This is a genomic window from Mesorhizobium sp. M0563, from assembly GCF_040321065.1.
Classification (GTDB): Bacteria; Pseudomonadota; Alphaproteobacteria; order Rhizobiales; family Rhizobiaceae; genus Mesorhizobium.
The window spans coordinates 226,852-335,224 of the sequence record NZ_JAMYQV010000003.1; the positions used below are offsets into that span (position 1 = coordinate 226,852).

Annotated in this window: 120 protein-coding genes and 2 pseudogenes (2 of these 122 running past the window's edge); 73 read left to right on the plus strand and 49 right to left on the minus strand. The window is 63.0% G+C overall.

Annotation, left to right across the window (positions count from 1 at the left end):
• From murQ to NKI50_RS06405, 7 genes are all read left to right on the plus strand, one after another.
• A protein-coding gene (gene murQ / locus NKI50_RS06375; RefSeq protein WP_502896899.1) for an N-acetylmuramic acid 6-phosphate etherase crosses the window boundary here: on the plus strand, window positions 1-635 show its 3' portion. 271 nt of this gene lie to the left of the window's left edge; the window shows 635 of its 906 coding nt (coding positions 272-906); its start codon lies beyond the left edge, outside the window; the stop codon is at window positions 633-635.
• A gap of 99 nt (window positions 636-734) precedes the next feature.
• Window positions 735-2,255, plus strand: coding sequence for an ABC transporter substrate-binding protein (locus NKI50_RS06380; protein WP_023716696.1), 1,521 nt, complete (start codon window positions 735-737; stop codon window positions 2,253-2,255).
• Window positions 2,256-2,289: 34 nt separating this feature from the next.
• Window positions 2,290-3,249 carry an ABC transporter permease gene (locus tag NKI50_RS06385; protein ID WP_023716695.1) on the plus strand — a complete coding sequence of 320 codons (960 nt, stop codon included), beginning with the start codon at window positions 2,290-2,292 and terminating at the stop codon, window positions 3,247-3,249.
• Window positions 3,249-4,088, plus strand: coding sequence for an ABC transporter permease (locus NKI50_RS06390; protein ID WP_023716694.1), 840 nt, complete (start codon window positions 3,249-3,251; stop codon window positions 4,086-4,088). Before NKI50_RS06385 ends, NKI50_RS06390 begins: the two co-directional genes overlap by 1 nt.
• Window positions 4,085-5,833 (plus strand): ABC transporter ATP-binding protein, encoded by a 1,749-nt coding sequence (locus tag NKI50_RS06395; protein WP_023716693.1) that lies wholly within the window; start codon window positions 4,085-4,087, stop codon window positions 5,831-5,833. Before NKI50_RS06390 ends, NKI50_RS06395 begins: the two co-directional genes overlap by 4 nt.
• A 72-nt stretch (window positions 5,834-5,905) precedes the next feature.
• The gene (locus tag NKI50_RS06400; protein ID WP_031193321.1) at window positions 5,906-6,907 is read left to right on the plus strand and encodes a serine hydrolase domain-containing protein; all 1,002 of its coding nucleotides are present in this window, start codon (window positions 5,906-5,908) and stop codon (window positions 6,905-6,907) included.
• Window positions 6,908-6,912: 5 nt separating this feature from the next.
• A complete protein-coding gene (locus NKI50_RS06405) occupies window positions 6,913-8,037 on the plus strand; it encodes an anhydro-N-acetylmuramic acid kinase (RefSeq protein WP_352547484.1) in 1,125 nt (374 codons plus the stop codon).
• Here the strand turns inward: NKI50_RS06405 and NKI50_RS06410 are convergent, their stop codons facing one another.
• Both NKI50_RS06410 and NKI50_RS06415 read right to left on the minus strand, forming a co-directional pair.
• Window positions 8,038-8,466: a GNAT family N-acetyltransferase gene (locus tag NKI50_RS06410; RefSeq protein ID WP_023716691.1), complete on the minus strand. Its 429-nt coding sequence runs from the start codon at window positions 8,464-8,466 to the stop codon at window positions 8,038-8,040.
• A gap of 49 nt (window positions 8,467-8,515) precedes the next feature.
• Window positions 8,516-9,697, minus strand: coding sequence for an MFS transporter (locus NKI50_RS06415; RefSeq protein WP_023716690.1), 1,182 nt, complete (start codon window positions 9,695-9,697; stop codon window positions 8,516-8,518).
• Window positions 9,698-9,745: 48 nt separating this feature from the next.
• Between NKI50_RS06415 and NKI50_RS06420 the strand changes: the two genes are divergently transcribed.
• The 4 genes from NKI50_RS06420 (at window position 9,746) to NKI50_RS06435 (ending at window position 11,900) form a co-directional block, all read left to right on the plus strand.
• A complete protein-coding gene (locus tag NKI50_RS06420; RefSeq protein WP_023716689.1) occupies window positions 9,746-10,285 on the plus strand; it encodes an Lrp/AsnC family transcriptional regulator in 540 nt (179 codons plus the stop codon).
• 138 nt (window positions 10,286-10,423) lie between these two features.
• On the plus strand, window positions 10,424-10,963 hold the full coding sequence (locus NKI50_RS06425; RefSeq protein WP_023716688.1) for a dihydrofolate reductase family protein: 540 nt from the start codon (window positions 10,424-10,426) through the stop codon (window positions 10,961-10,963).
• 22 nt (window positions 10,964-10,985) lie between these two features.
• A complete protein-coding gene (locus tag NKI50_RS06430) occupies window positions 10,986-11,219 on the plus strand; it encodes an RNA polymerase sigma factor (RefSeq protein ID WP_245278490.1) in 234 nt (77 codons plus the stop codon).
• Between the two features lie 3 nt (window positions 11,220-11,222).
• Complete coding sequence (locus NKI50_RS06435) at window positions 11,223-11,900, plus strand: sigma factor-like helix-turn-helix DNA-binding protein (protein ID WP_352716029.1); 678 nt, start codon at window positions 11,223-11,225, stop codon at window positions 11,898-11,900.
• Window positions 11,901-11,974: 74 nt separating this feature from the next.
• Here NKI50_RS06435 and NKI50_RS06440 read toward each other — a convergent pair whose 3' ends face one another.
• The 6 genes from NKI50_RS06440 to NKI50_RS06465 are packed head-to-tail and all read right to left on the minus strand — an operon-like array spanning window position 11,975 to window position 16,348.
• Window positions 11,975-13,234, minus strand: a complete 1,260-nt coding sequence (locus tag NKI50_RS06440) for an ABC transporter substrate-binding protein (protein WP_023716687.1) — start codon at window positions 13,232-13,234, stop codon at window positions 11,975-11,977.
• Between the two features lie 48 nt (window positions 13,235-13,282).
• Complete coding sequence (locus tag NKI50_RS06445; RefSeq protein WP_023716686.1) at window positions 13,283-13,711, minus strand: DUF4440 domain-containing protein; 429 nt, start codon at window positions 13,709-13,711, stop codon at window positions 13,283-13,285.
• 8 nt (window positions 13,712-13,719) lie between these two features.
• Window positions 13,720-14,775 carry an aldo/keto reductase gene (locus tag NKI50_RS06450; protein WP_023716685.1) on the minus strand — a complete coding sequence of 352 codons (1,056 nt, stop codon included), beginning with the start codon at window positions 14,773-14,775 and terminating at the stop codon, window positions 13,720-13,722.
• Window positions 14,772-15,125, minus strand: a complete 354-nt coding sequence (locus NKI50_RS06455) for a TIGR04076 family protein (RefSeq protein ID WP_023716684.1) — start codon at window positions 15,123-15,125, stop codon at window positions 14,772-14,774. The genes NKI50_RS06450 and NKI50_RS06455 overlap by 4 nt, the downstream gene beginning before the upstream one ends.
• Window positions 15,126-15,614: a DUF3830 family protein gene (locus NKI50_RS06460; RefSeq protein ID WP_023716683.1), complete on the minus strand. Its 489-nt coding sequence runs from the start codon at window positions 15,612-15,614 to the stop codon at window positions 15,126-15,128.
• A complete protein-coding gene (locus tag NKI50_RS06465; protein ID WP_084642406.1) occupies window positions 15,611-16,348 on the minus strand; it encodes a GntR family transcriptional regulator in 738 nt (245 codons plus the stop codon). The genes NKI50_RS06460 and NKI50_RS06465 overlap by 4 nt, the downstream gene beginning before the upstream one ends.
• A gap of 125 nt (window positions 16,349-16,473) precedes the next feature.
• Here NKI50_RS06465 and NKI50_RS06470 point away from each other — a divergent pair, with 125 nt between their 5' ends.
• The 6 genes from NKI50_RS06470 (at window position 16,474) to NKI50_RS06495 (ending at window position 21,408) form a co-directional block, all read left to right on the plus strand.
• Complete coding sequence (locus NKI50_RS06470; protein ID WP_023716681.1) at window positions 16,474-17,271, plus strand: ABC transporter ATP-binding protein; 798 nt, start codon at window positions 16,474-16,476, stop codon at window positions 17,269-17,271.
• Window positions 17,268-18,017 (plus strand): ABC transporter ATP-binding protein, encoded by a 750-nt coding sequence (locus NKI50_RS06475; protein ID WP_023716680.1) that lies wholly within the window; start codon window positions 17,268-17,270, stop codon window positions 18,015-18,017. The genes NKI50_RS06470 and NKI50_RS06475 overlap by 4 nt, the downstream gene beginning before the upstream one ends.
• On the plus strand, window positions 18,014-18,922 hold the full coding sequence (locus NKI50_RS06480) for a branched-chain amino acid ABC transporter permease (protein WP_023716679.1): 909 nt from the start codon (window positions 18,014-18,016) through the stop codon (window positions 18,920-18,922). Before NKI50_RS06475 ends, NKI50_RS06480 begins: the two co-directional genes overlap by 4 nt.
• Entirely contained in the window at window positions 18,919-19,896 is a 978-nt protein-coding gene (locus NKI50_RS06485) for a branched-chain amino acid ABC transporter permease (RefSeq protein WP_023716678.1), read from the plus strand. The genes NKI50_RS06480 and NKI50_RS06485 overlap by 4 nt, the downstream gene beginning before the upstream one ends.
• On the plus strand, window positions 19,893-21,185 hold the full coding sequence (locus NKI50_RS06490; protein WP_023716677.1) for an NAD(P)/FAD-dependent oxidoreductase: 1,293 nt from the start codon (window positions 19,893-19,895) through the stop codon (window positions 21,183-21,185). The genes NKI50_RS06485 and NKI50_RS06490 overlap by 4 nt, the downstream gene beginning before the upstream one ends.
• Window positions 21,186-21,261: 76 nt before the next feature.
• The gene (locus NKI50_RS06495; protein WP_023716676.1) at window positions 21,262-21,408 is read left to right on the plus strand and encodes a hypothetical protein; all 147 of its coding nucleotides are present in this window, start codon (window positions 21,262-21,264) and stop codon (window positions 21,406-21,408) included.
• A gap of 51 nt (window positions 21,409-21,459) precedes the next feature.
• Here NKI50_RS06495 and NKI50_RS06500 read toward each other — a convergent pair whose 3' ends face one another.
• From NKI50_RS06500 to NKI50_RS06525, 6 genes are all read right to left on the minus strand, one after another.
• On the minus strand, window positions 21,460-22,296 hold the full coding sequence (locus NKI50_RS06500) for a GNAT family N-acetyltransferase (RefSeq protein WP_023716675.1): 837 nt from the start codon (window positions 22,294-22,296) through the stop codon (window positions 21,460-21,462).
• Between the two features lie 5 nt (window positions 22,297-22,301).
• Complete coding sequence (locus NKI50_RS06505) at window positions 22,302-23,042, minus strand: aspartate/glutamate racemase family protein (RefSeq protein ID WP_023716674.1); 741 nt, start codon at window positions 23,040-23,042, stop codon at window positions 22,302-22,304.
• Window positions 23,043-23,044: 2 nt separating this feature from the next.
• The gene (locus NKI50_RS06510) at window positions 23,045-23,863 is read right to left on the minus strand and encodes an ABC transporter permease (protein ID WP_023716673.1); all 819 of its coding nucleotides are present in this window, start codon (window positions 23,861-23,863) and stop codon (window positions 23,045-23,047) included.
• A 4-nt stretch (window positions 23,864-23,867) separates the two neighbouring features.
• On the minus strand, window positions 23,868-24,779 hold the full coding sequence (locus NKI50_RS06515; protein ID WP_023716672.1) for an ABC transporter permease: 912 nt from the start codon (window positions 24,777-24,779) through the stop codon (window positions 23,868-23,870).
• 197 nt (window positions 24,780-24,976) lie between these two features.
• Window positions 24,977-26,266: an ABC transporter substrate-binding protein gene (locus NKI50_RS06520; protein WP_023716671.1), complete on the minus strand. Its 1,290-nt coding sequence runs from the start codon at window positions 26,264-26,266 to the stop codon at window positions 24,977-24,979.
• Between the two features lie 36 nt (window positions 26,267-26,302).
• Window positions 26,303-27,391: an ABC transporter ATP-binding protein gene (locus NKI50_RS06525; protein WP_352715833.1), complete on the minus strand. Its 1,089-nt coding sequence runs from the start codon at window positions 27,389-27,391 to the stop codon at window positions 26,303-26,305.
• 258 nt (window positions 27,392-27,649) lie between these two features.
• Between NKI50_RS06525 and NKI50_RS06530 the strand changes: the two genes are divergently transcribed.
• The gene (locus NKI50_RS06530) at window positions 27,650-28,363 is read left to right on the plus strand and encodes a GntR family transcriptional regulator (RefSeq protein ID WP_023676076.1); all 714 of its coding nucleotides are present in this window, start codon (window positions 27,650-27,652) and stop codon (window positions 28,361-28,363) included.
• A gap of 7 nt (window positions 28,364-28,370) precedes the next feature.
• On the opposite strand, the gene NKI50_RS06535 is transcribed toward NKI50_RS06530, so the two are convergent.
• A complete protein-coding gene (locus NKI50_RS06535) occupies window positions 28,371-29,468 on the minus strand; it encodes a lactonase family protein (RefSeq protein ID WP_023716669.1) in 1,098 nt (365 codons plus the stop codon).
• Window positions 29,469-29,657: 189 nt separating this feature from the next.
• Here NKI50_RS06535 and NKI50_RS06540 point away from each other — a divergent pair, with 189 nt between their 5' ends.
• Genes NKI50_RS06540 through NKI50_RS06575 form a run of 8 tightly spaced genes read left to right on the plus strand, consistent with a single transcriptional unit; the run spans window position 29,658 to window position 37,195 of the window.
• Window positions 29,658-30,209 carry a MaoC family dehydratase gene (locus NKI50_RS06540; protein WP_023716668.1) on the plus strand — a complete coding sequence of 184 codons (552 nt, stop codon included), beginning with the start codon at window positions 29,658-29,660 and terminating at the stop codon, window positions 30,207-30,209.
• Between the two features lie 3 nt (window positions 30,210-30,212).
• Complete coding sequence (locus NKI50_RS06545; protein ID WP_023716667.1) at window positions 30,213-31,373, plus strand: CaiB/BaiF CoA transferase family protein; 1,161 nt, start codon at window positions 30,213-30,215, stop codon at window positions 31,371-31,373.
• 20 nt (window positions 31,374-31,393) lie between these two features.
• Entirely contained in the window at window positions 31,394-32,536 is a 1,143-nt protein-coding gene (locus NKI50_RS06550) for an ABC transporter substrate-binding protein (RefSeq protein ID WP_198030453.1), read from the plus strand.
• Between the two features lie 22 nt (window positions 32,537-32,558).
• Window positions 32,559-33,746: an ABC transporter substrate-binding protein gene (locus tag NKI50_RS06555; RefSeq protein ID WP_023716665.1), complete on the plus strand. Its 1,188-nt coding sequence runs from the start codon at window positions 32,559-32,561 to the stop codon at window positions 33,744-33,746.
• Between the two features lie 57 nt (window positions 33,747-33,803).
• Window positions 33,804-34,541, plus strand: coding sequence for an ATP-binding cassette domain-containing protein (locus NKI50_RS06560; protein WP_023716664.1), 738 nt, complete (start codon window positions 33,804-33,806; stop codon window positions 34,539-34,541).
• Window positions 34,534-35,277 (plus strand): ATP-binding cassette domain-containing protein, encoded by a 744-nt coding sequence (locus tag NKI50_RS06565; RefSeq protein WP_352715838.1) that lies wholly within the window; start codon window positions 34,534-34,536, stop codon window positions 35,275-35,277. The genes NKI50_RS06560 and NKI50_RS06565 overlap by 8 nt, the downstream gene beginning before the upstream one ends.
• A complete protein-coding gene (locus NKI50_RS06570) occupies window positions 35,274-36,224 on the plus strand; it encodes an ABC transporter permease (RefSeq protein ID WP_352715841.1) in 951 nt (316 codons plus the stop codon). Before NKI50_RS06565 ends, NKI50_RS06570 begins: the two co-directional genes overlap by 4 nt.
• 5 nt (window positions 36,225-36,229) lie before the next feature.
• Window positions 36,230-37,195: an ABC transporter permease gene (locus NKI50_RS06575; protein WP_352715844.1), complete on the plus strand. Its 966-nt coding sequence runs from the start codon at window positions 36,230-36,232 to the stop codon at window positions 37,193-37,195.
• Window positions 37,196-37,200: 5 nt separating this feature from the next.
• Here NKI50_RS06575 and NKI50_RS06580 read toward each other — a convergent pair whose 3' ends face one another.
• On the minus strand, window positions 37,201-38,037 hold the full coding sequence (locus NKI50_RS06580; protein ID WP_352715846.1) for an amidohydrolase family protein: 837 nt from the start codon (window positions 38,035-38,037) through the stop codon (window positions 37,201-37,203).
• Between the two features lie 67 nt (window positions 38,038-38,104).
• Window positions 38,105-38,893 (minus strand): IclR family transcriptional regulator, encoded by a 789-nt coding sequence (locus NKI50_RS06585; protein WP_352502210.1) that lies wholly within the window; start codon window positions 38,891-38,893, stop codon window positions 38,105-38,107.
• Window positions 38,894-39,051: 158 nt separating this feature from the next.
• Here NKI50_RS06585 and NKI50_RS06590 point away from each other — a divergent pair, with 158 nt between their 5' ends.
• The 8 genes from NKI50_RS06590 to NKI50_RS06625 all read left to right on the plus strand — a co-directional run bounded on the left by NKI50_RS06590 (window position 39,052) and on the right by NKI50_RS06625 (window position 46,384).
• Window positions 39,052-40,371, plus strand: a complete 1,320-nt coding sequence (locus NKI50_RS06590; RefSeq protein ID WP_352715849.1) for a type 2 periplasmic-binding domain-containing protein — start codon at window positions 39,052-39,054, stop codon at window positions 40,369-40,371.
• Window positions 40,372-40,513: 142 nt separating this feature from the next.
• Window positions 40,514-41,410: a carbohydrate ABC transporter permease gene (locus NKI50_RS06595; RefSeq protein WP_352715852.1), complete on the plus strand. Its 897-nt coding sequence runs from the start codon at window positions 40,514-40,516 to the stop codon at window positions 41,408-41,410.
• A 2-nt stretch (window positions 41,411-41,412) separates the two neighbouring features.
• A complete protein-coding gene (locus NKI50_RS06600) occupies window positions 41,413-42,279 on the plus strand; it encodes a carbohydrate ABC transporter permease (protein WP_352715854.1) in 867 nt (288 codons plus the stop codon).
• A gap of 1 nt (window position 42,280) precedes the next feature.
• Window positions 42,281-43,378 (plus strand): ABC transporter ATP-binding protein, encoded by a 1,098-nt coding sequence (locus NKI50_RS06605; protein WP_023716655.1) that lies wholly within the window; start codon window positions 42,281-42,283, stop codon window positions 43,376-43,378.
• A 4-nt stretch (window positions 43,379-43,382) separates the two neighbouring features.
• A complete protein-coding gene (locus NKI50_RS06610) occupies window positions 43,383-44,495 on the plus strand; it encodes a mandelate racemase/muconate lactonizing enzyme family protein (RefSeq protein WP_023716654.1) in 1,113 nt (370 codons plus the stop codon).
• A 9-nt stretch (window positions 44,496-44,504) separates the two neighbouring features.
• A complete protein-coding gene (locus tag NKI50_RS06615; protein WP_023676093.1) occupies window positions 44,505-44,834 on the plus strand; it encodes an L-rhamnose mutarotase in 330 nt (109 codons plus the stop codon).
• Complete coding sequence (locus NKI50_RS06620) at window positions 44,827-45,903, plus strand: Gfo/Idh/MocA family protein (RefSeq protein WP_352715857.1); 1,077 nt, start codon at window positions 44,827-44,829, stop codon at window positions 45,901-45,903. Before NKI50_RS06615 ends, NKI50_RS06620 begins: the two co-directional genes overlap by 8 nt.
• Window positions 45,904-45,952: 49 nt before the next feature.
• On the plus strand, window positions 45,953-46,384 hold the full coding sequence (locus tag NKI50_RS06625) for a MaoC/PaaZ C-terminal domain-containing protein (RefSeq protein WP_051409582.1): 432 nt from the start codon (window positions 45,953-45,955) through the stop codon (window positions 46,382-46,384).
• A gap of 239 nt (window positions 46,385-46,623) precedes the next feature.
• On the opposite strand, the gene NKI50_RS06630 is transcribed toward NKI50_RS06625, so the two are convergent.
• The 9 genes from NKI50_RS06630 to NKI50_RS06670 all read right to left on the minus strand — a co-directional run bounded on the left by NKI50_RS06630 (window position 46,624) and on the right by NKI50_RS06670 (window position 54,454).
• Window positions 46,624-47,580, minus strand: a complete 957-nt coding sequence (locus tag NKI50_RS06630) for a C-terminal binding protein (RefSeq protein WP_023716651.1) — start codon at window positions 47,578-47,580, stop codon at window positions 46,624-46,626.
• Between the two features lie 12 nt (window positions 47,581-47,592).
• Window positions 47,593-48,351 (minus strand): HpcH/HpaI aldolase family protein, encoded by a 759-nt coding sequence (locus tag NKI50_RS06635; protein ID WP_023716650.1) that lies wholly within the window; start codon window positions 48,349-48,351, stop codon window positions 47,593-47,595.
• A 43-nt stretch (window positions 48,352-48,394) separates the two neighbouring features.
• On the minus strand, window positions 48,395-49,108 hold the full coding sequence (locus NKI50_RS06640; RefSeq protein WP_023716649.1) for a hypothetical protein: 714 nt from the start codon (window positions 49,106-49,108) through the stop codon (window positions 48,395-48,397).
• A 26-nt stretch (window positions 49,109-49,134) separates the two neighbouring features.
• Entirely contained in the window at window positions 49,135-50,445 is a 1,311-nt protein-coding gene (locus tag NKI50_RS06645) for a TRAP transporter large permease (RefSeq protein WP_352715861.1), read from the minus strand.
• A gap of 3 nt (window positions 50,446-50,448) precedes the next feature.
• Entirely contained in the window at window positions 50,449-50,961 is a 513-nt protein-coding gene (locus tag NKI50_RS06650; protein WP_352715863.1) for a TRAP transporter small permease, read from the minus strand.
• 79 nt (window positions 50,962-51,040) lie between these two features.
• A complete protein-coding gene (dctP, locus tag NKI50_RS06655) occupies window positions 51,041-52,018 on the minus strand; it encodes a TRAP transporter substrate-binding protein DctP (RefSeq protein ID WP_023716646.1) in 978 nt (325 codons plus the stop codon).
• An 80-nt stretch (window positions 52,019-52,098) separates the two neighbouring features.
• Window positions 52,099-52,644, minus strand: coding sequence for a flavin reductase family protein (locus tag NKI50_RS06660; RefSeq protein ID WP_352493919.1), 546 nt, complete (start codon window positions 52,642-52,644; stop codon window positions 52,099-52,101).
• Window positions 52,644-53,738: an LLM class flavin-dependent oxidoreductase gene (locus NKI50_RS06665; protein ID WP_023716644.1), complete on the minus strand. Its 1,095-nt coding sequence runs from the start codon at window positions 53,736-53,738 to the stop codon at window positions 52,644-52,646. Before NKI50_RS06665 ends, NKI50_RS06660 begins: the two co-directional genes overlap by 1 nt.
• On the minus strand, window positions 53,738-54,454 hold the full coding sequence (locus NKI50_RS06670; protein ID WP_023716643.1) for a GntR family transcriptional regulator: 717 nt from the start codon (window positions 54,452-54,454) through the stop codon (window positions 53,738-53,740). Before NKI50_RS06670 ends, NKI50_RS06665 begins: the two co-directional genes overlap by 1 nt.
• A gap of 474 nt (window positions 54,455-54,928) precedes the next feature.
• Here NKI50_RS06670 and NKI50_RS06675 point away from each other — a divergent pair, with 474 nt between their 5' ends.
• Window positions 54,929-55,159, plus strand: coding sequence for a hypothetical protein (locus tag NKI50_RS06675; RefSeq protein ID WP_352547441.1), 231 nt, complete (start codon window positions 54,929-54,931; stop codon window positions 55,157-55,159).
• 43 nt (window positions 55,160-55,202) lie between these two features.
• Here the strand turns inward: NKI50_RS06675 and NKI50_RS06680 are convergent, their stop codons facing one another.
• The 5 genes from NKI50_RS06680 to NKI50_RS06700 all read right to left on the minus strand — a co-directional run bounded on the left by NKI50_RS06680 (window position 55,203) and on the right by NKI50_RS06700 (window position 56,733).
• Window positions 55,203-55,421 (minus strand): hypothetical protein, encoded by a 219-nt coding sequence (locus NKI50_RS06680; RefSeq protein WP_352715865.1) that lies wholly within the window; start codon window positions 55,419-55,421, stop codon window positions 55,203-55,205.
• Window positions 55,422-55,424: 3 nt separating this feature from the next.
• A complete protein-coding gene (locus tag NKI50_RS06685; RefSeq protein WP_031193315.1) occupies window positions 55,425-55,604 on the minus strand; it encodes a hypothetical protein in 180 nt (59 codons plus the stop codon).
• A 138-nt stretch (window positions 55,605-55,742) separates the two neighbouring features.
• Entirely contained in the window at window positions 55,743-55,901 is a 159-nt protein-coding gene (locus NKI50_RS06690) for a hypothetical protein (RefSeq protein ID WP_023716639.1), read from the minus strand.
• A 148-nt stretch (window positions 55,902-56,049) separates the two neighbouring features.
• On the minus strand, window positions 56,050-56,487 hold the full coding sequence (locus tag NKI50_RS06695) for a GFA family protein (protein ID WP_352482796.1): 438 nt from the start codon (window positions 56,485-56,487) through the stop codon (window positions 56,050-56,052).
• Window positions 56,488-56,514: 27 nt separating this feature from the next.
• Window positions 56,515-56,733 (minus strand): hypothetical protein, encoded by a 219-nt coding sequence (locus NKI50_RS06700; RefSeq protein WP_352482798.1) that lies wholly within the window; start codon window positions 56,731-56,733, stop codon window positions 56,515-56,517.
• A 145-nt stretch (window positions 56,734-56,878) separates the two neighbouring features.
• On the opposite strand from NKI50_RS06700, the pseudogene NKI50_RS06705 reads away from it, so the two are divergent.
• Window positions 56,879-59,154 (plus strand): annotated as a pseudogene (locus NKI50_RS06705) (FdhF/YdeP family oxidoreductase).
• Between the two features lie 60 nt (window positions 59,155-59,214).
• Here NKI50_RS06705 and NKI50_RS06710 read toward each other — a convergent pair.
• Together NKI50_RS06710 and NKI50_RS06715 are read right to left on the minus strand one after the other, a co-directional pair.
• Window positions 59,215-59,556, minus strand: coding sequence for a response regulator (locus tag NKI50_RS06710; RefSeq protein WP_352715867.1), 342 nt, complete (start codon window positions 59,554-59,556; stop codon window positions 59,215-59,217).
• A gap of 14 nt (window positions 59,557-59,570) precedes the next feature.
• Window positions 59,571-62,675, minus strand: coding sequence for a CheR family methyltransferase (locus NKI50_RS06715; RefSeq protein ID WP_023716634.1), 3,105 nt, complete (start codon window positions 62,673-62,675; stop codon window positions 59,571-59,573).
• A gap of 165 nt (window positions 62,676-62,840) precedes the next feature.
• Between NKI50_RS06715 and NKI50_RS06720 the strand changes: the two genes are divergently transcribed.
• Window positions 62,841-63,038: a hypothetical protein gene (locus tag NKI50_RS06720; RefSeq protein ID WP_023716633.1), complete on the plus strand. Its 198-nt coding sequence runs from the start codon at window positions 62,841-62,843 to the stop codon at window positions 63,036-63,038.
• 1 nt (window position 63,039) lies between these two features.
• Complete coding sequence (locus NKI50_RS06725; protein ID WP_023716632.1) at window positions 63,040-63,636, plus strand: response regulator; 597 nt, start codon at window positions 63,040-63,042, stop codon at window positions 63,634-63,636.
• A gap of 26 nt (window positions 63,637-63,662) precedes the next feature.
• On the opposite strand, the gene NKI50_RS06730 is transcribed toward NKI50_RS06725, so the two are convergent.
• A complete protein-coding gene (locus NKI50_RS06730) occupies window positions 63,663-63,935 on the minus strand; it encodes a hypothetical protein (protein WP_023716631.1) in 273 nt (90 codons plus the stop codon).
• A gap of 238 nt (window positions 63,936-64,173) precedes the next feature.
• Between NKI50_RS06730 and NKI50_RS06735 the strand changes: the two genes are divergently transcribed.
• From NKI50_RS06735 to NKI50_RS06770, 8 genes are read left to right on the plus strand one after another with little or no spacing between them, the layout of a single operon-like run.
• Window positions 64,174-65,280 (plus strand): NAD-dependent epimerase/dehydratase family protein, encoded by a 1,107-nt coding sequence (locus NKI50_RS06735; protein ID WP_023716630.1) that lies wholly within the window; start codon window positions 64,174-64,176, stop codon window positions 65,278-65,280.
• The gene (locus tag NKI50_RS06740) at window positions 65,277-66,356 is read left to right on the plus strand and encodes an NAD-dependent epimerase/dehydratase family protein (protein WP_352638951.1); all 1,080 of its coding nucleotides are present in this window, start codon (window positions 65,277-65,279) and stop codon (window positions 66,354-66,356) included. The genes NKI50_RS06735 and NKI50_RS06740 overlap by 4 nt, the downstream gene beginning before the upstream one ends.
• Complete coding sequence (locus NKI50_RS06745; protein WP_352715873.1) at window positions 66,353-67,645, plus strand: TIGR04295 family B12-binding domain-containing radical SAM protein; 1,293 nt, start codon at window positions 66,353-66,355, stop codon at window positions 67,643-67,645. The genes NKI50_RS06740 and NKI50_RS06745 overlap by 4 nt, the downstream gene beginning before the upstream one ends.
• The gene (locus NKI50_RS06750; RefSeq protein WP_352715876.1) at window positions 67,630-68,730 is read left to right on the plus strand and encodes a glycosyltransferase family 4 protein; all 1,101 of its coding nucleotides are present in this window, start codon (window positions 67,630-67,632) and stop codon (window positions 68,728-68,730) included. Before NKI50_RS06745 ends, NKI50_RS06750 begins: the two co-directional genes overlap by 16 nt.
• Window positions 68,731-68,732: 2 nt before the next feature.
• Complete coding sequence (locus NKI50_RS06755) at window positions 68,733-69,863, plus strand: CgeB family protein (protein WP_023716626.1); 1,131 nt, start codon at window positions 68,733-68,735, stop codon at window positions 69,861-69,863.
• Window positions 69,860-70,954 carry a CgeB family protein gene (locus tag NKI50_RS06760; RefSeq protein ID WP_352715879.1) on the plus strand — a complete coding sequence of 365 codons (1,095 nt, stop codon included), beginning with the start codon at window positions 69,860-69,862 and terminating at the stop codon, window positions 70,952-70,954. Before NKI50_RS06755 ends, NKI50_RS06760 begins: the two co-directional genes overlap by 4 nt.
• A complete protein-coding gene (locus tag NKI50_RS06765) occupies window positions 70,951-72,060 on the plus strand; it encodes a CgeB family protein (RefSeq protein ID WP_023716624.1) in 1,110 nt (369 codons plus the stop codon). The genes NKI50_RS06760 and NKI50_RS06765 overlap by 4 nt, the downstream gene beginning before the upstream one ends.
• 23 nt (window positions 72,061-72,083) lie before the next feature.
• Window positions 72,084-73,130 carry a UDP-glucuronic acid decarboxylase family protein gene (locus tag NKI50_RS06770; protein WP_352493912.1) on the plus strand — a complete coding sequence of 349 codons (1,047 nt, stop codon included), beginning with the start codon at window positions 72,084-72,086 and terminating at the stop codon, window positions 73,128-73,130.
• A gap of 208 nt (window positions 73,131-73,338) precedes the next feature.
• Here the strand turns inward: NKI50_RS06770 and NKI50_RS06775 are convergent, their stop codons facing one another.
• Entirely contained in the window at window positions 73,339-75,213 is a 1,875-nt protein-coding gene (locus NKI50_RS06775) for a hypothetical protein (RefSeq protein ID WP_352715881.1), read from the minus strand.
• Window positions 75,214-75,372: 159 nt separating this feature from the next.
• On the opposite strand from NKI50_RS06775, the gene NKI50_RS06780 reads away from it, so the two are divergent.
• The 11 genes and pseudogenes from NKI50_RS06780 (at window position 75,373) to NKI50_RS06830 (ending at window position 84,317) form a co-directional block, all read left to right on the plus strand.
• Window positions 75,373-76,476 (plus strand): inositol-3-phosphate synthase, encoded by a 1,104-nt coding sequence (locus tag NKI50_RS06780; protein WP_023716621.1) that lies wholly within the window; start codon window positions 75,373-75,375, stop codon window positions 76,474-76,476.
• Entirely contained in the window at window positions 76,473-77,069 is a 597-nt protein-coding gene (locus NKI50_RS06785; RefSeq protein WP_023716620.1) for a histidine phosphatase family protein, read from the plus strand. The genes NKI50_RS06780 and NKI50_RS06785 overlap by 4 nt, the downstream gene beginning before the upstream one ends.
• A gap of 14 nt (window positions 77,070-77,083) precedes the next feature.
• The gene (locus NKI50_RS06790) at window positions 77,084-78,187 is read left to right on the plus strand and encodes a CgeB family protein (RefSeq protein WP_023716619.1); all 1,104 of its coding nucleotides are present in this window, start codon (window positions 77,084-77,086) and stop codon (window positions 78,185-78,187) included.
• The gene (locus NKI50_RS06795) at window positions 78,187-78,987 is read left to right on the plus strand and encodes a nucleotidyltransferase family protein (RefSeq protein ID WP_023716618.1); all 801 of its coding nucleotides are present in this window, start codon (window positions 78,187-78,189) and stop codon (window positions 78,985-78,987) included. Before NKI50_RS06790 ends, NKI50_RS06795 begins: the two co-directional genes overlap by 1 nt.
• Window positions 78,988-78,989: 2 nt before the next feature.
• Window positions 78,990-79,751, plus strand: coding sequence for a TIGR04290 family methyltransferase (locus NKI50_RS06800; protein ID WP_023716617.1), 762 nt, complete (start codon window positions 78,990-78,992; stop codon window positions 79,749-79,751).
• The gene (locus NKI50_RS06805) at window positions 79,744-80,676 is read left to right on the plus strand and encodes a glycoside hydrolase 5 family protein (protein ID WP_023716616.1); all 933 of its coding nucleotides are present in this window, start codon (window positions 79,744-79,746) and stop codon (window positions 80,674-80,676) included. Before NKI50_RS06800 ends, NKI50_RS06805 begins: the two co-directional genes overlap by 8 nt.
• 20 nt (window positions 80,677-80,696) lie before the next feature.
• Window positions 80,697-81,761, plus strand: coding sequence for a glycosyltransferase family 4 protein (locus NKI50_RS06810; protein ID WP_352715885.1), 1,065 nt, complete (start codon window positions 80,697-80,699; stop codon window positions 81,759-81,761).
• A gap of 7 nt (window positions 81,762-81,768) precedes the next feature.
• Complete coding sequence (locus tag NKI50_RS06815) at window positions 81,769-82,758, plus strand: GNAT family N-acetyltransferase (protein ID WP_352715888.1); 990 nt, start codon at window positions 81,769-81,771, stop codon at window positions 82,756-82,758.
• Window positions 82,759-82,916: 158 nt separating this feature from the next.
• Window positions 82,917-83,474, plus strand: a pseudogene (locus tag NKI50_RS06820) (class I SAM-dependent methyltransferase); the annotation flags it as partial.
• A gap of 267 nt (window positions 83,475-83,741) precedes the next feature.
• Window positions 83,742-83,960, plus strand: coding sequence for a hypothetical protein (locus NKI50_RS06825; protein WP_023717099.1), 219 nt, complete (start codon window positions 83,742-83,744; stop codon window positions 83,958-83,960).
• A 180-nt stretch (window positions 83,961-84,140) separates the two neighbouring features.
• Window positions 84,141-84,317 (plus strand): hypothetical protein, encoded by a 177-nt coding sequence (locus tag NKI50_RS06830; RefSeq protein WP_023716613.1) that lies wholly within the window; start codon window positions 84,141-84,143, stop codon window positions 84,315-84,317.
• Between the two features lie 13 nt (window positions 84,318-84,330).
• Here NKI50_RS06830 and NKI50_RS06835 read toward each other — a convergent pair whose 3' ends face one another.
• A complete protein-coding gene (locus tag NKI50_RS06835) occupies window positions 84,331-84,915 on the minus strand; it encodes a sigma-70 family RNA polymerase sigma factor (RefSeq protein ID WP_036244131.1) in 585 nt (194 codons plus the stop codon).
• Window positions 84,916-85,185: 270 nt separating this feature from the next.
• Here NKI50_RS06835 and NKI50_RS06840 point away from each other — a divergent pair, with 270 nt between their 5' ends.
• The 3 genes from NKI50_RS06840 (at window position 85,186) to NKI50_RS06850 (ending at window position 86,196) form a co-directional block, all read left to right on the plus strand.
• Entirely contained in the window at window positions 85,186-85,389 is a 204-nt protein-coding gene (locus NKI50_RS06840; RefSeq protein WP_023716611.1) for a hypothetical protein, read from the plus strand.
• A 126-nt stretch (window positions 85,390-85,515) separates the two neighbouring features.
• Entirely contained in the window at window positions 85,516-85,863 is a 348-nt protein-coding gene (locus NKI50_RS06845) for a DUF982 domain-containing protein (protein WP_352715892.1), read from the plus strand.
• 33 nt (window positions 85,864-85,896) lie between these two features.
• Window positions 85,897-86,196 (plus strand): DUF982 domain-containing protein, encoded by a 300-nt coding sequence (locus NKI50_RS06850; protein ID WP_084642356.1) that lies wholly within the window; start codon window positions 85,897-85,899, stop codon window positions 86,194-86,196.
• A 43-nt stretch (window positions 86,197-86,239) separates the two neighbouring features.
• On the opposite strand, the gene NKI50_RS06855 is transcribed toward NKI50_RS06850, so the two are convergent.
• The 3 genes from NKI50_RS06855 to NKI50_RS06865 all read right to left on the minus strand — a co-directional run bounded on the left by NKI50_RS06855 (window position 86,240) and on the right by NKI50_RS06865 (window position 88,562).
• Window positions 86,240-86,734: a hypothetical protein gene (locus tag NKI50_RS06855; RefSeq protein WP_023716608.1), complete on the minus strand. Its 495-nt coding sequence runs from the start codon at window positions 86,732-86,734 to the stop codon at window positions 86,240-86,242.
• An 87-nt stretch (window positions 86,735-86,821) separates the two neighbouring features.
• Complete coding sequence (locus tag NKI50_RS06860; RefSeq protein WP_352715896.1) at window positions 86,822-87,457, minus strand: LysE family translocator; 636 nt, start codon at window positions 87,455-87,457, stop codon at window positions 86,822-86,824.
• Between the two features lie 274 nt (window positions 87,458-87,731).
• A complete protein-coding gene (locus NKI50_RS06865) occupies window positions 87,732-88,562 on the minus strand; it encodes an SIR2 family NAD-dependent protein deacylase (protein ID WP_023716605.1) in 831 nt (276 codons plus the stop codon).
• 212 nt (window positions 88,563-88,774) lie between these two features.
• On the opposite strand from NKI50_RS06865, the gene NKI50_RS06870 reads away from it, so the two are divergent.
• The 10 genes from NKI50_RS06870 to NKI50_RS06915 all read left to right on the plus strand — a co-directional run bounded on the left by NKI50_RS06870 (window position 88,775) and on the right by NKI50_RS06915 (window position 97,996).
• Window positions 88,775-89,551: a heme-binding protein gene (locus tag NKI50_RS06870; protein WP_023716604.1), complete on the plus strand. Its 777-nt coding sequence runs from the start codon at window positions 88,775-88,777 to the stop codon at window positions 89,549-89,551.
• A gap of 62 nt (window positions 89,552-89,613) precedes the next feature.
• On the plus strand, window positions 89,614-91,416 hold the full coding sequence (locus NKI50_RS06875; RefSeq protein ID WP_280940404.1) for a methanol/ethanol family PQQ-dependent dehydrogenase: 1,803 nt from the start codon (window positions 89,614-89,616) through the stop codon (window positions 91,414-91,416).
• On the plus strand, window positions 91,397-92,266 hold the full coding sequence (locus NKI50_RS06880; RefSeq protein WP_352482827.1) for a substrate-binding domain-containing protein: 870 nt from the start codon (window positions 91,397-91,399) through the stop codon (window positions 92,264-92,266). Before NKI50_RS06875 ends, NKI50_RS06880 begins: the two co-directional genes overlap by 20 nt.
• Window positions 92,263-92,796, plus strand: a complete 534-nt coding sequence (locus tag NKI50_RS06885; protein ID WP_352638931.1) for a c-type cytochrome — start codon at window positions 92,263-92,265, stop codon at window positions 92,794-92,796. The genes NKI50_RS06880 and NKI50_RS06885 overlap by 4 nt, the downstream gene beginning before the upstream one ends.
• 38 nt (window positions 92,797-92,834) lie before the next feature.
• Window positions 92,835-93,809 carry a cytochrome c oxidase subunit II gene (gene coxB, locus NKI50_RS06890; RefSeq protein ID WP_352482828.1) on the plus strand — a complete coding sequence of 325 codons (975 nt, stop codon included), beginning with the start codon at window positions 92,835-92,837 and terminating at the stop codon, window positions 93,807-93,809.
• Window positions 93,806-95,782 (plus strand): cytochrome c oxidase subunit I, encoded by a 1,977-nt coding sequence (ctaD, locus tag NKI50_RS06895; protein WP_352638929.1) that lies wholly within the window; start codon window positions 93,806-93,808, stop codon window positions 95,780-95,782. The genes coxB and ctaD overlap by 4 nt, the downstream gene beginning before the upstream one ends.
• Complete coding sequence (locus NKI50_RS06900) at window positions 95,779-96,384, plus strand: cytochrome c oxidase subunit 3 (protein ID WP_352482830.1); 606 nt, start codon at window positions 95,779-95,781, stop codon at window positions 96,382-96,384. The genes ctaD and NKI50_RS06900 overlap by 4 nt, the downstream gene beginning before the upstream one ends.
• A gap of 1 nt (window position 96,385) precedes the next feature.
• Window positions 96,386-96,727 (plus strand): hypothetical protein, encoded by a 342-nt coding sequence (locus NKI50_RS06905; protein ID WP_352715901.1) that lies wholly within the window; start codon window positions 96,386-96,388, stop codon window positions 96,725-96,727.
• Window positions 96,724-97,602: a cytochrome c oxidase assembly protein gene (locus NKI50_RS06910; protein WP_352482832.1), complete on the plus strand. Its 879-nt coding sequence runs from the start codon at window positions 96,724-96,726 to the stop codon at window positions 97,600-97,602. Before NKI50_RS06905 ends, NKI50_RS06910 begins: the two co-directional genes overlap by 4 nt.
• On the plus strand, window positions 97,583-97,996 hold the full coding sequence (locus tag NKI50_RS06915) for a c-type cytochrome (protein ID WP_352482833.1): 414 nt from the start codon (window positions 97,583-97,585) through the stop codon (window positions 97,994-97,996). The genes NKI50_RS06910 and NKI50_RS06915 overlap by 20 nt, the downstream gene beginning before the upstream one ends.
• Window positions 97,997-97,999: 3 nt before the next feature.
• On the opposite strand, the gene NKI50_RS06920 is transcribed toward NKI50_RS06915, so the two are convergent.
• From NKI50_RS06920 to NKI50_RS06960, 9 genes are all read right to left on the minus strand, one after another.
• Window positions 98,000-98,803, minus strand: coding sequence for a lanthanide ABC transporter permease protein PedC (locus NKI50_RS06920; RefSeq protein WP_023716594.1), 804 nt, complete (start codon window positions 98,801-98,803; stop codon window positions 98,000-98,002).
• A complete protein-coding gene (locus NKI50_RS06925; RefSeq protein ID WP_023716593.1) occupies window positions 98,800-99,525 on the minus strand; it encodes a lanthanide ABC transporter ATP-binding protein PedB/LutE in 726 nt (241 codons plus the stop codon). Before NKI50_RS06925 ends, NKI50_RS06920 begins: the two co-directional genes overlap by 4 nt.
• Window positions 99,522-100,490 (minus strand): PQQ-dependent catabolism-associated beta-propeller protein, encoded by a 969-nt coding sequence (locus NKI50_RS06930; protein WP_023716592.1) that lies wholly within the window; start codon window positions 100,488-100,490, stop codon window positions 99,522-99,524. The genes NKI50_RS06925 and NKI50_RS06930 overlap by 4 nt, the downstream gene beginning before the upstream one ends.
• Window positions 100,478-101,656, minus strand: a complete 1,179-nt coding sequence (locus tag NKI50_RS06935; RefSeq protein ID WP_023716591.1) for a lanthanide ABC transporter ABC transporter substrate-binding protein PedA1 — start codon at window positions 101,654-101,656, stop codon at window positions 100,478-100,480. The genes NKI50_RS06930 and NKI50_RS06935 overlap by 13 nt, the downstream gene beginning before the upstream one ends.
• A gap of 192 nt (window positions 101,657-101,848) precedes the next feature.
• A complete protein-coding gene (gene pqqE, locus NKI50_RS06940; RefSeq protein ID WP_051409553.1) occupies window positions 101,849-102,994 on the minus strand; it encodes a pyrroloquinoline quinone biosynthesis protein PqqE in 1,146 nt (381 codons plus the stop codon).
• The gene (gene pqqD, locus NKI50_RS06945; RefSeq protein ID WP_023716589.1) at window positions 102,964-103,260 is read right to left on the minus strand and encodes a pyrroloquinoline quinone biosynthesis peptide chaperone PqqD; all 297 of its coding nucleotides are present in this window, start codon (window positions 103,258-103,260) and stop codon (window positions 102,964-102,966) included. Before pqqD ends, pqqE begins: the two co-directional genes overlap by 31 nt.
• A complete protein-coding gene (gene pqqC, locus NKI50_RS06950) occupies window positions 103,257-104,015 on the minus strand; it encodes a pyrroloquinoline-quinone synthase PqqC (protein ID WP_352715904.1) in 759 nt (252 codons plus the stop codon). The genes pqqD and pqqC overlap by 4 nt, the downstream gene beginning before the upstream one ends.
• On the minus strand, window positions 104,012-104,944 hold the full coding sequence (gene pqqB, locus NKI50_RS06955; protein ID WP_352715907.1) for a pyrroloquinoline quinone biosynthesis protein PqqB: 933 nt from the start codon (window positions 104,942-104,944) through the stop codon (window positions 104,012-104,014). Before pqqB ends, pqqC begins: the two co-directional genes overlap by 4 nt.
• 87 nt (window positions 104,945-105,031) lie before the next feature.
• On the minus strand, window positions 105,032-105,130 hold the full coding sequence (locus NKI50_RS06960) for a pyrroloquinoline quinone precursor peptide PqqA (RefSeq protein WP_352482840.1): 99 nt from the start codon (window positions 105,128-105,130) through the stop codon (window positions 105,032-105,034).
• Window positions 105,131-105,582: 452 nt separating this feature from the next.
• Here NKI50_RS06960 and NKI50_RS06965 point away from each other — a divergent pair, with 452 nt between their 5' ends.
• The 3 genes from NKI50_RS06965 to NKI50_RS06975 all read left to right on the plus strand — a co-directional run bounded on the left by NKI50_RS06965 (window position 105,583) and on the right by NKI50_RS06975 (window position 107,712).
• The gene (locus NKI50_RS06965) at window positions 105,583-106,668 is read left to right on the plus strand and encodes a M20/M25/M40 family metallo-hydrolase (protein WP_352715909.1); all 1,086 of its coding nucleotides are present in this window, start codon (window positions 105,583-105,585) and stop codon (window positions 106,666-106,668) included.
• 9 nt (window positions 106,669-106,677) lie between these two features.
• Complete coding sequence (locus NKI50_RS06970) at window positions 106,678-107,109, plus strand: zinc-binding metallopeptidase family protein (protein ID WP_352590399.1); 432 nt, start codon at window positions 106,678-106,680, stop codon at window positions 107,107-107,109.
• An 81-nt stretch (window positions 107,110-107,190) separates the two neighbouring features.
• Window positions 107,191-107,712: a ferritin-like domain-containing protein gene (locus tag NKI50_RS06975; protein WP_352482843.1), complete on the plus strand. Its 522-nt coding sequence runs from the start codon at window positions 107,191-107,193 to the stop codon at window positions 107,710-107,712.
• Between the two features lie 311 nt (window positions 107,713-108,023).
• Here NKI50_RS06975 and NKI50_RS06980 read toward each other — a convergent pair whose 3' ends face one another.
• Window positions 108,024-108,373, minus strand: partial view of a hypothetical protein gene (locus NKI50_RS06980; protein ID WP_352590402.1) — the end only. The gene runs 565 nt beyond the window's last position; 350 of the gene's 915 nt are visible here — the last part of the coding sequence; its start codon lies beyond the right edge, outside the window; its stop codon occupies window positions 108,024-108,026.

Here is a 108,373-nt window from a genome sequence, read left to right on the forward strand (position 1 = left end):
TGCCCGAGGACATGGTGATGGGCCTGATCGCCGGCGGCGTCGACGCGCTGGTGCACTCCGCGGAAGGCGCGGAGGACGATCCGAAGCAGGGAATAAAGGCGCTGCAGGACATCAAGCTGACCGCCGGCGACGTGGTGGTCGGCATCGCTGTCAGCGGACGCACACCCTATGTCATCGGCGGCTTAACCTATGCCAAGCAGGTGGGAGCCACCACCGTGGCGCTGTCCTGCAATCCGCGATCGACCATTGCCGGAATTGCCGATATTGCCATCTCTCCGGTGGTTGGACCGGAGGTCCTCACCGGCTCGACCCGACTGAAATCGGGAACCGCGCAAAAGCTGGTGCTCAACATGCTGTCGACCGCCAGCATGATCCGCATCGGCAAGAGCTATCAGAACCTGATGGTTGACCTCAATCCAAGCAACAAGAAGCTGATCGCCAGGGCGGTCAGGATCGTGATGCAGACGACCGGCTGCGCGGCGCAGCAGGCACGACAGGCACTCGACCAGACCGGCAATGACGTAAAACTGGCAATCCTGGTGACGATCACCGGCATGGGCGTCGAAGAAGCACGTAAGGCGCTTGCCAATGCGGGAGGTTTCCTGCGCAAGGCGATAGGCGAAAAGACGGTGTAAGACCGCATGGATGCTGGGCCGATGTTCCGGGGCGTGTGTCCCTTTGAACCGGTCCGGGGAACTGCAAGGCATCAGGTTTAACAATAATGGGAGACGACAATGGTACGGCACATTGGCAAGAAACTGCTTTCCGGGATGACGCTTGCGGCAATGCTGGCCATTGCCGCGGCACCGGTGCAGGCGAGTGCGGCGACGCTGCACATGGCCTGGTCGCAGGACGCCACCGGTCTTGATCCGCACAAGCAGACGGCATTCTCCTCGCTGCGGTTGCTGGAGCTGATCTATGAACCGCTGGTACGGCTCGACGCCAATCTGCAGATCACGCCCGCGATTGCCGACTCCTGGCAGTTCTCGGCGGACGGCAAGGAGCTGAGCTTCAGGCTCAATCCGAAAGCAAAATTCCAGAACGGCGCCGCCGTGACCTCGGCCGACGTCAAGGCATCCTTCGAGCGCATACTCGACGAGAAGACCGGTGCGGCCGCCCGCGCCAACTTTCTCTCGATCGCCAGCATCGACACGCCCGATCCAGCCACCGTCGTGTTCCACCTCTCGCAGCCGGATGTGCCGATCCTGACCGCGATGAGCGACGTCAATGCCGCGATCGTCCCGGCAAGCGAAATCACGGCCGGCTCGATCGGCACGACGACGGTCGGCTCGGGTCCGTTCAAGCTCGAAAAGTGGGATCCTAATTCCAAGGAAGTGCTTGTCGCCAACAAGGATTGGGCGGGCGGCGCGACCGGTGTCGACGGCATCGAGATCAGCGTGCTGCCGGACGAAACGGCGATCCTGGCGGCGATGCGCACCAAGCAGATCGACTTCGCCCTGCTCAACGATCCACTTGTCGCCACGCTGGTGCCCAAGGAAGCCAGCCTGCAGTTGAACCGCGTGCCGGTGCTTGCCTACCACGTGCTGCAGCTCAATCCGTCCCGCAAGCCGATGACCGAACTCAAGGTGCGTCAGGCGATATCCTGCGCCATCGACCGGCAGGAAGTGCTGGACACCGCCTCGCTCGGCGAAGGCAAGGTCACCGGCCCGCTGACCATCCCGGCGCTGGCGACCGATCCGAACCAGTTGTTCTGCTATAAGCGCGACATTGACAAGGCCAAGCAGTTGATGGCCGAGGCCGGCTATGCCGACGGCTTTTCGGCGACCGTGATCGGCGCCACCGGCGAGCCGCCGACAGCAGCGGCGGAAGCCCAGGTGATCCAGTCGCAACTCGCCGAAATCGGCGTCAAGCTCGATATCAAGATGATGGAGCTCAACGTCTATGTCGATGCCTGGCTGAAGGGCGATTTCGACATGGCCGTCGCGCTGAACGGCGGCAGGGCCGATCCCTACACTATGTACAACCGCTACTGGACCAAGACCGGCAATCTGCAGAAGGTGGCGAACTATATCGACGATACGCTGGACAGCCTTATGCAGAAGGGCCGCACCGAGACCGACCCGGCGGCGCGCAAAGCGATCTTCGCCGACTTCGAGAAGCACATCACTGAGATGTCGCCCTGGATCTGGCTCTACACGTCCTACAGCTACACGGCCCAGCAGAAGAATATCGCAGGATTCGAACCGGTGCCGACAGGTTCGCTGTTCAGCCTCGCCAAGGTGACGATCCAGTAGCTGCTTCGATGCCGGACGAGAGGATATTATTCGCGTGAACTATCTGATGCGGCGACTGGCGACCTTCCCTCTCGTCCTGCTTGGCGTGTCCATCGTGGTGTTCCTGGCGATCCGGATGGTTCCGGGCGATTCGATCACGGCAATGCTGGGAACCGAAGCCGGCCTGCTGACGCCTCCTCAGCGCGACGCGCTTGCGGCCTATTTCGGCATCGACCAGCCCTGGTTCATCCAGTACTGGCGCTGGCTGCTTGGTCTTTTCCAAGGCAATCTCGGCATTTCGTCCACCTATGGCAGGCCGGTGCTCGGCGTCATCCTCGAACGCTTCCCGCTGACGCTGGAGCTTGCGCTGCTGTCGATGATCATCGCCCTTGTCGTCGGCATGCCGGCCGGGATCTTTGCCGCCACCCACAATGAGAAGCTTTCCGATCTCGGCGTGCGCGTTGTCGCAATGATCGGACAATCGACGCCGAACTTCGTCCTTGCACTGCTGATCATCTACACGCTGTCGGCGGGGTTTGGCGTTTTGCCGGCGATGGGCGAGTTTTCGCCGCTGTGGCGGGATCCGCTGCGCAATATCGGCCAGCTGTTGCTGCCGGCCGTCACGCTCGGTTTCGCCTTCGCGGCGTCGGTCACCCGTATATCGCGTTCGGCGATGCTCGACGTGCTGAGCGACGATTACGTCAGGACCGCGCGCAGCAAGGGCGTCTCGGCGCGCGGCGTCATCTGGCGGCATGCTTTGCCCAATGCGCTCATCCCGGTCGTGACGCTGAGCGGCATAGAGTTCGGCTATCTCCTGGGCGGGGCAGTCATCGTCGAGCAGATCTATGCGCTGCCCGGTCTCGGCCGCATGGTGCTGGACGCCATCCTGCAGCGCGACTATGCGCTGGTGCAGGGAAGCGTGCTGTTCATCGCCTTCAACTTCATGATCGTCAATCTCCTCGTCGACCTCGCCTATGTCGCGCTCGACCCGCGTATTCGGCTAAGCGAGCACTGATGGCGACATTGCGGGCCATACTTGCGCACACCAGCGGCCGCATCGGCGGTGCCATCGTTGCGCTTTATCTGCTGCTTGCCGTACTTGGCATGCTGGGGCTGACGCCGGACAATCCGCTGACGCAGCACCGGGTCGAGCGGCTGCATGCGCCTGACAGCACGTACTGGATGGGCACGGATCTGTTCGGCCGCGATGTCGCAAGCCGGCTGATGACCGGGATCGGCCAGTCCTTCCTCGTGGCCTTCTTTTCGGTCGCCTTCGCGACGCTGGCCGGCACCGTGCTCGGGCTGGCGGCAGCCTGGTTCGGGCGCCGCTGGGACGGCCTGGTGATGCGCATCATGGATGTGCTGCTGGCATTCCCGGCGATCCTGCTGGCGCTGCTGATCGTCGCGGTTGCGGGACCGGGAACCTGGACCAGTGTCGTCGCCATTGCCATCGTCTACACGCCGATCTTCACGCGCGTGGTGCGCGGCCCGGCTCTGTCGCTGAAAGCGCGTGAGTTCGTCGACGCGGCCCGCACGTTCGGCAGCAGCTCGAGCTACATCGTGACACGGCATCTGCTGCTCAATCTGGTCGCGCCGTTGACCGTTCAGGTGACGCTGGCGCTGGCCTGGGCACTGCTCACCGAAGCCGGCTTGAGCTTCCTCGGGCTCGGCACGCAGCCGCCCGCCGCGTCGCTCGGCCTGATGCTGAGCGACAGCCGCAACCTGATGGAGACGGCTCCCTGGTTGATGATCTTCCCGGGGGTGGCGATCATGATCAGCATCCTCGGTTTCAACCTGCTCGGCGATGCGTTGCGCGATGTGCTCGACCCGAAGACGCGGAGATCGATCGCATGATCCCGCTGCTGTCCGTCAGCGGTTTGCGCGTCGGCTTCGGCCGAAAGCCGTCAGCCAATGAGGTCGTGCGCGGCGTCAGCTTCGATCTCGCTGACGGCGAAACGCTGGCCATCGTCGGCGAAAGCGGCTCGGGCAAATCGGTGACGGCGCTCTCGATCAATCGCCTTGTCGATTATGGCGGCGGCCGCATCACCGCGGGCTCGATCAAGCTGAAGCGGGCCGACGGCAGCATGTTCGACCTGACCGCCGCGGCCGAGCCGCAGCTGACGAAGATCCGCGGCGGCGAAATCGGCATGATCTTCCAGGAGCCGATGACCTCGCTCAATCCGGTGCTGACCATCGGCAGGCAGATCGAGGAGTCGTTTCGCCTGCATCGCGGCCTGACCGGCCGGCAAGCGACGGCGGCGGCCAAGGACGCGCTCGACCGTGTGCGCATTCCCGACGCAGCACGGCGGCTGAAATACACGCCCAACCAGCTTTCGGGCGGCATGCTGCAGCGGGTGATGATCGCCATGGCGCTCGCCTGCAACCCGCGCCTGCTCATTGCCGACGAGCCAACGACGGCGCTGGATGTTACGGTGCAGGCGCAGATCATGGCGTTGCTCGCCGAGTTGAAGCAGGAAACCGGGATGTCGATGATCTTCATCACCCACGATATCGGCTTGGTTGCAGGTATCGCCGACAAGGTGATGGTGATGCAAAGCGGAGAAGCTGTCGAGCAAGGCGCGCTGAACCAGATATTGGACGATCCGCAGCATCCCTATACGCGGCATCTGCTTCATGCGGTGCCGCATTTCGCCGGCGGCAGTGCGACACGCAAAGACATGCAACGCGAAAAGCAAAAAGCTACCGAGCCGGCGCTGAAGGTCGATGGCCTCGTGGTGCGATTTCCCGTCAAGGGTGGCTTTTTGAGCCGCGCCAGCGGTGCCGTGCATGCGGTGGACGGTGTGGATTTCGACTTGATGCCGGGCGAAACATTGGCCGTCGTCGGCGAGAGCGGTTCCGGAAAATCCACCGCCGCCCGTGCGATTCTGGGGCTGGTGCGCTCGACGCGCGGCACAATCTTGGCCAGCACGCGCAAGGCCGCCGCCGGGCAGAGCGCCCTTCCCGTGCAGATGGTGTTCCAGAATCCCTATGGCTCGCTTAATCCCAGGCTCGCCATCGAAAGCATTCTTGCGGAACCGGTGATCGCCACGGGCGGGCGGATAACTGCTGAGACGCGAGCGAAAATGGCCGCGCTGCTGAACCGCGTCGGCCTGCCGGAAAACAGCCTGCAGCGTTATCCGCACGAATTCTCCGGCGGCCAACGCCAACGGCTGTGCATTGCCCGTGCGCTGATGCTCAATCCCTCCGTTGTCGTCCTCGACGAAGCGGTTTCGGCGCTCGACGTATCGGTGCAGGCCAGAGTGCTGGAGCTTTTGATCGAGCTGCAGAGTGAATTCGGGCTGGCCTATCTGTTCATCTCGCATGACATGGCTGTGGTCGAGCGGATCGCCCATCGCATCGCGGTCATCTATGCCGGCCAGATCGTCGAGATCGGCGATGCCAGATTGGTGCTCTCGGAGCCGAAGCACTCCTATACCAAACAGCTTATCGCGGCCGTTCCCACCATAGACCGGCGGCATGAACGTTTCGAGCTGGACACGCGCCAGGTTCCCTCGCTCGTGCGTCCGCTGGGATTTGAGCCGGGCCCGGCCAAATGGCAGCAGTTCGGGCCGGATCATAGAGTACGGGTGGAAGTGTGATGATTGTCGCCCAGACGGATGCAAGGCCAGAGGGAGTGGGACGGATCGCTGCTTTTCAGACGGAGGCCGCAATTGATCGACCATGATCTTTTCGACCGGGCGTTTGCCCCACTCGAAGCGGCGGTGGCTGCGTCGCGCATTCCCGGCGGGGTGCTCGGCATGGTCGACCGGGACGGCCAACGCGTCGTCCGGGCAATCGGCTCGGCCCAGCGGGTGCCGAAGGTGCGGCCGATGCATGCCGAAACCTGGTTCGATCTGGCATCCCTGACAAAAATCATCTTCAGCACGCCGCGTATATTGGCACTGGCGGAAGAAGGCGTCATCGACCTCGAGGCGCCGCTGATTTCGGTCCTGCCCGACCTTCGCCAATATGACGAAAAAGCCTGGGAGCGGACGGTGACGTTTCGCCAGTGTCTCGGCCATCAGACACCGTTTCCCGCCGTCGCGCCGATCTACACCTATGGGCGTGACCCCGAGCTGTTGCGCGCCTTTGTCTTGCAGCGCGAGTGGCAGGTCGGGGAGCCGGTCTATTCCGATATCAACTTCATTCTGCTCGGCTTCGTCCTGGAGCGCCTGTCCGGCAAGACCATTCGCGACATGGATCCCGGTCCGGGCTTCGCGTTCTCCGCCGAACCGGGTCAAGCGGCGGCCACAGAAGATTGCACATGGCGCTATCGCGTGCTGTCAGGCGAGGTCCACGACGACAATTGCTCGGCATTGCAAGGGGCCGGTCACGCCGGGCTGTTCGGAACGGCAGCTTCGGTCCTCGACTTTGCGCGAGGGCTGCTGGACGGGACCGGCGCGTCGCAGCGCTCGATAGCGCTGATGCGCACGCCCTTGTCGGCAACCCGCACCCATGGCTGGGAGCGACCCTACGAAGGCTGGTCCGGCGGCCGGCTGTGCAGCCCCGAAACCATCGGGCATACCGGCTTCACCGGCACCGGGCTTTGGGTCGACTTCGACAAAAGCAGAGCGTGGACCTTGCTCACCAACCGGATCCATCCGACACGTCATTTCAACAGCGGGATCGCAGCGCTTCGCCAAGCGGTCGGCGATCTCGTCAACGGAGCCTGACAATCATGAAAAATGGCGAACCAATGTGGGCCGTCGGCTTGATGACCGGCACCGTGCTGGACGGCAATATCGACGTCGCGCTGATCAAGACCGACGGCGAGCGGATCGCGGATTTCGGCACCTACACGCTGGCCCCCTACCCGCAGTCGATCCGGACCTTGCTGGAAGAGACGCTTAGGCAGGCAAGGAACTGGAATTTCACCGGGCCGGAACCGGCAATCTTCCACGAGGCAGAGGAAGCGCTGACGCGCGCCCAGTCTGCGGCGGTCAAGGATCTTGTCGAAAGCCACGGCCTGACCATGGCCGACATCGGCGTCGTCGGCTTTCATGGCCAGACCGTGCTGCACCGTGCCCCGCAAGTAGGCCGACTGGGCCAGAGTCGCCAGCTCGGTGATGGCGAGCTGATGCATGCCATCCTGGGCACCAAGGTCGCCTATGACTTCCGCTCGGCCGACATGCGCGCCGGCGGCCAGGGCGCGCCGCTGTCGGCGGCCTATCACGCCGCGCTGCTGCGCGAAGCCGACGCCAGCGGCGACACGGCGGTGCTCAATCTCGGCGGCGTCGCCAACATCACCTGGTGGGACGGCAAGGACAATGTCATCGCTTTCGATACCGGACCCGCCAACGCGCCGCTGAACGACTTCATCAAGTCGAAGGGGCTTGGCGAAATGGACCGCGACGGCGCGCTGGCTCGCGTCGGGACGGTCGATGAGGCACGGTTGGCCAAGCTCCTGCAGCACCCGTACTTGACCAAGCCATACCCGAAATCGCTGGACCGTTTCGATTTCGGCGCCTCGATGGCGGACGGGATGAATGCCGAGGATGGCGCTGCCCTGCTGACGGCCTTCACCGCGGCCGCGGTCGGCAAGGCGCTCGATCTTCTGCCGCGCCGGCCGAAGCGGCTGGTGGTCAGCGGTGGCGGTCGCCACAACCCAACGATCATGGCCATGCTTGCCAGCCGCGCCGGCGTCGAAGCCGTGCCGGCGGAGGCGCTTGGCTGGAAGGGCGACGCGGTGGAGGCGGAGTGTTTTGCCTTCCTGGCTGTGCGCGTGCTTAGGGGCTTGCCGATCAGCTTCCCCAGCACGACCGGCGTGCCACAGCCGATGTGCGGCGGACGCCTTGCCGGCTAGTTAAGCCACCAATTTCTTCTGCAGGAAGATACGGCTTCGGCCAATGGGAAAGTCGGCGAGCACACCGAACGGTCGATAACCTTGGCGCTCATAGGCCTTGGCGGCCTTGGGATTGAACGTGTCGATCCAGGCGCCGTGACAGCCGCGCGCCATCGCCTCCCTCTCGGCTGCCTCGAGCATCCGGCCGGCCATGCGCTGGCCGCGCAGCTTTTCATCGACCCAGAGCCATTGCACATAGAGCCAGCCCCAGGCGGTGTATCCCGAGATGCCGGCGACAATCGCGCCGTGCTCATCGCGCACGAACACGGCCAATGTCTTCCTGCCGGAGGCGCCGACATCGCTGTCGTTGAACGCCGCAAGCCGCTCTCCAAGAAAAGCCAGCTCGTGCGGCAAGGGATTGGCGGTTGTCTCAAGCGTTGTATTGTCCATCCAACGAGCATCTATCGAAGGACCGGGCCGAGACGCAAGCCTTGCTGCGCTATAGCTTCGGCGAACGCCACGCCGCTGCCGCAGCAGCGATCAGCATGAGCAAGGCTGCAACCACCGCCGATGCCGCAAACCCGAACGTGGAATAAAGCGGCCCGAACGCCGTGGTGCCGACGAACACCGCGAGATAGGTCACCGCGCTGTTCAAACCCATGATCGTGCCGCGGCGCGCAGGGTCGAGCGCCGATAGGCGCATCACCAGGACGTTCAGCCCGAAATGATTGGCAAGGCCCCAGACGGCTATCATCGCTATGGTCAGGCCGAAGCTGCCACTTGCCGCAGCAATCGCGACATAGACGAGCGCGACGAGCAGATAGGCAAACGGCATGACCCGCCGCGCGCCCAGACGATCGATGACGCCGTCAAGAAGTGCCGCCGTGCCAAAGCCGGCGCCATAGGCGAGCGCGGCCAGCCCGTTGGCACTGACCGGCCGTCCTAGGCCGTTGTGAAGGTGATCGCCGAGATAGCCATAGACGCCATAAAACGCCGTCATGAAGGCGGCGCAGGCGACCAGAAGCGGCACTATGCCGGGAACACCCAAGGCGCCCAGCGGCGTCGGTGCCGGACCGCTCTTCCTGACGTCGCTGAGCAACGTCAACGTGAGGCTGGCCAATGCGAGTGTTGCGAGCACCGCGACCGCCGCGAACACGGCGCGCCAATGCACCAGGTCGGCAAGTACGGCCGACAGCGAAACGCCGGCGACCATGCTCAGCGTCCAGCCGGTCAGCACGACGCCGATGGTCCCGCTTTCACGACCGGGCGGCGCAATCGCGGCGGAGCTGGCATAGATTGCCGGCATGGCGACACCCGCAGCAATGCCGGCGAGAAGCTGGGCCGCGACCAGCGCCGTCACCGTCGGCGCCGCAGCGCTGGCGACGAGCGCTATTGCCAGCAGCAGCAACGCTCCCTGCAGCATGCGGCGGGCGCCGAGCCGGTCGATGTAGCGCGCCAGGAACAAGGCGCTTGCCGACGTACCGAGCCCGAACGCGGCGGACGCGATCATGACCGCCGGCACGCTTGTGCCGAACGACGCGGCCACCGCCGGTGCAATCGGACCGAGCACAAGCGAGTTCGAGCCGATCACGGCAATGCACCCGGTCAGCAGGTAAGCGAGTGCCGGGATTGGCGGCTTGGGGGCCGCTGCGAATGTGGCGACTTGATCACTGTTCGACATATGGCAATAATGGCCGTATTAAATTCTGCATCAATCGGGAATTTTAATATGGATGAAGAAACAGATGGCGTTCCGCAGAACAGGCCTGCCGCCCGCGATATCGATGCAATCGACCGAAAAATATTAGGCGTCCTGGTCGACGACGCGACGATCAGCTATGCCGAGCTCGGCGACCGCGTCGGCCTTTCGCCGCCGGCAGTCCATGAACGCGTCAAGCGCCTGCGGCGGAGTGGCGCCATCCGCAACACCGCGGCCATCATCGATCCCAAGGCGGTACACAAGCCGCTGCTCGCCTTCGTCCATATCGATACCAAGGGGTGGGGAAAGACGCCGGAGCTGATGGCGATTTCCGAACATCCCGAAGTCGAGGAGATCCATTCGGTGGCCGGCGACACATGCATGCTGATCAAGGTCCGCACCGAGGACACGCGGGCGCTCGAAGGCCTGCTGTCGCGCCTCTACGAAACACCCGGCGTCACCTCGACGCGAAGTTACGTGGTGCTATCGACCTATCTGGAGCGGCCAGTGCAGCCGGGGATTACGACGGAGTGGCCGACGCCCCGGCACATGGCCAAGCCGCTCTATTAACTCAAACGATCCTCACGCGTATCCAAAGTCGAACCGGGAACGTCCTAGAGACTGCATCCTGTGGTTATCCATCGGGCCGTTTCGTTTTCGCCGGTTCTTGGGTCTCACGGGACGCCTGTGCGCAACCGGAGATATGCGATGAGAAAATTGATCGTGGGCAGCTTCATTTCGCTGGACGGCGTCATCGAAGCGCCAATGGAATGGGCCTCGCCCTTCTTCGACGAGGAGATGAAGGAGCACTCCTATGAAAAGGCCGGCGAGGCCGATTTTTTCCTGCTCGGCCGCATCACCTATGAAATGTTTTCGGCGCGCTGGCCGCAGGTCAAAGGCAGCAAGTACATGGACCGCATGAACGGACTGAAGAAGCTCGTTGCGTCGCGCAGCCTCAAGGAGGTGAGCTGGAACGCATCGCTGATCGAAGGCGACGTCGCTGCCGAAATTGCCAGGATCAAGCAACAGGCCGGCGGCAACATACTGAAGTATGGAGTGAGCAATCTCGACCAGACGCTGCTCGCCAACAGGCTTGTCGACGAGTATCAACTCTCGATCGTGCCGACCCGCGTCGGGCATGGCAAACGCGCTTTCCAGGATGTCGACCCATCCCTGGTCAAGCTGGAGCTTATAGATACGCACCGTTTCAAGAACGGCGTCATTACGCTGACCTATGTCCCGCTGTGATCCGCCGCCGAATTGAATGCCCATGAAGATGCAGCCAAGACTTGACCCGACCGGGCTTTTCGACGTCCGCTACGCCGGCTTCCTGGAGACAGTCGCGCATTTGCGTGGGCGGCTGCACCGCTACTGTGCACGCATGACCGGTTCGACGCTCGACGCCGAAGACGTGATGCAAGAGGCGCTGTTCGAGGCCTATCGGAAGATCGAGAAGCTGGACGATGCGAGTGCTCTTCGCCCCTGGCTGTTTCGCAACACATAATCGCTGCATCGATTTCCTGCGAAGCCGGCAGGTGCGTCAGCATGCGGAGGCCAATTTCGTCGAAGACGAGATCATCCTGCCGGTCGAGCCGGTGGGCAACGGCGCGGATCGCGCGATCGAACGGCTGGTTATCCACCTGCCGCCCAGGAACGCGCCTGCGTCCTGCTCAAGGATGTCTTCGACTATTCGCTGGAAGAGATCGCCGATCTCGTCGGCTCGACCGTGGGTGGCGTCAAGGCCGCGTTGAGCCGTGGCCGCTCCAAATTGGCCGCCTTGTCAGGCGAGCCAATCGTCCGTTCGGAGCCCCAGCGCGATCCGGAACTTCTGGAATTGCTCAGCCGCTATGTCGAACTGTTCAATCGCCGCGACTGGGACGGGGTACGGGCGCTGACCAGCGCGGATGCCCAATTGCAAGTCGCGGATTGCTTCAAGGGAAGGCTATCGGAATCACCTTACTTCGTTGAATACGAAAGAGCCTCGACGACCTGGAAAATGGCGATTGGCATAATCGATAGCGAGGCGGTGCTGCTCGTGCTTCACCATGGCGAAGACGGTTGGAAGCCGGCCCATCCGGTTCGGATCGAAGCCGCTGGCGGGATCATAAATCGCGTCACCGATTACTATGCCTGCCCCTGGATCATGCCGGCCGCTGGTGCGGTGGTCGTTTCCGGGCCGGCCTAACCGGCAGCAGGACCTGCAAGTGTCCGGCATCGACCTCAATGAAATGGGATCGATGCCGGACGGGGCATAGGCGCTTACTGAAGTTTCGCCTGCAAGGCGTTGACGTCATCCGTCGTCATTTCGCCGTCGGTCGTCACCTTGCCGTCGACGATCTTCCAGAGCCGGAACGGGCCGGTGATGTCGCCATACTTATCGAAGGCGACCGGACCGATGACGCCTTCGTAGCGGATCGGCTTGCCCTCCTTGATCAGGCCGAGCGCCTTGGCGAACTCGTCCTTGCCGGCATAGATCGGCGTGCCGGCCGGGTCGACCGCCTTGTACATCGCGTCCTTGATCTTGGCCGGATCCTCAGAGCCGGCAATGGCGATGGCCAAGCCGACGATGGCGCCGGCATCATAGGATCGATCGGCCGCCGGGTTCGAGGGTTCGATGCCCGAAAATTCCTTGTAGTTTTTGGTGAAATACTCGGTCGATGCGGTCGGGCTGGTGCCGGAGGAAGTGCCGTACGCATCCTTCAGGTAATCCGCGCCAACGGATTCGATGAAGTCCGGGCTGTTCATGCCGTCATTGAGCAGGAACTTCTGGACACCGCCCTGCGAAATCCAGGTGCGGGCGATGGTCGCGCCGTCGACAGGCGTGCTGACGAGATAAAGCCCGTCCGGTTCGCCGGCCATCGCCGCGGTCACTTCCGAGGCATAGCTCGACTGCTTTTCATTGTAGGGCGTGTCGGAGACGATGGTGCCGCCGAGCGCCTTATAGGCGCGTGAGAATTCCGCCACCATGTTAACGCCGAAGTCGTTGTTGACGTGGATGACCGACAGCTTCTTGAAACCCTTGTCGATGGCGTATTTGGCGGCAGCGACACCCTGCAGCGCATCAGATGTGATGGTGCGGAAGAAGATGCCGTTGGTCTTGCCGTCGCGCCCAAGCGCCGTCAGCGTCGGCGACGAGGAAGCAGGCGACACCTGGACGATCTTGGCCGGAGCGGTGACCGAGGTCAGGATCGGGATCGACACCGAGGAAATGATGCCGCCGATGATCACCGGCACCTTCTTGACCTGCACGAGTTGTGTCGCGGCATCGACCGCGATGTTGCCTTGGCTCTGGCTGTCGCGGGTGTCGGTTGCTAGGTCGCAGCCGCGCACGCCGCCCGCCTCGTTGATATCGCGGAAGGCCATTTCGACCGATTTTGCGCCGGCCTGGCCGTATTCGCCGGCGGGACCGGTCAGTTCCATGACGAGGCCGACCGTGATCTTGCAATCCGCGGCCTGCGCTGCACCGGCCGCTGTCACCAGAGCCAGCGCAGTGGTGATCTGAAGTATGGTCTTTTTCATTGTTGTTCCCCTTTCGTTACACGACTCTCATTGACGCCTTGAGCCTGTTCAGTCTTCCGGCATCTGCAGCCAGGTTTCATGCAGATGTCGCCATTCGACGCCGTTGGGCGCCGATGAGCTGGTGGTGAAGACCGCACTCGAGCGGCGGCGGCTGTGCTTGCCGCCGCGCTGCTGTGCTTCGATGTAACAGACGACGATCGTGTCGTCTGACTGCCAGCCGGCCCGGATATCCTCGATCGAGATACTGAAATCGCCATCAGAGGTGGCGCGGCTTGCCCTGACATGGTCGAGCACCGCGTCACGATCGAGGACCTGACCGTCCGGCGCAACCATGCAGAAGCCTTCGCCCATGACGCGTTCGAAGCGGCTGAAATCTGCATTGTCCGCACTCGCCGCATTGAACCAGTCGACGAAGAAGCGGTGGAGATCGACCACTTCGGCACTGGCGCGGGAAAGCAAGGAGGGCTTCTCGTCCATGGCCGCGCTCATTTCCTGCCTGCATTCAAATTGTAATGCATGATCGAGCCGTGGCGGCCGTGACGGTCGCGTTCCAATGTGTAGACGTCGCCCAGCGGCCCACGGCTTTGCGCGATCACGGCAGCGATCCTCGCCCGGTCGTCGGCATCGAGCGCGATGTCCATGATTCTGGCATTGGCAAGGGCGTGCGCCTGGTTGCGGGCGCCGACGATGACGGCCGCCACTTGCGGCTGCTCCAGCACCCAGGCGCTGGCGATGGTGGCGATGTCGACGCCGTGGTGGTCGGCGACGGCCTTCAGTGTGCGAAGCAACTCCTGGAAAAGCTCCCAACCGCCAAAGTCGTCGATGATCAGCTTGTATTTGACCAGCGACCGGTTTTCGAGTGGCGTTTGTGGCTCGGCAACGCCTAGCCATTTTTCGCTGAGGAAGCCGCCCGCCACCGAACCGTAGCAGAGGAAACTGACGCCGTGCTGGCTGGCGAGCGCCGCAGGGCTGTTGGCCGGCCGCTGGTCGAGTACCGAGTATTGCAGCTGTTGGCTGACCAGCGGCACGCCGGCGGCCAGGATCTCGGCCAGCCGCGGCGTGTCGAAATTGGTGGTGCCGATGTTGCGCACCTTGCCTCGGAGCCGCAGGTCGTTGAGCCAGCCCATCGCATCGACGTAGCCCGGCAGCGCATAGTCCCACCAATGGAACTGAACGAGATCGAGCCGCTCGGTCTTCAGCCGCCGCAGCGACTGGTCGACGATGCTGCTGATGTAGTCGCGGCTGATGCTGGAAAGCCTTTCGAGGTCAGGCACCAGCTTGGTGTGCACCTTCATCTTGGCGGCGGCGTCGAGGCCGCGCTCATTGGCAAGCCGCAGGCGCGCGGCACCGATCAGTTCCTCGACGCCGGTATAGATGTCGGCACAGTCATAGGTCCCGATGCCGGCGTCGAACGTGGCGATCAGGTCGGTTACCGCCTGTTGGCGGTCGATCGCGCCGTGCCCGCCGGCAAGCTGCCAGCCGCCACGAATGACGCGCGAGATCGTGTAGCCGGGGCTGAGCTCGAACGCCTTGGCGGTCATCTCTGGTCAGTCTCCTTGGGCAGTGGCACAGCCGTGGTTTCTGAATGACTGAACCGCCGCTTGCCGGTCCTGACGATCCTGAGCCGGCTGGCGCAATTGGGATCTGGACAGGCGATCTCGGCATCCGAAGTCATCCAGTCGTTCCTGTGGGTCGGGCGTTGCTTTGCGGCCAGAAGCGGCAACACTGCCGCAATGGAATAGATCGAGAAGCCCTGCCCCGTCGGCATCGACAGCATCTCGCCCTTCAACTCGAAATAGTCGCCGGCCTTGGCACCGCAATAGATCGGCTTGCCCTCGGGGACGACCGCCTCGACGCGAAGGTCGAAGAGTTCGAAACTGTCGTCGGCCATTCAGATCTCCACCCGGGTGAAGGTGATGTCACAGGCACCGTTGCGGCGGATCGCGCCACAGGCGGCAGCGAATTGATCGCGCTCTTCGGGACGCACCTGCGCGACGACGCTTTCGGCAAGCCAGCCGATCGGGAACAGCAAGCGCGCGCCCGGTCCATAAAACAAGCCGATGTCGAAGATGGCATTCGGGTTGCCGCCCCACATGCGCGGCGGCACGTAGGACAACACGATGTCACCCGGCTGCGGCGTTAGCGTTGCGTTCTCCGCCGGCAAGGGCCTGGCATAGGTTTGGCCCTCAAGTTCGGCTGATGGAACCGGGCAGGAGATTTCCGGCCCGGTCCACATCGCATGGATGCCGGCAACGACGCGCGGCTGCTCGAGATAGGCCAGCAGGAAGGCGGCGTTGTCGGGCGCCTTTTCAGGCAACAGCAGCGCGGTCACGGAAAGCTTCGAGCGTGGCTCGGTGATCCTGATGCCAGGCGTCGTCATGCTCTCAATCCTTCTTTGCTTGCGGATTGGAGCTTGTCGCGCAGGAAGGCGAAGGGCCGGCTGATGTCCGCCACCAGCGCCTCGCGCGCTGCCTGGGCATCCTGCCTGGAAAGCGCTGCGACGATACTACGATGGTAGTGGGCGGTATCGACTTCACCGGCATCGGAAAATGCGTAAATGGCCACGCGAATGCACGGCCCGGATTGCAGCCACAGGCTCTCGATCATCGGGATCAGCACGGCGGAGCCACAGCATCGGTAGATCTCGAAGTGGAAGCTCTGGTTGAGCGTCGCCTCGCGGTCGATATCCTTCTTGTGCTTCAGCGCCCGCATCTCGTCCCATTGGCCCAGCATGGCTTCGACCGTGGCTATCTGGCGCGAATTCATGCGCGTAGCGGCAAGTGCTATCGCTTCGCCCTCTATGAGGGAGCGGGCGCGCAAGAGGTCGTCGATACGCTCCAGCGTGATAGGCGGCACGCGCACCGAGCGGTTGGGAAGCGCCTCCAGCGCCTTCTCCGTGATCAACCGCCCGAGCGCCTCACGCACCGGCATGGTACTGGTGATCAGCGCGTCGGCGAGGCCACGGATGGTCAGCACCTGACTCGGCTCAAAAAGGCCGCCGATCAAGGCACGGCGCAGCTCCGAATAGACGCGATCCTGCACGGTTTCGCGGCCGACCGGCGTAAGCTGGGCTGCGATCGTTTCGTTATTCCGTTCGATGGCGGCCTTCTGCATGGCGTTCCCGGTGGCCATTCGGCCCGTTTTCGGCTTGCGGAAGAAATTAAAGCCGAATAGCGTGATCAAAGCAAGTGTGATCACAAATCATAGGCGGCGAAGATCGCTTTCGGCCAGAGGGATTGATGGGCGACACGACAGAACGGCAGGAGGAGATCCGCACGCCGGTTCTGACGGCCAGGAACGTCGTCAGACGCTTCGGCGGCCTTGTCGCGGTCAACAATGTCTCGTTTGACGTCCAGCCAGGCGAAATACTCGGCCTTATCGGCCCGAACGGCGCCGGCAAGACGACGATGTTCGACCTGCTGGCCGGCAGCATCCTGCCGACCAGCGGCGAAATCCTTCTCAACGGCGTATCGGTGTCGGGGGAAGCTGCCCATCGCCGCATTGGCCGCGGCCTTGGCCGCACGTTCCAGATCCCCCGGCCCTTGCCTAACCTGACGCTGATCGAAAACGTTATGCTGGCCGCGCAAGGGCAGGCCGGAGAAAAACTGCTCGCCAATTTCCTGACGCCCCGGCGGGTCGCTGCCGAAGAAAGGGCTGCCGAGACAAGAGCCGTCGAACTGCTTGAGCTCGTCACGATCGCTCACCTCGCGCACGAACCTGCGCGCGTGCTTTCAGGCGGCCAGCGCAAGCTGCTCGAACTGGCCCGCGTGATGATGGCCGACCCGGCGATCATCCTGCTCGACGAGCCGGCGGCCGGGGTCAACGCAACCCTGCTCGAGATCATTATCGACCGCATCCGCGACATCAATGCGCGCGGCATCACCTTCCTGCTGATCGAGCACAATATCGACATGGTGACGCGGCTCTGCCACCGGGTGCTGGTCATGGCAAGCGGCCAGCTGCTGTGCGAGGGCACTCCGGACGAGGTTGCGCGCGACCCGCGCGTCATCGAGGCCTATCTCGGAGGCGCTGCATGAGCCAAACGGTACTCGACGTCCGCGGTCTCGAAGCCGGCTATGAGCCCGGCGTGCCGATCGTGCGCGGCGCTTCGATCACCGTCGACCAGGGCGAGATCGTCGTCGTCCTCGGTCCCAACGGCGCCGGCAAGTCGAGCCTTATCAAGGCCATCGCCGGCCTTGTCCCGATCACCGGCGGCACCGTGCTGCTGGACGGCAAGGACATCACGGCGGCGCCCGCCCACACCATGGTCCGCCTTGGCCTTGCGTTCGTGCCGCAGACCGAAAACATCTTCCCGCTGATGTCGGTCGAGGACAATTTGAAGGTCGCCTGCGGCATCCTGAGGCCGCGCGAGATCCCTGCCCGCATCGAGGAAATGTATGCGGCCTTTCCCGACCTCGCCCGTCAGCGCAGAACGGCCGCGGGCAATCTCTCGGGCGGACAGCGGCAGATGCTGGCCGTCGCCCGGGCGTTGATCGTCCATCCCACGGTGCTGGTGCTCGACGAACCGTCGGCCGGCCTGTCACCGAAATTCGTGGCGATGGTGTTCGAGATGCTGGCCGGTATCCGCAAATCCGGCGTCACCATTCTGCTGGTCGAACAGAACGCCAAGGCAGCGCTTGCGATCGGCGATCGCGCCTACGTGCTGGTCGAGGGCAAGGACCGGCACCAGGGCATCGCCTCCGAGCTCTGGAACGATCCTGTCGTCGCCGAGCTCTATCTTGGCCAGCGCCGCCCCGACCTTGGAAAAGGAGGCGCGGCATGAACCTGCAATTCGTCGCCGACGGGCTGCTGGCAGGCTCGATGATCGGCCTCGGCGCCATCGGCGTGACGCTCACCTATTCAATCCTGCGCTTCTCGAACTTCGCCCATGGCGACTTCATGGCCTGGGGCGCCTATGCGACGCTCGCCGTGGTTGGCGCTATCGGCGCGATGTTCGGCAAGATCGCGCCGATCGCACCCCTCTCCTTCGGCTGGCCGCTGATCGTCGCGCTCATCATCGGCATGGCGGCCACCGGCCTGCTGGCGCTGGCGCTCGACATGGTGCTGTTCGCGCGGCTGCGCGCCAAGGGCCAGGCGATCATCGTGGTGATGGCGAGCTTCGGCGCCTCGATGGCGCTGAGAAGCCTGCTCGAATTCATCTTCACCTCGCGTCCGACCTATTTCAGCCGGGCGATCCAGATCGCCATGCCGATAGGCTTCGGCATTCGCATCACCCCGGACCAAATCGCGCTGCTGCTGCTGACCGCCGTTCTGGTGCTCGGCGTACATCTTTTGATGACGCGTACCCAGACCGGCCGCTCGATGCAGGCGTTGAGCCAGAACGCGGCACTTGCCCGCATTGTCGGTATCGACGTCGCCAAAGTCGTGCGCGTCACCTGGATCATCGGCGGGGGGCTGGCCTGTGTCGCCGGCGTCATGATCGGCATGCTCATTCAGATCCGCCCGTTCATGGGTTTCGAGATGCTGCTGCCGATGTTCGCGGCCGCCATCCTCGGCGGCATCGGCAGTGTACCCGGCGCCGTTCTCGGCGGCTTGATCATCGGTTTGGCCGAAGCCGGCGCGGTGCAATTGATCGGCGCCGAATGGCGGGCGGCCATCTCCTTCATCATCCTGATGGCGGTGCTGTTCGTGCGGCCTATCGGCCTTTTCGGAGTGGGGGAACGCTGATGGATCTGCTCGGCTACGGCGCTTTCTTCCTGACCACCGCGCTGATTTTTTCGCTCGTCACGCTCGGGCTCAATTTGCAATGGGGGCTGACCGGGCTTTTCAATGTCGGGGTCGCCGGCTTCGTTGCCATCGGCGCCTACACCTCGGCACTGCTGACCACGCCCGACGATGCCGCGCGACTCGGCGGCTTCGATCTGCCGATCCTTGTCGGCTGGCTCGGCGCCATGCTGGTGGGCGGTGTCGCCGCCGCCATCACCGGCATCGCCACGCTGCGCCTGAGATCGGACTATCTGGCGATCACCACCTTTGGCGTCGCCGTCGTCGTGCAATTGGTGGCTCTCAATGCCCAGACGCTGACCGGCGGCCCGTTCGGCATCGGCTTCATTCCGCGTCCGTTCGGCGGTCTTGCCGAAACCCCATTACTGTTCAACCTGTCGAATCTTGCCGTCGTCTCGGTGGTGACGCTGATCGTCTATCTCGCGCTGGAGCATCTGTCGCGCAGCCCGTGGGGGCGCGTGTTGAAGGCGCTTCGCGAGGATGAGCGGGCCGCGATATCCCTGGGAAAAAGCGCGCGGTTCTACCGGGTCCAGGCCTTTGCCGTCGGCGGCGCCATCATGGGGCTGGCCGGTGCGCTGCAGGCGCATTTCACCGGCTTCATCGCCCCGGACAATTATTTGCCGGCGCTGACTTTCCAGGTCTGGGTGATGCTGATCGTCGGCGGCTCGGGCAGCAATATCGGCGCCGTCATCGGCAGCATCCTGGTCTGGGCGATATGGGCCGGATCGGGAGCCTTGACCAGTATGTTGTTCTCGCCGGAACAGCAGGCCCGCGCCGCTTCGCTGCAGATCGTCGCCATCGGCGTGATGCTGTGCGTCATCCTTCTGGTCAGGCCGAACGGCCTGTTTGGCGACAGGCCGCGGCGTCCAAGGTTCGGCAAGCGTGCACGCGTGGCCCCGAGCGAGAGCGGCTCATGAACGCTGTGACCCGGCCGCACGGCGTTTCCCTTTGGCATGCCGTCAGCCGCAGTCGCCGCGACCGGCCCACCCTCGAAGGCGCACTCGATGTCGATCTGGCAATTGTCGGCGGCGGGTTTTCGGGCCTTTCAACCGCGCTGCACACCGCCGAAAGAGGCATCTCGGTGGCCGTCCTCGAGGCGGAAATCATCGCCTGGGGGGCAACCGGCAGGAACGCCGGCTTCGTCGTGCCGAATTTCGCGAAAAGAGACCCCGACGATATCATTGCCCAGCTTGGGCCCGAACGCGGCGAACGCCTTGTCGATTTCGCCGCCGGCAGCGCCGACCTCGTCTTTGCCCTGATCAAGCGGCATGCCATCGAATGCGATGCCGTCCAGAGCGGCTGGATACAACCAGCCCATTCACCGGCCGCTTTGCAAAAGACCAGATCGCGCGCCGAACAATGGGCACAACGCGGAAGACAGACTGTCGCGCTGGACAGACAGGCGGTCGAAGAGCTGACCGGCGTTCGCGGTTATCTCGGTGGCTGGATGGACAGGTCGGGTGGCGTCCTCAATCCGGTCGAATATGCGCGCGGATTGGCCGACGCGGCGGAAAAGGCCGGAGCGCGCATCTTCGAGCATACGCGTGTCGCGTCGATCGATCACATAGGCGATGGTTGGGCTTTGAAGACGGCCGCCGGTTCGGTGCGTGCCGAAAAAGTGCTGGTCGCCACCAACGCCTATGGCGGGGCGCTGGATCGCGCGCTGCAGCGAACCTATTTCCCGCTGAAAATCTTCCAGATCGCGACGGCGCCGCTGCCGCGCGAATACCGCACCCGCCTGCTTCCAGGAGGGCAAGGCGTCGGCGACACAAGGCGCAATCTCTTCACCTTCCGCTTCGATGGCGAAAACAGGCTGATAACCGGCGGCATGCATGTTCTTAGCCTCGGTGCCGACACTCGGGTGCCGCAGGCAATCTGGCGACGGCTTGCCAGGCATCTCGATCTCCCGGGAATGCCGCCGATCGACTACAGCTGGTCGGGTATGGCTGCAGTCGAGCCCGACTTCCTGCCGCGCCTCGTCGATCTCGGCCCCGGCCTGGTTGCGGGCTTTGCCTGCAATGGGCGCGGCATCGCCATGACGACTGCCATGGGCCAGGTGCTTGCCGACTGGGCTGATGGAACAAAGCCTCAGGATTTGCCGCTGCCGTTTGGACCGTCGTCGCCGATCCCGTTCCACAGCCTGATGCGGCATGCACCAAACATGGTGCTCCCCTGGAGCATGCTGCGCGACCGGCTGGATGGCTGATCGACGCGCGTGTCCGTCCGCCGTCCTGATACCCGAACTGCTAGACTCGCCCACATCATGTTGTTAACGACAGCGGATGAAGCAGAACTATCTTTATCTCATCATCGGCGCTTTGGTCGTCGCCGTCATTGCCTTGGGCATCTATGTTTATCGCGAGGAGACTAAGCCGAAAGGCGTGGAACTTCGTATCGACGATTCCGGCATTTCGGTTCAGGAAAAATAGACCAGGTATTCGTGTTGCCCGACTTTACGGTAGACGTCGGCTTGCACCGTTTCAGCCAAGCTCCAACGTCGTTATCGCAAAAACCCCGGACTGCATGAGCTGCGGCGCCCTTCCCTTGTACATCCGAGCTGTCTCGAAGCCGGGTTGAAGGCCGGCGGACGACAGCAAATCTGCAAATTGCCCGCTGGTCTCGGGCACGTCGAGATGGACGTTTCCGGGACCGGACATGTGCGCGAGTGCGGCGAAGAGACGGCTCGCTGCATCCAGGCTGTCGGCAAAGAGCGGGCCGATCTTGCAGCCGTCCCGGCATTGGCGCGCGACGCCATATCCTGCAATGGCGCCGTGCTTGACGATCGCATGGGCCATATGCGGCGGGCGCAGCCAGTGCTCCAGGAAGGATCGCCTCGGGCCGGGAAAGAAGCGGCGGTCATAGTCCAGTATGTCCGGCACGAGTTCCGGCCCTACGGCGCGAATGTCGCTGCCGGCGGCTGCCGGGGCATTCGACGACCCCATGAGCCGTATCGTCCGGTAGGCCGGCGCAAAACCCATGCTGCGGTAGTTGGCCTGTTGTTCGACGACGCCGTCGAGGCCGATCGTGCGGTTGTCGAGCCGCGCCATGCCGGCATCCCAAACGGCCTTACCATGGCCTTGGCCACGCCTGTCCGGCCGGCAGATATACAGGCCGATGAAGCCGAATTCCTCGCCATAGGCAACGGCTGAAATGCCGGCCGCCATCTCGCCGTCGACAAAGGCGCCGATGAAGCCCTGCGGGTCGGCTGCCTGGAACAGCGCGGCGTCGCTGAGGCCGGGGTTCCAGCCTTCCGCCGCCGCCCAATCGACAAGGGTTTGCACTTCTTCACGTGCGAGCGTTCGGATCGTTCGGGGCATTGCGATCACTCGGCGGCATCAGGCGCGAAGGACTTCAACGCACCATGATAGGGCTTTGCCAATGGGCTTGCATAGGCGCCGCGCTTGGATGTCGTCAGGCCAAGCGTTATCAAGGCCTCGGCCTGCTTGACTGCGGCGCCGACGCCGTCGATGACCGGAAGCCCGAATTCCCGCTGCAGCGCGGCCGCCAAGTCGGCCATGCCGGCACAGCCGAGCACGATCGCTTCGGCGCGATCCTCGTCGATGGCGCGCGCAATCTCGTTGCGCAGCTTCAGGAGCGCATCGGATGCCGGATCTTCGAGGGCAAGAACCGGGATATCGGCAGCGCGCACGCGCGCGCGCCCCGCCATGCCATAGCGCTGCACCAACCCTTCGACCGGCACGTGCGAGCGTCCGGTGGTGGTGACGACGGTGAAGCGCTGGGCGATGAACGAGGCCGTGCTGAGCGCTGCCTCGCAAATGCCGATGACCGGAATGTTGGCCATGGCGCGTGCGGCGTCGAGGCCGGTGTCGTCGAAACAGGCGATGATCGCAGCCTGCGCGCCTGAGCGCTCGCCGGCAGCGATCTCGACCAGCAGGCCGGGTACGGCAAGCGCTTCATCATAATAGCCTTCGATCGAAACCGGGCCCATCGTCGAGGTGACGGCAACGATCTTCGTCGATTGACCAGCGACCGATCGGGCCGCCGCCGCAATAGTCTCGGTCATGCTGGCGGTGGTGTTTGGATTGACCACGAGGATCTGCACTGTCAGGCACGCTCCCGGCGGCGGCCGACATAGACGATTGCGCCGAGCGTCAGCAGGATCACCAGAAAGGAAAACACGGTCGTCACTGTACCGAGCGCATAGAGCACCGGCGTCGTCACATTCGTCGTCATGCCGTAGATTTCGAGCGGCAGCGTGTTGAAGGTCCCCGAGGTCATCAGCGTGCGGGCGAACTCGTCATATGACAGAGTGAAGCCGAACAGGCCGACACCGATCAGGCTGGGCGCGATCATCGGCAGAACGACATGGGCGAAGGTCTGCCACGACGATGCTCCGAGATCCCGCGCGGCTTCCTCATAGGCCGGCGAGAACCGGTTGAAGACCGCGAACATGATCAGCACGCCGAAAGGCAAGGTCCAGGTCAGATGGGCGCCGAAAGCAGAGGTGTACCAGGCGGGGCGGAAGCCGACCTGCTGAAAGACGACGCCGATGCCGAGGCTGATAATGATCGACGGCACGACGAGGCTGGCGACGGCCAGATAGAACAAGGCAGTTGCGCCGCGAAATTTCTGCCGGAAGGCAAGGCCGGCAAGCAGCGACACGACGACCGTGACGATCATCACCATCAGGCCAAGGACGAGCGAGCGTTTGAAACTGCCGCCGAAATCGCCGACCGCCTGGCGCTCGAACAGATTGGCGAACCAGTGCAGCGAAACGCCGTTCAACGGAAACGTCAGACCGCCATTCTCGCCCTGGAAGGACAGGATAAGGATCGCCGAAAGCGGGCCGTATAGGAATAGCACGAAAAGCGCGAAGAAGGCCGCCAGCACGTAGAATTCGAAGGTGCGCTTGTCGTGGCTCATCGCCTCACAGCTCCTTGCGAATATCGACGATGCGCAGGATGCCCGCGACCATCAACAGCACCAGCACCAGCAGCACGACGGCGTTGGCGGCGGCTGCCGGATATTGCAGCAGCGACATCTGGTTTTTCATCATCAGCGCGACAGAGGCGCTCTGGCCGCCGGACATCACCTGCACCGTCGAAAAGTCGGCCATCACCAGGGTGACGACGAAGATGGTGCCGATCGCCATGCCGGGCTTGGCAAGCGGGATGACGACGTTCCACAGAACCTGCCAGCCGGAAGCGCCGGCGTCGCGCGCGGCCTCGACCAACGACTTGTCGATGCGCATCAGCGTGTTGAAGATCGGCGTCACCATGAACAGCGTATAGAGATGCACCATGGCCAGCACCACGGCGAATTCGGAATAGAGCAACCATTCGATCGGCTTCGGGATCAGCCCCATCTGCACCAGCGTCGAGTTGACCAGGCCATTGCGGCCAAGCACTGGAATCCACGAGATCATGCGGATGATGTTGGAGGTCAGGAACGGCACGGTGCAGACGAGGAACAGCACCATCTGCATGGCTGTGGTTCTGATGTGGAAGGCGAGGAAATAGGCGACCCAGAAACCGATGAACAGCGTCAGCGCCCAAACGATGGCGGCGTATTTCAGCGTGTTCAGATAGGTTTTCCAGGTGACCCAGGAGCCGAGCGTGTCGGCATAGTTGGTGGTCAGGAAATCCGGATACATCGCCGCGAAATCGTAGTCCCAGAATGAGACCACGGCGATCATCAGGATCGGCAACAGGAGGAACGCGCCGAGGATCAGCGCCAGCGGTGCCGCCTGGAGATAGGGTGCGACGCCGGCAAAGGAGCGCCTAGGTCTGGCCGGCTTCGCAGACGTAACGTGCGTGGATTGTTCGAGCGCTACTGCCATCTATCTCTCGGTCCAAGTCGGCGATGCGACTGAGGGGTGTTCCCTTCTCCCCCTGTGGGAGAAGGTGGCCGAGCGAAGCTCGGTCGGATGAGGGGTGTTCCAGCGTGGCACCAACAGTGCTCCGTCCAGCACCCCTCAACCGTCTTGGCGCTGCGCGCCAATCCACCTTCTCCCACAAGGGGAGAAGGCAGAGGGCATCAAGCAGCGATGAACTCGTTCCAGCGCTTTACCATATAGCGGTCCTCGTCCATGACCGAGTTCCAGCAGGCGACCTTGCCCATGCGCTCTTCGAACGAGCCGCCGTCACGCACGGCGCCTGCCTTTTCCATGACCTTGCCGTCCGGCGACAGGATATCGCCCTTTGCTGGCTTACCTTCGATCCAGTAGCCCCATTCGTCCTCGGACATGAACTTCTTGGCCGACACCATGTTGGCCGAGTAGTAGCCCTGGCGATTGAGGTAGCCGCCCACCCAACCGGACGTGTACCAGTTGATGTATTCATAGGCGGCATCGAGTTCGGCGCCGGAGAGATGGGCTGCCAGGCCAAGCCCGCCACCCCAGGACCGGTAGCCTTCCTTGAGCGGCTGGAACCGGCACGCGATGCCCTTGGAGCGGACCGCGGCCACGGCCGGCGACCACATCGACTGGATCACCACTTCGCCTGAAGCCATCAGGTTGACGCTTTCGTCGAAGGACTTCCAGAAGGCACGGAACTGGCCGTCCTGCTTGGCCTTAATGAGGAAATCGATGGTCTTGTCGATCTCCTCCTTGGTCATGTTGCCCTTGTCGGCATATTTGATATTGCCAGTGGCTTCCATGATCATCGCCGCATCCATGATGCCGATCGACGGGATGTTGAGGATGGCTGTCTTGCCCTTGAAGGCCGGATCCATGATGTCGGCCCAGGTGGTGATGTCACGGCCGACGAGGTCGGGGCGGATGCCGAGCGTATCGGCATTGTAGATCGTCGGCACCATGGTGAACCAATTGGTCGGCGCCTTGGCGAATACCTTGCTGTCCTGCGCCTCGACGTAACCGACCGTGTGCGGCGCGGTGCCCTGGGCGATGACGCTGTCCGGCGTCAGCTTGCCGGTTTTGAACAGCGGCACGAGCTCGTCGTAGTATTTCAGCTTGGTGACATCCATCGGCTGCAGGACGCCTGTCGGAAACACCTTCTTGCAGATCCAGTATTCGATATCGGCGATGTCGTAGCTGTCGGGCTGCGTTACCGCGCGCTGGGCGGCGGCATCGGAATCGGTTGCCGTCATCTCCAGCGTGATGCCGAGATCCGCCTTGCACTTGTCGGCGATGGCATTGAGGTTGGACACGCCGGTGCCGAACTGGCGCAACGTGATGTTCGATTGCGCCCAGATGGTCGGAAAGCCTGATATAGCGCCGGAACCGGCGGCAAAACCGACGGCGGCGGCGCCTGTCTTGAGCAGCGAGCGACGCGATATTCCAGTCTTCTTGTCTGTGGTGTTGGTCATGTTCAGTTCCCCTGTTTTGGTTGGTTATGCTGGATTTCAGGAATCGAGACGGCCAAGGACGATCGCGTCCTCGGCGTCCCAGGCGATCGGCACTGCGTCGCCGACGGCAACCGGGCTGGCGAAGAAGCTGGTGTCGTCGACGATCACCGTGAAATCCTCGATGCCCGCGCCATTGACCGAGAGCTTCACGGTCGAACCGCGGTACTCGACGTTTGAAACGATGCCAGTGAAGCCGAGCCCCGCCGCGGGCGGCTCGCCGATCCGCACGTGGTCGGTGCGAATGGCGATGTCGATGGGCTCCCCGGTCTCCCTGCCCTGCCCACTGGCGGCGAGCGTGACGCCGCCGGGCACATCGAAAACGACCATGCCGTCGCGACTACCGGTGACGCGGCCGGAGAGGACATCGTGGTCGCCCATGAAACGAGCGACGAAGGCCGTAGCCGGCCGCTCGAACACCGTGCGAGGGTGCGCCGCCTGCTCGATACGGCCATCGTTCATGACCACTATCAGGTCGGCCAGCGCCATCGCCTCTTCCTGGCTGTGGGTGACGTGGACGAAAGTGATGCCGAGCGACGTCTGCAGCTTCTTCAGTTCGGCCCGCATGCGGATCTTCAGGAACGGATCGAGCGCCGAAAGCGGTTCGTCGAGCAACAGCGCCTCGGGATCGGTGATCAGCGCGCGGGCGAGAGCAACACGCTGCTGTTGGCCGCCGGACAGCTGCGCCGGACGGCGGCTGGCATAAGCCTCCATCTTCATCAGCTTCAGCATGTCGAGTGCCTTGGCGCGGCGCTCCTCCTTGCCGACGCCTTTCATCTTCAGGCTGAACGCGACATTGTCGATCAGGTCGAGATGCGGAAACAGCGCGTAGGATTGGAACATCATGGCAGTGCCGCGCCTGGCCGGCGGCAGGTCGGTGACCACTGTGTTGCCGAGCCGCACATCGCCGCTCGATATGCTCTCGTGCCCGGCGATCATGCGCAGCGTCGAGGTCTTGCCACAGCCGGACGGACCGAGCAGGCAGCAATAGGTTCCCGCAGGGATTTTCAGGCTGATGCCTTCGACGGCAGTCGTCGCGCCATAGACTTTCGAAACGGACACAATGTCGATTTCGGCGGCTTTGGACATCCAGCTTCCCCTTTGGTCGGATTAGCCAAAGCATCATGTGTGCCAGTTGCGCGCCGGTGCACCAACCGACTGAATCCTCGAAGAAATCAGGGCTGCATCTACATGGCTGCCGATACGGCATCCTTGTGCAATGCACAAATTATAGGCGATCGCCGCCGATCCTCGCAAAAATCGTATGCAATCTTTTCCATCCCTGTATTCACTTTGTCTCTCGTCCAAGCGATGCGATTCAGGGTAGAAGAACGCAGGACCATCGCCATGAACATTGCCGACCAGACTTTCCCTGCCATCGAGGCCGCCAACGAGGATCGCGCGCAGGCGATTCGCGACCAGTTGCGCGACGCCATCGTCGATCGCCGGCTGGCGCCGGGAACCAAGCTTTCCGAAGGCGAAGTCGGCACGCTGTTCGATGTCAGCCGCACCGTGGCGCGCGCCGCACTGCAGATGCTCTCCTTCGAGGGATTGGTGCGCACCGAACGCAATCGCGGCGCCTTCGTCGCCAATCCGTCGCCGGAGGAAGCGCGGCAGGTCTTTGCTTCGCGCCGACTGATCGAGCCCGGAATCGCAATCGCCGCGGCTGGGCGGATGACGCCGGCGCATGTCGCCGCGTTCAAAGCCCAGCTCGATGAAGAGGGCCGCTTCATTGCCGAACGCGGACCGAACGCAAGGCGATCGGAGATCAAGGCGTCGGGAGATTTTCACCTGCTTCTGGCGTCGGTCGCCGGAAACGTCATCCTGCAGCGCTTCATGGAGGAGCTGGTCGCTCGTTCATCTCTGGTGATCGCACTCTATGGCCGCTCGGGTATCTCGAGCTGCGGCCACAACGAACACACGCAGATCCTCGAGGCGCTGGAAAATGGCAATGCCGAACGCGCCAGCGCGCTGATGCTGCACCACATCGACCATATCGAGGCCGACCTCGATTTGCGTGTCAGGAGCGGCCCGGCACTCAGGCAGGCGCTCGAGTTCTGAGATCGCGTCAACGCACGATCCTCACGCACATCGGCGTGCCAATGCCGATGGATCGGCCGGTGTCGGTCAGCCGGCCGGTTGCGGCATCACGGGCGAAAATCGAGATGCGGTCGGCATTCTGGTTGGCCGAGAACAGATGGCCGCCCGAGGGCGTCAGTGCCAGATTGCGCGGCGTGGCACCGCCGCAAGGCGTATAGTCGACAAGGGCAAGCCTGCCGGTTTGCTGGTCGATCGAAAACACGGCGATGCTGTCATGGCCGCGATTGGAGCCGTAGAGAAAGCGGCCGTCGGGCGAGATCTGGATGTCGGCACAGTGATTGCCGTCGCGTGCCTCGGCCGGCACGGCCGGCTTGCTGTCGACCACTGTAAGCTTGCCTGATGCTTCGTCCAGCGCCAGCGAGACGACCGTCGAATCCAGTTCGTTCATGACGAACACGAAGCGGCCGCCGGGATGCAGCGCGAGATGGCGCGGACCTGCGCCCGGCGCAAGCGCCGACTCGGCCAGTTTGGTCAGGCTGCAGTCTGAGCCGATGCGGTAGGACACCAGCCGGTCGATGCCGAGGTCGGCGACGATCGCAACACCGCCGGCAACCGTCTCGGTTACGCTATGGGCATGCGGCCGCTCCTGGCGTGCGAGGTCTGGTCCGGTCCCGCTATGGGCGACGCTCGACAATGGCGCGGTCAGGCCGCCATCATCGCGCAGCCCGAAGACCACGACCGAGCGATCGGGGCCACCCTCGCCCATGCCGTAATTGGCGACCAATAGCTTCGTCCGGTCGCGCGTGATGGTGTTGTGCGCCGTTATGCTGCCCAGCGTCGGCTGCTTATTGATGTAGGACAGCGTGGCGGCCTGCCTGTCGAAACGGTAGGCCGAGACCGCGCCTTCGCGCCAGGTGAACACTTCGGAATTGGCGTAGATGTAGGAGCCATCCGGCGTCACCGACAGGAAGGTCGGATTGTCGATGCCTCCCGTCTCGGCCAGTTTCTTCGTCTCCAGCGCCCCCTCGTCGAAACTATAGACGCCCAGCCCGACGCCGCGCGCGCCCTGAAAATATGGGGCGTCGCGGTTGAGGCTGCCGACGAAAACCAGACAGGCATTCTGCATCATTTCCTCCTGTTCCGCCGGCGTTGGCCGCCGCGGATCGCAGCAAAATTTCGCTGAGACTCGCTTGCAACACAACCCCATATGTGAAAATACTATTCACAAAAGAAGATTGACGGGAGGATCGATGATGCATTTCGCTGGTCTGCGGCGCGCCCTGATGGACGATTCCCGCTCCCAGAGGAAGTCGTCATGAGCGGCTTCGCGCCGACCGTTGGCGTGGCATCGACACACCCCGCCAACATGCCGAAGGAACACGCCGACCTTGCCGTCTGGAACGCGGAGAACTGGTTCTACGAAGACTGGCCGGTCGGCCAGAAAATCCGTTCGCTGCGCCGGACCATTGCCGAGGGCGACAGCCATCTCTTCAATACGCTGGTGCTCGACATCCATCCATACGTGCAGGACCAGATGTTCGCTGAAACGGAAGGCATCTTCGGTAAGCGGCTGGTCGCCGGCGCCTTCGTGTTCTCGGCCGGGCTCGGGCTCGTCGCCACCAATTGCATCAACGCCTTTTCGTATGGCTACGACAAATTGCGCTTCATCAAGCCGGTGTTCATCGGCGACACGATTTATTCGATCCGCTCCAACCTCGACAAGAAGCCGAAATACAAGGAAATGGGGCTGATCCGCGCCAGCTATGAAGTCTTCAAGGGCGAAGGCGAGCTCGTGCTTTATTGCGAGCACCTGCAGACGGTGAAGTACCGCAATCCGGCCGATTTCGCCGGCAAGACGGAGAGATAGGCAATGGCTGCCATTGCCGAACTGCCGCTGACCGGGCTCATCGTCGTCGATATGAGCCAGTTCCTGTCCGGGCCTTACTGTTCACTCAGACTGCTCGACCTCGGCGCCCGCGTCATCAAGATAGAACGGCCGGATGGCGGCGACCTGTCGCGCCGGCTTTATCTCAGCGACACCGAGATCGGTGGCGATTCCACCATTTTTCATGCCATCAACCGCGCCAAGGAAAGCCTTGCCATCGACTTGAAGGACGAGGCCGATCTTGCGGCGCTGCGCGGCCTGCTGGCCAAGGCCGACGTGCTGATCCAGAATTTCAGGCCCGGCGTCATCGAACGCCTGGGCTTCGATTACGAGGCGGTGCGCAAGATTAATCCGCGCCTGGTCTATGCCTCGATCAGCGGCTATGGCGAGGAAGGCCCCTGGGTCAAGCGGCCCGGTCAGGATCTGCTGGCGCAGGCCCGCTCCGGCGTGATGTGGCTGAACGGCGACGAGGACCAGGGGCCGGTGCCCTTCGGGCTGGCCATCGCCGACATGCTGGCCGGCTCCGCCGCCGCGCAAGGCATCCTTGCCGCACTGGTGCGGCGCGGCGTGACCGGCAAGGGCAGCCATGTCGAGACCAGCCTGCTCGAAGCACTGGTCGACTTCCAGTTCGAGGTGCTGACGACGCATCTCAATGACGGACGCCGGCTGCCGCGGCGGTCATCTTTCCGCAGCGCCCATGCCTATCTGTCGGCGCCCTACGGCGTCTATCCGGCCAAGGACGGTTATCTGGCGATCGCCATGACGCCGATATCGAAGCTGGCCGATCTTCTGGGCCTCGAAGAGCTTGCGCCCTACCGCGATCAGCCGTCGACCTGGTTCACCGCCCGCGACGAGATCAAGGCGATCATCGCGCAAAAAATCGCGACGAAGACGGTCGACGAATGGCTTGCCATTCTCGAACCTGCCGACATCTGGTGCGCCAAGGTTTTGACCTGGCCGGAAATGATGGCCAGCGAAGGCTTCAAGGTTCTCGACATGCTGCAGACGGTGACGCGCGAGGATGACGTTTCGATCCTCACCACGCGCTCGCCGCTCAGGGTCGACGGCATCCGCGCCAAGGTCGAGCGGGCCGCGCCACGCATCGGCGAGCACAGCGCAAAGATCCGCGAGGAGTTCGGGCTGTGAGCGACGTGACGCTCAAAGGCATGACCTGGAGCCATCCGCGCGGCTATGACCCGATGGTCGCCTGTTCAGCGCTGTGGACGGAACGCACCGGCGTCGCCATCGAATGGGACAAGCGCTCGCTGCAGGATTTCGAATCCTTCCCGGTCGAAGAACTGGCCCGTGCCTACGACCTGATCGTCATCGACCATCCGCATGTCGGCCAGATCACCGCCGAGAATTGTTTGACGCCGCTCGATGCGGCCGGCCGGGAAGCCGAACGTGCAGCACTTGCGGCGGGCAGTGTCGGCCGGTCCTTTCCGAGCTACAACTGGCAAGGCCGGCAGTGGGCGTTTCCGATCGACGCGGCAAGCCAGGTGGAGGCCTGGCGGCCGGACATGCTTTCGGCTGCACCGGCGAACTGGGCCTATGCCCTCGATCTGGCCCGGCAAGGCCACGTGCTGTTGCCGCTCAGGCCGCCGCATTCGCTGATGGTGTTCTACACGCTTGCCGGCACTCTCGGCCGGCCCGCCGGTGAAGGCCCTGGCGACCATGTGGACCCGGCAACCGGCAAGCAGGTTTTCGAGATGATGCGCGAGATCGCGGCCCTCGTCGATCCGGCCTGCCTTGGCATGGATCCGATAGCGGTTCTGGAGCAAATGGCCGGATCCGGCTCGCGGATCGCCTGTGCACCGCTGATCTATGGCTATGTCTCCTATGCCATCGCCGGGTTTCGACCCAACCGCCTGGCTTTCACGGATATCCCGGCGGCGGGCAATGCCGGCCCCAAAGGCTCGGCGCTCGGCGGGACTGGCATTGCCGTGTCAGCTTTTTCGAAGGCCAGGCAGGAGGCCATCGACTTCGCCTACTGGATCGCCAGCGGTGACGTGCAGCGCGGCCCTTACGCCTCGGGCGGCGGCCAGCCCGGCCATGCGGCAGCCTGGGAGGATGCCGCCGTTAACGCTGCCACCGGCAATTTCTACAAGGACACCCGAGCCACACTCGAAGGTGCCTGTGTCAGGCCGCGGCACGACGGCTACATGGCCTTCCAGCAGGCGGCGTCAGATCGCGTCAATCTTGGCCTGAGCGAAAGGCACAATGCCGCTCGCGTCGTTGCCGATCTCAATCGCCTGTTTCGGGAGAGCCTTTCGACGCAGGTGTCCGGCGTTGCCGGCGGAGGAGCCTGAAAACAACCGAACGGAGGAGAACATGAACAGCCTGATCCGCGGCCTTATGGCCGCAACCGCACTTGCATCGCTCACGACCATAGCCTGCGCTCAAGACGTTTCGGGCGTGATTGCTGGATTGCCGACCGAACTGAAGGCGCAATATGACGGCGCGCCGCAGAAGATGCTGCCGTCGGCCTGGGACAATTTCACGCCGCCGCCAAAGCCGTGGAAATGGTGCCACTCCGAGTCCTACCAGGGCAATCCGTGGCGCGTCACCGTCACTAAGGAGTTGAAGCGGCTGGTCGACGGGCTGATCGCCGACGGCACGGTGGCGAGTTTCGAAGTGTCGGATTCCAACAACGACGCCAGTCAGCAGATCAACCAGATCCGCGCCTTCATCGATAAGAAATGCTCGATCATCACCTCGATCCCCGGCTCGGCGACGGCGTTGGACGATGCCATCGATGCCGCAGCCAAAGCCGGCATCCCGTTCATCACGGCGGCTGGGTCGGTGACCAGCCCGAATGCCATCAATGTCGATTCCAACTATGCCCGCTGGGGCTACGACATGATGACCGCGATCGGCAAGGCGATGCCGGACGGCGGCAGCGTGCTTCTGGTCGAAGGCATCGCCGGCCATCCGATCGTCGTGCAGGAGCGCCAGGGCGGCGACAAGGCGCTGGCCGAAAATTCAAAGCTCAAGGTCTCGCGCAGCGTCAACGGCAACTGGACGGCCAATGTCACCAAGACGGCGGTGCTGCAGGCGATCGCCACCAATCCGGCGCCGATCGATGCGGTGTGGACGACCGGCAGCGAAAGCCGAGTCGTCGCCGAGGCCTTTGCCGAAGCCGGCCGCCCTGCCCCGCTGATCACCGGCTCGATCACCGGCGATGCGCTCGGCTACTGGAAGGCCAATCCCGACAAATACCGCTTCGAAGGCCATGCGGTTCTGCCGCACTGGACGGCCGAGACGCTGTTTCGTGTCGGCGTGCGCATGCTCGATGGGCAGAAGCCGAAGCTCAACACGCTGCTGATCCCGATTCCGCCGGTGCACAATGCCGACCTCGGGGCCTGGTACAAGGACTGCATGACGCCGGACGCCGTCTCGATCTTCCCGGTCCCGCCGAAGGATCCGATGCCGGAGGAATGGCTCGATGCCTACTTCGCCAATCCGGCACCGACCAAGGGCTGGGATTATTCGAAGGTGCCGGACGCCTGCGCCAAGTAGCATTTATGAAGGCCGGCTCCGCACGGGCGGTGCCGGTCTTCTCCATCAGGATTGCTCATGCTGGAAGTCCAGGCCATCTCGAAGCGCTACGGCGAAACGATTGCGCTGGCCAATGCCTCCATCGCGTTCCGCGCCGGCACGATCCACACCATCCTGGGCGAGAACGGCTCGGGCAAGAGTACCCTGGTCAAGCTGCTGTCCGGGATCGTCCAGCCGGACAGCGGCGCGATCCTGCTCGACGGAGCGCCCTTTGCCGGCCTCTCGCCGGCGGCGTTCCAGGGCGCCGGGTTGGCCACCGTATTTCAGGAAGTGCTGATCGCGCCTGACCGTTCGGTGACGGACAACATCCTGCTCGGCCTCGACGGCTTGCTGACGCGCACGGTGCCGCGCGCCGAGCGGCGGCAGCGCGCCCAAGCGGTGCTGAAACAATTCGCAGTGACCGAGATCCCGCTCGACCAGTTGGCCGGCCAATTGCCGCTTGCCGTTCAGCAATTGGTAGTGCTCGCCCGCGCCGTGGTCCGCAACCCGCGCATTCTCATCCTCGACGAGGTGACGGCGGCGCTAGACTTTGCCGATCGCGAGGCGGTTTTCGCCATGATGCGCAAGCTTGCTTCGGAAGGCTGCCTGATCCTGTTCATCACGCATCGCATGGACGAGGTGAGGGCGCTGTCCGATCGGATTTCCGTGCTGCGCGGCGGCAGCGTGGTGACGACCGAGGAACGCGGCACGTCCACCGCATCCGAACTTCTCAGGGCGATGGCGCCTCGTACGGCGGCGGAGCTGGCGCATGGCTGATCGCGCCGGCCTTTCGGTGCGCGGCCTGGTGATCGCGCCCGGCGTAAGCCCCACGACGCAAACCATTGCGCCAGGCGAGATCGTCGGCCTTGCCGGTCTCGACGGCCATGGACAGGAGCGGTTCCTGAAAGTGCTGGCCGGTCTGGAACGCCCGGCTGGCGGCGAGGTGACCGTCGAGGCGCCAACCGGGGCGCGCGCGATCACCAATTTCCGCAAAGCGGTCGCCTGCGGCATCGCCTATTTGCCGCGCGACCGGCGCACCACCGGCATCTTTCCGACCCAATCGGTACTCGACAATTTTGCCGTTTCGACGTTGTCGCGCGACATGCGGTACGGCCTGCTCAGCTTCGCCGGGCGACGGCAGCGCTATGAGAGCTACCGGGACAAGTTGTCCATCGTCGCGCCGCGACCGGACGCGCCGATCACCACGCTGTCGGGCGGCAATCAGCAGAAAGTGCTGCTGGCCCGTGCACTGGCGCTGGAACCGGCGATCCTGCTCCTCAACGATCCGACGCGCGGCGTCGACGTGGCGACACGGCATGTCCTTTATGACGTGTTCCGTGGGCTCGCGGCGGACGGCATGGCTCTGGTCATCCTGTCGAGCGAGATCGAAGAGATTCTGCTGCTTTGCCATCGCGTGCTGGTGTTCCGCGAACAGCAGGTCGCGGCTGAAATCACCGGCGACGAGATGAAAAGCACTACGGTGATCGCGGCCATGTTCGGGCGCGCGGCATGAGCGGGTTTCAGCGCATGGCGGCGCGATGGCGCGGCGCTGGCTTCGCGACGGTGCTGCTGGTCATCCTGATCGCGGTCAATCTGCTGCTCAATCCGGCGCGCTTCCATCCCGCCGCCTGGGGCGCGCTGATCGGGCTCGCCGCACCGCTGATCGGCGCAGCGCTCGCCTCGGCTCCAGTGATCCTCGCCGGGCGCGGCGGCATCGACATTTCCGTCGGGCCGCTGATGGGCTTGGTCAATGCGATGGTGATCCAGGTGCTGTTTCTCAGGCTTGGGATGTCTTCGCCGCTGGTCATCGTGCCGGCGGCGCTTCTGATCGGCGCGGTCGTCGGCGCCGCCAACGGCTTCCTGGCGACCATCGTCCGCATCCAGCCGATCGTCGCAACGCTAGGCACCTATCTGATCCTCACCGGCATGACGCTGACCATCCTGCCGGCGCCGATCGGGCCGGCGCCGGGCTGGCTGAAGGCGATGGCCGGACCCTGGTCGGCACTGCCGCTGTCGCTGATCTTCCTGTTCTGGTGGCTGGTGCGGCAGACGCCTTATTACGACCAGCTGATGGCGGTGGGCAGCGACGACCGCGCCGCCTACACGGCCGGCGTTCCAGTCTCCAAAGTGCGTTTCATCGCCTATGTCATGACCGGCATACTTGCCGCCTGTGCCGGCCTGATGCTGACCGCCTTGATCGGTTCGGCCGACCCCAATATCGGGCCAACCTACACGCTGATCGCGATTGCCGCGGTGGCGCTCGGCGGCGTCAGCCTTGCCGGCGGGCGCGGCGGGCTCGCCGGGGCCGCGATCGGCGCTATCGACATCTTCCTGCTGCAGAGCGTGCTGACCGCCTTCAACGTCTCCACCTATGTGCTGCAGATCGCCTATGGCGCGATCCTTGTCGTGGCCGTCATCATGACGGCAGTGCAGGAGCGGCTCTCGGGGCGGAAAGGCTGAGAAGCATGAGCCGGAACTGGTTCCAATCCACCAATGCCCGCGTCGCCGGTGCTTTTGCTGTCGCTGTCGCCTTGCATCTTCTTGGCACCTTGCTCATTCCGGGCTACTCCCAGCCGTTCGCCATCCGGGCGCTGCTGGTGATTGCCTCGCTGCTGGCGGTGGCATCGATCGGCCAGACCCTCGTCGTCATTCTCGGCGGCATCGATCTGTCGATCCCCTTCATCATCGGCTTTGCCAATGTCGTTGCCGCACAGCTCTACGGCGGCGGCTGGAATTTTGCTCTTGTCTGCGCGGTCGTCGGCGCGCTCGCCTTGCTGATCGGGGCGCTGAACGGCCTGATCTCGCGTGGGCTCGATATCCACCCGCTGATCGTCACGCTCGGCGTCGGCATGATCGTGCAAGGTGCCGTCCTGTTGTGGACCGGCGGCTTTCCATCCGGATCGGCGCCTGCAGCGGTTTCCGCCTTCGTTTCGATCGGCGGTTCGGTCGGACCGCTGCCGGTACCGGGGCTGGTGCCATGCGTCGCGGTGCTGACCTTGCTGGTGGCGCTGGTGCTGGCGCGCACGCCATACGGCCGCCGTCTCTACGCCCTCGGCAGCAATCCAGGTGCTGCGCCGCTGGCGCTGATCGATCCAGTCCGGATGTGGACGGTCACCTATGCCGCGAGCGCCTTCTTCGCCGCCGCGGCCGGCGTGCTGCTGCTCGGCTTCACCGGCTCAGCCTATGGTGATGTCGGCCAGCCCTATCTGTTCCAGACGATTGCGGCAGTGGTGGTCGGCGGCGCCGCCCTTGTCGGCGGCCGCGGCAGCTATTTCGGCACCATTGCCGGCGTGCTGGTGCTGACGGAGATCAACACGCTGCTGATCGGCCTCGGCTTCCGACCCTCGACCGTGCAGGCGGCACTTGGCCTGGTCATCGTGCTCCTGGTTTCGCTCTACGGCCGCGAGCGGTACGTGTCGGCGACCATCTGAGGCGCTTACAAACGCCACAGCCGCTTGGCGTTGCCGGAGAGCAGCTTTTGCCGTTCATCGGTGCTGGTGCCGGCAAGCAGCGCGTGCGTTGCCGCCACCCAGGTCGCAAGCCCGCCGCCAAGCGTGCAGACCGGCCAGTCGCTGCCCCAGACGACGCGGTCCCAGCCGAAGCATTCGATGGTGTGCTCGACGTAGGAACGCAGCGTTTCGACAGTCCAGGATCCGGCATCCGCATACGCGACCACACCAGAAATTTTGCCGACGACGTTCGGGCGCCGCGCGATCTCCGCCATATGCTCGCGCCAGGGGTGCTCGGCACCGCCCTTGATGTCGGGCACGCCGCAATGGTCGAGCACGAACTGCACATCCGGCGCGAGATCGGCGAGTGCGATCGCCTTGGGGATCTGGTGCGGCAGAACGACAAGATCGAAGGTCAGGCCGCTGCCGGCTAGCCGCTTGATGTTTTCACGAAACAGCGCGCCCTCCGACAGCTCATCGGGCATGACGTGCAGCACACGGCGAAAGCCCTTGACGAAAGGATCTGCGCGCTGCGTTTCCAAATAAGCAGCAAAGCCGGGCTCCTCCGGACGGCAGGAGGCAATCGCTCCCCTCAGCAAACTGCCCTTTTGCCGCGAGAGCGCTTTGACATGGCCGGTTTCGGCCTCGATATCGGCTGGATCGACATCGACCTCCATATGGAACGCGCCGTCGATGCCAGCGCGACGGGCCTGGACTGCATATTCGTCGTAGGGGAAATCGCGGTTGAGCGCCGGCACGCCGGCCAGCCATGGATAGCGCAGGGCGGACTGGTCGATCAGGTGCAGATGGGTGTCGAAGATCATGGCGGCGCGCTCCTCCTTGGCGACTTCGAGATCATCTCACGGAGAAATTCTTCATTCAAATAAGAATTCATCGCGATTGCTTGACAGTCGATCCCGCCAGTTGCGACAGCTTTTCGGTCGCTGCCAGCAGCAGCTCTATCGTCCTGGTGATGTCGGGCGCCTTGGGTGCGTTGACCAGGGTTATGTAGGGGATCGACAGTGCGGCGATTGCCTTGCCGTCCGAGCCGAGAACGGGCGTCGACAGGTTGAACACGCCGGCCGTCTGCATCGACGCCATCATCTCGTAGCCGCGTTCCCGGATCTGATCGAGGCGAGCGAAAAACTCTGGCGATTGCGGTGGCTTGTCGGTGCTGCGCAGATGTTCGGAAATCATCATCTGCCGCTCTTCCGGCGGGCGGAACGCCAGCAGCACATGGCCGGACCCGGTGTCGAACAGGCTGATATGCGAGCCGACGCGGATGGAGATGCCCCAGTAATCCGGCGCTTCCTGCTGGGCAATAACCACCGCGGAGCCGCGATCGAAGACGACGAGCTGGTTTGCCTGCTGTGTGGTTTCGGCCAGTTCGCGCATCAGCGGCGTCGCATAGGAAACCAGCCGGCGCACCGGCGCGTGCAGCTGCGCCAGGCCAAACAGCTTGAGCGTCAGCGAATAACGGTCGCCATCCGGCCGCGTGACGTAGCCGCGACGCACCAGCCGATCCAGCATGCGGTAGAACTCATTCGGGCTGCGGTCGAGTTTCTTGGCGATTTCCGCCTGCGTCAGGCCGCCGTCGACGCCGGCCAGCAGCTCGAGGATGTCGAGCCCCTTGTCCAGCGCCGGGGCTCGATACCGGTCGTCTTCCTCGTCCTCTGCCATTGCGCCTCTCCAGTGAATTTCACTTTTCATATACGCAACAGCCTTGCTTCCGAAAGAACTTTCGGCTTGACGATCCTATAAATGTTTTGTTTGTATATGAATGAAGCTGCCGATCGACCTCGCTACGCGATCGATGCAGGCTCTTTGGGAGGATACCAATGACGAAACTGTTTTGCGGCCTGTCGGCCGGCGTAACGCTACTCGCGTTTGGTGCTAGTGCTGCCCTTGCTGCCGAACTGCCCGGCAAATTCGACGGCGTCACCATCGACGCCAAGCTGATCGGCGGCCAGCAATATGAAGGGCTCTACGCGCGGATCGGCGAATGGGAAAAACTGACCGGCGCCAAGGTCAACGTGATCTCGAAGAAGAACCACTTCGAGCTCGACAAGGAGATCAAGTCGGACATCGCCTCCGGCAGCATCAACTGGTGCGTCGGCTCGAACCACTCGTCCTTCGCGCCGCAATATCCTGATATCTACACCGACCTGAACAAGCTGCTGCCGAAGGAGGAGATCGACGCCTTCGTGCCGTCGACGATCAAGGCCTCGACGCTCGACGGCAAGCTGGTAATGCTGCCGCGCGCGCAATTCGATGTCTCGGCGCTCTATTACCAGAAGAGCCTCTATCAGGATGAAGCCAAGAAGGCCGCCTACAAGGCCAAGTACGGCAAGGAACTGACACCGCCCGACACCTGGGACGAGGTCGCCCAGCAGGCGGAATTCTTCGCCAGCCCGCCCGATTTCTATGGCACCCAGTTCGCCGGCAAGGAAGAGGCGATCAACGGCCGTTTTTACGAGATGCTCATCGCCGACGGCGGCGAGTACCTCGACAAGGACGGCAGGCCCGCTTTCAACTCGGAGGCCGGCGTGCACGCGCTCGACTGGTTCGTCAATCTCTACAAGGCCAAGGCGGTGCCGGCCGGCACCACCAACTATCTGTGGGACGATCTCGGCCAGGGTTTTGCCTCGGGCACGGTCGCCATCAACCTCGATTGGCCTGGCTGGGCAGGCTTCTTCAACGATCCGAAGTCGTCGAAGGTCGCCGGCAATGTCGGCGTGAAGGTGGCGCCGAAGGGATCGGCCGGCATTCGCACCGGCTGGTCGGGGCACCACGGGTTTTCGGTCACCGAAAACTGCGCCAGCAAGGAAGCGGCCGCTTCGCTGGTCTGGTTCCTGACCAATGAGGACAGCCAGAAGCTCGAGGCGGCAAGCGGACCTCTGCCGACCCGCACGGCGGTGTGGGACTGGGACATCCAGCAGGCGGCAAACGATCCTTACAAGAAGGAAGTGCTGGCGGCTTTCCAGGAAGAGGCAAAGCACGCTTTCGCCGTGCCGCAGACACCTGAATGGATCGAAATCTCCAACGCCGTCTATCCCGAATTGCAGGCCGCCATCCTTGGCGACAAGACCTCCAAGCAGGCGCTGGACGACGCTGCCGCCAAGGCCACCCAGATCCTCGAGGACGCCGGCAAGCTTTGACCATTCTCCCAAGGGGGCGCCGCGCTCATTGAAGAGCGGCGCCCCCGAACTTTTTTCGAACCATGCGCAACCCGCTTTGTCTTGATCCCAGCTCGCCGATGGCGGGCTTCGGTGTCCGGGCACCAACCAGAACCGGATCGCCATGAAAGGCTGGAGACCCTCGCCACCATTGCTGCTCCTGCTGCCGGCGGTGATCGTGCTGGCGGCCGTGGTGGTGGTGCCGTTGCTGCTGTCGCTCTACTCCAGCTTCACGCCGTTCCGGCTGACCAGGCCTGAGACGTTCTGGGTCTTCATCGGCGCCCGCAACTACGTCACCATCCTGACCAGCCGCGATTTCTGGATCGCCTTTGCCCGTACTGTGGTGCTGCTGACGGTGGCGCTCAACCTGGAAATGCTGATCGGTCTCGGGCTGGCCCTGCTGGTGGAAAAAGCCTCGCGCGGCCAGCGGGTCCTGCGCACCATCATGATGTTTCCGATGATGTTTTCGCCGATCCTCGTCGGCTTCCAGTTCAAATTCATGTTCAACGACAATATCGGCCTGGTGAACAACGCCCTGCAGGCGCTCGGCCTGACCGATCGCGCCATCCCGTGGCTGATCGACGGCAATCTCGCCTTCATCGCCATCCTGACCGCCGAGATCTGGTCGTCGACTTCGGTGTTCGCGATCCTCATCCTAGCCGGGCTGCTGGCGATGCCGCGCGAACCGGTCGAGGCGGCCCGCGTCGACGGCTGCACGCCATGGCAGACATTCCGCTATGTCACCTGGCCGTTCATCATGCCGTTTGCCTTCATCGCCATGACCATCCGCTCGCTCGACGTCGCGCGCGCCTACGACATCGTCAAGATCATGACCGACGGCGGCCCTGCCGGCCGCACCGAGCTGGTCTGGACGCTGGTCGCCCGCACCGCCTATGGCGATGCCAAAATGGGCATGGCCAATGCCATGGCCTATTTCTCGATCCTGCTGTCGATCCTGTTCACCGTCTATTTCTACCGCAAGCTCGCCGCGGCGCGCACGCAGATCGCGGCGGAGTGGTGAGGATGGACCAGAACAGCCTGCATCGCGCCGGCAACAAAGCGCTTCGGATCGTCCATGGCATCGGGCTGTTCCTGGCCATGCTGGTCATCTGCCTGCCCGGCATCTGGATCGTGCTGTCGTCGCTGCGGCCGACTGTCGAGATCATGGCCAAGCCGCCGGTGTGGATTCCGCAGCAACTCTCGCTCGATGCCTACGTCGCCATGTTCAGCGGCGTCGGCAAGGGCGGCATTCCGGTGCTCGACTATTTCCGCAATTCGCTGATCATCTCGGTGACCTCGACGCTGATCGCCATCGCCATCGGCATGGCGGGCGGCTATGCCTTTGCGCGCTATCGCTTCCAAGCCAAGTCGGCGATGTTTCTCGGCCTGATGCTGACGCGCACGGTGCCCGGCATCGCACTGTCCCTGCCGCTGTTCTTCGTCTTTGCGCGGCTCGGCATCGTCGACACGCATTTCGGGCTGATCCTGGTCTATGTCGCGCTCAATGTGCCCTTCACCATCTGGCTGATCGACGGCTTTTTCCGCCAGGTACCGAAAGACCTTGCCGAGGCGGCGCAGATCGACGGCTGCACGCGCTGGCAGGCCTTCTGGCAGGTCGAGTTTCCGCTCGCCGGGCCCGGCATCGCCTCGGCCGGAATCTTTGCCTTCCTCACCTCGTGGAACGAGTTCGCGCTGGCCTCGCAGCTGACACGCTCGATTAACTCCAAGACCCTGCCGGTTGGCCTGCTCGACTATACGGCCGAATTCACCATCGACTGGCGCGGCATGTGCGCGCTCGCCGTGGTCATGGTCATACCGGCGCTCACGCTTACCTTCATCGTCCAGAAACACCTCGTCGGCGGCCTCACTTCCGGCGCGGTGAAAGGCTGACATGGCAACCGTATCGCTCAAGAATCTCACCAAAAGCTACGGCCCGGTGGCGGTGGTGCACGGCATCGATCTCGAGGTCGCCGACCGCGAGTTCATCGCGCTGGTCGGGCCGTCCGGTTGCGGCAAGTCGACAACCCTGCGCATGATCGCCGGCCTCGAGGCGATCAGCGACGGCGTCATCGAGATCGGCGGCCGCATGGTCAACGACCTGCCGCCGCGCTCGCGCAACATCTCGATGGTGTTCCAGTCCTACGCGCTCTATCCGCATATGACGGTGCGCGAAAACCTCGGCTTCTCGCTCAAGATCGCCGGCGCCGCGAAAGAAGAAATGGACCGTCGCGTCGCCGAAGCGTCCGGCATTCTCGGCCTCGACCAGTTGCTCGACCGCCGGCCGTCGCAACTGTCCGGCGGACAGCGCCAGCGCGTGGCCATGGGCCGCGCCATCGTGCGCGATCCCGATGTCTTCCTGTTCGACGAGCCACTTTCCAATCTCGACGCCAAGCTTCGGACGCAGATGCGCACCGAGATCAAGAAGCTGCACGCCAAGGTCAAGTCGACGGTGATCTACGTCACCCATGACCAGGTCGAAGCGATGACATTGGCGGACCGCATCGTCATCATGCGTGACGGTTTTATCGAGCAGGTCGGCACACCCGACGAGGTCTTCCGCCGGCCGCAGACACGCTTCGTCGCGGGCTTCATCGGCTCGCCACCGATGAACCTGCATGAGGCGGTTGTCGACGACGGACAGCTGCTGTTCGCCAGCGGCGAGAAGCTGCCTCTGCCCAGCCAGTTCAAAGCCAATGTCGAAACCGGCGACAAGGTCGTGTTCGGCCTCAGGCCCGACGACATCTATCCGACCGGACACGGCATCAGCTCCGGCGAAGATGTCGACGTCCACCAGGTCGAGTTGCCGGTGACCGTCACCGAGCCGCTCGGCAATGAGACGCTGGTGTTCGCCGAATTCAACGGCAGCGACTGGGTATCACGGATGCTCAATCCAAAGCCGCTCAAAGCCGGCGACCGGGTCAAGATGAGCCTGGACCTGTCGCAGGCCCATCTGTTTTCTGCTGAAACGGGCAAGACATTGCGAGGTTAAAATCATGGCAAAGATCGAGAAAGTCGAACTGCGCATGGTCGACTTGGTGCCTAAGGTCAAGCGCACCGATGCCATCCAGAGTTTTGTCAGCCAGGAAACACCGATCGTCACCATCACCGATGCCGACGGCGCGGTCGGCTCCGGCTACAGCTACACGATCGGCACCGGCGGCTCGTCGGTGATGCGACTGCTGGCCGACCACCTTGCGCCGCGGCTGATCGGCCGCGACGCCGACATGATCGAGGCGGTCTGGCGCGAGTTGGAGTTCGCCACCCATGCCACGACGATCGGCGCGATCACGGCAATCGCGCTGGCGACCATCGACACTGCTCTTTGGGACCTGCGGGCGAAGAAACAGAGACTGCCGCTGTGGAAGCTGGCCGGCGGCGCCAAGGACCGCTGCCCGCTCTACACGACCGAAGGCGGCTGGCTGCATATCGAAACCGAGGCGCTGGTCGAGGATGCGCTGGCCGCCAAGGCCAAGGGTTTTCGCGGCTCGAAGGTCAAGATCGGTAAGCCGCACGGTTCCGAGGATCTTACTCGGCTGACGGCGGTGCGCCGGGCGGTTGGAGACTCCTACGAGATCATGACCGACTGCAACCAGGGCTTTTCGGTCGACGAGGCAATCCGCCGGGCCGAACGCTTTCGCGACCTCGACCTCGCCTGGATCGAGGAACCGCTGCCGGCCGACGACATTGACGGCCATGTGCGGCTGTCGAGTGCGACGTCGACGCCGATCGCGGTCGGCGAGTCGCTCTATTCGATCCGGCATTTCCGCGAATATATGCAGAAGGGCGCTTGCTCGATCGTGCAGGTCGATGTCGGCCGCATCGGCGGCATCACGCCGTGGCTGAAGGTGGCGCACGCGGCCGAGGCGTTCGACATCCCCGTCTGCCCGCATTTCCTGATGGAACTGCATGTCAGCCTGACATGCGCCGTTCAGAACGGCAGATATGTCGAGTATATTCCCCAGCTCGACGAGCTGACCGGCAAGAAAATGCGTATCGAGGACGGGCATGCATTGGCGCCGGACGAGCCCGGCATCGGCATCGACTGGGACTGGGATGCGATCAAGGCGAAGAGCATCGCGGAATTCACCACGACGATAGTGAAATAGGAGGCGGACATGCAGCGAATGGGAATGGTGCTCGGCCTCAAGCCGGAGAAGGTCGCCGAGTATGTGCGGCTTCACGCCGCCGTCTGGCCGGACGTCCTCAAGATGATTTCCGCCTGCAACATCAAGAATTATTCGATTTATCTGAGGGAGCCGGAGCACCTTTTGTTCAGCACCTTCGAGTACCACGGCACCGACTATGCCGCCGACATGGCCAAGATGGCCGCCGATCCCACGACGCAGGAATGGTGGGCGCTGTGCATGCCATGCCAGGAGCCGCTGCCGACCCGCAAGGAGGGCGAGTGGTGGGCGTCGATGGACGAAGTCTTCCATTATGACTGATGACATTTTCGATCCTGCCTCGCTCTCCCAGGCCTGGGCACAGCCGTCAAAGCCCAGGCCGATCGTGATTTTCGGCGCCGGCTCGATCGTCGGCGATGCGCATTTCCCGGCCTATGGGAAGGCCGGTTTCCCGGTTGCCGGGCTTTTCGACCCCGACCTGGCCAAGGCCGAAAAACTGGCGCAGAAATGGGGCGTCACCGCTTACCGGTCGGTCGAGGAAGCTGCTGCGATCAAGGACGCCGTCTTCGATCTGGCGACACCGCCGGCCTATCATGCCGGCGTGCTCAGGGCGCTGCCCGATGGTGCGGTGGCGCTGATCCAGAAGCCGATGGGCAGCAATCTCACCGAGGCGACCGAGATCCTCGAAATCTGCCGCTCCAAAGACCTCAAAGCGGCGGTGAACTTCCAGCTCCGCTTTGCACCGATGATGCTGTCGCTCAGGGATGCGATCGCCAAGGGCTGGTTGGGCGACGTGGTCGATTTCGACGCATGGCTGGCGCTTGCGACACCCTGGCAGCTCTGGGAATTCCTGTTGCAGGCGCCGCGCGTCGAGATCGCCATGCATTCGATCCATTATCTCGACCTGATCCGGCAATTGCTCGGCGACCCCAAGGGGGTTCACGCCAAGACGCTCGGCCATCCCGGCCATAAGGTTGCGCAAACGCGCACCAGCGCGATCCTCGACTATGGCGACACCGTGCGCTGTGCACTGTCGATCAACCACGATCACAAATTCGGTCGAAAACACCAGGCCTGCGAATTCCGCATCTGCGGCACCGAAGGCGCCGCCTACCTCAAATTGGGCGTCAACCTCGACTATCCGCGCGGCGAGCCGGACATCCTCGAAATCTACCCCAAAGGCGGCAAGGACTGGATTGCGGTTCCACTCGTCGGCGCATGGTTTCCGGACGCCTTTGCCGGCCGCATGGCCAATGTCCAGCGCTACGCGTCGGGCGAGGACGCCGAGCTTGTCAGTTCCGTCGAGGACGGCTGGAACACCATGGCGCTGGTCGAAGCCGCCTACCAATCGAGCGCGGCGCCGGCAACACCGATCGCGGCGAGGCCCTGACTTGGAGCAGACTGTCTATTTCGAGGACTACCAGATCGGCTCGTCGCGCATGACCAGCGGGCGCACCATCACCGAGACCGATTTCGTCGTCCATGCCGGCCATACCGGTGATTTCTTTCCCCATCACATGGACGCCGAGTTCATGAAGACGACGCCGTTCGGCCAGCGCATCGCGCACGGCACGCTGGTCTTTTCGGTCGGCGTCGGGCTGACAGCAAGCGTCGTCAACCCGGTCGCCTTCTCCTATGGCTACGACCGGCTGCGCTTCATCAAGCCGGTGTTCATCGGCGATACGATCAAGACCCGCGCCACCATCTCGGCCAAGGAAGACGACCCGAAGCGGCCCGATTCAGGCCGGGTCGTCGAGCGCTGCGAGGTGATCAACCAGCATGGCAACGTGGTGCTGGTCGCCGACCACATCTACATCGTCGAGCGTCGCGACAAGCCGAGCAGGGCCTCGACGGACGGCCCCGAAACCTGAAACAAAAAAACCGCCTTGCGGCGGGTCCTCGGTGCGAATCAGCACCATACGCAAATTAGTAGCATAGCTGCCGGCACAAAGCAAGAACAAAATGTGGCGCTGTCCGCAAAAAAATGCGAATTCACTTCACCCGTTCCCGTCTTTATCCGCTTGCCGAGATCGCGCTCAAGGCTGCCTGCCCCGGAACGTTAAGGTGGAACTGTCGGCAGGCAGCGGATGGTGCCGGCATCGGGAATTGGTCACACCCGGTTGACCGGATATACCGCCTTGCCGCCGCGCAGGACCGCTGCGACGTCGGCAAACACCTTGTTGCGAACCTCCGCGTAAGATTGCGTCGAGTAGTGCGCCGCGTGTGGACTGACCAGGACGGTGTCCAGCGCCAGCAGCGGATTGTCGGGCGAAGGCGGCTCCTGCTCGAACGTGTCGATGCCCGCGCCTGCCAGATGGCCGCGCCGGATCAGATCCGCCAACGCGACCTCGTCGACGAGGCCGCCGCGGGACACGTTAATGAATATCGCTCCTTCCTTCATCCGCGACAGGGCATCCGCCGACATGATGTTTCTGGTCTCCGGTGTCGCTGGAACGTGCAGCGAGACGATGTCGGCCCTGGCTAGCAGCTCGTCGAAGCCGACCGGTTCGGCACCGCCGGCCGTGATGCGCTCTGCCGGCATATGCGGGTCGTAGGCGATGATATGATAGCCGAAGACCCGCGCCCGCTCGGCAGTCAGGCGCCCGATCTGGCCGAAGCCGATCAGCCCGAGAATCTGCCTGTCCGGCCGCGTGATGCCGGCACCGTCGGTCATCGCCGCCCAGCGGCCGGCGCGCACCGCGCTGTCGAACTGCTTCAGCCTGCGCGCCAAGGCCAGGATCAGGGCCATGGCGTGGGTGCTGACTTCCACCAGATTGGCGTCCGGCACGTAGGTTACCTGAACACCGGCACGGCTAGCGGCCTCGACGTCGATCGAGTCGAGCCCTACGCCGAACCGCCCGATGACCTTGAGGTTCTTCAGTTCCGCCAAAACGCGAGCCGTGATCGGCTCCCGCAATACCATCAATGCGTCGGCGTCGCGGCAGTGTTCGATCAGGGCATCTTCTGTGAGCAGCGTCTTTTCGACAAACTCGGCGCTCAAGCCGTCGAGGTAGCGCAGCTGCTCCTCCTCGACTGACAGCACACCGTCGGTCTTGATGATCTTCATGGCAAACTCTTGCTATGAGGCGCTGCGCGCCGAGGCGACGCCGGCGGCAAGGCCGGCGCCGAGAAACATCGTGTCGCTGGCCAGCATGTAGAAGCTGATGCCGTGCCGCGACCATTTGCCGACATCATCCGCCGAAGGGCGAAAGATGCCGACGGCCTTGCCGGCCGCGCGCGCTACGGCCGCAATCCTGGTAATCGCGGCATTGAGCTTGTCCTGGCCGGCCGGCCCCATGGCGTCGATCGAGACCGACAGGTCGCCGGGGCCAATGAAGACCACGTCGACGCCGTCGACCTGGACGATGTCGTCGATGTTGGCCAGGCCCTCTGCCGTCTCGACCTGGATGGCGACCGTCAGGACCTCGTTGGCCGATTTGAGGTAGTCCGGAATCCTGTAGCCATAGCCGGCGGCGCGGCCCGGGCCGACACCGCGTGCGCCGACCGGCGGGTAACGGCAGGCCATGACCACCATGCGGGCTTGCTCGGCCGTCGAGACGCGGGGTACCAGGACGCCCGACGCGCCGGCGTCGAGCGCGGCCGCCATCCATTCCGGCGTGTGGCCGGGAACGCGCACCATCGCGGGAACCTTGTGGACATCGGCGGCGCGAACCAGATCCTCGAGCCGTTCGCGGCCGATCTGCGAATGCTCCCAGTCGATGCACAGGAAATCGACCCCGCTGGCGGCCGCCACTTCGACCGCCACCGGGTGCGGGATGGCGCAGAACGTGCCGATGAGGCGATCGAGAGAGACACATTTCTTGCGAAAGTCGTACATGAAATCTCCAGAGATTTTTCGGCGTCGGCAAAACCTGTTTGCGCTATGTGGCCCGCGGCAAAGGATGCACGGCTTCCGTCGACATCGGGAAATGCCGGCTGCCGCCTGAAAACGGCGGGAAAGTCTTGTAGTCGGCGCGCATCTCCAGCCGCGCCGGCGACTGCAGGGCGTGCGTCAATGCCGCGGGGCTGTCGAACATGACCCGGTTGCGCTGCATATGGTCGATGCGCGGCCAGGGCAGCGAACCGCACCAATCCAGTCGCGACAGAACCTCGATGTGGCGAATGCCGGGGAAGCCCCGCATCAATTGCGGATGATGCGTCACATAGTGGTAGAGCCAGACATTCATGTCTTCGGCCGGCCCGGGATAGTGGACAAGATAGCTGCAGGGGAGTCCCGACGTCTGGACGCCAGCGTCGTCGACGGGAAACGGACGCACGCACATAGCCTGTTGCGTCGGCCTCGAACCGGCGACGCTCGACAGCATACCCGGTGCGGCAAGCGCCTGCAGATGGCCGGACGGCGCCAGCGCCGCCTCCATGTCCGCCAATTCGTCGAAATAGAGCTGGAAGCCAAAGACCGGCGGTGGGCCATCCTTGTTGAACATGTCCGTCGCCACTTCGGGCAGATAGATGTTTGCAAGCGCAAGGCCCGGCGTCGATGCAATCACCCGCCGCACGGCATCAACGTCTTCACCGGCGATGGCCAAATTTGCCTCGCGGTCATCATGGAAGAAAGCAAGATAGGCAAAGCGCATTTGGACACCTGCTGGATCGAGTTCGACTAGATCAAATTCGGAAGAAAGAGAGCGATCTGCGGAAAGAGGACAATCAGCAGGATCAGCAAAAGCGTCAGCGCGATGTAGGGTGCCGCTGACATGGCAACCGTCTTGAGCGATGTGCCTTTCGGCGCAACACCGATCATGATGAACAGCAGCAGACCAAACGGCGGCGTGGTGAAGCCGACCTCGTAGGCGAGCAGCAGGATCAGCCCGAACCATACCGGCTCGTAGCCGAATTGGTGGGCGATCGGCAGGAAGATCGGCAGCGTGATCAGCATCATCGAGACCTGATCCATGAACATGCCGAGCAGCAGGATGACGAGCACCATCATGAGCAGCATGGGATACGGTCCAAGATCATAGCCGACGATGAACTGGATAAAGCCGTTGGAGGCGCCGGAGAAGGCGAATATCTGCGAAAACGTCGTCGAAGCCGAGATGATCAGGAAGGTCATGCCGGTGACCTTCATCGCATCGTCCAGCGACCTCCAGACAACCGACCAGCTGAACCGCCGGTAGACAAACAACAAGGCGAACACGGCGGCACAGCCGAGCCCCGCCGATTCCGTCGGCGTCGCTATTCCAAGGATGATCGTGCCAACCACCATGAACACGATGACGCTCATCGGAATGATGTTGACGGCAACCGCCCTCACCTTCTCGGCCGCAGGAACGGCGGGCACCGGATAGTGCGGAGAGGCGTCCGGATCGATCTTCGTCTGTGCGAAGATCAGCGCCGCGTACATGACAACGAGGAGCAGCCCGGGCAAAGCCCCCGCTATGAGCAACGCGCCTACGTCGATCTGGGCCAGCGAGCCGAGCAAGACGGCCAGCGAGGATGGCGGGATGATGACGGCAAGGCTTCCGGCGCCAAGCACCGGGCCGTAGGCCATATGCGGCTTGTAGCCCCGCTTCAGCATCTCCGGCACCATCAGCGAACCCATCATGCCGGTATTGGCGAGGCTCGAGCCCGACAGCGCGGAAAAGATTGTGCCGGCGGCGAGAACGACATAAGCGAGGCGTCCGCGCAGATTGCCGATGCACAGGTCGAGCGCGTAGATGACCTTCTCGCCGAGGCCGGAGCGGAAGAACAGGCTGCCCATGACAAGAAACATCGGCAGCGGAGCGAGCGCATAGGTCGAGACGGCGTCGGAGAAGTTGGCGACCATCTGCGTCACGCCGATCGAACCGCCGAAGAACAGGTACAGCCCGATCACATTGGTGACGAAGAAAGCGAAGGCGACCGGCAGCCCAAGCCCCATCAACACGAGGATGGTGCCAACAAGCACGGCGAATGGAAACAGCCAGGCCACCGGTCAGAGCCCTTCCATTTCCAGCGGATCGAGCGTGTACAGCGTGTCACGGCCGAGGAGATATCTGAGCCATTCCAGCGCAGAGAGGTAGAAGGCGAGCATGATGGGCAGAAAGACCAGCCATTTCGGCATGTCGAAACTGCGCGTTTCATATTCGCCGCCCGCCACGGCGCTTGTCAGGGAAAACAAGGCGACGCTGCCAAGGTAGAGGCTGACGCCGATGCAGGCGAGATAGACCAGTTTTTCAAGCACCGCCCGAGCCCGCATCGGCAGCGCCTTGCGCAGGAACTCGACGAAGACATGGCCCTTGCTGTGGACCAGCCAGGGCATCGGCAGGAATGCCGCGCAAAGCAGGCCGTATTCCGTCGCCGATACTGCCCAGGCAAGCGGCCTCAGGCCCAGATTGCGGACGCATACATCAGCAACCACCGCGACGATGATGAGGCCAAGCACCACTTTTGCCGTCGCCGCCAACGCAAGGCTCAGCTTCGCAATCGCTGCAAACAATCTGTCCATGTCCGACGACCCTCATGTCCACCGTTGCCCCGCTTTTGCCCAGCTTTGATGGAGGGCTTACAAGGCAGCCTCCGCTCGGCTACTGGAAGAATTTCTTCAACTGATCGATGTTGGTGGGATCGCGTTTGGCCATTCTCGCCCAGCTCGCCTGCGTGGCAGCCGCCAGGAATTTGTCGCGGCCGGCACCGGTCAAGCTGATCACCTTCTGCCCGCCGTCGATCATCGCCTGTGCCTGCTTTTCCGACTCGGCAAGATTGGCGTCATAGCTCGCGCGCTCGTATTCGACGGCCGTGTCGGCAAGCAGCTTCTGCGCCTCGGGCGACAGCGTGTCCCATTTGGCCTTGTTGATCGAGATCAGCACGTCGGTTTTGAAGAATTGCGGGTCGACACGGTATTTGGTGAACTTGTCCCAGCCGAACGACGCATAGCCAAACACGGTATAGGCGTTGGCATTGACGACGCCGCGCTCGAGCGAGGTGTAGACGTCCCCTGGCGCTTGCACGATCACCGTTGCGCCCAGGGATTCAAGGAAATCGCGATAGAGCGGCGACGAGCGGATCTTCAGGCTGCTCCAGTCGATGCTGCCTTCGCTGTTGAGCTTGGGTTCGTCGATGGTGAAGACGTTGAAGCCCGAGCCCGCGTCGACATGCGCCAGCAGATGGGCATTGGCCTTCTTCTCGAAAATTCCGCTGATGAAGTCCCAGCCGCCATTCTCGCGAACCTCCCACGGCGTCTTTGTCGATGCGGAGAACACCTCGCCTTCGGGCACGAGCTCGAGGAACTGCCCTGCCGGCGTGTCGATCACGTCGATCAGGCCGCTCCTGAGCGCCGCGCCCTGCTGGATCGGCGGAATGACCTCCGGCCCGCCACGCACGTTGATCTGGACCACACCCTTGCCCTTTTCGTTCACCTTCTGAACGAACTTCAGGAAGCTCTGGGCGTAGCCGTTCTGCGTCGGCGTAAAATGCACGGCGTTGAGGACGACCTCCTCGGCCGGGGCGATACCCGCCACACCCGACAGGAGTGCAGCCAGAACAAGGGATTTCCAAATGCGCATTGCCGTACTCCCTTTGATAGTTCGCCCATGATCGGGCCGATCTGAAAATTACAATCGCTGCGCCGCCACGCGAACGGCGGTTAACTGGCATCATCTCCTACTGTCAGGAACCGTCCATGTGCGTAGAAGACCGGCGATCGGTCAGCGCGGTCCAGCGCGACGCCTGAGACGATGCCGATGACGATCATGTGCGACGCCCGCACAATGATTTCGGCCACCCGGCATTCGAACATTGCCCGCGCGCCGACAAGCAAGGGCGCGCCGGTTTCGCCACGCACCCATGATCCGGACGAGAACCGCGCGGCCCCCTTGGCTTTGGTCATGCCGCCAAAGGCACGCACAACGTTCTCCTGGTCGCCGGCTGGCAGATTGACCGAAAAGGGCAAGCCTTCGCGAATGGCCGAGGCAAAGGTGCTGCTGCGGTTGACGCAGGCCAGCAGCGAAGGCGGCTCGGCACTGAACGAGCAGAGTGCCGTCGCCGTGATGCCGCAAAAGCCGATCTCGTCATGTTCCGACGCGAGGATGGCGACCGAGCCCGCCACGGCCCGCATTGCCTGCTTGAAGGCGCGCGGATTGATGGCGTCGTGTCCATCCACCCACGGCGTCGGAATGGCGGCCGCCGGCATCAATTTACTCGAAGCCCGGCCTGGCGCATCAGCGGCAGCACGCGGTCGCAGAAGAAGGGCAATTCGTAGGTATAGTTGACGAATGTGAGGGCGGCGCCGGAATAACCCTGGTCCATGATCGCAGTGAGGTCGTCGACGATCTTTTCCGGCGTGCCGATGAGCGGGAAAGTTCCAGCACCGCCGGCGAACCTTTGCCGATATTCGGTGAAGGCCTTCGCATCATGCGAGTTCGCGAATTCCTTCTTCTTGCGCATATGCTCGTCGACGGCGCCCTCGTCCGCGCATTCCAGCGCGTAATGCCGGTAATAATCCTCGGCTTCCTGCTGGGTTTCCCGGCAGACGACGTGACAAACCGTATAGACGCCGACTTCGCGTCCGACTTCGGCCGCTCGGTTGGTGATGTCGACCACATGCGCACGGCCGTCGGCAATTTCGGAAAAAGTCGAAAACAGGTAGTCGCAGTGGCGCGCCGCATAGTTGCGCCCCGGCGCGCCGAAGGCGGCGTTCATGGTCACCGGTCGCGGCGCCTGCAGGCTTGGCGGGCGGCTGACGACCCCCTTCAGATCGTAGAACTCGCCGCTGAAGTCGAACGGCTCCCTCGATTGATAGGCACGCACGATGATGTTGATCCATTCCTCGGCCTGATCGTAGGTCCGCTCGCCGACCGTCTGCCCGAACATGGCGAACTCGTCCGGGTTCCAGCCGCAGACGATGTTCAAGCCGGCACGCCCGTTGGAGATGTGGTCGACCGTCGCCAGCGCTTTTGCAGCCTGCAGCGGATGAACCAGCGGCACATGCACCGTCATGAACAGGCCGATGTTTTCGGTGGCGACAGCAAGACCCGCCGCCCAGGTGAACGTCTCGAACGACCATTCCCGCACATGCGTCAAACCGCCGAAGCCGCGCCAGCGGGCGATCGGCAGCAGAAACTCGAGGCCGGCGCGATCGGCGATGCAGGCGGAGTTGAGGTTGTCTTCCCAGCGGGCACGCCAGCGCTCGGGGACGGTGGTCATTGCCAGGCCGCCATCGGCGTTCATGGAAAAGACGCCGAGCTTGAACCTGTTCGGCCCTTTCAGCGGGTGCTGCTTCCTGATCATGATTTCCCCCGCCGTGACATGCTCTTGCCCTCGCCGTCGGAGTTTTGAAACGGTGGGCTCAGCTTCATGAAACGCTCCTCGGCGTTCTGAATGAAGTGGGTCATGCGGTCGTAAGCGGCGACGGCGTCGCGCTTGACGAATGCCTCGTAGATGGCGCGCATGCCGGCCACGATAACGGCCTGCGTCGGCTGGTGCGACAGCGTCCTTAAACGGACGACGAGTACATGGTCGACGAAGCGGGCAATCGTTTGTGAAAGACGCTCGTTCGCGACCGCGCCAAGCCAACAATTCCTGAATGCCGAATTGGCCTGGAAAAAGCGGTCGGCATCGCCATCTGCGGCCGCAGCCTCTGCCTCCCGGAGCGCGGCTGCCAGGGTCTTGAGGCCAGCGGCGTCAAGTGTCCGTGCGGCGTGCGCGGCGGCCCGCGGCTCGAGCAACCGGCGGACCTCGAAGATGTCGGCGACATCCGTTGCGGTAAGCGTGGGCAGCGTGAAGCCGCGTGTGGTGCCGACGAGATAGCCCTCATGCACCAACTGCATCAAGGCGTCGCGGACAGGCATTCTGGAAATGCCGAGCCGGGCGGCAATATCGACATCGACCAGCTTCTGGCCAGGCGCCAATTCGCCATGCTGTATCGTCAGCCGGACTTGTTGATAGACCTGGGCACGCAGATTGCCATCGCCAACCCGTTTGAGCTCTATCGTTTCCGTCATCCACGCCTTCCCATGCGAAGATTTCGTATATCGTTTGAGGCTGTGATCTCGCAGTCGTGCCGTTGAAATGCAGCCATATATCGGCAGAAATCGACCTGTCAGCCATGTTCCCGGCTCAAGTGAAGCACAGGCTGGATCACCTGGCAAGATATTTCAAGTCTATAATGTATACTGTTTGAGCTCGCTGTCCGGAGGGCAGAGGATCGCGCCGTCTGTGCTGCCGCGCCGCGCGACGGCGGGTACAGGGCGCGGTTCGGTAAAAAACGTACAGACGTTTTTCCGTGACACATCGAAGTTGGCGGATTTAACTAAAATTACTTGCGATCTGCGCGCGCCGGCACGCCCACCCCCGATCCCCTCGCCGGTGCGCATTACTGGATCGCCCGCCGTATCGAAAGGTGCGGCGGGCTTTTCGTTTCGTTTGGCGGGGAGGCGCTTATGCGAGACTTGCCCAGGAATATCGACGCCGACGTCGTGATCGAAATCAGCAAGTTGCTCGACGACCGGGCGAAGTCCGTGCCGGTGCCGGTGCACAAGCTGGCGGCGATGATCCGGCTGGGCGTCGAAACCCTTCTGACCGATCACTCCATCGAGGAGCTGATCGTGGAAATGGCCGCGACGCGGGGGCTTCCGATGCTGTTCGATTTGCCGGTGATCAATGTCGACAACGTCGTGCCGATTGCCTTGGCGCGCCGTCCCCGCTGACATTTCGCTCGAGCCCCATCGGTAGTCGCGTCGCCGCCCGACTTCACTTGTCCTGATGCGCCGGCCGAGTGTCGCCTTTCTTTTCGGGGTCATGGGTATGGTGGCTGTCGCGTTCGCCGCCGCCGCCGGAGACCTTGCTGTGGCTGCGCTGGTCTGAATCGGCCGGCGGCTTTTCGACGCTCAGCGGCTTCTTGGCGTTTTCGTGCGCGGCGCCGGGACCGCCCTGGCGGATGCTGGCAGGAGTTTTCTTCGACGTGGACATGGCCTAGCGATCCTGGACGTTGCCTTGATGAGTGGTGTTGACCTTCGTATTGCCTTGCTGACCCTGCTTGTCGGGATCGGGGACGGTGGATTGCGGTGCCTGGTCGGCTGCTACCGATTTTTTGTCACCGGCGCCCTTTGGGCTCAGATTCTTCGGCGGCACAGGGGGAGGTTTCGTGCTCATGGCGTTTCTCCTTCCGCCACCCAAACAAGCGGCTCGGGAGAAAGGTTCCCGAGGGTCCGATACGAACGGCGATTGCCGCAACGAGCCGGGTCCACAGGCCGTGGCTTGGGGCCGGCGGGGTGCCCGCACAATCCAGGATTATTTCTTGATGATGTTTCCGTTGTTCAGATCGAAGGCCTGGGCACCGAACGCCTGCCTGAAGAAGTCCTCCTGCAGATCGCCCCATTCGCCGAGATAGGCGCCGCAATTGCTGCAATAGATCGGTGTGGAATCCTTCGGGTTGTCGGGAATCTCCATCAGGATCGTCCCGCACGCCTTGCAATCGAGCTTGTCATCCAAACGGCGGCCCATTGACACATGATCGCGCGTTTTCAGCCGCGCGCCAATTGTCGTTTTCGTACGAAGCCCGAATGGCGCGTTTTCCAACCAGCAAGGGGATCGAAAGCTAGCGTTCCGCCGGATTTCCGAAGGCCGGATCTCGCCGCCTCGAATACATCCCCACCCGCGGCAGCTCGTCTGGAAAGTCGACCCAGGGTAACCTCATGTCCCAGTATGCGTGGGCCTGTGGCGGAAACCGTTCGGGGTGATCGAGAAAGCCGATCGCCAGATAGAGTTCGTCGGGCAGGCCCTGGTCGACATAGCCGATCGATGTTCCGCAATCCGCGCAGAAGGACCGGAGCACACCGGGGGTTTTCGAAAAGGTCTTCGGTATGCCGGTGAGCAAGGTGAATTCAGAAGGCCGATAACCGACCCACACCGTTAGCGGGCTTCCTATCGCCTTGCGACAGTCGTCGTCGTGATCGGAGCAAACCCAGAACGGCTCGCCGCGCATTTGCGCCGTTATGGCGCCGCAAAAACAGGAACCCGTTTCAGTTCGTGGCATTGGCTAACTTCATGGCTGGACTCGCCTTCACTGCTGGCCCGGCATTTCGGTATTTTCCTTGGGGTTCTTCTTGATGCCGGCGGCAGGCGAGGTATCGGCCGGAGCATTGCCACCCTGGTTCTGTTCAGCGGCTCTTTTGAGCGGCGAAGTCTGCCAGCCCATATCGCCGTACAAAAAGCCTATGAGGAAGCCGACGATGATGATGGCCGAAATCACCATTGCAATTAACGCGTTACGTCGCTCCATTTCGCACGGCTCCTTTCTTTGAGCCGAACAAACGATGGCGGAAATGGTTCCGGTTAGACGGACGGCGTGACGGGACGGAGCCGGCCGGGAACATTCAGCCTCACGGCGGGTTCGTATGACTGCTCTTCTACAGGGAGTGGCTTGCATGAAACCCGCGGTAACCGATCGCATTGAAACCAAGAAATACGACCACCCGACAGGCGGCTGGGGATCGCTCAAATCGCTGGTCCGCAAGGCGCGTGGCGAAGGCCTGCTATTGTCCGGGATATGGAGCACGCTGCTCAAGCAGAACAAGGCCGACGGCTATATGTGCGTGTCTTGCTCATGGGCAAAGCCAGCTCAGCCGAGGCCTTTCGAATTCTGTGAAAACGGCGCCAAGGCGACGATGTGGGACCAGACCAAGCTGCGCTGCGAACCCGCTTTCTTCGCCGAGCATTCGGTGGCGGAATTGCTCGATTGGCCGGACCACGATCTGGAGAAACAGGGCAGGCTTACGGAGCCCATGCGCTACAATGCCGCCGGGACGATGCATTCCGCGACATAGCTGCCGAATTGCGACGGCTCGATCCCAAATCGGTGGTATTGTACACGTCCGGCCGCGCCTCGCTCGAGGCCTCGTTCATGTATCAGCTTTTTGCGCGGATCTACGGGTCTTCGAACCTGCCCGATTCGTCCAACGTGTGTCATGAATCGACCTCGGTCGGCTTGCCGGAATCGATCGGTTCGCCGGTCGGGACCGTGCAGCTCGAAGACTTTGCGAAATGCGACATGATGCTCTTCTTCGGGCACAATACCGGGGTGACGGCGCCGCGCCTGTTGCATCCGCTGCAAGAGGCACGTCAACGCAACGTGCCCGTCTTCACTTTCAATCCTTTGCCCGAGCGGGGACTGAAGCGCTTCAAGAATCCGCAAAACTCCATCGACATGCTGTCGCCCGGACCGGGCACCAAAATGTCCAGCGACTTCTTCCAGGTCCGTTCGGGCGGCGACATCGCCGCGATAACGGGCATCGCCAAAGCGTTGCTGGCGCTCGACGATGCCGCCCGCGAAAGCGGCAGGACGCGTGCCCTCGATACGGCTTTCATCGCCGAGCACACGCATGGCTTCGCCGAGTTCGAAGCCTTCCTGCGCAACACCCAGTGGAGCGATATCGTCGCACGATCGGGCATTGCGCAGGCCGATCTGGAGCATGTCGCCGAGGTCTACAGCCATGCCAACGCGGTGATCGGCAATTACGGCATGGGCCTGACCCAGCATCGGCACGGCACCGAGAACGTCCAGATGCTGTGCAACCTTTTGATGATGCGCGGCAATATCGGAAAACCCGGCGCCGGTATTTCGCCGCTGCGCGGCCATTCCAATGTCCAGGGACAGCGCACCGTCGGCATATCGGAAAAACCCGAGCTCGTCCCGCTCGACAAGTTCGCCGAATTCTACGCCTTTGAACCGCCGCGTGAGAAAGGTCTCGATACGGTCGAGACCTGCGAGGGCGTCATCGACGGATCGGTCAAGGGCCTCGTCGGGCTCGGCGGCAATTTCGTGCGGGCCGTGCCGGAAACCGGCCTGGTCGAGAAAGCCTGGCGTGGGCTCGACCTGCATGTCGAGATCGCGACCAAGCTCAACCGCAGCCATCTGATCGCCGGCCGGACAACCTATCTGCTGCCTTGCCTGTCACGGCTGGAAAGAGATCATCAGGCGAGCGGCGACCAAAGGGTGTCGATAGAGGATTCCACCGCCTGTATCCATGGCTCGTTCGGATCGCGACCTCCGGCTTCGCCGCATCTGCTTTCCGAGCCCCGGATCGTCGCCGAACTTGCCAAGGCGACGGTGCCGGGCAGGAGTTCGATCCCACGGGATGAGTGGGTTGGCGACTATTCCCGCATCCGTGACGAGATCGAGCGCTGCTACCCCCAACATTTCCGCGACTTCAACAAGCGCTTTCTGACGCCCGGCGGGTTCCATCGCGACATCAAGGCGAGCAAGCGGGTGTGGGAGACGCCGAACAAGAAGGCCAATTTCAAGCTGCCAAGTGGCCTTGAAACCGATCCTGACATCGATGTCGCCGGCCGCGATGTGCTGACACTGATCACGGTGCGCTCCAACGATCAGTTCAACACGACCGTCTACGGCTACAACGACCGGCTGCGCGGCATCAGCGGCACACGCATGGTGCTGTTGATGAACGAAAAGGACATCCAGCGCCTCGGCTTGAGCGCGGGACAGGAGGTCGATCTCGAAGCCAATGCGCAGGATGGCGCGGAGCGCCGCGTGCGCGGGCTGCGCATCACGCCTTTCTCAGTGCCGGAGGGAAATTGCGCCGGTTATTATCCCGAGCTCAACCCACTGATTCCTCTCTGGCACAGAGCCGAGAAGGCTCATGTCCCGGCCGCCAAATCGGTACCGGTGCGGATCTTGCCATAGGCGTTCGTGTTCGCGGCAGGCACGCACCATGCGGATGTGACTTGGTTCAAAATCGAGACCTCAGCAGGCTTGCGCGAGTTCATCCACGGCATTCAGGATCGCACTCTGGCTCGCCGGCTTCTGCACGATCCTGCAAGCGCGGAAACCTGCCGGAATTTCGCGTTCGCCATACCCGGAGAGGAAAGCGAACGGCACGCCGCGCGTCCGCAACGCTTCCGCGATTGGATAGCTGGTCTCGTCGTTCAACTGGATATCCAACAGCGCCGCGTCGATGCCGCCTTCACCGACGAGGCGGAGGGCCGCCGTAACCGACGAAACCGGCCCGACCACCTGATGGCCGGCCTTGCGCAGGTAAGCCGCCGCGTCGTCGGCGATCAGCCATTCATCCTCGACGATCAGCACACGCACCTTTCCGGTCACGACGAGCCCTCGCGGGTCAGAGGGAATGCAATTTCCACCTCCAAACCATTTGAGCGGAAACTTGTTTCAACTTTTCCGCCCAGCCTGTAACCGATTTCTCCACGCAGAAGGGTAAGGCCGAAGCCGCTGTCGGTTGGCTCCTTGATGCGGGGGCCGCCCTTCTCGCGCCAGACGAGCTTGAAGGTGCCATCCACCACCGACCATTTGACAACTATGCGCCCGGCAGGTTTCGACAGTGCGCCATATTTGGCGGCATTCGTCGCCAGCTCATGAATTGCCATGCCGAAGGAGAGCCCTTGCACAGGCTTGAGGCTTACCCGCTTGCCATCGAGCTCGAACCGTTCGGCCCCAAAGGGATCAAGTTCCTGGCGCAGCAGTTCCTCGACGGAGGCTTCCGTCCAGCTTTCTCGCGAGAGCAGACTGTAGGCTCGTGACATCGCCTGCAGCCGGCCGATCAAGGCTTCGGCGAACTCGTCTTTCGACGCCGAGTTTTCACGCGTCCGGTTGGTGATGCTGGCGACGACCGCCAGCATGTTCTTGACGCGATGGTTCAGCTCCGAGATGAGCACCTGCTGACGCTCTTCAGCCTGCGCCAGCGTCGTCACGTCGATCAGGGTCACGACCACGCCCTGGATGCTGCCGCCTTTGTCCCGGTACGGGTTGATGCGAACCAGGTAGAACCGGCCCTTGTTGTCGCGCGCAAGGTGATGGTTCAGGGTCTCTCCCGTCTCGAACACCGCCTGGATGTGCCGCTTCAACTCGGGGTAGTCGAGCTGGCTCGAAAGATCGGTCAGCGGTCGGCCGACATCGGACGGACGCAAGTTGAAGAACGACGACGCGGCGGGAGTAAAGGTCCGCACCACAAGGTTGCGGTCGAGGAAGATGGTGGCGATTTCCGTGCTTTCGAACAGGTTTCTGAGATCGCTGTTGGCGCGGTCGAGTTCCTCTATCTTGCCAGTCAGCTCTGCGTTGATGGTATTGAGCTCTTCGTTGAGCGACTGCATCTCCTCCTTCGAGGCCTCAAGCTCCTCATTGGTCGACTGCGCCTCTTCATTGACGGAGACGAGTTCCTCGTTCGAAGACTTTACTTCCTCCAGCGCGGTTTCGTATTCCTCGATGGTCGACTGCAGCCGCTCGCGCGTGTCGCGCAACTCCCGTTCGAGATCGGTCGCATCGTCGGCGCCGCGGCTTTCGCGTGCCGGATCGGAGCGGATCTGGGCCTGTCCCACCGGATTGAACAGGACGAGGTAGAGGGGCTCGCCATTGCCGCGTTCCGTGTACGGCTCGACCATCAGTGCAATGAACTGAAGCTGTCCGTCGTCTTCTTCGACCGCTATGTTCTCCCGAACGACCGTGCGGCGCGTCGTGGCTGCCTCCCGCAACGCGGCTCGCAGCTCAAGTCTAAGCCCGCGGCGGGCCAGTGTCAGCAACTGCCGGCTCGGGGCGCCTTGCGGTGCTTCCAGATATTTGCCCGTCCTCGCCGAATAGTAGACGATGTCGCCATCGCCATTGACCAGAACGTGAGGCGGGGCGAACCGCTCCAGCACCTGAGCCTCGATCGCCTGGCGCAGTGAATGGCTGGCGGCATCCTTCGTCGAGCCGCCGCGTCCGACCGGAAGGGCACCCGTGGGGCCATTGCCGATCAGAACCAGCGGCCGCGGCATTGCATGTTCCCGCGCCTGGAAAATCCGATGCTTCTTGTCGACCGTGGCAAACAGGTCGCCGTGCTGACCGACGCTTTCCGAGGTGCCGAGGAACAGATAGCCGCCCGGCCTCAGCGCGTAATGGAAGATCGGAATCACCCGGTTCTGGATCTGCGGGCCGAAATAGATCAGCAGGTTGCGGCAGGAAATCATATCCATGCGCGAGAAGGGAGGATCGCGGATAATGCTGTGCGGCGAAAAGATGCACAGTTCGCGCACCTCGTTGCCAAGCACGTAGCTCGCGCCGTCGCTGTGGAAAAAGCGTTGCCTGCGCTGTGGCGAAAGCCCGTGCAGCAGCGCTTCGGGATAACGCGCCGCACGCGCCACCGCGAGCGCCGGCTCGTCGATGTCGGTCGCGAATATCTGGACGCGCGGCGGCGCGGAAAGCTTCTCGATGCGCTCGCGCATCAGCATGCCGATCGAGAACACCTCCTCGCCGGTGGCACAGCCGGGCACCCAGACACGCACCGCATCGGAGGCGTTCTTGCCTTCGAAAATCTGCGGTATGATCTTTTCCTCCAGCAATTTGAACGCTTCGGCGTCGCGAAAAAAGCTGGTGACGTTGATGAGCAGGTCGCGAAACAGCTTCGCCACCTCGTCCGGATCGCCTTTCAGCCGTTCTATGTAGGTGGTGACCGACTGCAGCTGCGTGATCTGCATGCGCCGCTTTACGCGACGCAGGAACGTCTTGGTCTTGTAGCCGGAAAAGTCGTGACCGGAATGGCTGCGCAAAATGGCGTAGATTTCATCGCGGGCCCGATCCATCTCGGCCTTGTGTTCGTCGTCCGCTTCGGTCAGGCCGTTCAGCACGTCGAAGCCGCGGACAAACGCCTGAAGCTTTGCACCGATCTGCTCGGCGGGCGCCGCTATGTCGATCAGGCCGCTCGAAATCGCACTCTGCGGCATGTCCGGATTGCGGGGGCCGTACCCGTTGGAGGCCTGGGCTATGGTCAGCCCGCCATGCTCCTTGATCGCCCTGGCGCCGAGCGTGCCGTCCGAATCGCCACCCGACAAGATGATGCCGACGGCATACTCGCCCTGGTCCTCGGCCAATGCGCTGAAGAAGATGTCGATCGGCTTGCGCTCGCGGTTGAGCGTGTTCGGCCGGCGCAGCGAAAGCGCGCCCTTACGGATGGTGAGGACGACGTTTTGTGGCATCACATAGACCTGGTCCGGTTGGACCGCTACGCCCTCCTCGGCCACGACGACCGGCATTTCGGTGTAACGTTGGATAACCTCGTGCAGCAGGCTTTCCCGTTCCGGGCTAAGGTGCGTGACGACGACAAACGCCATGCCGGTGCCGTCGGTCAGTCCTTTGAACAGGCCCTCCATCGCGGGAATGCCGCCGGCCGATGCGCCGACGCCGACAATGGGAAATCTTCCATTCTGGGATGCCACGCCACGCCCCTGGTAACCGCCGCAACACGAAGCCGTCCAATCGGGCCTTAGACCCAAATCACGCGTCAGATTAAGACCGGGCTGAGCCCGAGGCCAGTAAATAGTCCACCAACGGAACAAAGCACCGCCGGTGGGCATTAACATCTGACTTCGGAGGCGGTTCCAATGGCAAAACGACCACCTGAGATAAAGCCGGCCAAGCGAGTCCTGTTGCCGTCGCCGGATCTGACCAAGTTCCCGGTATCCGAAAATATTCCGCCTCGCCTGCTCGCGCTCGCGGAACGGTTGCAAGAGGTCCTGGCGCGCCACTTTGCAGACGTCCGCGCCGACAGCCGTAAATCCCGCAGGAAGAAGGAACAATGAGGTGCGCGACCTGCAAGGCTTGCATATCCTGATCGTCGAGGACGAATGGATGCTGGCGGGCGATCTTGCACGTTATTTCAGCAAGATGGGCGCCGTCGTACTTGGCCCCGTGGCGACGGTCGAACAGGCATCGAAACATACGGATGAGGCGGAAGCCGCGATCCTGGACGTCAATCTCAACGGAAGGCGGGTATTCCCGATCGCCGACGAACTGATGCGCCGTGGCGTGCCGTTCGTGTTTTTCAGCGGCGACGAAGACATCGTTATTCCTGAGCGCCTTCGATATGCCAGCAGCCTCAGAAAATCCTCGGACGGCCAAGCAGTCTTCGATGCTCTCTTCCCAGCCGAGACGTCGGCATCGAAAGGAGGCCGAGCGTCCGAGCCCTCAGACGACGTATTTTCGCTGCTGCCCAAGCTCAGGCTCGCGGCGCGTCTGCTGCTGGGAGATATGGATGCTTCCGACCGGCTGGTCGAGCGAACGCTCGAGCAGGCCATCGGCGAGATCGACAACAGACGATCCGGTTCCTCGACAGAGGATTGGCTCAACGGCATCATGCGAAACATCGTCAAGGCACGTGGAGCAAACCTGCTGCACTGACCATGGCCGCCGGCAACTAGACGATGTTAGCTTTTCCGGCTGCGCTCGACGAATTTGTTGAAGCGGCTGGTCTTTCCGCCGCTGGTCTCATCCTGGTAGAGGAAGGCCAGTTCGTTCTCATCGAATATCCTGAAGAACTCGTCCCACTCGACGGGCTCGAACGTCTCTTCAGGCTCGCCGAAATCGATGCGCAGTATGCCCCCCTCGCCCTTGGTGCGCACCACCGCCGGCCGCCCGTCGCGGTCTTCGGCCCAACGGCGGATTTCGTCATGATCGGTGGTCGTCTTCGATTCAGACATGGCAATCTCCCTTCGATTCCACCGCGAGATCCCCCGCGTTGCACAACCAGCAGATGCATCGCTGCCCGGCATGTGCGCGCGGTTGGTCGAACATGGCTCCTAACACCAAGCAGCCTTCGATGTTCCCACGCCTGGTTGAAACCTACCCCGGCGAGCCTCCTGAACTTTGTTGAAGCAAGGGAACAAACCTTTCGCCCGGAAGTTTGGGGCGGCAAAGCCATTCGTATGAGGAGTTGTCGTGAAACGTATACTGGTCACGGGAGGCTGCGGTTTCATCGGCCGCCACGTCGCCCAGGAACTCGTTGAACATGGCTATGGGGTTTCAATTCTCGATGCGCTGCTGGATCAGGTGCACGGCGGCGAGGCAATCAGCCTGCCGGCAGGCGCCAAGCTGATCAAAGGCGACGTTCGCGATCGCGACGCTATCATAGAGGCGGTCGAGGGTGTCGACGCGATCATTCACCTGGCGGCTGAAGTGGGCGTCGGCCAGTCCATGTACGAGATCGCCCGCTATGTCGGCGCCAACGACCTCGGCACCGCCACGTTGCTGGAAGCGCTGATCAAACGGCCGATCGAACGGATTGTGGTCGCTTCTTCGATGAGCGTCTATGGCGAGGGTCTCTATGCCACGCCAGACGGCCGGCGCATCGACAATGCAAGACGGCAGCCGGACGACATCCGCAGCGGCCAATGGAATCCCCTGTCGCCGGAAGGTGAAGTCCTGTCGCCGCTGCCGACCGACGAGGAGAAACCGGTCGATCTAGCCTCGATCTACGCACTGACAAAATACGCCCAGGAACGCGCCGTACTGATCTTCGGCGAAGCCTATAGCGTCGACGCGGTGGCGCTGCGCCTGTTCAATGTCTTCGGCGCCGGACAGGCGCTCTCGAACCCGTATACCGGCGTCCTGGCGAACTTCGCCTCCCGCATCGCCAATGGCCAGCGGCCGCTGATTTTCGAGGACGGCGAACAGCAGCGCGATTTCGTGCATGTGCGCGACGTTGCCCGCGCCTTCCGCCTGGCTCTGGAACAGCCCCAGGCGCGCGGCCACGTCATCAACATCGGCAGCGGTCGGGCCTACGCGGTCAGCGACGTCGCCCGGCTGCTCGCCGAAGCCATGGGCGTGCCTGGCCGCCAGCCGGAAATCCTCGGCAAGGCACGCTCCGGCGATATCCGCAACTGCTTTGCCGATATCTCGAAGGCGCGCGAACTGCTCGGCTTCCAGCCGCAGCACCGGCTGGAGCATTCGCTCGGCGATTTCGTCGCATGGGTGCGCAACACCGTCGCCATCGATCGCAGTGCCGAGATGAAGCGGGAACTCGAAGCGCGAGGGCTGGTATCATGAGACCGGAGTCACCCGATTTTCGCGAAGCGCCCATCGCCATTATCGGCGGCAGCGGTTTTATCGGCTCCAACCTCGCCGACAGCCTGTTGTCGGATGGCGAACCGGTGCTGGTCATCGACAACCTGAGCCGTCCCGGCGTCGAACAGAACCTGGAATGGCTGACGCAAAAGCACGGCAGCCGTCTGACCATCGAAATCGCCGATATCCGCGACGCAGAGGCGCTCGCGCCGCTGGTGGCGCGTTCGAAAGCGGTTTTCCACTTTGCCGCGCAGACCGCCGTCACCACGAGCCTGGTTCGGCCGGACGAGGATTTCGACGTCAACCTGCGCGGAACGTTCAACGTCCTGGAAGCCGCTCGCCGCAGCGGCAAACGCATCCCCGTCGTTTTCGCCAGCACCAACAAGGTCTATGGCCGCCTCGCCGACCTCGCCATGGGCGAAGAAGACGGCAGATACGCGCCTCGCGACGCGGCCATCCATGCGCACGGCATCGACGAGACGCGCGGCCTCGATTTCTGCACGCCCTATGGCTGCTCCAAGGGCGCGGCGGACCAGTATGTCCTCGACTACGCCAAGTCATACGACCTGCCGACGGCGGTGCTGCGTATGAGCTGCATCTATGGACCGCGCCAGTTCGGGACGGAGGATCAGGGCTGGGTCGCCCACTTCCTGCTTAGCGCCTTCTCCGACCGGCCGATCACCATCTATGGCGACGGCAAGCAGGTGCGCGACATCCTCCACGTTGCCGATGCGGTCGCGGCCTATCGCGCCGTGCTCGACCGGATCGAGGAAATCAGCGGCCAGGCATTCAATCTCGGCGGCGGACCACAAAACGCCGTCAGCCTGCGCATGCTGCTGAAGGAGATTCGCGACATAACGAAACGTGACGTTCCGATCCGTTACGACCGCGAACGCACCGGCGACCAACCGTTCTTCGTCGCCGACACACGCGCGATCGAGGCGGCGCTGGGATGGAAAGCGCACGTCCCGTGGCAAAACGGCATCCGCGACCTCGCCGACTGGCTGCAGCGTCATCGCCTCGACCCGCATCCCGAACCGGCGAGGTACGTGGCATGAGGATCGCTCTGGTCAATCCGTCCTGGACGTACCAGGACAGCATCTATTTCGGCTGCCGCCAGCCGCATCTGCCGCTCGAACTCGGCTATTCGAAAGCGCTGCTCGAAGCTGCCGGCCACGAGGTGCTGATGCTGGACGGGCAGATCCAGAAGCTCGACAACGCCGCGCTCGCCGATCGCGCCGCCGCATTCGAGCCTGACATAACCGTCGTCAGCACCGCGCCGACCTACCTGTTCTGGCGCTGCGCACCGCCCGAGTTGCGCGTGCCGGCCGATTTCCTCAATCATCTTGCCGGGCGCGGCGGTCGCACCGTCGCAGTCGGGCCGCATGGCTCGGCGACGCCGACGCCGACTTTGCGCAAGCTTGGCGTCAACATTGTCGTGCGCGGCGAATGCGAGGAAGTGGTCGCGGAACTTGCCCGGCGCGACGACTGGACTGCGGTGCCGTCCACCGCCCATTTCGAGGATGGAGAACTGGTCTCGAACGGCGGCGTGCATGCGAGCTCGTTCATCGATCACCCGCCGCTCGAATGGCCATCGGACTGGATTGCCGCGCATTCGCACCACCATCACCGCTTCGACGACAACCAGGTCGGTTTTGGCGCGGAGGTCGAGGCGTCGCGCGGCTGCCCGTATAATTGCAGTTTCTGCGCCAAGATCGATTTCCGCGATGCCTATCGCCGCCGGAACCACGAAGCAGTGATCGCCGAGATCGACCGGCTGATCGCACAGGGTGTCGGCTACATCTACTTCATCGACGAGATCTTCCTGCCGCAAAAGGCATTGCTGGAGGCGCTGGTCGATCGCGATGTGAAGTTCGGCGTGCAGACCCGTATCGACCTCTGGAAGCCGGAATTGCTGAAGCTGCTCGGTGCCGCCGGCTGCGTCTCGATCGAGGCGGGCCTCGAAAGCCTGACTGTGGAAGGCCGCGCCATGCTGGCAAAACGCTGCCGTTTGGGCACCGAGGAGCTGGCCGCGCTGCTGGTCGACGCAAGGCGCCACGTGCCGTTCGTGCAGGCCAATCTGATCGGCGTGGTCGAGGACGATCCCGCGCTCGTCGATTATTGGCGAAAGCACCTGATCGACAACGGCGTTTGGGCCAACGAACCGGTGCCGCTCTATCCTTATCCGAGTTCGCCGAGCTACCGCGAACTTTGGGGCGAGCCCGACGACCTCGCCTGGGAGCGCGCGCATGAACATTACCTCGCATCCTTCCGAACGTTCAGCGACATCCAGGAGAAGCGGCCGCGTCCGCTGGCCGAATTGGAGGCCACATGTTGCGGACACTGAGCCCGCCGCGTCGCATACTGATGACCGTCGATGCCGTCGGTGGCGTCTGGCGCTATGCGCTCGATCTGGCCGGGCAACTGGTCGCCGGCGGCGACAGCGTCGTGCTTGCCGGGCTTGGTCCGGAACCGTCCAGGCAGCAGGCCGAGGAGGCCCAGTCTTTCGCGGCGCTGACATGGCTCAACACGCCGCCGGACTGGATGACCCGCAGCGAGCACGTTCTCGACACATTGCAGCAGGAGCTGCGCCCACTCATACGTGACTACGCTGTCGACGTCGTCCATCTCAACGCGCCGACGCAGGCGGCGGCGCTCGACGTGCCCTGCCCCATCGTTGCGGTATCGCATTCCTGCGTCGTGACATGGTTCCACGCGGTCAAGGGACAGGCGGCGGACGGCGAGTGGGCCTGGCAAAAGGACCGTAACCGGCGCGGTTTCGACAAAGCAGGCATGGTCGTTGCACCGAGCCGCAGCCATGCCGACATGCTCGAAACCTGCTACGGGCCGATCGCGCGGCTGAGCGTCGTCGGCAACGGCGCACGGCCGGGCGCGAAGGGCGAAAGGCGGGAATCGGTGGTTTTCGCCGCCGCGCGCTGGTGGGATGAAGGAAAGAACGCGGCGGTGCTTGACCAGGCCGCCCCCCTGACGCAATGGCCGGTCTTCGTCGCCGGTTCGCTGCAAGGGCCGGACGGCCAGCATGTTGGCTTCAGCCACGCCGTTCCCGTCGGGCCGGTACCACACGAGGAAGTGCGCTCGCTGATGGCGCGGGCCGGCATTTTCGTATCGCCGTCGCTCTACGAACCGTTCGGCCTGGCCACGCTGGAAGCCGCAATGTCGGCGACGCCTTTGGTGCTTGCCGATATCTCGACCTACCGCGAATTGTGGGACGGGGCGGCCATGTTCTACGACGCGCGCGATCCGGGCGATCTCGCCAGATGCATCAATGGTCTTTGCAGCGACACGCAGCGCCGGCGAGAACTCGGTGAGGCAGCCGCCCGCCGAAGCCGCAGATTTTCATTGGCAAGACAGGCGACCGCCATGCGCGGCGTCTACGACAAGGCGGCCCTGGCCACCATGGCGGATAGTTGATTATGCGGTTTTTATTCTACACCCATTCGATCGTTTCCGACTGGAACCACGGCAACGCACATTTCCTGCGCGGCATCATGCGCGAGCTGGTCGCGCGTGGGCACCAGGCGATTGCGCTGGAGCCCGCCGACGGCTGGAGCCGGTCGAACCTGCTGGCCGAGAAAGGGTCCTTCGCGATCGAGCGATTCCGGAAAGATTTTCCGGAGTTGATGACGGTCACCTATGACGCCGCCTTCGACCACGAAGCCTGGATCTCCGATGCCGATGTGGTGATCGTGCACGAGTGGACCGCGCCGGACCTTGTCGCGCGGCTGGGCAGGGCGAAAGCAATTGGCGGCCGTTTCACGCTGCTGTTTCACGACACGCACCATCGTGCCATCTCGGCCACGCAAGCGATTTCCGCCTTGCAGCTTGAACATTATGATGGCGTGCTCGCCTTCGGCGAGGCGCTGCGGGAGAGCTATCTTCGCGCCGGATGGGGCAGGCGGGTCTTCACCTGGCACGAGGCAGCCGATGACCATCTGTTCCAGCCCCATCCTGAAATCGACCGTAGCGCCGACCTGATCTGGATCGGCAATTGGGGCGACGACGAGCGCAGCACCGAAATCAGGGAGTTCCTGGTCGATCCGGTGCATGAACTTGGGCTGAGCGGCACTGTCCACGGCGTCCGCTATCCACGCGAGGCGCTCGCCGACCTCGCCGCCGCCGGCCTGCGGTACGAAGGCTGGATCGCCAATGCCGACGTGCCGAAGGCATTCGCGGCGAACCGCATCACGGTTCACATCCCGCGGCGTCCATATCGCGAAAGCCTGCCCGGCATCCCGACCATCCGCATGTTCGAGGCACTCGCCTGCGGCATCCCACTTGTTTCGGCACCGTGGTCCGATGTCGAACGTCTGTTCAGGCCCGGCACCGATTTCCTGTTTGCAAACACCGGCTTCGAGATGCGGCATCATCTTCGCACCGTGCTGCGTGACGCGGATCTCGCCGCATCTCTGGCGACATCGGGCCTCGAGACGATCCGCTCACGGCACACATGCCGGCACCGGGCGGATGAATTGTTCGGCGTGCTCGCCGAATGCGGGCGCCGCCAAGCCGCCGACACGATCCTTGCAACGGAGGCCGCCGAATGAAGATCGCATTTTACGGGTCGAGCCTGCTGTCGTCCTATTGGAACGGCGCGGCCACCTATTACCGCGGACTGCTCAAGGCCCTGGCCAGGCTGGGCTATGACATCACCTTCTACGAGCCGGACGTCTACGATCGCCAGAAGAATCGCGATATCGAGGCGCCGGACTGGTGTGCCGTCGTCGTCTACGAGGCCGCCCCGCATGCGCTCATGCAGGTGGCGGCGCGAGCGGCCGAGGCGGACATCGTCGTCAAGGCGAGCGGCGTCGGTTTCGAAGACGACGCGCTGTTGCGGGCGGTGCTCGATCACGCCCGTGCCGATGCGCTGACCGTATTTTGGGATGTCGATGCGCCGGCGACGCTTGGCCAGTTGCGCGACGAGCCGGATCATCCGCTGCATCGGGCGCTGCAGGAAATCGACCTGGTGCTGACCTATGGCGGCGGCGATCCCGTGGTCTGGGCCTATCGGGCCATGGGGGCCGCCGAATGCGTGCCGATCTACAATGCGCTCGATCCGGAAACGCATCATCCGGTCGGCAAGGATAGGCGCTTTGCCTGCGATCTCGCCTTTCTCGGCAATCGGCTGCCGGACCGCGAGGCACGCGTCGAGGCTTTCTTCCTCGATCCGGCCAGCCGCCTGGCCGATCAGCGCTTCCTGCTCGGCGGATCGGGCTGGGGCGACAAGCAGATGCCCGCCAATGTCCGATGGCTCGGCCATGTCGGCACGCGCGACCACAATGCATTGAACGTCACGGCCAAGGCGGTGCTGAACATCAGCCGCGACAGCATGGCGGCCAATGGCTTTTCACCTGCGACGCGCGTCTTCGAGGCGGCGGGTGCCGGCGCATGCCTCATCACCGACGACTGGCTCGGTGTAGACCTGTTCCTGAAACCCGGCGAGGAAATCCTGGTCGCGCGCGATGGCGACGATGTCGCCGAGATCATGCAAAGCCTTAGCGCCGAACGGGCCAAGGCGATCGGGGCATCTGCGCTTCGGCGTGTGCTTGGCGAACATACCTATACGACACGGGCCGTTTTGGCCGACGCCATTTTCAGGCGCCATTTCGAGCGCCCGACCGTGGAGGCTGCGGAATGACAAAGCCACTCGACATCGTCTTTCTTGGCCTGTCGCTCTCCTCATCCTGGGGAAACGGCCACGCCACCACCTTTCGGGGGCTGCTTAAAGGTCTCCACGAGCTCGGCCACCGCATCACCTTCCTCGAACGCGACGTGCCGTGGTACGCAAGTCACCGGGATCTGCGCGATCCCGATTTCTGCGCCTTGCGCTACTATGAAACGACCGATGATCTTCGCCGCAATTTTGCGCGCTGCCTGCGCGAGGCCGATATCGTGGTCGTCGGCTCCTTCGTTCCGGAAGGCCCTGAAATCATTGAGGTCGTGGCGTCGCTGTGCACGGGTCAGTTCTGCTTTTACGACATCGACACGCCGGTTACGCTGGTGAAACTTTCAACCGATGATTGCGAGTACATTGCCAGGCGGCAGGTCCCGTATTTCGATGTCTATTTCTCGTTCACCGGCGGACCGACGCTTGCCCGTCTGACGGCTGAATTCGGCGCAAGGCGGGCCGAGCCGCTCTACTGCTGCGTCGACCCGGAACGGCATCACGGAACCGGTGATCCAATGCGCTGGGATCTCGGCTATCTCGGCACCTACAGCCCCGACCGCCAGGCGACGCTGGAGGCGCTGCTGTTCGAGCCGGCGCGTCGCATGCCGGAGCGCCGCTTCGTCGTGGCCGGCTCGCAATATCCGCGCGAAATTGCCTGGCCGGACAATGTCGATCGCATCGAACACCTGCCACCGGCAGATCACGCAGTCTTCTATAGCCGCCAACGCTACACGTTGAACGTCACGCGCAGTTCCATGATCGCGGCCGGATGGTCGCCCAGCGTGCGCCTCTTCGAGGCAGCCGCCTGCGGCACCGCGATCATCAGCGACTGCTGGACCGGATTGGACAGCCTGTTTCCGGAGCGGACAATCCACACGGCGCGCAGGACCGAGGACGTGATCGGCATCCTGTCTGGGGAATCCGACGGTGCCCGGCTTGCCATGGCCAGGCAAGCGCGCGCGCTCGTCCTGGCAGCCCACACAAGCACCGCGAGAGCCCGCGAATTCGTTTCGCTGCTGGCGCGGGCCAAATCGCCACGTTCTGCTCTCGATCTGGATGTCGAGAGTGCAGCATGACCCGCAGACGGGAGAAAATAGAGATGCAGCTATCAAGAAAGGCGGAACGGACCAGGACCGTGCTTGTCGCCGGCGGCGCAGGCTTCCTCGGTTCGCATCTTTGCGAGACATTGCTCCAGGCCGGCTGGCGCGTGATCTGCGTCGACAACTTCCTTACCGGCCGCATGGAGAACATTGCATCGATCGCCGATCGTCCGGATTTTCGGCTGATCAAGCAAGACATTTGCCGGCCCTTGGAGCTTGGCGAACCTGTGGACCGCATTTTCAACATGGCGTGCGCGGCCTCGCCACCACGCTATCAGGCCGACCCGGTCCACACGACGCGGACTTGCGTCATCGGGACGCTCAATCTGCTGGAGCTCGCCGCCCGCAACGGCGCCCGTTTCCTGCAGGCGTCCACCAGCGAAGTGTATGGCGATCCAGAACAGCATCCGCAAAAGGAGGACTATGTCGGCCACGTGAACTGCATCGGCCCCCGCGCCTGCTATGACGAAGGCAAGCGCACCGCCGAAACCCTGTGTTTCGACTATTTGAGAATGGGAAAAGCCGATATCCGTGTCGCGCGCATCTTCAACACTTATGGTCCCAGGATGGACCCTGCGGACGGACGGATTGTTTCCAATCTGATCGTGCAGGCACTCGAGAGACGGCCGCTGACGATATTCGGCGACGGGCTGCAGACCAGGTCGTTCTGCTATGTTTCCGATCTGGTCGACGGCTTGATCCGGTTGATGGAGGTCAATCCCAGCCCGCGCCAGCCGGTCAATCTGGGCAATCCGGGGGAGTTCACCATCCTGCAGTTGGCGGGCCTGGTGAGGCGCATGACCAGAACCGGATCGGCCTTGAAATTCCTGCCGCTGCCGCAAGACGATCCTCGTCGTCGGCAACCCGACATTTCCCGTGCAAAGAAGCTTCTCGGCTGGTCGCCAAAAGTGCCGCTCAGGCAAGGTTTGATGCATACAGTCAGCTATTTTACCGAGCTTGAGACGACGCAGACGGTCGACAGAACACGGCGAATTGCCACCAGCGTGCATTCTGCATCAGGCCGGCTGCAAAATCTGCCGGCCTGACGGCAGTATTTGCCACGTTCCCCTCGGAGATCACGGTCGTTTCGCGCCGATCGTCGGTCACTTTTTCTCGTCGCGGGAACAACCCGTCCAGCTTGCGGTTCGGCCAGGGTACCGGCATGGAGAGGATTTGTGCATCCAAAGCGATCCGCCAAAGACATCGAGCAAATGGCCGCAAGGGAGACGGCTGCCTTCCTGCGGCGCGCCTCCATCACCTATCTGGAATGTTGCGTGAGCCTGATGCTGACGCATCTTCAGCGGGAAGAGGTAGCCGCCATCCTCGAAAAGGAAGCGGATATGCTTCGCCGGCTGGACTGATCCTGCTCGAAGGGCCCAGGTGCCCTTGGGTATCCAGGAACCGAAGCAACATCGCCGTATAACGTCTTGCCGCGGCCGCCAGCCGGATCTGTTCCCGATCATCGCCAGATCGTAAAGCCATGCTCCACAAGCCAAGCTGGAAGGCGAGATAGCAGGGCTCGTAGTAGTGGACCAGATTGGCATCGACGGGACGGGAAGCTCTCGCTTCCACAACCTTGCAAAGCGCCGCAGTCGCCGCGTCCGAGAGGCTGTATTCGACGCGGGCGCCGGCAATGTCCCAGGCGATGTCCTGACAGCCGACCAGATCGTGCGACCGGCAATGGTCGAGGGCGTCCGTCTTGATCAGCGTTCCGCCGCGCGAAAGGATGAACTCCCACGGATGAAGCCGCCCGTCGATCTCGACCCGCTGCATATTCTTGGGTGAAGCCTGGTTCGAGAACCAGTTCTGCAGCTCCGCCGCGCGGCGCTCGCCCAGCGCCTCACTTGTATTCCGCACGGCCATGTCGGCAAGCGCCTCCAGCGAGGCGCCCGGCTCGGAGGCGGGCAGATTGGCTGCGCGCCAGGCCAGATAGCGCGCGAGATGAGCGACCACTTTTTCTTTCGAAAGCCTTGCCCGGTCCAGCGTTGTACCGTCGATCCAGCGTTCGACGAGAAAGCCATGGCACAGCCCGGCGACTTCCGGGCCAAAGCCTGCATCATGTAGCCTCCCGGCAGTCCCGGCCTTGTGCATTCCGATTTCGCCGAGCCCGACGAACTTGACCGACCATTTTTCCCGGCCCGCAGAAGCGAGGAACTTTCGCCGCTCGAAGCCGCGGTGAACGGGTGGCCAATGATCCTGCGAGTGATAGTGCAAGCGACGCCACTCTCCGCCGGATGTTTCCGCCAGGCTGGCCGCTGTGCTGCCGATGGTCCGGGCTACCCAATTCCGCAACGTCGGGACAGCGGATCCAGCGGGGAAAGTGCGTTCGAAATCCGCGGTGTGTTTTTGGCAAACCCTCCATGCCTCGCGACTGTCCGCCGAAGCCTCGGGACCCGGGCCACCCAAATGGCTTGGGAACAGATGGATGCACCCGGCATCGATGCCTAGCCCTTGCAGCCATGCGACCACGGCGTGGAACGAACTGCCGGACAGGCCCGGGCCTTCGTCGACGATTGCAAAGCGGGCCGACGGCTTCGTCATCCAGCCACCGATCAGCTCCGGATCGGCGGCAAGCCGCCTGCGAAACGGGTGGCCGGTCGGACGGACGCTGACGGGTGCTGGTGCGCCGATGGCTGCAGCCACCATCGCTGCAAGCCCCAGGCCGATGCTGCGGATGCCGATTACGCATGTGTTCGCATCGAGACCCGACTGCCGCGCGGCGACGAAATAGCTCTCCGGATAAAGCGCGTAATGGGCGTAGCCCTCAGCCGAGCCGGTCAGGATGTCGCCATCGCATTCGAGTTCGGCCAAAATTCGCGGCACGTCTGCCTCGACCGGGCCATCGATCGTGAACCCGGCCTCCCACGATCTACCCACGTGCCGGGCCAAGCCGACCAGGAGATTTGCGCCCGCGATCCGCTGTGGGGAATTCCGGTCCGTGCCGTTGGCCTCGAATTCAGCATCGGCAAGGCCCTGGACCAGTTCCGAGGCCCTGATGAACAGGCCGACCAGGGCTGCGTGGCGCTCGATCCCACTTGGCATGTCCGCAATGTGCTCGGCCGCTTTGCACGCTGAGCCGCGAACAAGTTGCGCGCTCTGCATTTGCTTGTGGTCGCCATAGACGATCATTGTCCCGTCCTGGTTGGCCTCACCCCTCGCTGCACAACTCGGCGGGCGCTACTTTGATCCACTATCGGTTGCACGATTTTTGCAGCCGGCAAGGAACAATCCGGGAGGAAGGCGGTTTGGCACGAAGAACTTACCTTCAACAGCATAGGCAGCGGTTTCGTGGGATCGAAGAAAGTTCGAATCGGTATAGTCGGCGTCGGCAACTGCGCTTCCTCCCTTGTTCAGGGCATCACCTATTACCGCGACGCAAGGAGCAATGAGCCCATACCCGGGCTGATGCACGCCGATCTTGGCGGCTACCATGTCAAGGACATTGAAGTGGTCTGCGCATTCGACGTCGCCAAGGGCAAGGTCGGACGCGATGTGGCAGACGCGATCTACAGCGCGCCGAACAATACTTTCCGCTTTGCCAATGTGGCGCCTACCGGCGCTCGCGTCGAACGCGGACCGACGCTGGACGGCATCGGCAAATATCTGCGCGACGAGATTGAGGAGGCCGACGAGCCGGTCGCCAATGTCGGCAAGATCCTCGCCGACAGCGGCGCCGAAATCCTGGTGTCCTATCTGCCAGTCGGCTCGGAGGAGGCAACGCACTTTTATGCCGAGTGCGCGCTCGATGCGGGCTGCGCCTTCGTCAACTGCATACCAGTCTTCATCGCCTCGCGGCCGGAGTGGCGCCGCCGCTTCGAGCAACACGGCCTGCCGCTGATCGGCGACGACATCAAGAGCCAGGTCGGTGCGACGATCGTACATCGTCTGCTTGCCAACCTGTTTCGTGAGCGCGGCGTGCGTATCGATCGCACCTACCAGCTCAATTTCGGCGGCAACACCGATTTCCTCAACATGCTGGAGCGCGAGCGGCTGGAATCGAAGAAGATCTCAAAGACGCAATCCGTCACCAGCCAGATCGATGTTCCCTTGGAGCCCGGCAACATTCACGTCGGGCCGAGCGACCACGTGCCGTGGCTGACCGACCGCAAGTGGGCCTATATCCGGGTCGAAGGCACGACCTTCGGCGGTGTGCCGCTGAATGCCGAGCTCAAGCTGGAAGTGTGGGATTCGCCCAACTCGGCCGGGGTCGTGATCGATGCGGTGCGTTGCGCCAAGCTGGCGCTCGACCGCGGCATCGCAGGCGCGCTGACCGGTCCCTGCAGCTATTTCATGAAATCGCCGCCCGAGCAGTTCACCGACGCGGAAGCCCGCCAGCGCACGCTCTCTTTCATCGCCGGTAAGGACGAGCCGATGCTCGATGCCGCGGAATGACGACGACGTTCTTTCTGGTCCGCCACGCCGCGCATGACAATGTCGGCTGTTATCTTGCCGGACGGATGGCGGGCGTTTGCCTCGGCGAAGCCGGCAGGGCACAGGCCTCGCATCTGGCTGACCGTATGGCACGCGAGGCGATAGCGGCAATCTTTTGTAGCCCGCGCGAACGCACGCAGGAGACGGCCAATCCGATTGCGCTCGCCTGCAATGCCGGTGAAATCGTGATCCGCGAGGAACTCGATGAGATCGACTTCGGCACCTGGTCGGGAAAGACCTTCGAGGAACTGAACCAGGATGCCGACTGGCGGGTGTGGAACGACCAGCGCCAGCAGGCGAGAACACCGAGCGGCGAGACCATGCTGGACGTGCAGCAACGCGTCGTGTCGCTGATCGAGCAGGTCCGCGGAACATACCAGAACCAGTGCGTTGCACTGGTCAGCCATGCCGACGTCATCAAGGCCGCCGTGTGCAAAGTGCTCGGCCTGTCGCTGGGGAACTGCTTTCGTTTCGATATCGACCCAGCATCGATCACCACGGTTGTTTGGGGAGACTGGGGGTCGAAGCTGATCAGACTCAACGAAGCTGCCTGACGAGGAATTGCCGGATGCGCATGGTCATTTTCGGTCTTACCGTGACATCGTCGTGGGGCAACGGGCACGCCACGCTGTGGCGCGGATTGATCCGGGCGATGGCCGGGCTGGGCTGGTCCATCACCTTCTTCGAACGCAACACTCCCTATTATGCCGGGACGCGCGACCTCGACCAGCTGGATGGCGGCAGCATTGTCCTTTATCCGGACTGGCAGGACATCCAGAGCGCTGCCGAGCAGGCGGTGAATGAGGCCGATGTCGTCATCGTCACCTCCTATTGCCCCGATGCGGTGAGCGCGTCGCGCTTTGCCCACCAGGCCTGTCGCGGGCTGAAGGTCTTCTATGACCTAGACACGCCGGTGACGCTGGCGCGAATCGAACAAGGTGAGCCTCCGGCCTATTTCGGGCCGGAAGGGCTTCGGGATTTCGACCTCGTGCTGAGCTACACGGGAGGAACCGCGATCGATGCGCTGAAGACGATGCTGGGCGCGCGCCGCGTCATGCCACTCTACGGCCATGTCGATCCAGAGCGACACCGGCCGGCCCCGCCCAAGCCGGAGTTTGCCGGCGACCTTTCCTATCTCGGGACGTATGCGGCAGACCGCCAGACCGGGGTCGAAAGGCTGCTGGTCAGTCCGGCTGCGCGCCTGCCGGATCGCCGTTTCATCATTGGCGGCGCACAATATCCGCAAGAATTCCCGTGGAGCGACAATATTTTCTTCGTCCGTCACCTGCCGCCCGCCGAACACCCCGCCTTCTTTTCATCATCACGGCTGACCCTGAACGTGACCCGCGAGGCGATGGCCGAAAGGGGCTGGTGTCCTTCCGGCCGGCTATTCGAAGCCGCCGCTTGCGGTGCTGCGATGGTGAGCGACACGTGGCCGGGACTGGAGGCCTTCTTCCGGCCCGGCGAAGAGATCGTCGTGGCCAACAGCACCGACGACGTGGTCGCCGCGCTCGACCTGCCCGACGCCGAGCTTGACGCGATCCGCCGCCGAGCGCGCGAGCGGGTGCTGGACGAACACACCTCGGCGCGGCGGGCGAAGGAATTCGACCGCATCCTGTCCGATGCACTGCACGGCTCCACGCATGGCGAGCCGTTGAAGGAGGCAGTTTGATGTTGGGCATCGTGCCCGCAGCCGGACGGGGAAGCCGCATCCAGCCGCTCGGCTTTTCGAAGGAGCTTCTGCCGGTCGGCAGCCGCATCGACGGCAATACCGAGCGGCCTTGCGCGGTCAGCGAATACCTGGTGCGCCGCATGGTGCGCGCGGGGGCTGACAAGATCTGCTTCGTCATCGGCTCGGGTAAGTCGGATATCCTCGAATATTATTCTGCCGGCTATGCCGATGCGGCCGCTCTGTTCGTGGTGCAGCCCTCTCCAGTCGGCCTTTGCGACGCCATCTTCCGCGCCGCACCACTCGTCGCAGCCGACGAGACCGTTCTGGTCGGGTTGCCCGATACGATCTGGTTTCCCGAAGACGGCTTCTTAGCGCTTCCGGACGACGGCCTGTCCTTCCTGCTGTTTCCGGTGGACCAGCCGGAATTCTTCGATGCCGTCGTTGTCGACCAGAACAGCCGGGTGAAGCAAATCCAGGTCAAGCAGCAGAATGCCGCGTCGAACTGGATCTGGGGTGCGTTCAAGATGCCCGGCCACACCCTTCACCGGCTTGCCGCGCTGTGGCGGGAGCGGGACCGGTGCGACGAATATATCGGCACGCTGGTCAATGCCTATCTGGCCGCCGGGGGTGAAGCGCATGGCATCAAGGCTGGCACCGCCTATGTCGACGTCGGCACCTTCAACGGCTATCGCACGGCACTTCGGCTGCTCGAAAGCGCCGCCGGTACCAAGGACGACCAAGCCGCCATGACGCTGCCCGGCCACCAGCACGTCCCTATCCTCGCAGGCGAAGGAGGCTAGCCATGCTGCATTCCGATGCCGAAATCCGCCGCCGCATCGATGCGCTCGGCCCATGGTTCCACAATATGGAGCTGGCCGGCGTGGAAACGGCTCCCGATCATTTCCTCGGCAATTACCCGCTGATCAAATGGCGCAAATTCGCCGACGCCATTCCCGCCGATCTTTCCGGCAAGGCGGTGCTCGACATAGGCTGCAATGCAGGTTTCTACTCTATCGAGATGAAACGCCGCGGCGCCGGTCGCGTGCTCGGCATCGACTTCGACGAGGCATACCTTGCGCAGGCGCGCTTTGCCGCTGAGGTTGCGGACTGCGACATCGAATTCCAGCAGCTCTCGGTCTACGACGTTGGCGCGCTGCGTGAGCGGTTCGACATCGTGCTGTTCATGGGAGTGCTCTACCATTTGCGCCATCCCTTGCTCGCTCTCGATCTGATCCGGGAGCACGTTGCCGACGACCTGATGATTTTCCAGTCGATGCAGCGCGGCAGCACCGACGTGCCGGCACTCGAGCAGAATTATCATTTCTGGACGCACGACCTGTTCGACCGGCCGGAGTTCCCAAAGCTGCATTTCATCGAGCATCGTTATGCCGACGACCCGACCAACTGGTGGATTCCCAATCGCGCCTGCACCGAAGCCATGCTGCGCAGCGCCGGCTTCGAGATCGTGCTGCAACCCGAGCAGGAGGTCTATTTCTGCCGCACCGCCGACGTACCGGCCGGCGGCGGCGCCATCTACCCGTCGAAAGGACAGATAAATGATTGAAGCCGCGATGATCTGGAACGAGCCAAACAACAAATCCCACTGGGATCCAGAGCTCGATCCCGACTGGAGCCGCTTCGCCAACATGGCAATCCTGGCCGCCGACGCGATAGCGTCGGAGAATCCGGCCTTGACCAAGGTCCTTGGCGGCATCTCGCCGATCGACGCCGCCTTCATAACACGGATGCAGGAATTCGGCGTGCTCGATCATGTCGACGCGGTCGCCGTGCACGGCTTTCCGCTCGACTGGAACCTCTGGCAGATCCACGAATGGCCGCAGAAGATTGGCGAAATTTCGGCTGTCACCGATCTTCCGGTATGGGTCAGCGAGGTCGGCGTGTCGACCTTCGGTGCCGAGGAGGTACAGGCCTGGGGCCTGCGCCGGACAGCGGAACTGCTGATCGGCAACGCACCGCGCATCCAATGGTATAGCCTCTACGACCTGCCGCGCGAATGGGAAGCGACGACGCGCCATCGCGAGGCGGAAGGCTCTTCCTACTACCGCCATTTCTACATGGGCCTGCTGCGCCAGGACGGCACGCCAAAGCCCGCGCTCGAGGAATTCCTGCACCACGCGCCGGCAATGGGACTGGTGCAGTGGTTCCATTTCGAAGATCACCGGCTGGATGACGCCGTCGCCTGGATGAAACGGCTCGGCGTCACCAATCTGCGCACCGGGCTTTCCTGGGCCGACAGTTTCAGGCCGAACGCACTTGACTGGTTCGACCGGCAAATGGAGGCGTTGGCCGACTTCGACGTGACGGTCACCTTCTGCTTCACGCCGGAACACCGCGGAATGATGCCGCACCACGCCAGCCCGCCGCTGGTGCCGGCGGAATTCGCCGAATTCTGCGCGGCAATGACGCGCCGCTATGCCGGCAGCATCGCTGCCCCTTCCGCCGGCAGGCAGCGCGCCTCCGCAGCGTGAGGAGCTTCGGCTCGCCAGCCATGACGCTCACCGTCCTCAACGTCGCCTATCCCCTCGCCCCGGTCGGGCCGGATGCGGTCGGCGGCGCCGAGCAGGTGCTGTCGATGCTCGATCAGGCGCTCGTACAGGCCGGACACCGTTCGATCGTGATTGGCTGCCAGGGCTCGAGCGCTGCCGGCACTCTCATCGAGACGCCGGCCGAACCGGCTGTGCTCGATGAAGCGGCGAAGCGCCGGGCCCAGCGTGCTCATCGCGCAGCAATAGCTACCGCGCGCGCCCGTTGGCCAATCGACGTGGTACATTTGCACGGCATCGATTTCGACGCCTATCTGCCGGGCGATGGGCCGACATTGGTGACCTTGCATTTGCCGCTCGACTGGTATCCGGCCGACGCTCTCAATCCGGCGCGGGAGGACCTGTGGCTGCATGCGGTATCGGCGGCTCAGCAAAGAACCGCGCCGCCGGGCGCCAGGCTGATCGGGCCGATTCCCAACGGAGTGGACGCCGACGCGCTGAGCGAGCCGCAGGCCAAACACGAGTTTGCGCTCGTGCTCAGCCGCGTCTGCCCGGAAAAGGGCATCCATCTGGCGCTGGACGCAGCCAAGAAGGCCGGTGTGCCGCTGGTCGTCGGCGGAAAAGTCTACCCCTACGAAACCCACACCGCGTATTTTCGCGACGAGGTCGAACCCCGGCTGGACGACCGGCGCCGCTTCCTTGGTCCCCTCGGCCTTGTCGCCAAGCGGCGCCTGCTCAACACAGCCCGCTGCCTGGTCATCCCGAGCCTTGCCGCGGAAACCAGTTCGCTCGTCGCCATGGAGGCGCTCGCCTGCGGCACCCCCGTGGTGGCCTTCCCGAATGGCGCACTGCCGGATGTGGTCGAGCACGGCAAGACCGGGTATCTGGTCGGGGATGTCGACGAGATGGCGGAAGCCATCGTTGCCGCGTCCGGCCTGGATCCCGAGACCTGCCGGGCCGAGGCGCGGCGCCGCTTTTCACTCGACCGCATGGTCTCCTCCTACATGGACGCCTATCGGGCGCTGGCACGGCTCGGCACAGACAGCGGACAGCTCGCGGCGGCGAAGTGAGCGGGACATGCTCCGCAGCGAGATCATCGACGATGCGGCGGGCCTCGAAGCCCTCGGGCCACACTGGTGGGAACTCTGGTCGCGCAGTCCCTCGGCGACGCCGTTCCAGTCTCCCGCATGGCTGGTGCCGTGGTGGCGGACATTCGCTCCTGGTGAGCTTGCGACGGTCGCCGTCTGGAGTGGCGATGACCTGGTCGGCCTGGCGCCACTCTATCTGGAACACCGGGAAGCTGGCGCGCGATTGCTTCCGCTTGGGATTTCGTTGAGCGACTATCTGGACCTCCTTTGTCTTCCCGAGATCGCCGAACCGGTCGGCGCCGTCATCGCCGGCTCGGTTCTTTCCATCGGCTGGTCACAGTGGATCTTGCCGGATCTGCCGACCGACGGTGCCGGCCTCGCCATCTGCCATGCCGCGCTCGAAACAAGCCAGGCTGTCAGCCACGCTGCTTGCCCGGTGCTTTCCCTCACGGGCGATGAGACGCTTCTCACCTGTGTTCCGGCGCGGCGACGGCGCCAATTGCGCCGCGCCCATAGAGCCGCTTCGAGACGTGGCCGGGTCTCCATCGAGCCCGTTTTGTCCGATCCGCAGACATTCCTCGATCATTTGATCCGCCTTCACCGCGCGCGCTGGGCCGGACACGGCGACGGCGTCCTGTCCGACAGCCGGGTGGAAGAATTCCATCGTCAGGCGCTGCCGCAGCTGGTTGCTCAGGCACTTGCCCGATGCTGGCTTGTCGCTATCGGTGGCGCGATCGTGGGCGCTTATTACGGGTTTCATCATCGAGGCCGCGCTTACGCTTACCTCGGTGGCTTCGATCCGGCCTATGCGGAGGAAAGTCCCGGCGCGCTGCTCATCGGCCAGGCGATAAGCCAGGCGATCTGCGAAGGCGCGGAAGACTTCGATTTTCTGCGCGGGCAAGAGGCCTACAAATACAGCTGGGGCGCCGTCGACCGGTGGACGCTGCGCAAGATCTGGACGCGGAGCAAAGGGCGGTGAACGCGACCCGATCGAGATCTCGGCGGGCGACATCAGCAACACAGGTGCTGGAGGAGTGCATGGCAGATGGTGCCGGCGTCGAAGCCGTCATCGCCAGGCTGGCTCTCCGTTTCGAGACAGGAATCGACGCCGTAGAACTGGCGACGATTGCGCAAAATATGCACTCGGCCGACCCGCGAAAGACGGCGAAACTACAGCGGATTGCCGGCCTGCTTCAGCGCAGGCCCGAGATCTTCGCCACGCTGCGCAAAACAGGTGCTGCGGTTCGGCACGAACGCGGGGAGGACGAGACCGACGATGCGGTGGTCAAGCGGCTGGCGGCAGGATTTGACGCGGCGGCGGCGATCTCCCCGGCGGCGAGCGTCCAGCTGTCGTCGCTGGGCAATGAGGAAAAGCTCTCGGCCGCGACGGCTGAGATCGTCGCATGGCTGGAGAGGCGAGGCTTTACCGGCACTGACCGCGACATACTGGACATCGGCTGTGGCATCGGTCGGTTCGAACAGGCGCTCTCCGCTCTATCGCACCGGATCGTCGGCATCGACATATCCGTGGCGATGATCTCGATCGCCCGGCGGCGATGCGCCGGGCTCGGCAATGTAGAATTCCGCCCTACCCGCGGTTTCGATCTTGCCGATTTTCGCGATGCCAGCCTCGATCGCGTGCTGGCCGTCGACAGCTTTCCCTATCTGGTGCTGGCCGGCCTCGCGGAACGGCACTTCATGGAAATCGCCCGCGTGCTGAAGAGGCCGGGCATCGCTGTGCTTTTGAATTATTCCTATCGCGGACAGCCGGCGCTGGATCGCGCCGACGTTCGTAACTTCGCCAATGCAAATGGCATGCAAGTCCTCGTCGACGGGGAAAAGCCGTTCCGGCACTGGGACGGCGATGCCTTCCTGCTTACGATTTCCGGCGGAACATTGCGGCCCAACGCTGGTTCGGATGCCGAACGGGAAAAGCCGCTCGACAGTATGAAGGAGGACAAGATGGCGTCCGGCAGCAAGAAGCACATCGGCCGCGGCAGTCACGGCAAAGGCGCTGGCGCTGGCGCGATGACCGATCTTCCCAAGGACAAGATCGGAGAGAACGCCGTTCTGTCCAACAGAGACAAGAAGCAGCACACCAAGGAGCGTGGGCTCGACGGCAATCGGGTCAAGTCCGAGCAGTACCAGGATCATTCAGCGGATCGGCGGCCTGAAAACTGATCGTTGCGGCGGCATGTGGCTTGCAGCCGGCGAGCAATTGAAACGCAGCGAGAGCCCAACTGCTGACCAAGCTGTGCAAGGACCGAAGCCGGTCGCATGGAATAGCCTGCAAATTCTTGCAAACTCGCACTGTTGCCACCAGAGTGAGGTGAAGGGACCAACATTTGCCAAGAGAACGCGATGTCTCGCTCAAGGGAAGATTCCGTCAGCACGCGTGCCGATCTGACGATAGACCGGGAAATCGCTTCTTTGCTTGCGGCCATCGAACAGGAAAGGGTTCCTGACCGGCTGACCAAACTTGCGATCGAATTGCAGCACGCGCTTGTGGAAAGACGATTGCGCCAAACCAGCAACTAACGTCACATGTATATTAGCGGCGCCTCTCGGCTTCGAAGTCCAGTTGTCCTTCGGACAGGTAGCTGCGCCTTTCCATCAGCGTTTGCGAGGAACTTTCGCCAAGGTATTCCAGCACGCCGGCGCGTGCCCTGTTGAGCCGGCTTTTCACCGTTCCGACTGCGCAACCGCATATTTCGGCCGTTTCCTCATAGCTGACGCCCAGCACGCCTATCAGCATCAGAACCTCGCGCTGGTGCTCGGGAAGGCTCTGGATGGCCTGGTGGACTTCCTTGCCCTGTACCGACCATTCCTGCGTCGCTTCCGAGATCGGCCGCAGCGAAGCGCAGTCGAGCAGGCCTGGCGCTTCCCTCACCGCGGCTCTGACACGCGTGTAGTAGGTGTTGCGCATGATGGTGAACAGCCATGACTTCATGCGCGTTCCAGCTTCGAACTTGTCGATGTTGGCCAGTCCCTTGGTCAGCGTCTCCTGGACCAGGTCGTCGGCATCATCGGGAGTGCGGCAGAAGGTGCGGGCGAAAGCCCTTAAAGCGGGTATGAGGTGGACGATGGAAACTTCTTCGGTTTCGCGGGTCGCGAAGGCGTAGGCTGTGGGTGGCAATGGTCCAGCTCCCGTCCAGAATGAGTTCGTGAGCGCAGACCAGTTAAATGCATTGGGCGAAAGATCGTTCCGGTTGGCGAAAATCACCTGGCTCCAGAAACCGGAGGGGCTTGGCTGGGCGATCCAGCCGACGGCGATATTTTTGACGGAACAACCACCGGTGTCGCGGAGTTCGAATCGAGGTCTGCGAAAATCCGGGGCGCCGCTACTGGCGCGAGCCTTGGCCGCCACCTCAAGGACAGCCCGCCACCTCAAAAACAGGAGGAATCCATGACAGGAAACAAGCACGTTAAAGGCAAAACGCCGGCCGATAGCGACCTCGCCAACGATCCCGGCATCGGCAGTTCCAAGGGTACGATCAAGGAGGGCGACCGGCTCGATCAGGGCGACAACACGTTCGAAGGTGATGTCGAGAACGACACCACGCCCCAAGGCGGCATCAATCCCCGGCAGAAGATGCGGACCAACAAATAATGGCACGACCGGCCGCCGCACGATCGAACAAACCCGCTGCAACCCGTGCAGCAATCCCGCGTTAAAGAGCATCGGCCTCTGTCCGTCCCGAGCGTTGATGCGACAGGCTCTTTCGCGGAGACACAGATGACAAAAAAATCGTTTGGCCGCCCCGTTCCAATTCTCGTCGGCCTTGGTTTCCCTCGCCATGTCGAAAATGTCTGGCAGGCCTATGACGTCTTGAACGAATGGCCGAGCCGCGGCCCGGCGCACAAGGCGGCGTTCGACGCCTGTCGCGCCGGGCTGGCTAACGAGGTCGATACCCAGACGGTGCGCGCGGCGTTCGAAGCATTCGCCCGCAAGGCGGGCATTCTGGCGCACGATATGACGACCGAAACACCAGCACGCATTACAACACCTGCGAAGGCTCACGACGTTTGGCTAAAACGCCCATCGGACGGCCCTCCAGACCCTGGAGAAACCCAGCTTACTTGAAGCGGCCAGCTTGCTTGAACCGGGAGGAATACGGTGCTGAGAATAGAGTTCGATACTCCTGTTTGCATCTATTTCGGCAAGCCTGGGCGATCGCGATTGGTCAGTTCCGTTTTCGAAGCATTATATTGCCTGAAAAGCGAGAAATGGCCGGCGCGCAACGCGCCGCTGTCGCTGATGGCGGCAGATTTATTGAATCGCGCCCGGACCGGTGAAATCACGGCCGCCAAAGCCCGCCAAGCATTTGTCGACGCCGCTTGGGAGGCGAACATTCTTGTCGAGGGCGAGCCGCATGATGCGCATGCCCCGACAGCCTTCATGTCCGACATCGAGTGAGCCGGCAGGCTGCCTCCCGGCAGTTCCGTCCAGCGCCAGCTTATCACGAATGGCTGGCGTTCTCGGCCTTTTTCTCGCGCTGCTGCCTGAGGACCTCGTCGGTTCCGACGAGCTTCTTCGATCCGCCGGGGATCGCGGTGGAGACGACCGACGGCGGGTCGCTCGCCGGGAAAGAATCCTCCAGACCAGCCTGCAACTGGTCTTCCAGCGTCTGCGGCTCTTCAGAGCGGCCGGGAGTCCTTCGAGTATCTACGTTCTCCAGCGGCTGTGTCATATCCGGTGACGACTTGACGTCTCGAATCCAGCCATAGAGCTGTTCGATGGCAAATTCCTTCATCGTGTCGAAATCGGCTTTCTCGTCACGCGATGCTTCGATTTGGTCGACCATGGTCTTCTCGAAACGTTCGAGGCTATCGCTTCCGCAGGCCCGGCAGAGACGCACCAGCGCCTCGCGCAGTATGAGGGGCGCAAAGTGCGCCGTTGCCTCAAGCCTGAGCTGCTGCAAACGCTCTGGGGTGGCGGCTTGGAACTTCGACATGTTCGACCTCTCGCCTTGTGGAGCATGTCAACGAAAATTGTCGATGGATGTTCCATAAGGGCGGCCGCCGGTGCCATCGCTCGATCCTCAGCGGTGTGCGCCACCACCGAGTGCCATGCGGACACCGAGGCCGACAACGAGGCAGCCTGCCACGCGGCGCTGCCAGAGCCTTACCTTCGGTCGTTTCATAATCCAGGCCCCGAAGGTGCCGGACGCGAGCGCATATGTGCCTAGCACCAGCGCACCGGTCATTTTCTGTGTGCCACCGAGCAGCAGCAATTGCAGCGTGACCGATCCGCGAGCAGGATCGACGAACTGCGGAAGGAATGCCACCATAAAGGTTATCGGCCAGGGATTTATCAGATTGGCGATCATTCCTTCACGCGCGGCCGCAAGCGGTCCGACATTGCGCGGCTCGTCGACGGCGACGCTATCCGACCGTAATAATACCATACGCGATCCAAGCCAAACCAGATAGGCTGCGCCCGCCCAGCGAAGCATCGCAAAGGCAAGGGGCGATGCCTGGAGCAGTGACGATATGCCGAGGGCAAGGAGCGGCAACTGGACCATTCCGGCGCCGAGGGTCATGCCCAGAACGGTGAACAGGGCAACGTCCCGGCCCTGTCCGACGCCACGCGCCATCACCAGCAGACTGTCAGGCCCTGGCGGCATCTGCATCAGGATGACCGTCCCGCCAAAAGCCGCCCACGACGCGAGATCCATGCCGCTACTTCGACCCGGTTTCGTAAGACGGCTTCCCGCCAACCTTCAACCGGCCGGCATCTCGCATCATCTTGAGCGCTTCGTCCCTGGTCAGGCCACACCTGCGGGCAAAGAAATTGATCTCATAGACCTGCTCGGTCGAGAGGCAATCTTTGGCTTGCACTCTTCGCTTGTGTTTGCGTCCACTCATACACGCTGGATCCGGTATAACTTAGCCTTCCCAACTCACATCGGGCCAGCCGGTTCCCCACGGCTTCGTCGCTTCCGCTGGTTTTCAGGCGCCGTCGGGCCGGCCGACCTTGTCCTTGAGTTCGTTCAGGAATGCGAGCAGCGCGTCCTCTGGATCGTCGGCATCCTCGGTCAGCATATCGATGCCCCAGCGTCCGAGGACGGCCTCCTGGACGATGCTTGGCTGCGGCATGAAGATGAAGGATTTTGGCCGATTCTTCTCATAACCGGACCGGCGCCAGGTCTGCCAAAGCCTGTGCAGCAGCAGACGGATGTTCATATCGGACATGCTGTAGCCGATGAACAGGATGGTACGCCCGAGCGCGTCGGCGCGAAACTTCACGTCGAGCGCCGAATCGAACGAAAGCCGGTCGAAATAGTCGGTCTCCGCCAGGACTAGGGATTTGTCGTCGTCGAAATCGCCGTGGAATTTGATGATCTGGGTGACCTCGCCTGTTGTCTTGGGCAAGTCCTTTGCATTGGCCACTTTCACAAAGGGCCGGCCATGGATCTCGAAGGCAACCTCGAGGTTGCGATCATAATTGGTGGTGTAGATGATCGGAAAATCGAGCGACACGATAAGCTTGTGGATCGCCGAGCCCCGCACTTTTTCCCGCGATACGCTCCATTCGCGATCCATCCAGCTGCGCAAAGGGCCGAGGCTCCCCTGCTTCAGCCGGTAATATTCGGCAAGGGCCTGATAGTTGGCCTCCGGTGCGCCGATCATGTCCTCGTCGAGGCCGAGCTCGTTTTGCATGTGCTCGATGAGCTTTTGCCAGGACGGCAAGCCGACGCTCATCGACACTCCGGCTCCAACGAACAAGATCGCTCGTCGCTCTTTCACCGATTGAGCCAGTTGCTCGACTGCAGACAGCATCCGACACAACTGCGAACAGCGCCCTCCGTTCCGGCCGAGCCCGGACCACCGCGGGAATAACTCCAATTTGCGGTTGAATGAGAACGCCAGGATCAACTATCCCGAGCGCCGGCCGCCGAGTTTGGCCGACGGAATCCGACATTTATTTCATTCCATTTGGCACTTCTGCGCCTCTCGCGCGTTGGGAGTGTTCAACAAAGACGGCGCAGCTAATGGATCGCCATCGGATTGTCTCAGTAGCATTATGTCTGTTCCTGCTTACAATCGGCGCCGTCCAGCAAAAGGCTTGGGCTCAAGCACCTTGCCCGGCCGACCATGACAAATTGCTGGCCGCCCTCAAGGCCAACGTCAAAGCCAGCGGCGGCCCCGGCAATGGCGGCTTCGATACCAATGAATGGGCGGCAATCGTGGCTCGCGACGGAACTGTCTGCGCCGTCGCCTTCAGCGGGCCTACCGCCGACGCCCAGTGGCCCGGCAGCCGACTGATCGCCGCCGAAAAAGCCAATACGGCCAACGGGCTCAGCCTCGCGCAGATGGCTTTGTCCACCGCGAACCTCTACGCGCCGGTGCAGCCCGGCGGTCCTCTATTCGGCCTCCTGGCCACCAATCCGGTCAATCAGGCGGCAGCCTATGCGGGCGATCCTTCTACGTATGGAAGCTCCAGCGATCCATTGCTGGGAAAGCCCATCGGCGGTGTCGTCGTGTTTGGCGGTGGCCTGGCTCTCTACGACGGCAAGGGGATCGTCGGGGCCCTCGGGATAAGCGGCGATTCCTCTTGTGCCGACCACAATGTCGCCTGGCGGGTGCGGGCCGCACTCGGGCTGGACAAGGTACCGGCCGGCGTCAACCCAAACCGCAAGGACGCTATCATTTTCGACCTCGATCCCGGCGGCAAGAGCGCTTCCGGCTGGGGCCATCCATTGTGTGCCGGAACCGAGGCGGACGTAGCCGCAGAGCTTGGCGCCGGTGTCGGCGGGTCGATACGCTAATGAGGCAAGTGCGACAGGTGGCAGCGAAAACCAGTGTGTCAGCCAAAAGGGGAGAAAGGCCAATGGCTGCGATGCTGGGATGGACGCTGCTGGCAGGCTTCGCGCTAGTTACCACGGCGGTTGCTCAGTCAACGTCAAGCTTTGCGATAAATCCGCCGTCCGCGGCTGCTCCGCCCGACGACGGCCAGTGGGCGATGCCGGCAAAGAACTACGCCTCGACCCGCTACAGCGAACTTGCGGAAATCACCGAGGACAACGTCAAGAACCTGCAGGTGGCCTTCACATTCTCCACTGGCGTCAACAAGGGCCAGGAGGCTGCGCCCCTGGTCGTCGGCAACACGATGTACATCGTGACGCCGTTTCCCAACATCCTCTACGCGCTTGACCTTACCAAGCCCGGCGCGCCGATGAAGTGGAAATTCGAGCCCAATCCCGAGCCTGCGGCGCAGGGCGTTGCCTGTTGCGACGTGGTCAACCGCGGTGCGGTCTTCTTCGACGGGCGCATCTATTTCAACACGCTCGACGGCCATACCATCGCCGTTGATGCAGCCACCGGCAAACCGGTCTGGAACACCCATATCGGCAACATCAATATCGGCGAGACCATCACCATGGCGCCGCTGGTGGTCAAGGGCAAGGTGCTGGTCGGCAATTCCGGCGGCGAAATGGGCGTGCGCGGCTGGATCAAGGCGCTTGACGCCGGCGACGGGCACGTCGTCTGGACGGCCTACAACACCGGCCCGGACGCCGAGGTGCTGATCGGCCCCGATTTCAAGCCGCATTACGACATGGACAAGGGCAAGGATCTCGGCGTGACGTCATGGCCGCCCGATGCGTGGAAGATCGGCGGCGGCAATGTGTGGGGCTGGATCTCCTATGATCCGGATCTGAACCTTATCTTCCACGGCACCGGAAATCCCGGCCCGTGGAATCCGGATCTGAGGCCCGGCGACAACAAATGGACCGCCGGCATCTTTGCCCGCGATCCCGACACCGGCGCAGCCAAATGGTTCTATCAATGGACCCCGCACGACCTCCATGATTACGACGGCATCAACGAGCAGGTGCTGCTCGACATGACTTGGCAGGGCAAGCTCCGCAAGGTCCTGGTCCGACCGGAACGCAACGGCTATGTCTATTTGCTGGACCGCACGACGGGGGAGGTATTGTCGGCGGTGCCGTTCGGGCCTGTCAATTCCAGCAAGGGCGTCGACCTCAAGACCGGCCGGCTGATTGTAAATCCCGACAAAAAAACCGGCACCGGTAAGGTCGTGCGCGACATCTGCCCCACCGCATCCGGGCTAAAGGACTGGCAGCCTTCGGCGTTCTCGCCAAAGACCGGCCTGCTCTACATTCCGCACAATAACATGTGCATGGACGAAGAAGGCGTCGAGGTGAATTACATCGCCGGGACGCCCTATGTCGGCATGAACGTGCGCATGATTCCGGGGCCGGGCGGCAATCGCGGCGCTTTCACCGCCTGGGATGTCGCCGCCGCCAAGCCGGCGTGGAGCCTGAAGGAGAACTTTCCGGTGTGGAGCGGCGCCGTCGCCACCGCCGGCAATGTCGTGTTCTATGGCACGATGGAAGGCTGGTTCAAGGCGGTCAGCGCCAGGACCGGCGCGCTGCTTTGGCAGTTCAAGACGTCGTCCGGCATCATCGGCCAGCCGATCACCTATCGCGGCCCAGACGGGCACCAATATGTCGCGGTCCTTTCGGGCGTTGGTGGCTGGGCTGGGGCGATCGTATCCGGCGATCTCGACCCGCGCGACGCCACCGCCGCGCTGGGCTTCGTCAACGTCATGAAGGATCTGAAGGATGTAACCACGCCGGGAGGTACGCTGTATGTGTTCCGGCTGCCTTGAGACGATCGGCCGAGTTGCGCGGCCACGGAGAACGCGACCGCGGCGGCTTGCCGCCGCGGTCGGTGCACTGGCGCTCTCGCTTGTTGCCCCCCTTGCCGATGCGCGCGAATTGAGAATCTGCGCCGATCCCAACAACATGCCGTTCTCCAATGCCGCCAGGGAGGGCTTTGAAAACAAGATTGCCGAACTCGTCGCCGAGGAGCTTGGTGCGACTGTTTCCTACACATGGTGGGCACAGCGGCGCGGCTTTGTGCGCAACACGCTGAAAGCCGGCCTGTGCGATCTGGTGCCCGGCACACCCGCCAATCTCGAAATGCTGCGCACCACCGCGCCCTACTACCGGTCTTCCTACGTCTTCGTGACACGAAAGGATGCGCCGGAAATCACGTCCTTCAACGATCCTCGCCTGCGCGATCTGCACATCGGCGTCCAGCTGATCGGCGACGACGGCGCCAACTCGCCACCCGTCCAGGCGCTCGGGCGCCGCGGCATCGTCGGCCATCTCATCGGCTTCCCGGTCTATGGCGACTATTCCGCGCCGAACCCGCCAGCGCGCATCATCGAGGCGGTGGCGAATGGCGACATCGATGTTGCCGTCGTCTGGGGACCGTTGGCCGGCTACTTCGCCGCCAGGCAAAAAGCTCCGTTACGAATTACGCCGGTTGCGCCGCGTATCGACGGTCCGCTGCTGCCGATGATCTACGACATCTCGATGGCCGTGCGCCGCGACGACGATGCACTGCGCGGTGAGGTAGACGCAGCTATTGCCAAACACCGCGCCGAGATCGATACGATCCTGGCGGAATATGGCGTGCCTCGCCTCGACGGCGCCGGGGCGGCAGTGCGATGAACCGCGGCCTTCCATGCTTGCTGTCGGCGATGCTCGTCCTTGCCGCTTGCCAGCGCGAGGAACGCGACACGCGTCCACAGTCGGTGCTCGGCTCGGGCAACCAACCGGCGGCTGTGACGGCCCTCGAGCCGGGCGGCCAACGGCCGGCCTCGTCCGACAACAAGGCCGGCGTGTTCGAGGCCAACGCCTTCCACCTCAGCGAGGGCAAGCGTCTGTTCAACTGGTTCAACTGTTCCGGCTGCCATGCCAATGGCGGCGGCGGCATGGGCCCGGCCCTCATGGACCAGAAGTGGCTCTATGGCAGCTCGATCGAAAGCATCCACGCCACGATCAGGGACGGCCGGCCGAACGGCATGCCGAGCTTCCGCGACAAGATCCCTGACGACCAGATCTGGGAGCTTGCCGCCTTCGTCCGCGCGCTGAGCGGCAACGCGCCAAAGTCCGCTGCGCCGAGCCGCGACGACGACATGATGCCCCATCCATCCGAAAATCGCCTGCCGGACGCCGCGACGCTGGGGAAGTCGCCGTGAACCGCCTTCTTTGCAGGGTGTGCTGCAGCACAGCCTGCATGCTGCTCCTTGCAGGATGCAGCGGCTGGCAATCCGCGCTCGACCCGAAAGGCCCGGCCGCGGGCGAGCTTGCATGGCTGATCTGGTTCTTCACCGCGCTGTGCACGGCGGTCTGGCTTCTGGTGATGGCCGTGCTGATTACGCCATTGGCCCGGCGCCCGGCGCCGCTCGGCGATCCGCTTGTCCTCGACGCTGCCGCCGAGCGCAGCAAGATGCGAATTGTCGTCGCCGCACTCGCCGCTACCGCCCTGATCCTGGTCGGCCTGACGCTGCTGAGCTACTTCGCTAACCGGACGCTCGCCGCCATCGGCTCGGATGCGGCGCTGACGATCCGGGTGACCGGGCATCAATGGTGGTGGGAGGTGCGCTACGAAAACGATCAGCCGAACCGCATCCTGACGACCGCCAATGAAATCCATATCCCGGCGGGGGAGCCGGTGCGGCTTGTCGTGACCTCGACCGACGTCATCCATTCCTTCTGGGTGCCGAACCTCTCGGGCAAGCTGGACCTCATTCCAGGCCACGAGAACGTTCTCGATCTGAAGGCGGACAAGCCCGGCGTCTATCGCGGCCAGTGCGCCGAGTTCTGCGGCGCGCAGCACGCCAATATGAGCACCTTCATCGTCGCCGAACCCCGGCCCGTCTTCGACGCGTGGCTGAACGATCAGCTGCGGCCGGCGGTCGCTCCTGCCTCTGGCGAGGCAAAAGCCGGCCATGACCTATTCCTCAAACGGCCTTGCGTGATGTGCCACAAGATCGGCGGCACCATCGCCGGCGGTACGGTCGCTCCCGACCTTACACATATCGCAAGCCGGCAGACGCTCGCTGCCGGAACGCTGGCGATGAGCCGCGGCAATCTCGCAGCCTGGATAGCCGATCCGCAAGGGATCAAGCCAGGTGCCCACATGCCCGTAGTGGGACTAAACGGGGACGAGCTGAATGCGATCGTAGCCTATCTCGAGGGCCTGAAATGAGCAGCGCCGACCTAGCCCATGAGCGTGACCTCGCCCAGCAACGCGCCGCAGCACAAAAGGGTGACCTAGCTCCCGAGCACGACGGTCCTCGCGATACCGGCCTCGACGACGCCAGCCTTGACCGCTGGCTGGCGCGGACATGGCAGACGGCACCGGGCATCATCGGTGCGCTCTCGAGCGTCGACCACAAAATTGTCGCGCGGCGCTACCTGATCACCGCCTTCTTCTTCCTGTGCCTCGGTGGCCTCAGCGCCGTTGCCATGCGCATCCAACTGTCGGGGCCGGAGCGCGGGCTGATCGGGCCCGACCGCTACAACCAGCTGTTCACCATGCATGGCGTAACCATGATGTTCTTGTTTGCAGTGCCGATCGTTCAGGCGACTGGCATCTACCTCGTGCCGCTGATGGTCGGCACCCGCAACATCGCCTTTCCGCGCCTCAATGCATTCAGCTTCTGGATTTATCTCTCCGGTGGCCTCTTCGCCTGGGTGTCGTTTGCACTCGACATGGCGCCCGACGTCGGCTGGTTCTCCTATGTGCCGCTGTCCGGCCCTGAATTCGGGCCAGGCAAGCGTTCCGACGTGTGGGCGCAGATGATCACCTATACCGAAGTGTCATCGTTGGCGGTCGCGGTTGCCACCATCGTCACCGTGCTGAAGCAACGCGCGCCGGGCATGTCGCTGGACAAGATTCCGCTCTACGTCTGGGCGATGCTGGTCACCTCCTTCGTGATCGTGTTCGCCATGCCGGCGGTCATGATCACGTCGACGTTCCTGATCCTCGACCGGCTGGTCGGCACCCATATCTTCAATCCCGCCGAGGGTGGCGACGTACTGCTCTTCCAGCACCTGTTCTGGTTCTTCGGCCACCCCGAAGTCTACATCATTTTCCTGCCGGCCACCGGCATGGTGTCCTCGATCATCGCCGCTTTCGCCCGGCGTCCGGTATTCGGCTATCTGGGCATGGTTCTGTCGCTGATTTCGGTCGGCTTTCTGTCGTTCGGCCTGTGGGTCCACCACATGTTCGCAACCGGCTTGCCGAAGCTCGGCGCGAGCTTCTTCACCGCGTCGAGCATGCTGATCGCCATCCCGAACGGGCTGCAGATCTTCTGCTGGCTGGCGACATTGTGGGACGGAAAGCCGATAGTCAGGACGCCGCTGCTGTTCGTGTTCGGCTTCTTCTTCACCTTCGTCGCAGGCGGCCTGACCGGCGTGATGCTGGCCTCGGTCCCATTGGACCTGCAAGTGCACGACACCTATTTCGTGGTCGCGCATTTCCATTACGTGCTGATCGGCGGGTCGGTGTTCCCGCTGCTCGGCGCGACCTATTTCTGGTTCCCCAAGATCACCGGCCGGATAATGAACGAGCGTCTCGGACGCTGGCACTTCTGGCTTGCCTTCATAGGCTTCAATGCGGCGTTCTTTCCGATGCACATTGTCGGGCTGTGGGGCATGCCACGCCGGGTCTACACCTATCCGGCGGAGCTCGGCTGGGGCAACATCAACCTGTTCATCACAGCCGGCGCGGTCGTCCTGTTCCTGAGCTTCGTGCTGTTTACCATAAACCTGGTTCACAGCGCCTTGAGGGGCGCGCCGGCCGGGGACAATCCCTGGAATGCGGGCACTCTGGAATGGGCGACAATGTCTCCGCCGCCTAACTACAATTTCGCCCATATTCCGGTGGTTACACATGCCGAGCCGCTGTGGGCCGAACGCGATACGCTGCCGGTGGCGACTGGGCTTCGTGTCGACGTGCGCGAACTTGTTATTTCGACCGTGGCAGAGGCGCATCCCGATGTGCGCGAGAAGTCGGCGACGCCATCGATCTGGCCGTTATTCGCCGCCCTCGCCGTGGGCGCCACCTTTCTCTATTCGATCTTCAGCCCGTGGGCGGTGGTCTGGGGAGCCGGGCCGATCGCCATCACCTTGATCGGCTGGTTCTGGCCGAAAGGCGATCCGGAGGACGAGGAATGAAACAGCGCCCGGCCGCGGATCTTTCCGAACTCCCGACCTTCGGGCTCGGACCGCGCAGCCCGACTTGGTGGGGCACCCTCGCCTTCATGGCGCTTGAGGGCACTGGTTTCGCGCTCGCCGCAGGCGCCTATCTCTACCTTGCCTACCTGTCCCCCGAATGGCCGCTCGGCGTGCCGCCGCCCAACCATTGGCCGGGCACCATCGTCATGCTGTTGCTGCTCGCCAGCGTGGTGCCCAACCACATACTGAACCGCTACGCCGAAGCCTGTGCCATGGTGCCGGTGCGCATCGGCCTGCTGGTGATGTCGCTGCTCGGCATCGCACCGCTTGTCGTGCGCTGGTTCGAATTTCCAGCCCTCAACATTTATTGGGATACCAATGCGTATGGCTCGATGCTGTGGGTGCTGCTCGGCCTCCACACCACACATCTGATCACCGATGTCGGCGACACGCTGGTGCTGACGGTTCTGATGTTCACGCGCCATGGCTATAGCGGCCGGCGTTTCGGGGATGTGGGCGACAACGTCTTCTACTGGGATTTCGTGGTCGCGACCTGGATCCCGATCTATCTGTTTATTTACTGGACGCCGAGGCTGGGTTGAGATGCGTGCGGTTCGGTACGGAACTTCCTGGGGTGGGCTGTTGTCGGGGCCATTGGCCTGGGCGGTATCGACGCAACTGAACTACGCGGTTGTCGAGTGGCAGTGCGCTCACAGGATTGCGATCATCCCCGTCATTGCGTTGGTGTTGGCGGTGCTGGCCTTGCTCGGCGGCGCGCTTTCGTGGCGGGCGCGACAGCAAGGCGGCGCCGCCTTCAGACCGGAGCGTACGCGCGGCACCGAAGATTTCGTCGCCAATGTCAGTATTCTAAGCGCGGTGCTGTTTACGCTGGTAATCGTCATGCAGGGCGCTGCCTCGCTCATTCTTGACGGCTGCATACGATGAGCTTCGAGGCGCTCTTCTCGACCTCCATCTGCTACGGTGCCGGCGCCCCTCAGGCCGGTTGGACGCTGGCGCTGCCAATTACGCTGCCGTTGGCAGCGATCGCACTGCTTTACACCGCTGGAGCCGCTCGGTTGTGGCGGCGGAGTGCTCGCAGCCGCCCGTTGCGGCTGTGGCAAGCCCTGCTGTTCGCGGCCGGCTGGGTCATTCTGGCAGCAGCGCTGGTCAATCCGCTCCATGCATTGGGTGAGCGCGTTTTCACCGCCCATATGATCGAACATGAGCTGCTGATGGCGGTGGCGGCGCCCTTGCTGGTCGCCTCCTGTCCGGCCGCGGCGATGATGTGGGCATTGCCGATCAAGCTGCGGCAGGCGCTGGGCACAGCCGGGCACGCCAAGATGCTGCGAGCGGTTTGGGTCGCCATCAGCCGCCCTGCAGCCGCCACCGTCCTGCACGGCGTCGCGATATGGGCGTGGCACGTTCCGGCCCTGTTCGAGGCAGCGCTTGGACAGGGTGCCCTGCACTATGCGCAACATGCCAGCTTCCTCGGTAGCGGCCTGCTGTTCTGGTGGGTGCTGCTGCCGCGCCCCGGCCGCGAACAAGCCTATGGCAGCGCGGTCATGCACCTTTTCTTCACCTCGCTGCACACCGGCCTGCTCGGAGTGCTGCTGCTGGTCTCGCCAAGGCTGTGGTACCCGGAAAACGCCGCCGGCGCAGAATTGTGGAGCCTTAGTCCGCTCGAGGACCAGCAACTCGCCGGTTTGGTGATGTGGGTTCCGGCCGGCCTGATCTATGGCGGCGCGGCGTTGCTGCTGGCCGGCCTGTGGATCCGCTCGAGCAGCCGAAAGGAGGCGCCGCATGCGCTTCACGCTGTCTAAAGCCATAATCGGCGCTGCGGTAATTGTCGTGCTCGTTGCAGCCCTGGCCGGGATTGCGTTGTACTTCGAGCAAAGCCGTCGGGTCGAGCAGAAGGCCGACGATGCGACCGGCGGTGTCGGCGCCCGCGCCATACCGATCATGATGGCCAATGGCTGCGCCGGTTGCCACACCATCACCGGCGTTCCCGGAGCGCAAGGGCTGGTCGGCCCGCGCCTCGACGCCAGCTTGGCCAACCGGGTTTACGTCGGCGGCGTCTTGTACAACAAGCCGGAAAACTTGATCCGCTGGATCCGTGCGGCAAGGGAGATCAGCCCGCATACGGCAATGCCTTCGACCAGAATTTCCGAGCAGGAGGCGCGGGACGTGGCTGCCTACCTCTATTCGCTCAAATGAAAGTCATTGCTCGCCGCGTCGCGACCACAGGCCACGACCGGGATCATAAGCGGCCGCCGCGGCGAGGAAGAACACGACGAGGCAGGCCAGAACTACTTGGCATGAGACCGGCTCGAAGCGCAGATAGAGCGCGAAGCGGATCAGCTCGACTGCATGGCTGAACGGGTTCAGCGCTGCGACCGTCGCAAGCACCGGACCAGCCTCGGCAAGTCGCCACAGTGGATAGAGCGCGGTCGAGGCGAAGAACATCGGAAAGATGACGAAGTTCATCACCCCGGCGAAATTCTCCATCTGGGCCGATACTGACGAGACGAGCAGGCCGAAGGCGCCAAGCATCAGCCCGGACAGCACCAGCGCCGGCAGAACCGCGAGATAGCCGAGCATCGGTGGCCGCACGTCCCAGTAGCGCGCGATCAGCAAGAACAGGTACACGAGCGGCAGGCCGACGACCACACTGGCGAGCAGGCGAGCGCCGAGCAGATACCAGCGCGGCAGCGGCGCGGTCAGCAACAGACGCATGCTGCCCATTTCGCGGTCATAGACCATTGCCAGCGAACTGGCCATGGCGTGGAACAGCAGCATCATCGCGGCCAGCCCGGGCACCACATAGACTTCATACAGCACATAAGTCTGGTAAGGCGGCGTGATCGACAGGCCGAGCACGGAGCGGAAGCCGGCGGCGAAGATGGCCAGCCATACCAATGGCCGGGCAATCGCCGAGATCAGGCGGCCGCGCTGGCGCAGCGTGCGAAGCAGTTCTCGCTGCAAGATGCCGATGAGCGCCCGCAGCGCATGACGGGTTATCATGCCGACTCCGTCAAGCGAGCGAACGCGTCTGCCATGCTGCCGACGCCGAGTTCGGCGGTAATGCGATCGGCGCGGCCTGCCCATCGCACACGGCCGCCGTGAAGCACGACAACATCATCTTCGGCAGTCACCTCCTCAAGGAAATGCGTCGCCCACAATACCGCAATGCCGCGTTCGCGGCATAAGCCGCGAACATGCTGCGCCAGTGCCCGGCGCCCGGGCACGTCCAGTCCGGTGGTCGGCTCGTCGAGCAGGAGAAGGCGCGGCTGGTGCATGAGCGCACGGGCGATCTCGACACGCCGCCGCTGGCCGCCCGACAATGAGCGGATGGGATCGCCGAGCCTGTCGAGGACTTCGAGGCGGCCGAGTTCCTCGCGTGTTCGGACCTTGGTAACGTCGGCGGCAAGACCATGCAGGGCGGCGTGATAGCGTAGGTTCTCGCCCGCCGTGAGATCGAGATCGAGCGTCTGCTGCTGGAAGACGACGCCCATCTGGGCGAGCGCGGTCGCAGGGTCGGTGCGCATGGCGTGTCCGAACACTTGCACCGAGCCAGAACGAGCGTGATAGAGACCGGTAATCAGCGAGAACAAGGTGGTCTTGCCGGCGCCGTTGCGACCAAGCAGGATGCACATCCTGCCCTGCTCGACCGAGAAGGAGATAGCGTCGAGCACCCGCCGGTCCTTGAAACTGTGCCCCAGATTGTCGAGCGACAGCGCTTTCATGGCCCAACCACGACGCCCCACGGACCGCGCCCGACCGGCAGCGATTTGACCACCTCTTCATTCTCAAGGTCGATGACCGAGATATCGCCGGAATTGCCGTTGGCGCTGAATAGGCGTCTCTGATCGTCTGCCAGCGCGACGTGCCATGGCCGCTGGCCGACAAGATAAAGGCGGCGCACCGCCAGCGTGGCCGTGTCAATCTCGGCGATCCGGTTTGCGGGACCCAGCGCGACATACGCAGTGCCGCCGTCACGCGACATCTCGATGCCGACGGCCTGGACGCCTTCGCGGCGAATACCCGGCACCTCAAACTGGACCTTGCCGGTTTCAGCCCGTGTTAAGGTGTCGAAGACCGTCACCGTGCCGCGGATCTCGGAAGAGACCCAAAGCCGCTTTGCGTCCGGGGAGAACGCCGCGGCGCGCGGTCGCGTGTCGACCAGCAAATTATCCACGAGATCGAGCGTGCCGGCGTCGATGAGATGCAGCATGCTCGTCGTCTCCGAGGTGCAGGCGACGTAACGGCCGTCCGCGCTGACCGCCATTCCCTCGGGCTCGACACCGACATCGACGTTGCCGATGACCTTGGCCGAGGCGATTTCCACTACCGAGACCAGATTGTCGTTCTCATTGGCCACAAACAGCCGCTTGCCGTCGGGATGCACGACGAAGAATTCCGGATCGGCTCCCGAAGGCAGTTGGCCGACCACTCGTCTCTTGGCAAGGTCGACGACATCGATGCGATTGTCGTCGCCGACAGCGACAAAGAGGGTCTTCTTGTCAATGGAAAGCGCCAGTCCGCGCGGCCGCCGTCCGACGTCGATCGTTGCCGAGAGGCTCATACTTGCCCCGTCGACGACGGCAACCGCATTGTCCTGTTCGTTCGACACGTAGACGGTTTCGGCAGCAACAGGACCGACCGAGATAAGCACGGACACCACCAGGAGGATTGCGGTCAAAAGCGGCATGCGCTCTCCTCGAGATCGATGCCAAGCGTGTCGAGCGGCGTCCGCTGATGCAGGAAGCCGGGCTGCGGCGAGGCGGAGACCAGCAGGCGAGGCCCAGCAATCAGGATCGGCTGCCGCAGTTGCCCGTCCCATGGACGAAAACTGAGCCCTTGGCCTTTGAAACCGGGGAGAAGAAAATCGTCGCCGCGCATGTAGCCGGCGATGGCTGACGGATCGACGCTGCGCAGCCGCGTCGCGGCCTCGCCGACGCTGCGCACGGCGAGCCAGGCGGCATAGTCGCTCGGCGTCATCCATCGCCCCGCCTGCTTCCGGAAGCGGTCCTGCAACTGCGTCGCTCCCCATTCCTCGGTGACGGCGCTCCAACCGGCCGCAACCAGCCCTTGCGTGCCGGCGACCGGTCGCGGCAGTGCCGTGCGGTCATCGAGATAGGCGCCGAATTCGTCAGCCTCGTCGGCGACGACCAATACATCGTAATCGGCGACCTGCGTGGCGGCCGGTATTTCTGACTGCAGCGTGACATGGCCGGTATCAGCGCGTCCGTTCGCCGGACGGAACGTCCATGGCTGGTCGACGGTGATTTCGGCCCCGAAACGTTGCGCCGCGCGGCGAAAAGCGGCGGCCATCGCCTGGTCGGCAGAATGCGTGCCGACAAGCAGGAACCAGCGCTGCCAGCGCTTCCACACCAGGTACTGCGCCAGGCCGTCGGCGAGCATGGCGCGGCTTGGAATGGTGTGTAGCAGGTTCTTCCTGCAGTCCTGCTGGCGCAGCGCATCGTCGGTAGCGCGGCTGTTGAACAGCAGCATCTTCTCGGCGCCAGGCGCCGCAAGCGCCTGCGTGAGCGGCACAGCGTCAAGATCGGCGACGACAAACGCAAGGCCGGCGCCAGCGAACTGGCCTATCGCGTCCGATGCCGTCTCGGCGGGCTTCAGCACTCGCTCCTCCAGCCGGAAATGCTGGCCGAGAAAGCGCCCGGTCGTATTGTCGTCGGCGATGCCAAGACGTGCGCCTTGCAGCCCGTCATCTGTCGCGAACTGGTCCAGCGGACCCAACTGTAAGGGCGGCTTGCGCGACTGGCCGAGATAGCCGATTACCACCGTCTGAGGCTCGGCAAGACCGGGAGCAGCGACGAAAAGCAACAGGGCAAGAACAGCAAGCGCCAGCCTCATTCCGCTGCAGCTCCCTCTCCCGCAGTGACTGACCGAGGCGGAGTTGGATTAATTCCCCGCCATTGAAAAGGTTCCACTCTGGATATTCACGGCCTTGTGGTGACGGCTGGTCAGATCTGGATCGGCCTCACCTTGACTGTTCCTTCCAGCCGCCGAGTGAGAACGAGGGTAGCCCCGGACTCTTGATCGAGATCATGTGCGGCCGATACGGCGAAAGGCAAAGGGCGGGATGAGGTCTCCGCCGGTCCTCGCATCGGACGGCGGAAGCGTCTCCTCGAGCAGCATCGCCATCCGGGCATGGAGGGGCGACCTGACGCATACGGGATCGGCCGCCGCAGCATCGCCGGCCAGCGCCAGCGCCTGGCAACGGCAGCCGCCCCAGTCGACATCACGGCGCTCGCAGCTGCGGCAGGGTTCCAGCATCCAGTCCGTCCCACGGAAGGCGTTGAATGCCGGCGAGTCCCGCCAAATGTCGGCCAGCGGCCGAGAGCCGAAGCGCTCGAATCGCAGCGATGGAATGGTCATCGCAGCATGACAGGGCAGCACCAAGCCGTCCGGTGCGATGACGAAAGCATCGCGCCCCCAGCCGCCCATGCAGGGCTTGGGATAGGTCGCAAAATGATCCGCCACCACGAAATCGATCTCCAGCACGCCGACAAGACGTGCCCGTGCGGCCTCCACGGTCGCGACCTGATGCTCTATCGAGGCGCCGTCGGGCAGCAGATAGCGACGATTGAGCAACGCCCAGCCGGCATATTGCACGTTGGCAATCTCCAGCCGCTCGGCGCCGAGCGAGAGCGCCAGGTCGATGTAATCGGGAATTTCCGCGATGTTGTGCCGATGGATCGGCGCATTGATCGTCAGCGCCAGTCCGAGGGCCCGCGCATGTCTGGCGGCAGCGAGCTTTTGCGCGTGGGCGCCGGAATGGCGTCCGATCCGCGCGGTGGTTTCGGCATTGGCACCCTGGAAGCTCACCTGAACATGGTCTAGCCCCGCGCTGGCAAGTGCTTCCAGACGGATGCCGGCAAGGCCGACGCCGGCCGTGATGAGGTTGGTGTAGACACCGGTTTGCGACAGCGTTGACACGAATTGTTCGAGGTCCCGGCGCAGCGTCGGCTCGCCGCCCGAAAGATGCACTTGAAGAACGCCCATAGCCGCCACTTGCTCGAACACGTCGAGCCAGCGTTCCGTCTCCATTTCACGGTCGGCTTTCAGCAAATCAATGGGATTGGAGCAGTAAGGGCACTGCAGAGGGCAGCGATGCGTCAGCTCAGCCAGCATCGCGATCGGAGGGAACGGCGCCTGCGTCACAGCCGCACCAACAGCCGGTCTGCCCATTCCTGCAGGAAGGCGCCGACGTCGGCGTCGATTTCCTGGCCCTGACCGTCATATTCGCAAGCAAGCTCCCTCACGATGGCACTGATTGACGTCTTGCCGTCACAGCGCCGGAGGATGTCCAGTCCGATTGCATCGGGCCACAGAACGCGCTCGGGTGCCAGCACCGCCCAGGCATTCCGGACGGGATCGAAACGCAGGCGTACATAGGGCGCGAGGCGCGGGCGAGATTGCGCCGATACAATCCCTCTCCGGCGGTCCGCTGTCATCCGTTGGTCTCCGGCCGGAAGCAGCCAGGGGGTATGACGCCGTCATGCCCATATGCGTAGTCGAGCGCGTCGAGCATCGCCCAGAGCACATCGCACTTGAAGACCATGGCGTCGACAACCTTCTGCTGACGTTCCGGCGTGTCGGCATAGCGAAGCACGTAGCCCAGCGCGAAATCGGAATCGCGTGCGGCCTGATCGGGCCGCCGATCGAAATAGGCGAGCGTGTCGGCCCTGACGAAGTCGTATCGCGCCAGCATCGCTGGCACGCGTTCTGCGATAATATCGGGCGAAAAGAGTTCGGTGAGGGAGGAAGCAACTGCTTCGAGCAGCGTATGGGACGCGCAGAAATTGACATACGCCTGCACCGCGAAGCGTGTTGCCGGCAGCGCCAGCCTTTGGCTTTTCACCTCTTCCGACTCAAGGCCGAGCGACGTCGCGAGATGCAGCCAGCGCGCAATTCCGCCACTCCGGCCGTCCTCGCCGTCATGGTCCTCGATGCGCTTGCGCCATGCGGCCCTGAATGCCGGATCCTCGGCGTGGGACAGGATGGTGGCGTCCTTGCGCGGAATGGCCGCCTGATAGCAGTAGCGGTTGAGCGCCCAGGCCTGCAGCTCGGTCTTCGACATCGCTCCCTCCACCATTCTGCGATGGTAGGGGTGTCGGTTGTGATAACGCTCGCGGCCGACCTGCAGAAGGACTGTGCGCAAATCTTGTTCATTGAGGCCGCGGCCGACCACGTCGGAAAAATCGTTCACAGCATGAGCTCCATCCGGTCTTGCGCAATCTCCCATCCAGCTGCGCGCACCGCCGCGTGTTCGGGCGATTCCTCGTCCAGAACCGGATTTGTGTTGTTGATATGGATGAAAATCCGGCGGTCGACCGGCAGGTGGTTCAGACATGCGATCGCACCGTTCGGTCCGGACATGGCGATGTGTCCCATGCGCGCGCCGGTCTTCACGCCCACGCCGGCCGTGATCAGCTCGTCGTCCGTGAACACTGTGCCGTCGAGGAGAACCATGTCGGCGCCGGCAATCCGTTGCCGCAGCGATTCATCGACGGCTGTACAAGCGGGAATGAAGAGCAGCGAGCGGCTCCCCTCCATCAGACGAACCCCGATCGTGCCGCCATCGGCGGAACGGAGCTCCGGATCCTGTCGGCCGCCATCTTCAAGAAAGAGCGCCACCTTGCCAGGAACGGAAAACACCTCGATGCGGATGCCGATTTCCGCGCCCTCGGCATCGCAAAGATCGATGAAGCCTTCAGGAGGAAGGCAGCGGCGCGAAACAATCTGAGCATCGAGGACATCGAAGATCGAATTGGAGGCGATAACCGCCAGAACCTCCTCCGTTGCATAAAGAGCGAAGGGTTGCCGCTCACGCAAGCTGAGGAGCCCCGAAATCTGGTCGATCTCGGCGCCGGTCAGGACGACGGCTGCCAGCGGTGTGGCGCGTGCCGACATCTCCGGATGCGGTTGGAGTTCAGGGTTTTCAGCAATCTGCTGGCGGATATCGGGAGAGGCATTGAAAAGCACCCAGCGTCGCCCGTCTGGAGATGCCGCAACACTCGTCTGAAGACGCGGGCGGACCCCAGGATTACCCGCCCGCGCGGCCCTGTTCAGCCGGTCGTTGGCGTTCCACTGAGGAAAACCGCCACCCGCGGCGGAGCCGATGATCCTAATCCACACGCCGTGACAAACTCCGCGTTTCTCTATTCCAGCAATGTCGCGAACCGGTCGAGCACAGCCGATGCCGTACCCGCCGGTTGCGTAATGTCATTTCTTTGTGGTGATTTCGGCAGGCAAATAGCGCGATATCTCCATTCCCGCCGCGACTTCGCACATGACGGGCTTCTTCCAAGTCTTCTTCTTCATGTCTTTCTCCGATCTGGCTGCCTTGGAAATACCGCAGCCAATCCCATAAGCACGCAGCCCAAGCTTTGTTCCCGACAGGGTATGCGAGGGGTGCTCTTTCGGATTGGGCGTCGGACGCTCGCGTCAAAGAAAAGACAGATCAACCGAAAGCGGAACCGGGGTGGCGGATGTTCGCGCGAAGCTTACAGCATCGGCCGGCCACCTGTGACCAGAAGCAAGCCCCGGTGAAACAACCGGCTTCTGACGAAGCCAGGAGGATGTAAGCCGGCGCAACGCAACTCTTGAGGAAATCGCCCTGCTGGCGCTAAGCTCGTTCTCCTGCATCTTGTATCGGGCACAATGATGAACGGTGAGGCGAAAAGCAGCCTGTCCGGGCGCGCCATGCGCTGGGCCATCGCATTGACCGAGCAGAAGAGCGTCACCGGGACCGGCGGCGAAGCCTCGTTCGGCCCGTGGCTGGCAGACGAGTTACGCCGCGAAGCCGCGTTTCGCCACGCGGAACCTGGACCATAGAGGTCGAGCCGGAAGATGGCCGCCATTGCGTGGCGATGCTGGTCCGCGGTACTGGCCGCGCCACCATCGTGCTGACCGGTCACTACGACACCGTCACGACGCGCGACTATGGCGATCTGGAGGATCTGGCCACCCAGCCGCAACAACTCACCCAAGCGCTAAGAAAAACTTTGGCCATGGCCGAGGCGCCTGCCGTGAGGCGGGCGCGGGACGACTTCGCCTCGGGGGAGTTTCTCGCCGGCCGCGGGCTGCTCGACATGAAGGCCGGTTTGGCCGCCGGGCTGGCGGTTTGCGCCGCATTCGCCGAAAGCACCAACGCGGCGGGAAACTTTCTGTTTACCGCGGTTCCCGACGAAGAGAACAATTCTGCCGGTGCGCGCAAAGCGGCACAGGTTCTCACCGAGATAGCCGGCGAGCACGAGTTGGACATTTTCGCGGCGATCAATCTCGATGCGATCGCCGACGACGGGGACGGCAGCAAGGGTCGCGTCATCGCGCTTGGAACGGTCGGCAAGCTGCTTCCGACGGCCCATGTCGTCGGCGTTCCCGCGCATAGCGGCTTTCCGTTGAGTGGCCTGAATGCGGCGACCATTGCCGCGGCCATAGCCGCCCGGGTGGAATGGGCATCGGAGCTGACCGACGACTCCCGGTCGCTTCCGGGTACACCGCCGAGTCTGCTCAGCATTCGCGACGGCAAGTCCGGCTATGACGTGACCACGCCGGCTGCGGCGTTCGCCACCTTCAACGTGCTGAGCTATCGCCGGACGCCGGATGAGGTGCTCGAACGCTTCGACCGGCTTTGCGCCGATGCTGCTTCGGCCTGCCTGGCGGAGTTGAAGCGGCGGCGGCACTTCCAGCACGGCAGCGCCGCGATCGATCTCCTCGAAACAATCCCCCTGCATCGTTACGAGGCAGTGCTGGACCGTCTCGACGCGGAGGCAAGATCGAGGCTTGGCGCCGTTGGGGCTTCGCTTGCCGCCCGCGATCTTCCACTGCCGGAGCAATGCCGGCTGGTCACCGACTAGGCATGGCGATTGAGCCGCTTGCCGGGACCGGCAATCGTCACCGGCTTCGGCTCGATACCTTACTTGCCGACGAACCTTTCGGACCGGCCGGCAGCGGCGCGGCTGCGGGCGATCGCTTCGGACGTCGCGGCCGACGCAAGCGCCCGCTATGGCTCGGCAATCGGCTGTGCGGATTATTTCGCCGGCATCTCGGATATGAGCTTCTTTGGCGAGGCGGCCGAGTCCGGTCTCAAGGTCGTCGCCCGCAACACGCCGATGTGGCGGGACGGCATTCGCTGGCCGAAGTCAGGTGGGCTAGCCAACATTCCCACCATCAATATCGGTCCGTGGGGACGAGACTACCACACGCCGCCTGAGCGGCTTCACATCGGCTATGCTTTCGACGTCCTGCCGCAGGTCGTGAGCGATGTTTGTGCAGCGCTGCTTAAAGAGCAAGGATAGGTACGAGTCCATCAAATCTCGCCAGGAACAAATCGGCGAAGCCGAGGTTTGGTTCTACAAATCAAATCGCGAGGAAATCCTATGGACACTGACGTCAACTCCGAAACCCGTTCGATCTTCATTGTTGGGCTGCGCAACGCCCACGCCATGGAGAACCAGGCACTTTCGATCATGAAGCCTCAGGTCAAGCGGATCGAGAACTATCCGCAGGTCGCCGATCGCCTGCAGCAGCATATCACGGAGACCGAAGGGCAGATCGCCCGGCTGGAATCCATTCTGGATGGCCTCGGCGAGGACCATTCCACATTGAAAGACACGGCCATGTCGATGGTCGGCAGCATGGCGGCGATGGGACATTCCGTAGCCGGCGACGAAATCCTCAAGAACAGCTTCGCCAACTTTGCATTCGAAAATTACGAGATCGCCGCCTACAACTCATTGCTCGTACTCGCCGAAGCCGGAGGGTTTAGTCAGGCAACCAACTCTCTTCAGCAAAATCTCAGCGAAGAAGAAAAAATGGCCGACTGGTTGAAGCAGAACCTTCGCGCCGTCACCTTGCAATACGCCAGGCTGCGTGAGGCGGGAGAGACCGCCAAGAGTTAGGCCGCCCCGCTGGGGAAGAGGAATTCCTGACAACCACCCCAGCCGAATTGACCGGGTGGTTGTTTTTTCTGGGATCGGAAGTGCTGCTAAGGACCGCGCGCCACGCGTCGGCCAGACACGCTTCCTTGGAGCCCGAAGAACCGAACGGATTCAGAGCTAAGAATCCGAACGGATCGGAGCGCCCCGGTTCTGATGGCTTGAACGCCGCGATCCCATTTGTCTGCGGAAGGTTGCGGACTCCTGGCCGACTTCGATGTTCCCACCGCAAGGCGACCCGCGGTCGAAATCACCAGGAACGACCGGTGGCAGCGCTATGACGTCGATTTGGGAGACTCGTCGGTCTCCGGCAAACGATCGCGAATGGCTTCCTCGGTTTTGCTTGCCGTCTTTTTCACGACTTTCTCGACGCGGTCGACCAACGTCTCGGCGTCGCCGCTGGAACCCTGTCGGTCAGCCTCTTCCTTTACAGTCTCATATGCTTCGGCGGCAACCTGCTTGGCTTGCTCCACGCCTTCTTCAACGACTTCTTCGGCACTGTCACGAAGCTTGTCGCGGTAAGGGCCGAGTTGCGCGTCTTCCGCGGCGGTGTGAGGCAGCATCACGCCGATGGCTGTGCCCACGGCAAGGCCCACCGCGGCCATTGCCAGAGGTTCGCGCTGGA

Excerpts from the sequence above, each read along its gene's own strand:
- NKI50_RS06925 (WP_023716593.1), bottom strand. The coding sequence starts at position 99,525 with ATGAAAGCGCTGTCGCTCGACAATCTGGGGCACAGTTTCAAGGACCGG.
- NKI50_RS06510 (WP_023716673.1), bottom strand. The coding sequence starts at position 23,863 with ATGAGCCACGACAAGCGCACCTTCGAATTCTACGTGCTGGCGGCCTTC.
- NKI50_RS06910 (WP_352482832.1), top strand. The coding sequence starts at position 96,724 with ATGAGCTTCGAGGCGCTCTTCTCGACCTCCATCTGCTACGGTGCCGGC.
- NKI50_RS06575 (WP_352715844.1), top strand. The coding sequence starts at position 36,230 with ATGAGCCGGAACTGGTTCCAATCCACCAATGCCCGCGTCGCCGGTGCT.
- NKI50_RS06640 (WP_023716649.1), bottom strand. The coding sequence starts at position 49,108 with ATGCGCTTTGCCTATCTTGCTTTCTTCCATGATGACCGCGAGGCAAAT.
- NKI50_RS06415 (WP_023716690.1), bottom strand. The coding sequence starts at position 9,697 with ATGTCGAACAGTGATCAAGTCGCCACATTCGCAGCGGCCCCCAAGCCG.
- NKI50_RS06700 (WP_352482798.1), bottom strand. The coding sequence starts at position 56,733 with ATGGAGCGACGTAACGCGTTAATTGCAATGGTGATTTCGGCCATCATC.
- NKI50_RS06920 (WP_023716594.1), bottom strand. The coding sequence starts at position 98,803 with ATGATAACCCGTCATGCGCTGCGGGCGCTCATCGGCATCTTGCAGCGA.
- NKI50_RS06555 (WP_023716665.1), top strand. The coding sequence starts at position 32,559 with ATGAACAGCCTGATCCGCGGCCTTATGGCCGCAACCGCACTTGCATCG.
- NKI50_RS06535 (WP_023716669.1), bottom strand. The coding sequence starts at position 29,468 with ATGCAGAATGCCTGTCTGGTTTTCGTCGGCAGCCTCAACCGCGACGCC.
- NKI50_RS06660 (WP_352493919.1), bottom strand. The coding sequence starts at position 52,644 with ATGCCGGCGGCCGCCATTCCGACGCCGTGGGTGGATGGACACGACGCC.
- NKI50_RS06790 (WP_023716619.1), top strand. The coding sequence starts at position 77,084 with ATGCGCATGGTCATTTTCGGTCTTACCGTGACATCGTCGTGGGGCAAC.
- NKI50_RS06480 (WP_023716679.1), top strand. The coding sequence starts at position 18,014 with ATGAACCTGCAATTCGTCGCCGACGGGCTGCTGGCAGGCTCGATGATC.
- NKI50_RS06900 (WP_352482830.1), top strand. The coding sequence starts at position 95,779 with ATGAAACAGCGCCCGGCCGCGGATCTTTCCGAACTCCCGACCTTCGGG.
- NKI50_RS06460 (WP_023716683.1), bottom strand. The coding sequence starts at position 15,614 with ATGACGACGCCTGGCATCAGGATCACCGAGCCACGCTCGAAGCTTTCC.
- NKI50_RS06930 (WP_023716592.1), bottom strand. The coding sequence starts at position 100,490 with ATGCCGCTTTTGACCGCAATCCTCCTGGTGGTGTCCGTGCTTATCTCG.
- NKI50_RS06775 (WP_352715881.1), bottom strand. The coding sequence starts at position 75,213 with ATGATCGTCTATGGCGACCACAAGCAAATGCAGAGCGCGCAACTTGTT.
- NKI50_RS06635 (WP_023716650.1), bottom strand. The coding sequence starts at position 48,351 with ATGTACGACTTTCGCAAGAAATGTGTCTCTCTCGATCGCCTCATCGGC.
- NKI50_RS06785 (WP_023716620.1), top strand. The coding sequence starts at position 76,473 with ATGACGACGACGTTCTTTCTGGTCCGCCACGCCGCGCATGACAATGTC.
- NKI50_RS06465 (WP_084642406.1), bottom strand. The coding sequence starts at position 16,348 with ATGCAGAAGGCCGCCATCGAACGGAATAACGAAACGATCGCAGCCCAG.
- NKI50_RS06745 (WP_352715873.1), top strand. The coding sequence starts at position 66,353 with ATGAGGATCGCTCTGGTCAATCCGTCCTGGACGTACCAGGACAGCATC.
- NKI50_RS06545 (WP_023716667.1), top strand. The coding sequence starts at position 30,213 with ATGGCTGCCATTGCCGAACTGCCGCTGACCGGGCTCATCGTCGTCGAT.
- dctP (WP_023716646.1), bottom strand. The coding sequence starts at position 52,018 with ATGCGCATTTGGAAATCCCTTGTTCTGGCTGCACTCCTGTCGGGTGTG.
- NKI50_RS06525 (WP_352715833.1), bottom strand. The coding sequence starts at position 27,391 with ATGTCCAAAGCCGCCGAAATCGACATTGTGTCCGTTTCGAAAGTCTAT.
- NKI50_RS06760 (WP_352715879.1), top strand. The coding sequence starts at position 69,860 with ATGAAGATCGCATTTTACGGGTCGAGCCTGCTGTCGTCCTATTGGAAC.
- NKI50_RS06670 (WP_023716643.1), bottom strand. The coding sequence starts at position 54,454 with ATGACGGAAACGATAGAGCTCAAACGGGTTGGCGATGGCAATCTGCGT.
- NKI50_RS06450 (WP_023716685.1), bottom strand. The coding sequence starts at position 14,775 with ATGACCGCCAAGGCGTTCGAGCTCAGCCCCGGCTACACGATCTCGCGC.
- NKI50_RS06845 (WP_352715892.1), top strand. The coding sequence starts at position 85,516 with ATGACAAAAAAATCGTTTGGCCGCCCCGTTCCAATTCTCGTCGGCCTT.
- NKI50_RS06875 (WP_280940404.1), top strand. The coding sequence starts at position 89,614 with ATGGCTGCGATGCTGGGATGGACGCTGCTGGCAGGCTTCGCGCTAGTT.
- NKI50_RS06540 (WP_023716668.1), top strand. The coding sequence starts at position 29,658 with ATGAGCGGCTTCGCGCCGACCGTTGGCGTGGCATCGACACACCCCGCC.
- NKI50_RS06390 (WP_023716694.1), top strand. The coding sequence starts at position 3,249 with ATGGCGACATTGCGGGCCATACTTGCGCACACCAGCGGCCGCATCGGC.
- NKI50_RS06560 (WP_023716664.1), top strand. The coding sequence starts at position 33,804 with ATGCTGGAAGTCCAGGCCATCTCGAAGCGCTACGGCGAAACGATTGCG.
- NKI50_RS06585 (WP_352502210.1), bottom strand. The coding sequence starts at position 38,893 with ATGGCAGAGGACGAGGAAGACGACCGGTATCGAGCCCCGGCGCTGGAC.
- NKI50_RS06865 (WP_023716605.1), bottom strand. The coding sequence starts at position 88,562 with ATGCTGTCTGCAGTCGAGCAACTGGCTCAATCGGTGAAAGAGCGACGA.
- NKI50_RS06630 (WP_023716651.1), bottom strand. The coding sequence starts at position 47,580 with ATGAAGATCATCAAGACCGACGGTGTGCTGTCAGTCGAGGAGGAGCAG.
- NKI50_RS06500 (WP_023716675.1), bottom strand. The coding sequence starts at position 22,296 with ATGCCCCGAACGATCCGAACGCTCGCACGTGAAGAAGTGCAAACCCTT.
- NKI50_RS06530 (WP_023676076.1), top strand. The coding sequence starts at position 27,650 with ATGAACATTGCCGACCAGACTTTCCCTGCCATCGAGGCCGCCAACGAG.
- NKI50_RS06625 (WP_051409582.1), top strand. The coding sequence starts at position 45,953 with ATGACCAGCGGGCGCACCATCACCGAGACCGATTTCGTCGTCCATGCC.
- NKI50_RS06580 (WP_352715846.1), bottom strand. The coding sequence starts at position 38,037 with ATGATCTTCGACACCCATCTGCACCTGATCGACCAGTCCGCCCTGCGC.
- NKI50_RS06615 (WP_023676093.1), top strand. The coding sequence starts at position 44,505 with ATGCAGCGAATGGGAATGGTGCTCGGCCTCAAGCCGGAGAAGGTCGCC.
- NKI50_RS06470 (WP_023716681.1), top strand. The coding sequence starts at position 16,474 with ATGGGCGACACGACAGAACGGCAGGAGGAGATCCGCACGCCGGTTCTG.
- NKI50_RS06605 (WP_023716655.1), top strand. The coding sequence starts at position 42,281 with ATGGCAACCGTATCGCTCAAGAATCTCACCAAAAGCTACGGCCCGGTG.
- NKI50_RS06600 (WP_352715854.1), top strand. The coding sequence starts at position 41,413 with ATGGACCAGAACAGCCTGCATCGCGCCGGCAACAAAGCGCTTCGGATC.
- NKI50_RS06935 (WP_023716591.1), bottom strand. The coding sequence starts at position 101,656 with ATGAGGCTGGCGCTTGCTGTTCTTGCCCTGTTGCTTTTCGTCGCTGCT.
- NKI50_RS06455 (WP_023716684.1), bottom strand. The coding sequence starts at position 15,125 with ATGGCCGACGACAGTTTCGAACTCTTCGACCTTCGCGTCGAGGCGGTC.
- NKI50_RS06740 (WP_352638951.1), top strand. The coding sequence starts at position 65,277 with ATGAGACCGGAGTCACCCGATTTTCGCGAAGCGCCCATCGCCATTATC.
- NKI50_RS06830 (WP_023716613.1), top strand. The coding sequence starts at position 84,141 with ATGTCTCGCTCAAGGGAAGATTCCGTCAGCACGCGTGCCGATCTGACG.
- NKI50_RS06870 (WP_023716604.1), top strand. The coding sequence starts at position 88,775 with ATGGATCGCCATCGGATTGTCTCAGTAGCATTATGTCTGTTCCTGCTT.
- NKI50_RS06855 (WP_023716608.1), bottom strand. The coding sequence starts at position 86,734 with ATGTCGAAGTTCCAAGCCGCCACCCCAGAGCGTTTGCAGCAGCTCAGG.
- NKI50_RS06685 (WP_031193315.1), bottom strand. The coding sequence starts at position 55,604 with ATGAGCACGAAACCTCCCCCTGTGCCGCCGAAGAATCTGAGCCCAAAG.
- NKI50_RS06680 (WP_352715865.1), bottom strand. The coding sequence starts at position 55,421 with ATGTCCACGTCGAAGAAAACTCCTGCCAGCATCCGCCAGGGCGGTCCC.
- NKI50_RS06515 (WP_023716672.1), bottom strand. The coding sequence starts at position 24,779 with ATGGCAGTAGCGCTCGAACAATCCACGCACGTTACGTCTGCGAAGCCG.
- NKI50_RS06825 (WP_023717099.1), top strand. The coding sequence starts at position 83,742 with ATGGCGTCCGGCAGCAAGAAGCACATCGGCCGCGGCAGTCACGGCAAA.
- NKI50_RS06650 (WP_352715863.1), bottom strand. The coding sequence starts at position 50,961 with ATGGACAGATTGTTTGCAGCGATTGCGAAGCTGAGCCTTGCGTTGGCG.
- NKI50_RS06495 (WP_023716676.1), top strand. The coding sequence starts at position 21,262 with ATGAAGCAGAACTATCTTTATCTCATCATCGGCGCTTTGGTCGTCGCC.
- NKI50_RS06815 (WP_352715888.1), top strand. The coding sequence starts at position 81,769 with ATGCTCCGCAGCGAGATCATCGACGATGCGGCGGGCCTCGAAGCCCTC.
- NKI50_RS06755 (WP_023716626.1), top strand. The coding sequence starts at position 68,733 with ATGCGGTTTTTATTCTACACCCATTCGATCGTTTCCGACTGGAACCAC.
- NKI50_RS06915 (WP_352482833.1), top strand. The coding sequence starts at position 97,583 with ATGCGCTTCACGCTGTCTAAAGCCATAATCGGCGCTGCGGTAATTGTC.
- NKI50_RS06425 (WP_023716688.1), top strand. The coding sequence starts at position 10,424 with ATGAGAAAATTGATCGTGGGCAGCTTCATTTCGCTGGACGGCGTCATC.
- NKI50_RS06770 (WP_352493912.1), top strand. The coding sequence starts at position 72,084 with ATGCAGCTATCAAGAAAGGCGGAACGGACCAGGACCGTGCTTGTCGCC.
- NKI50_RS06765 (WP_023716624.1), top strand. The coding sequence starts at position 70,951 with ATGACAAAGCCACTCGACATCGTCTTTCTTGGCCTGTCGCTCTCCTCA.
- NKI50_RS06490 (WP_023716677.1), top strand. The coding sequence starts at position 19,893 with ATGAACGCTGTGACCCGGCCGCACGGCGTTTCCCTTTGGCATGCCGTC.
- NKI50_RS06565 (WP_352715838.1), top strand. The coding sequence starts at position 34,534 with ATGGCTGATCGCGCCGGCCTTTCGGTGCGCGGCCTGGTGATCGCGCCC.
- NKI50_RS06905 (WP_352715901.1), top strand. The coding sequence starts at position 96,386 with ATGCGTGCGGTTCGGTACGGAACTTCCTGGGGTGGGCTGTTGTCGGGG.
- pqqD (WP_023716589.1), bottom strand. The coding sequence starts at position 103,260 with ATGACAGCGGACCGCCGGAGAGGGATTGTATCGGCGCAATCTCGCCCG.
- NKI50_RS06800 (WP_023716617.1), top strand. The coding sequence starts at position 78,990 with ATGCTGCATTCCGATGCCGAAATCCGCCGCCGCATCGATGCGCTCGGC.
- NKI50_RS06860 (WP_352715896.1), bottom strand. The coding sequence starts at position 87,457 with ATGGATCTCGCGTCGTGGGCGGCTTTTGGCGGGACGGTCATCCTGATG.
- NKI50_RS06520 (WP_023716671.1), bottom strand. The coding sequence starts at position 26,266 with ATGACCAACACCACAGACAAGAAGACTGGAATATCGCGTCGCTCGCTG.
- NKI50_RS06475 (WP_023716680.1), top strand. The coding sequence starts at position 17,268 with ATGAGCCAAACGGTACTCGACGTCCGCGGTCTCGAAGCCGGCTATGAG.
- NKI50_RS06380 (WP_023716696.1), top strand. The coding sequence starts at position 735 with ATGGTACGGCACATTGGCAAGAAACTGCTTTCCGGGATGACGCTTGCG.
- NKI50_RS06420 (WP_023716689.1), top strand. The coding sequence starts at position 9,746 with ATGGATGAAGAAACAGATGGCGTTCCGCAGAACAGGCCTGCCGCCCGC.
- coxB (WP_352482828.1), top strand. The coding sequence starts at position 92,835 with ATGCTGCTCCTTGCAGGATGCAGCGGCTGGCAATCCGCGCTCGACCCG.
- NKI50_RS06570 (WP_352715841.1), top strand. The coding sequence starts at position 35,274 with ATGAGCGGGTTTCAGCGCATGGCGGCGCGATGGCGCGGCGCTGGCTTC.
- NKI50_RS06730 (WP_023716631.1), bottom strand. The coding sequence starts at position 63,935 with ATGTCTGAATCGAAGACGACCACCGATCATGACGAAATCCGCCGTTGG.
- NKI50_RS06695 (WP_352482796.1), bottom strand. The coding sequence starts at position 56,487 with ATGCCACGAACTGAAACGGGTTCCTGTTTTTGCGGCGCCATAACGGCG.
- pqqE (WP_051409553.1), bottom strand. The coding sequence starts at position 102,994 with ATGGGCAGACCGGCTGTTGGTGCGGCTGTGACGCAGGCGCCGTTCCCT.
- NKI50_RS06405 (WP_352547484.1), top strand. The coding sequence starts at position 6,913 with ATGAAAAATGGCGAACCAATGTGGGCCGTCGGCTTGATGACCGGCACC.
- NKI50_RS06620 (WP_352715857.1), top strand. The coding sequence starts at position 44,827 with ATGACTGATGACATTTTCGATCCTGCCTCGCTCTCCCAGGCCTGGGCA.
- NKI50_RS06720 (WP_023716633.1), top strand. The coding sequence starts at position 62,841 with ATGGCAAAACGACCACCTGAGATAAAGCCGGCCAAGCGAGTCCTGTTG.
- NKI50_RS06395 (WP_023716693.1), top strand. The coding sequence starts at position 4,085 with ATGATCCCGCTGCTGTCCGTCAGCGGTTTGCGCGTCGGCTTCGGCCGA.
- NKI50_RS06430 (WP_245278490.1), top strand. The coding sequence starts at position 10,986 with ATGAAGATGCAGCCAAGACTTGACCCGACCGGGCTTTTCGACGTCCGC.
- NKI50_RS06610 (WP_023716654.1), top strand. The coding sequence starts at position 43,383 with ATGGCAAAGATCGAGAAAGTCGAACTGCGCATGGTCGACTTGGTGCCT.
- NKI50_RS06880 (WP_352482827.1), top strand. The coding sequence starts at position 91,397 with ATGTGTTCCGGCTGCCTTGAGACGATCGGCCGAGTTGCGCGGCCACGG.
- NKI50_RS06550 (WP_198030453.1), top strand. The coding sequence starts at position 31,394 with ATGACCTGGAGCCATCCGCGCGGCTATGACCCGATGGTCGCCTGTTCA.
- NKI50_RS06440 (WP_023716687.1), bottom strand. The coding sequence starts at position 13,234 with ATGAAAAAGACCATACTTCAGATCACCACTGCGCTGGCTCTGGTGACA.
- NKI50_RS06810 (WP_352715885.1), top strand. The coding sequence starts at position 80,697 with ATGACGCTCACCGTCCTCAACGTCGCCTATCCCCTCGCCCCGGTCGGG.
- NKI50_RS06590 (WP_352715849.1), top strand. The coding sequence starts at position 39,052 with ATGACGAAACTGTTTTGCGGCCTGTCGGCCGGCGTAACGCTACTCGCG.
- NKI50_RS06445 (WP_023716686.1), bottom strand. The coding sequence starts at position 13,711 with ATGGACGAGAAGCCCTCCTTGCTTTCCCGCGCCAGTGCCGAAGTGGTC.
- ctaD (WP_352638929.1), top strand. The coding sequence starts at position 93,806 with ATGAGCAGCGCCGACCTAGCCCATGAGCGTGACCTCGCCCAGCAACGC.
- NKI50_RS06690 (WP_023716639.1), bottom strand. The coding sequence starts at position 55,901 with ATGGAGATTCCCGACAACCCGAAGGATTCCACACCGATCTATTGCAGC.
- NKI50_RS06410 (WP_023716691.1), bottom strand. The coding sequence starts at position 8,466 with ATGGACAATACAACGCTTGAGACAACCGCCAATCCCTTGCCGCACGAG.
- NKI50_RS06750 (WP_352715876.1), top strand. The coding sequence starts at position 67,630 with ATGTTGCGGACACTGAGCCCGCCGCGTCGCATACTGATGACCGTCGAT.
- NKI50_RS06975 (WP_352482843.1), top strand. The coding sequence starts at position 107,191 with ATGGACACTGACGTCAACTCCGAAACCCGTTCGATCTTCATTGTTGGG.
- NKI50_RS06795 (WP_023716618.1), top strand. The coding sequence starts at position 78,187 with ATGTTGGGCATCGTGCCCGCAGCCGGACGGGGAAGCCGCATCCAGCCG.
- NKI50_RS06885 (WP_352638931.1), top strand. The coding sequence starts at position 92,263 with ATGAACCGCGGCCTTCCATGCTTGCTGTCGGCGATGCTCGTCCTTGCC.
- NKI50_RS06840 (WP_023716611.1), top strand. The coding sequence starts at position 85,186 with ATGACAGGAAACAAGCACGTTAAAGGCAAAACGCCGGCCGATAGCGAC.
- NKI50_RS06595 (WP_352715852.1), top strand. The coding sequence starts at position 40,514 with ATGAAAGGCTGGAGACCCTCGCCACCATTGCTGCTCCTGCTGCCGGCG.
- NKI50_RS06805 (WP_023716616.1), top strand. The coding sequence starts at position 79,744 with ATGATTGAAGCCGCGATGATCTGGAACGAGCCAAACAACAAATCCCAC.
- NKI50_RS06960 (WP_352482840.1), bottom strand. The coding sequence starts at position 105,130 with ATGAAGAAGAAGACTTGGAAGAAGCCCGTCATGTGCGAAGTCGCGGCG.